The following is a 115,343-nucleotide window of genomic DNA, read 5'->3' as shown; positions in this document are numbered from 1 at the left end:
AAAAGATTAAAGTTACAGGCAGTTCTGACAACGGAGAAGTTCTGATAAACTTTTCAAAAAAATTGGAAATTGAGGAAGAATCTGTCGAAGAAGATATCCCCGTAATTTTCGAAGATAAATGTGAGAATTGGGAACATAAGCAGTTTATTAATTATTTAATGAATAATGGATTATCTGAAAACGATGAAAAACTCTATTATTTCGATAAATCGGTATATCCCGTTTATAAAAAGACATACCCTGTAAACGAAGTTATAAAACTTTACGAAGAAACTCCAGAGGAAGATATGATTGTTTTGGGTTTAAAAGGAGACTACGATGACCCTAAATTATTATATATAATTCCAAAAGAGAAATGTAAAAGCAGGATGAGTATTTCTGAGCTTAAAGAATACGAAATAAATTTAAAAAACCAAGAGATAAATAACCTTAGTTTATAATGTAGTTAATGTGAAAACATGGAAATATTGGATAAATGTGTAGGATGTGCAGGATGTGTTCCATTCTGTCCGGTCGGGGCTATTTCTGCGGTTGGTAAGGCAGAAATTGATATTGAAATTTGTACAAATTGTGCGATATGTAAAAGTTATTGTCCTCTAAATGCAATAACTGAATAAATAGACTTTAAAATCAGGTGGTTTGATGTATATTGGTAGATTTTTGGTTCTTGGAAAAACGGATGAAGGAAATCCTTTTGTAACATACAGGGTTTCAAGCAGGAGCTTTCCAAACAGGGTTGCAAAAGTAATGGATGATAATACTGTTGCAATTTTACCAAAAGACTTGGAAGAAATGTTTAAAAATCCATATATTACCTATAATTGTGTAAAGCTCGTAGGTGACGTTGCAATAGCTACAAACGGTTCACACACAGATATAATTGCAGATAAAATTAAGCTTGGACTTCCAATAAGGGATGCTTTATCATATTCATTATTGACAATGGACTATGAAAAAGATGACTACAATACTCCAAGAATTGCAGTAGTTTTAACAAAAGACAGTGCATACATGGGATATGTAAGTGAAAACGACGTCAGAATTAAAAAAGTTGAATTAGAATCTGGAAAAGCGTACTACTTGAGTGTTTACGAAGCATGTAATATCACAAAGCACCAGGTAATTTCAGTTGCGGGAAAAACTGCAGAAGAAGTAACTAAATTTGTAATGGACTACGAAGAATTTGAAAAACCAGTAACTGCAGCAACAGTTTTGTTAAAAGATGGATTTAAGCTTGCAACACTTTAATTTTTCTATTTTTTTAACTTATTTGGTGAAATTTTGAAAATTTACAATAATTTTGAAAATGAGATTCCAAAAAAGCTTTTTTTAGCAGGAATTCACGGCAGTGAATCGAAATATACTTCACAGATTTTAGAAAATTTACAAAAAAATATTTTAAATTTAAAAACTTTTGGAAATATAATAATCGTATCCGAACTTGTAAACGATTCAAAGTATTATTCCACATTAAATCCAGAATACTATGAAACAGAGACGGGAAAATCTCTTTTAGAATTAATTGGAAAATATAAACCTGAATTTTATTTTGAAATCCATTCGTATTCAAAAAAATCTTATTCCAATTTAACTGAATTAAAACGAGTCGATTTGAAAGGAATTCCTCCGTTTGTTGATTTAAATAATGGGGTTTTGATGGCATCGATTTCTCCAATATTGCGAGGAAAATTTAAAAAAACAGACCTCTGCATGACTATCGAAGTTCCAAACTGGAAAGTTGATGAAGTTGAAAAAACGGTCCTTGAAATTTTGGAATTTGGAATAACTTCAAAAAATAAGAATGGAATGGTTGAAAAAATTTTTAATAAATATCCAAAAGAAGTAAGTTATGCAAAATGGCTTGCCGATGAATTCAATCTAACTTTTTTGTAAAATTTTCAAGTTACATTACTTATAAATATCTTTATTTATAACTCTAATAAAAGCGAAACACAAAATGGTGAAAGGATGAAGTTTTTCTTAGACACTGCAAATGTTGAAAAAATTAAAGAATTTAACGCACTTGGTTTAGTTGACGGAGTTACAACAAACCCAAGTTTAATCAAAAAAGAAGGAAGAGACTTCTACGAAGTAATCAAAGAAATCTGCGCAATTGTTGACGGTCCAGTAAGTGCTGAAGTTATTGCACTTGATGCGGAAGGAATGGTTAAAGAAGCAAGAGAACTCGTAAAACTTGCAGAAAACGTTGTAGTTAAAATTCCAATGACAAAAGAAGGAATGAAAGCAGTAAACATTCTCTCAAAAGAAGGAATAAAAACAAACGTTACATTAATCTTTTCAGCAAATCAGGCATTACTCGCAGCAAAAGCTGGAGCTTCATACGTTTCCCCATTCGTTGGAAGACTCGATGATGTTGGACAGGATGGAATGTTTTTAATTTCAGAAGTAATGCAAGTCTTTAGCGCATACGGAATCGAAACAGAAGTTATCGTAGCTTCAGTAAGACACCCAATCCACGTTATCGAATCCGCAAAAATGGGCGCAGACATTGCAACAATTCCATTTGACGTACTTGACAAATTATTCAACCACCCATTAACAGATAATGGAATTGAAAAATTCCTCGCTGACTGGGAAGCACACATGAACAGATAAATTCTTTTAATTTATTTTATTTCGATTTTTTTATAAATCCGGTGGTTTTTATGTCATTTCAAATTGATAAACGGGCTTATCAGTCTTTAAAAAATTTTTCAAACATAATTTACAAAAATGCGATAATCAATAAAGACGATTTTTCTAAAACGGAAGAAATTGTTGATATAACTTATAATGGAAATTTCGTTGCAAAAGCATTATACGACCCAAAATTTCCGTTAATTAAAATTTTAACAAGGGAAAACGAAGAAATTGATAAAGATTTCTTTTTCAAACGGATAAATAACGCAAATAATTACAGAACGGATATATTAAATTATAACGATACTTACAGGATGATTTATGCAGAAGCAGACTATTTACCGTCAATAATTCTTGATAAATACAATAAAATTGCTTCAATTCAGATTTCATCGAATATTATGGATAATTACTCCGATTTAATTTTTGAATGTATTTCTGAAATTACCGATGTTGAAACAATGTATGTTCAGAGCGGTAAAAAGGGAAGTGACGTAAAAACGAAGATTTTTGGAGATAAATCACAAATTGAAACTGTAATTTCCGAAGGAAACGCTAAATTTAACGTAAACATGAAGGGCCATAAAACTGGATTTTTCTTAGATCAAAGGGATAATAGAATTGATCTTGAAAATTATGTAAAACCAGGAGATAAAGTACTTGATGTTTGTAGCTACACTGGAGGCTTTGCAGTTCACGCGGGAATTAATGGTGGAAATGTTACAGCAGTAGATTTATCTGAAAAAGCACTCGCAGTTGCAGAAGAAAACATGGAATTAAACGGTGTTAAAAATTATAACTTTATAGTTTCAAATGCTTTTGACGCAATGAAAGAAATGATTAAAAATAACGAGAAATTCGATGTTGTAGTGCTTGACCCACCTGCATTTACGGATTCTTCAAAAGATATCAAAAATGCGTTAAATGCTTATAATTCAATGAACTATCTTGGATTGAAATTGGCAAAAAGAATTCTTGTGACGTGCTCTTGTTCACACCACATTGATCGGGAAAACTTTAAAAATACAATTGTTTCTTCATCAATAAGGGCTAAAAAAGAGATAAGGCAAATCGGGGCATACAGGACACAGGCACCTGACCACATAATAACAATGGCAAATAAAGACCTTGAATATTTGAAGTGTTTGTTCTTCAATGTAGTAAACTAATAAAAATGATCAACGCATATCTTTGAAAAGTAAAAATTGTGAGAATAAAATACGGTGAGACTATGATGGTTCCAGAATCCCATCCAAGATACAAATCATTATTAAATCGAGACAGAATTGTAGAAGCATTTGAATCAGGCGTTTTGGCAAAAGGCGGAATGATTGCTCACGGGAGGGGTGAAACTTTCGATTATTTGATCGGAGAAAACACAACCGATGTTGCACTAAATTCCATAAGAGTTTCAGCAGCTCTTTTAGTTTTAGCAGAAAACCCAGTAATTTCGGTAAATGGAAACAGCGTAGCTTTGGCAAAAGACGAGTTTGTTGAGTTAGCAAAAGAATTAAATGGCAAAATAGAAGTTAATTTATTTTACAGGACAAGTGAACGGGAAGAAAAAATAAAAGATGTATTTGAAAGTGATATTGGGGATGGAATTGTTCTTTTAGGAATTGATAATGCAGATAAACAAATTCCCGGTGTTGATCACTTGAGGGGAAAAGTTTCAGAATCTGGAATTTACACTGCAGATGTAGTTTTAGTTCCCCTGGAAGATGGAGATAGGGCTGAAGCACTCGTTAAAATGGGAAAAACGGTAATTGCAATCGATTTAAACCCTCTTTCAAGAACCGCAAGAAAATCAACAATTTCAATAATCGATGAACTTACAAGATGTATTCCATTAATTACAGAATATGTAATTGAATACAAAAAAATGGATAGGGCTGAACTCTTGAAAATTGTTGAAAGCTACAATAACGAAGAAAATTTGCGAAATATATTGAATTTAATTTCGAAAAGATTAACATCAATAGATTTAATTTAAATTTTTTTATTTTATTTTTTTTAATTAAAATTCGAATTTAAGCAGAAGTTTTCCAAAGTCAGTGATAGTGATTACTGCTTGGTCTTTTTCGATAAAACCGTATTTTAAGAGTGGGTCGATCCTATCGTATGCAGATCTCCTATGTATTCCAAGCGATTTTGCAAGTTCTTCAACTTTTACCGAACCTCCAAGTTCGTGGATTTTTAAAAGTGTTTCTTTTGTTGCAGGGTGTTTTGTAAACATGTGAATTCCTTCTTTTGCACTTATCGTAACTAAATCTGGTGCAAAAGAACACATGCTCATTGAATAGTTTCCATATTTTCTAAAAGATATTTCTCCAAAAGTCGAACTTCCAAAAAACGGATTTATATCCGAATTTTCAATCAGTTTTTCAATTTCTTCAGGATCAATTTCTGATAAAAACGATGAAATATTGTAAAATGTAAATGCAGGGTCATAATGTGGTTGAGTATTCTTCAAAACATTTGTGTTGGTTTCAAATATCTTTTTCAATTCATTTTTATCAATAGTTTCTATTTTTAATTCATTTGAGTTGCTTATATTGGACCCTGTAATTAATTTTTTATTTTTAATTGCTATCGGACCTTTAAAATGGATATCTCCTGCAGTATCCAAAATACCTAAAGGATGTGATAAATAGAATTTAGGGTCTTTTTCAAGGTCTTTTACAGAACCCTCATATCCTGAAATTTCAATATATCTTTTTATTGCAGAAATATTTCCTATTTCTTCAATAGCACGTTTTTCTGATTTATTTATTACATTTTCCAATTTTCCATGATGTTCTTTGTACTCGTGGTCATTGTATGATATTTTTGGTACGATATCCCCACCAAATGCGACGCAAACAATACTGTCGAGATAAACATCGTTTCCATACTGGTATGTATGTTCGAATTCGAAATTATCGGAGGAAACTCCTCCAAAAATCGGGATTGTAACCCCAAGTTCTTCAACAATTCCTTTTAAAACCTGTTCTTCGCATTTACAAAAATCCATTATTACATAAAGCAATTTTGGAAGCATCCCGAGGTTTTCAACTGCATCTTTAACTGCTTTTTTTCCCGATTCTTTTGGGTTTATCGAAATTCCAAGTCCGACACCCATTCCGGTACTGAAGTATTTTGAACCCAAAATTCCAATCGAAACCCCGTTTTCCAAAAATTTATTTCCACAAACTTGGAATTTTGAACTTCCACCGACTATCTGTACAGTGTTTCCAAGAATTAACTTTACTCCGTTAAGAACTTCTTCAGGATCATAGTCTGGAGAAGAATATAAAAATACAATATTTGGTTTTTCTGAATACTTCTTCATCATTTTCAAAGCATTGGATGCAGCATGAGCCCCCGCTTTTAAAGAATTTTCATCTGTTGAAGTACCGTACCCGAATTCGATAAATTCCACAATAACACCAGTATTTAGATTAAATAATAATTTTAAAGTACCAGTAATTTAAATAACAATATAAATGTGCTTCGTAATCTATAAATATTATACGGTCATAGTTTTTTTTGCTTATTATATGAGGTCATATTTATATATGTGATGTGTGCTCTGAGTACCACAAGTCTATCTTTTTTAAATCAAAGCCAATTATGATGATTTAACCCTAAATTAGGTGTATCGAATGAAAAAAATTTTAGTAGTTGAAGATGAAGAAGATATATTGAATCTCGTTAAAATTATTTTAGAAATTAATAATTATGAAGTTATCGTGGCACATGATGGATATCAGGGGCTCGAACAGGTTAAGGAGAATCCAGATCTAATTATTCTTGATATTATGATGCCAGGAATGACAGGATGGGAGTTCTTGGATAAAATTAGAAATGAAGGTTTTGAGATTCCTGTAATTGTATTGACTGCAAATGCACAAATGAGTACTCTTGAAACTGCGATTAATAAAAAAGTTGATGATTGTGTTGTTAAACCTTTTGATAGGGAAGATTTAATGGAAAAGGTTAGTTCAATACTTAATAAAAATTAAATTACATTAAGGGTTAGGGGATTGAAATGAACACTATACCTCCTATTAAACGATTGGGAACTAAATTAATAATTTATTCCATAATCACGGCGTTAATTCCAATAGTAATGCTCGGTGCGGTATCTACTGATACGATAAACACCGAAATGACAAACCAGGCACAGGAAAAAATAAATGATGATTTAAATACTGCAGAGAGTGTGGTAACTCTTAAACTGGATAAAATTTCTGCAATGAACAAGTATATCGTTTCTAATGGGGATACTGTTGATCTTTTAAAGAAGGGCAATACATTGGAACTGAAAAATGTGGCATTATCTTATAAGGATGCATCAGATCCTGATTTTGTTGTTTTTTTTGATAAAGATGGAAATGTAATTGCAAGGTCGAATTCTGATGTAACCGGGGATAAATCTTATGAAAGTCTTTTTAAAATGGTAATAAACAGTACTGGATACACCTCAATAGAAGTTCTCGATAAAGAAGCCATAAAATACGAAAATGTTGATGAAATAGTAAATATTGATATAAAAGGAACAGAAGATTCGATAGATTCTACGGAAAGTGTTCAAGATAGTGCAATGGCTTTGATATCTATTGAACCAATCTATGATGAAGATGGAACTTTACTTGGGGCTGCAATGGCAGCAGATATTCTGAATAAGGATTATTCTATTGTGGATACTGTAAAAGACGCTTCAAAAGATGCTACAACAATATTTTTAGGTGGTGTCAGGATATCCACAAATGTTCAGGACAATGGTGGAAGGGCAATTGGAACACTTGTTTCAGAAGAGGTCTATAAATATGTTGTTTTGGATGGAAACACGTACTATGGTAGGGCTTTTGTTGTAAATGAATGGTATTTAACGGCTTATGAGCCAATTTATGATTCAAATGGCAAAATTATAGGAATGTTATTTGTCGGAACTCCCGAAAGTAAGTTTTTAGCATTACAGGCAGATGTTAGAAATCAAACCTTTGCAGTTGGATTGATTGGATTATTTATTGCCTTGATGGTCTCATACCTTATAAATCGAGGAATAATAAGTCCACTTGAACAATTAAAGCAGGGTGCCGAACGGGTAAGTAATGGAAGATACGATCAAAAAGTCATTGTTGATTCTGACGATGAATTTGGTGAACTTGCAAAAGCATTTAACAAGATGGCAACTCAAATCAATATTTCTGATGAAAAGCTAAAGAAACACGCAGAAGAATTGAAGGCATCATATAATGAATTAAAAGAACTCGATAATTTAAAATCCGAATTAATTGCAATTGTTTCACACGAATTAAGAACTCCGCTTACTTCAATAAAGGGTTACGTTGAACTGGTCCTTGATGGTACAATGGGTGCAATAAACGATTCCCAGAAAAAGTGTTTGCAGGTTGCAGACGATAACATCGTAAGACTTAGGAGATTAATTGAGAGTATGCTTGATCTTTCAAAGATTGAACGTGGAGAACTTGAGATGTACCGCGAAAAGGTAAATCTTAAAGGAATAGTATGCGATGTTATCGAATATTTAAAGCCGCTTGCAACTGAAAAAAATATTAAATTAAACAGGGAAGTTGAAGAAATTACTATTGAAGCAGATAAAGATAGGATTACTCAGGTTCTCACTAATTTGATAGAAAATGCGATAAAATTCAGTCCTGCAAATGAATCCATTATGATAAGTGGTGTTTTAGAGGACGAACACGTTCATTTGAAAGTAACTGATCACGGTGCAGGTATTCCTAAAAAAGACATGGAAAAAGTATTCAACAGGTTTTACCAGGTTGATTCATCAACAAAGCGGAAAAAAGGTGGATCAGGTCTTGGACTTGCAGTCTGTAAAAGTATTGTCGAAGCACACAAAGGTTCGATCTGGGTTGAAAGTGAACTTGGAAAGGGAAGTACATTCCACATACTCCTTCCAATATCTACCGAATCCCAATAAACTGAATTATTTTTTTTAAAATATTATATTTTTAAAAGAGTACTGGCGATTTTTTAGAGTTTTTTTAAATTTGAATAAATATTATCCTTAAAATGATCTTAATATTTATTTTATAATTTTACATACAAATATCCAGATAATAAATTATATATATTTTCAATATCAAAATTATGAATGGTTTTGTGGGGCGCGTATATCTAAGAGGTGTCCTTATGGTTTTTGAAGGAAAGTTTATAATTACCACTGCAGATGACATTCCCGGGCTCGGGCTGTACTATATGGGCATAGTCTCTGCAGTATCTGATAATGTAGATGCTATCGTTGAAGATTTAAAAAAACAAGTACTTGCTAAAGGCGGTATGGGATTAGTAGCTTTTAGGATTGCTTGTGCAGATGGTAAATTTTTAGGATACGGTACCGCAGTTAAAGCAGACGAAGGCCAGTTCACAATGGCTTAAACCCATTTTTTATTTTTTTAAAGTTAGAATACTAAAAAATTTCAACAACTTGAAGTTAATTAATATTAATTAACAAAAATTATTAATTAATACGTGTAAATTACTCTCTTTTTTTAATATAATACAGTATTTAACCTTTATGATACGTTCTCAACCGATAACTATAATATATAATACATACATATGTGGTGGTAGTACCCCACAAGACCACAATATTCACATGGAGGTAATATCATGGATGTAAACCCACCCGACAAAATGGTGGAACTTGCAGGAAATGCAGGTCAGGTAAAAGGAAACCTTAGTCCAAGCCAACTTCTTGTCAGAGGAGTTATGGGCGGCGCTTACATTGCAATAGGTGGTGGACTCGCTACCGTTGTAGGAACAGGAATAGGTACGGCATTAGGTGCCGGTTTTGGTAAATTCATGGCAGCCGCAGTGTTCCCCGTAGGGCTGATCTTGATTATCTTAACAGGAATGGAACTGGTTACTGGAGATATGATGTTACTGCCTGTAGCAGTTTTCCAGAGAAAGGCTTCCTATGCACAGTTGATAAAAGTATGGATTTATGTTTACATTGGTAACCTTATTGGTTCCTTAATATATGCTTCAATGATGGCATTTGGTCCATTGAGATCATTTGACACGACAACCGGTGCAGCTAGTGTAAATGCATTTGGTCAATCAGCAATAAACACCGCTCAAGCTAAAGTTTTACCATACATGGCAGCAGGATCTGTCGGATGGCTTGCAGCACTTGTTAAAGGTATTGGTTGTAACTGGTTAGTTAACCTTGCAGTTATTGGTTCAATGGCTTCAACGAGTATTCTCGGTAAGTTCTTCATGATATGGTTCCCAATCATGGCGTTCGTTGCAACCGGATTTGAGCACTGTGTGGCAAACATGTATTTCATCCCTGCAGGTATGATGCTTGGTGCAACAGTAAGCGTTGCAGACTGGTGGCTTTGGAATATCATTCCAGTAACCATTGGAAACATCATCGGTGCAGTGGTATTCGTATCAATGATCTACCAGTTCGCATACGGTAAAAAAATCTAAAGATGAAGAACATTAACTTCATCTTTTTGGTGTTATAATGCAATTAAACGTATCTCTAAGTGATCTAAAAAGACACGCAAAAACCACGCCATCAGCATTTATTTCGCTGATAATATGTTTAGTATTTACAGCGTGGTCTGTCTATGTTAGTAGAAATATATGGATACTAATTATGGCAATTCCATTTATCTTAGGTTTAACATTAATTCCGATTAAAATTTCTCAGATGAATAAAGAATTATCAGATCAACTCCTCCCCGAATACGTAAACTACGCTGAGGAATACAATATATCGGAAATAACCAAAGATAGCTTAAATCAGAGAGTCAAAGTCACAGGAAAATTGGATAAAGTAATATATGGAATTTCTACGAAACCAACTATCCGAGTTAAAGATAATACTGGAGAAATATTCTCCAACTTAATTTCTCCTGTTCCGGAAGGAATAAAAAAAGGGGATATTATAGAACTATACGGAATTGTAGCAAAAGACTACAAATTTTTCGGAATAATGGGTATTCCAAATCTTTGGAAGCCTAAAATCTATGGAATTGGTGTCCGAAAAATCTAAAGATACATGGAGGTTATAACTTGGGAGAAAACGCAAAACCGAAGAAAAAACTCGCAATTGTGACCTGCATGGATACAAGGCTTGTCAACTTCCTTTCCGAAAAGCTCGGAATAGCTCAAGGTGACGCAAAAGTAATCAAGAACGCAGGAAATATCATAACCGAAGATGTAATCAGGTCACTAGTGATCGCAGTATATCTTTTGGATGTTGAAGACATCATGGTTATAGGCCATACAGATTGTGGAATGGCAGCTGCAGACTTTGAAACTGTTAAGAAAAAAATGGTAGAGCGAGGTGCAAATCCAAATTTCACACCTGATTTTGAAGCATGGCTTGGCAGAATGTACTGCGAAGAAACCAATGTTATCGAAGGTGTTGAACTTTTGAAAAACCACCCTGCATTCCCTAAAGATATCAATATCGATGGATATGTAATGGATATTGAATCAGGGGATTTAGTAAAAATAGCCTAAAATTAGAATGTGGATGATGCCTGAGTGGCGGACACATCCCGTATCTAACCCATTAGAGTTTAACTAGCCAAATTAGCCAAATAGTTCAGATAAAATAGCCTAACTTTATCTGCCTACATTAGCCTACATAAAATACTTAACTATATCTACCATTTTTTATATTTCAATTTATTCATTTAATCTTATCCATTATGTCATAATAAATTATAATAGCACAACTGGATGGTGTGAACCAGTTTTTAGGAACACCGTCTTTTTAATCGAACCAAACTTGCCATTTTATAACTAAAATGGTGATCAAAAAATGGAATTAAACTTCATTCATACGATTTGTCCATATTGCGGTACAGGTTGCGGTGTGGACCTCGTAGTAAAGGATGGCAAACTTGTTGGGACCAATCCTTTTAAAAGACACCCTGTAAACGAGGGAAAAACCTGTATTAAAGGTAGTTATTGTCACGAATTTGTACACCGTGATGATAGGTTGAAAACTCCATTGATCAGAAAAAATGGAGAATTGGTGGAAGCATCATGGGATGAAGCACTAGAATTGATTTCTGGTAAATTAAAAGATTATTCCCCTGAAGAAATCGGATTCTTTTCATCTGCAAGATGTACCAATGAAGACAACTATGTATTTCAAAAATTTGCAAGAACAGTAATGAAAACTAATAATGTTGATCACTGTGCGAGACTTTGACACTCGGCAACTGTGGTCGGTTTAGGGCAAGCCTTTGGTTCAGGTGCTATGACAAATTCAATTTCGGATATAGAAGATGCAGACTGTATATTCATAATCGGTTCAAATACGTTTGAACAACACCCTTTGATTGCGAGAAGAGTCGTTCGTGCAAAAGAAAAGGGAACTAAAATAATTGTAATAGATCCAAGATACACTCCAACTGCAAAACAGGCTGATTTGTACTTACAGTTATTACCCGGTACAAATATTGCAGTTTTAAATGCAATAATGAATGTAATCGTGAAAGAAAAATTAATCGATGAAGAATTCATCAAAAATAGGACAAAAGGATACGAAGAACTTAAGAAAACTCTTGAAACCTATACTCCCGAGTATGCGTCAAAATTATCTGGTGTAGCTCCGGAATTAATTGTCGAAGCTGCTAAAATGTATGGTAGTGCAGGTGCCGCATCGATACTTTACTGTATGGGTATAACGCAATTCACAACCGGTGTAAATAACGTAAAATCTTGCTGCAATTTGGCAATGATTACTGGAAATATTGGAAAACCGGGAACTGGTGTAAATCCATTAAGGGGCCAGAATAACGTTCAAGGAGCATGTGACATGGGTGCACTTCCAAACGTATTCCCGGGATACCAGGCAGTTCCTGCAAACCATGAAAAATATGCAGAAGCATGGAACACATCTGTTGATCCAAATGTAGGTCTTTCGATTCCAGATATGCTTGCAAAAGCTGGAGAACAGGTTAAATGTATTTATGTAATGGGTGAAAACCCGATGGTTTCAGATCCGGATATTCACCACGTAGAACATGCGTTGAAAAGCCTTGATTTATTGATCGTTCAAGATATTTTCTTAACAGAAACCGCACAGGTTGCAGATGTAGTTTTACCTGGGGCTTCATGGGCTGAAAAGGATGGAACTTTCTCAAATACTGAAAGAAGAATCCAAAAAATCAACAAAGCAGTAGATTCTCCTGGTGAAGCAATTGCTGACTGGAAAATCGTGAAAATGATTGCTGAAAAGATGGGTCAAGGGGAATTATTTAATTTCAATACTCCTGAAGAAGTATTCCAAGAAATTTCAAAAGTAACTCCTCAATACGCAGGTGTAACTTACGAAAGACTTGGTGTAGATGGACTCCACTGGCCATGTAAAACCTGTGAAGACCCAGGAACTCCAATTCTCCACTGTGAAAAATGTTTAACTCCAGATGGACTTGGAAATATCTTTGCAATAGACTATGCAGATCCAGACGAAATGGCAGATTTGGAATACCCAATGACCCTTACAACCGGTAGGATCATTTTCCACTACCACACAGGAACAATGACCAGAAGAAGTAAGCATATGGCTGATGAAATAAACGAAGGATTTGTTGAAATTCATCCCGAAGATGCCAAAAATATGGGAATTAAAAACAAACAGAAAGTCAAAGTTTCAACCCGAAGGGGCGAAGTCGTTGTAAATGCGAAAGTAACACCAAATATCAAACAAGGTGTTGTATTTATGCCGTTCCACTTTGCAGAAACTGCAGCTAACATCTTAACAAATCCTGCTCAGGATCCAAACTGTAAAATCCCAGAATACAAGGTATGTGCTGCAAAGGTGGAAAAAATATAATTTTCCCAAAATCGGGATTTTAAACGAGGGATATCATGAGCAATGAAATGTATTATGTACAGGCTTCTGACCCTGCAATACTCGAAAAAGGAGAATGTGGTGGTGCAGTTACTGCACTTTTCAAATATCTTTTAGACAAGGGTATTGTAGATGGTGTTTTAGCTTTGAAAAAAGGTTTAGATGTATATGACGCAATTCCAACGTTTGTTACATCTTCAGAAGATTTGTTGAGTACTGCAGGTTCTCTACACTGCGCTCCAACGATGTGGGGCGGAATTATAAAAGAATATTTGCAAGATGTAAAAATTGCAGTTCCAGTAAAACCTTGCGACATGAGGGCAATCGTTGAACTTGCAAAAAGGGTCCAGATTAATCTTGACAACGTCTACATGATTGGATTAAATTGCGGTGGAACGGTTCCTCCAAAAACTGCAATGGAAATGATAAAATTATTTTACGAAGTAGATCCTAAGGATGTTGTAAAAGAAGAGATCGACAAGGGTAAATTCATAATTGTTATGAAAGACGGATCCCACAAAGAAGTTAAAATGCACGATCTCGAAGACAACGGCTACGGAAGAAGAGTAAACTGCCAGAGATGTGACGAAAAAATCCCACGAAAAGCAGATATTGCTGCTGGAAACTGGGGTGTAATCGGAGAAGATGCTGGAAAATATACCTTCATGGAAGTATGCACTGAAAAAGGTAAGCAGTTACTTAAAGATGCAGAAAAAGATGGGTATGTTAAAACAAAAGCCCCAAATCCAAAAGGAATTGAAATAAGGGCCAAAGTAGAAAGCTCAATGTTAAAAATGGGTGAAGACTACAAGAATAAATGGCTTGAAGAAAAATATCCATCAATTGAAGAATGGAACAGGCAGTGGAATAAGTGTATAAAATGCTACGGTTGTAGGGATGTATGTCCAGTATGTTTCTGTAAGGAATGTGCCCTCACTGCAGACTACATCGACACAGGATCAATTCCACCTGATCCAATAATGTTCCAAGGGGTCAGAATGTCTCACATGGCATTTAGCTGTGTAAATTGTGGACAGTGTGAAGATGTATGTCCTATGGAAATTCCGGTTGCAAGAATATTCCACAAAATTCAGGAAAAAACAAGAAAAGAGCTTGGTTACAGGCCTGGTGTGGATGATAAAGCACCACCTGCGCTTGGAGGCTCATGTCCAACCCAATAAATTATTTATTTTTTAATTTTTTTAGTTCTGAAACATAACCAACAAAAGCACCTGCTGAAATTGTATCCCCAAGTCCAACGGTACTTTTTGGGTTCTCAACGATTCTTGAAGGAACTAAAATAATTCTATAATCCTCTAATTCTTTTTCTTTTGATATTTTTTCAACTAGTTCTTTTAGCAATTGGCCGTGTTTATTATGGGGTATTTCAAGCCCAATTTTTAAATCGCCAACATTTGAAATCTGTCCGAGTGCAGCTTTTGTTGATGCCAAAATTGTCGCAAATTCAAGGGTTTTTTCTAACGATTTATCGCTTAAAATACCGCCCTTTTTACAGAGATACATTATATAATAGAGCGTATGAACCTGCATTCCTTCTAAATTATATCTTTCAAGGAGTATTTTTGAAGCTTTCAGCACATCTTCAATTCTGCTGTATTTTAAAATTCCTTCGCTTAATTCTTCGTAACCTAAAACATGGATTATATTTGCAATTTCAGTTTCATCCATCCCAACACAGTCAACTTCGGGTAAAATTGATTCCGCAATTTTTTTTCTCATTTCAGTATTCTGGATAGATGCAAATTCAAAATGGACTTTTAAGTCTTTATTTTCTTTTTTTAACAATTTTATATCTTCTTTAACTCGATTTAAATAGTATTCCGCAGTTTTTCCGTCAGAATATTCCTCTTTTATTGCTTGAACCCCTGAAATTATTGCACAATCAACCAATCTTCCAATATCGGGTAGATGATTTTTCAATCCTTTTTCTATTTCAATTCGCAAATTTTCAGGGCGAGATGCGACAATAAATCGATTAGATCGCGGAGTTATAATTTTTTCATTCTGTAAATGAAATTCAATATCTTCCTTATACTCGAAAATCCGGTTTATCTTAAGTTCATCGTTTTTAAAAGATTCAATTGGTTTTTTTAAAACTAATTTTCCATCGATTAAATTTGGGAATACTAAATTTTCATTATTTTCAAACATTTCAGCCTGTTTTTTTGCTAAAATTGGTGAATAGAAAATTATTCTTTTTAAATTCAAAATAGAAAGCAAATTTGAGATTATGCCAACCTGGCCACCAATTCGTTCTTCATTATAATTCAAACCGTTAAAAAAAGGTTCAATTTCTAAATTATTTTTCAAAGGAACTTCTGCAGGTTTTCCCGATTTCATGGCATGAATAAGCCTCGCAACAAAATCTATCGGTTTTTCAATTGTTCTAGGGTATTCTTCGATTTTTAATCCAATGTCGGAATCACTAAAATTTTCTTTTAATTTTTCAATATCTGATGAATCTGCCAAATATTTCAATGCATCGACATTTACATTATATGCTAAAAAAATAGATACGTTTGAAAAGTTTTTAAATTGGTTAAGCAGTTCCATACATACCCCTCAAAAATAACTTATTTGGAAGTTATAGTATATTTTCCATTTAGATATTTTTCAGAATTAATTTTTGAGCCAGTTAAACATTCATGGGCTATTTTTTTCCCATATTCAACTGCAGGCTGGTCAAATGCATTAATCCCGTAAAGTTCTCCAGAAATGGCAGTCTGCATCTCATACATCAGGAAAAGTTTTCCCAAAGTAATTTCGTTTAATTCTGAAAGCGAAATCTTCACATTTGGGACATTATTATGTGTCATCGAGTTTTCAGTTCCAACCAGTTCTGAACCGATTATTTCTGATAAATTATGGCCTGAAAGATGGTGTTCATACTCATACTCAATTTTTAAATCATTTTTGTATTTATTTACTTTTAAAAATGTCGCAATTTTATCATCTGGTCCATCCATATAGAGTTGAAGCTGGGAATGTTGACTTGTTGCACCAACTGCAATAACAGGGGTCTGTCCAAAACCTTTTTTACCTAAACTCTCAGCCCAGAGCTGTCCATACCACATTCCAAAACTTCTAAGTCTTTCAATGTATGGCATCATTACCGAAACGGTTTTTCCACGGTTATACATAATTTTATGGATTACTGCATTCAGTAGGGCTGGATTTTTGAAAATATCTTCTTTTTTACAGGATTTTTCCATGGATTTAGCGCCTTCAATTAATTTTTCAATATCTACGTTAGTACACGAAAGAGGTGCAATTCCAACAGATGATAGAACAGAAAATCTTCCCCCAACATTTTCTGGAACTTCAAAATGAATGTAATTTTCTTTTTCAGTAATTTTTTTAAGTTCTCCACCGCTAGTTATTGAAACTACATGTTTTTTCAAATCGATATTTTTCTTTTTCATCAAAGTCCTAACTATAAAGAAATTTGCGAGAGTTTCAACTGTGTTTCCAGATTTGCTGATTACAAACACGAGAGTTTTTTCTAAATCGATATTTGAAAGGATATCTTGGGTTTTTTCGGGGTCAGAATTGTCCATATAAAATATTCTTGGAATTTCATATCTTGATGAAAAATTTCCAAGTATTCCAGCTTCAGTGGCTCTTAACCCCAAATTTGATCCACCTATCCCAATAATTAGCATATTTTCAAAATTTTTGGAATACTCTTTTAATTCCTGGTATCTATCCAAATTATCATTCAAAACATCTAGGAATCCTAAATTACCATTTAATTCTTTTTCCTTTAAAATTTCAATAGTTTTGGAAGATTCGTCTCTAAAAGATTCTAATTCATTTATACTAATTCCAGAATTCCCTAAACTTTCTTCCATTACATTATCGTATTTGAAGGATAGTTCCCCGTTCATATTACTCCTCCCAAAAAATAATTAAAATTATTTAAAATAGTGTTTGTACATTGCACCGCCAAAAAGTGCCCTGTATCGTTCAGCACTGTCGTTATTCTGCCAGCTCAGGTTTTTTTGTACGTGGTAGTAACAATTTTTAATCATCAGTGATAACGGGCTGTTTTCTTCATATGGACTTTCTGGACAGTGAACGTGTTTATAATTTATAAAAAGACACGCTTCATCTAAATTATAGAATGTCCAATAAAGTCCATGTTCAATACCCCATTTAAACCCTGATTTATCGTAATCGTTAAATAAAACTCCTGTAGCAATGTCGAAATTTGGGTTTTTGTGCGGATCTGGATGAAGTGAAATTACGCTGTCACTTAATCCACCAGTATTTCTTGCAATTACTGGGGTTCCGTAAGCCATAGATTCCATCTGGGTTAATCCACAAGGTTCCCAAAGAGATGGTACAACAGTCCAGTCGCATCCAGCATATATAATTGGAACTATTGGGGGACAGTGTCCAACCAAGGCCATTATTTTGTTTGGATAGCTTTCTGCAAAGTCCTTTATGTTTTCTTCTATCGACTTTTCCCCTTTTGATAGAAGTATAAAACTCGCATTATTTTCTTCCAAAACTTCTGGCATCGTTTCAAATATCAAATCAAATCCTTTCTGATATGTTGCCCGACCAACAAATCCAATCAATGGAGTTTTCAATTCTCCTTTAATACTTCCATATATTTCAATATTGCTGCCTGAAATGTTACTTTTATCCATCTCGTTCCAATCATTAATATATTTTTTCAAATTTTTGCAGTTGCAAAACCATGATTCTTTTATTTGGGGTTTTACTTTCGCAGCATTTGAGATATCGTAGTTTTCAATGTAGCAATAATCTTTTGGATTTAATTTTCCATTACTCAAAATTTTCATTCTTTCGACTATATATTCTGGAGCATAAATTTCAGAATCTATTCCATTAATTATTCCATGAAACGGTTTATCTTTGGATAAATTCTTCAAAAAATCCAAATTTCGTATTTCTTCGGCATGATTTGGACTTACTGTATTAAATGCATCGCTAAAATATATTCCATGTTCTAAAAATGAAAGTACATGACCCTTATATTCAATTATTGGGCCTTTAAATGCTTCATTATGTATTGTAAGTGTCGTTGGAAGATTTAATTTTTCATGGCATTTTGCAATTGCAAGTCCACATGGCCAGTCATGGCCCGAAACACATTCAATATTTTCAATGTCTGATAAAAAAGATACAACTAAATCTGCAAAAATTTCGTATTTTATCGGATCCCAGTTATCAAGTGAATTAATTTCTGAATTACTAAATGCAAAAATTTCAAAATTGGATTCAGGATGAACTGTTTTTATCACATCAAAGAAGAATTTTGAACCCTGATATTTTATTTCTATTTTTTTTATAATTTCATGAGGTCTTTTCGAAATTTTATTTTGATGGTCATATGTTATTACAAATACCTCATTTCCTAAATTTTTTAAAAATTTTGGTAAATCTTCTAAAATATCCCCGAGTCCCCCTATTGACGTCAAAGGTGCAATTGTCGGTGTCAATATTGCTATTTTCATAAAAATACCCCTTTTAACATACTCCCTTACTTTTTATATGTTAATGAAAATATATGTTTAATGGAGAATATATTAGTTTTTAATCGTTGAAGGGGAGTAAGTGGAAAAAATGAGGGTGTCCATCGTTACTTGGGAATACCATCCGATAATGGTTGGTGGCTTAGCAGTACATTGTAAGGGGTTATCTGAAGCGCTTGTAAGGGCAGGCAACGAAGTCGACGTGATAACGGTAGGTTACGACCTTCCAGAATACGAAGAAGTAAATGGGGTAAATGTTTACCGTGTAAAACCGATTTCGCACAATAATTTTTTAACATGGGCAATGTTCATGGCAAATTCGCTTGAAAAAAAGATAGGGAGCTTGGGTGTTGAAAATTATGACGTTATACACTGCCATGACTGGATGACTTCGTTTGTAGGTTCAAATTTAAAACACACTGCAAAAAAACCATACGTTCAATCAGTTCACAGTACTGAACGGGGACGATGTGGTGGAATTAATTCTGAAGATTCAATAGCCATTAACGATGCAGAATGGTGGGGAAGCTACGAATCAAACCAGCTCATTGCAGTAAGCCATTCTACTAAAGATGAAATGTGTTATGGATTCAATACGCCTTGGGAAAAGGTAAATGTAATATATAATGGCGTTAATCCTTGGGAATTTGATATCGATGGAAATGATAATGAAAAATACAATTTTAGACGAAGTCTCGGGCTTTCTGATAATGAAAACATGATTCTTTTCGTTGGAAGGCTTGCTTACCAAAAGGGGGTTGAACATTTAATAAGGGGATTTCAAAAATTTTTAATAGGGCACCCAAGTTCAAAACTGATAGTTGCAGGGGAGGGCCACATGCAAGGACATTTAGAACACATAGCATGGACCTTAGGCTGTAGGGATAGAGTTATTTTTTTAGGATTTAAGAATGGGAATTTTTTAAAAAAATTGTATAAATATGCAGATGCTTGTGTCATTCCTTCAGTTTACGAACCATTTGGAATCGTAGCTCTTGAAGCAATGGCTGCCGGAACTCCCGTAGTTGCAAGCGATATTGGGGGTTTGAGTGAAATTATAAATCACGAATACAATGGAGTCAAAGTCTACCCTCGAGACGCAGATTCTATTGCATGGGGGCTTGATCGGGTAATTTCGGACTGGGGATTTAGAGAATGGATTATTAAAAATGCAAAGCATGATGCATACACGAAATACAGCTGGGATGCAATCGCAAATCAAACGGTTCAGGTATATAAACGTGCAATTGAAATGATGAAGCAATAAATTATTATAAAACATGATTAATATATTTAATAAGACTTAATTTTTGATTTTTACACTATTTAACTAATTTTTAATAGTTTTTCAGGGTGGGGCTAATGGTTGGAATTATTGGGAATGGAAATATCCTCGCAAAGATAGATGATTCAGGTTCTATCGAATACATGTTTTACCCGAGCCTCGGCTATGAAAAACACATTTTTGACGCTTCTTTTGCAATTTTCAATCACGGCCTCAAGTGGGCATGGGATAACAACTGGGATATCAACCAGAGTTACGTAAAAGATACGAATATTTTGAGAACTACTTACGAATGCAACGAGTTTTTAATGGAATCAAGGGATTATATTCCAATTTCACACAATATTATTATAAAGCAGATTTCAATTTCGAATAAAACCGATGAAACTCAGGATTTAAAGCTATTTTTTTATGAAAATTTACGAATGGGGGAAATTCCAAAAGAAAACACGGTTCAATTTATTAAAGACCACCAGACGATACTAAAATATGATGGAACTTATTCTACGTGTATTGGAAGTGATAAAAAAATCGATTCTTACCAGTGTGGGGTTCGTTCATCCGATAAAAGTGCATTACTCGATATAGCAAATGGACTTTTAAAAGAATATTCTAGTTCTTCAGGCCTTATAACTGATAGTGCCATTTCGTGGAATTTAAAATTACTTCCCGGTCAAAAACAGTCCGTTTCCGTTTACATAATTATAAATCAGTACAATGGAGATTACCAAAAATTAATGGAAATCATGGATTCAATCAAGGTTGTTATAGATAACCACGAAGATTTTTACCAGCTTACAAATTCTTACTGGAAAAATTTACTAGAAACAACGATCAGTAAACTCAGTGCAAATGAATTAAATCGGGTTATGATGTGCGAAGATCTGTGTAAAAGATCGTTTCTTACATTATTACTGTTATGTGATCGAGGTGGAGGAATAATGGCATCACCGTCGTTATATCCTGATTACAGGCATGTCTGGTGCAGGGATGGTGGTTACATCGCAGTAGCACTTTCTCTCTGTGGTCAATCCAGTATCGTTGAAAAATATTTTGAATGGTGCAGAAAAACCCAAAATGAGGATGGTTCTTGGGTTCAGAGTTACTATATCAATGGAATTCCCCGATTAACTGCAATACAAATTGATCAGGTCGGAACTACGCTTTGGGCAGCTTTAATTCATTACCGAAAGAGCGATAATGAGAAATTTTTAAAGAAAAATTGGGCAATGATAAAAAAAGCAGCAGATTATCTTTCAAATGTGGCAGTAACTCTTTATCCAAGCTATGACTTGTGGGAAGAGAAATATGGTGTTTTTACATACACGTTGGGTTCAGTTTATGGCGGATTGAAATCAGCAATAGAAATTGCAAAAATTTTGGAAGAGAATAGTGAATCTATTGAAAAATGGCAAAATGCAAGCGAATTTTTAAAAGAAGAAGTTGTTGAAAAAATATATTTAAATGATAAAAATCGCTTTTTAAAGGCACTTCATCCAAAAGACGAAGCTTTGGATTCAAGTATACTTGGGATAAGTTTTCCATTTAATTTAGTAAATGCAGACGACCCAAAAATGGTTGCAACAGCAGATCAGATAGAGTCCGCATTTAATTATAAAGTTGGGGGAATTGGAAGATACCCTGAAGACGTTTATTTCGGCGGAAATCCTTGGATTATAAATACATTATGGCTTTACATGTATTACGAAATGCTTGTTTACACCCTCTCAAAAAATAAATCGATTAAAAAAGAGATTTTAGAAAATTACCGTGAGAAATGTTCAGAATTATTTGATTGGGCGTGCAAATATACATTCAGTGGTTTGATGCCTGAGCAGATACACAAAGATTTAGGGGTTCCAATTTCTGCAATGCCGTTAGGATGGTCGCATGCAATGTTTATAATTGCAATTCACGGAGATTTTGACATATTGATTCCATAAATTAAGATATATTATATACTATTAAATACACTATTTTCATGTACTTTAAATCTGTGGGGGATAATTGTGTTGCTGTCTCTTAATTTCGAGGTCCATCAACCGAACAGGCTTAGAAAATCTGTAAATTCAAACAGTGGGGATCTTTGGAACCGCTATGTCGACGTAGAATTAAACAAGGAAATTTTCAATAAAGTGGCAGATAAGTGCTACATCCCATCAAATATGATAATGCTTGAATTAATCGATAATTATGATATCGAGATATCTTACAGCATTACGGGTGTTTTTTTAGAGCAGGCTCTCGAATTTAATGAAGAAGTCGTTGAATTATTCAGAGATTTAGCAAAAACTGGAAATGTGGAATTTTTAGGTGAAACTTACCACCATTCATTATCGAGTCTTTTTGAAGAACACGACGAATTTAAAGAAGATATTCTCGAACATAAAAAACTGATAAAAGAACTTTTTGGATACAAAACAACGACTTTTAGAAATACCGAACTGATTTTTAACAACAAAATTGCGGAAACGATTAAAGAAATGGGATTTAACGGAATGTTTACCGAAGGCACTAACCGTATTTTAGACTGGAGGTCGCCAAATTACGTTTACAGCTCATTAAGTGGATTAAATGTACTTCTTAGAAATTACAATTTAAGCGATGATATAGGATTTAGATTTTCTTCGAGAGACTGGAAAGAATACCCGTTAATGGCTGATAAATATGCAAACTGGCTTTCAAATACTCCTGGAGATTGTATAAATTTATACATGGATTATGAAACGTTTGGAGAGCACCAGTGGTATGATACCGGAATTTTTGAATTTTTAAGGCACCTTCCAAAAGAACTGGATAACCACAACCACATCGAATATGCAACGCCTTCTGAAATTTTTGAATTATGCAAATCAAAAGATACTATCGATGTTTTTGAATTTTCAACCCTTTCATGGGCAGATTCAGAAAGAGACATTAGTGCATGGCTTGGAAGTAAAATGCAGCAGTTATCATTCCAGAAATTAAAAGAAATAAGAGGATATCTAAACCAGTACTTACAGCAATTTGATGAAAAAGAGCGAAAAGAGTTAATAGAATATAAAATCTATAAGAACATGCAGACTAGTGATAATTTTTACTATATGTGCACAAAAGGTTTTAATGACATGGATGTACACTCTTATTTCAGTCATTTTTCAACGCCGTATGATGCATATGCAGCATATTTAGACACATATTATGATTTTAAGAATCATCTAGTTTTAAAATTACTTTCAACATATTTCAAGTAACAAGGGATTAATCATGCAGTACGAAAACACGAACAATGAAAATAACACTAGTGGCACACAAGATATTCAAAAATTTAAAAAATATATTCGAACCGAAAAGAAAGCTGATGAGCGACCGAAAGTAATTGTGATGGGCCGTTCAAATGTCGGAAAATCTACTTTTGTAAAACTCGTAACTGGAAAGAATGTACGGGTGGGAAAAAAGCCCGGAGTTACACTAAAAATTAGTGAATACGATATGGGAACGTATATTTTGGTAGATCTTCCAGGTTTTGGTTTCATGGAAGGAATAGAAAAAAAAGCGCAGGAAAAAATTAAAGATCAGATAATAGACTATGTCGAAAACAATAAAGATACAATTGCTGCATCAATTCATATATTGGATGCTAAATCTTTCATCGATATCGTTGAGAGATGGGATAACAAAGGGGAAGTTCCAATTGATCTCGAAATGGCTGATTTTTTGGAAGAACTTGAATTAAACCCGATATTTGTTGTAAATAAAATGGATAAAATAAAAAATTCCGAATGGGATAACCACCTTGACAGAGTTTCCGAAACACTCGGATTTTTACCACCTTGGAGACAGTGGCTTGATAATTTTGTTCCAGCGATAACGAGGGATAATTACGGAATTGATGGAATAAAACACAGAATAAATAAAAGAATAAATGGCTTTAAAAAATCAAAGAAGTAAAGACCTTTTTTAAATTTTTTAACACGTTCTGCTTTAAGAAATGTTTATATATCATTAGATAGATGTATATTGTAGCACGCTTATGAATGGCTTTTTTACAAACACGAAACATATGGAGGAACAATTATGGCACTAAGACCAGCAAGATGTTACAGAACCACAGAAAGAAGATCATACACAAGAAAAGAGTACGTAAGAGCAGTACCACAACCAAAAGTTGTTCACTACGTTATGGGAAACTCAAGTGTTGAATTCCCTGTAGAAGTACAGCTTATATCAAAATCAGACATCTTGATAAGACACAACGCTTTGGAATCCTCAAGGATTGCCGGTAACAAATACATCTTAAGAGAATGCGGTAGAACTGGATACTTATTCAACATCAGAGTTTACCCACACGAAATTTTAAGAGAAAACAAAATGGCTGCAGGAGCAGGTGCGGACAGGATTTCCGATGGAATGAGATTATCATTCGGTAAAGCTGTTGGAACAGCTGCAAAAGTTAAAAAAGGACAGGAAATCATCACAATCGGTGTAAACCCTGAAAAATTCTACGCTGCAAAAGAAGCATTAAGAAGATGTTCAATGAAATTGCCAACAGCATGTAAAATCGTTGTAACAAAAGGACAAGACTTAATTAGAGATTAATTAAGTATTTTATTATTTTTTTCAAATAACGTTTTTAAAAAAGTATAAGTTTTTTAAGATTATTCATCATTTTCGGGAATTTCTGCCCTAATAAATTCTTCTTTTCCTTTTAATAAACTCATTGTAGCATCAATTCCCATTTTTGCTGTTAGTTTATTTTTATGGTCTGCTGACGGATCCAAAGACGATCCTTTAGCTCCAGAAATGATAATAATGTCTTTATCACTTTGAACTCTTGTAGCAACAGCATATTCTACGTCATTTGCATCGTAAATGTTAATGTCGCCATCTACAACAGTTACGTGTTTTAAACTAGGGTGTGCTGCAAGTGCTGCAAGGATTGCGTTTTTACCGTCCCCTTCTGTTTTTTTATCAATCGAAACAACAGCATTTAACCAGCAGCATCCCCCTTGTGTTAAAGCAACATTTTTAAGTGATGGAACAGTGTTTCTTATTCCCTTATACATTCTAGGTTCTTGTGGAAGTCCCATCAAGATTTTGTGTTCACTTCCCCCTGGAAGTAATGCGTGGAATATTGCCTCTTCTTTTCTTCTAAGTGCGGTTATTTTGATCAATGGCTGCTTTCTTATAACGTCGTATGTTCCAGTAATGTCTACAAATGGCCCTTCATCAACCATTTCTGCTGTTATTTTTGCTTCGATTATAAATTCTGCTTCTGGAACTTCTAAATCGACTGTTTTACATTTTACTAAATTTAATGGTTTTTTCATTAATGCTGAAGCGTACTTTAATTCGTTAAATGAAACATCTCCCGAGGTTGAAGCCGCAAGTAAGACCGCAGGATGAACTCCAATAACAATTGCACAGTCTACTTCGCCATTTCCAATATTTTTGTTGTAAATATAGTGAAGGTGTCTTTGTTCAACCATTCTAATTGCTAAATTGCCATCAGGCCTAACTAAAATCCTATGAATTGATGCGTTTACCCCTTCATCTTTATCTTTTACGATAACTACTCCTGAAGTTAAATAAGGCCCAGCGTCTTTTCCATAGTATGTTGGAATTGGGTATTCGTGAATTTTTTCTAAATCATCATTAATATAGAGTTTTTCTAAACTTTCATCGACAATTAATTCTCCCTTTTTCTCATTATCGATTGATTCAACCATATGTTTCATTAAATCTTCTTTTTCAATCCCTAAACTGTTTGCAATAACGTCTCTAGTGCATAAATTTCCAATGACTGGATATCCGTTTACATCTTTTATGAAAACTGGTTTATCGTCATTTTCTTTTAAAATTCTTGAAACCCCAAATTTTTTGGTAGATTTTTCAAAAACAACTTTTTCAACAGAATTTACGAGGTTTTTTACCATATAACCACCTGAAAATTAAATTAAACAAAAATAAAAAGATTATCGTTTTTTTCTAGCAATTTCTTTACTTAATTTTTCGCCGGTATCGCTCAACCTGCTCGCAACACTTCTAGGAACATTGCCCTTTTCAGACAGTATCTTTCCAATTGTTCCAGATAATAAAAAAATAGCAAAAGTGTGTTCTGATTTGGTCCTGTGGATATGGTGGGGCCTTATATTTAATTCATCATATTCTTTAAATGATTCTTCAAGTTCGATTCCAAATTTTCTAGCCAAATCTTTTCTCATGTAAACTAAGAGTTGGTGTAATTGGATGAGTTCATCCTTATGCATTCAATCACCTTTAAATTTAAAAAGAAATTGTTTTTAAGCAACAATTTCGTCAAATGAAAATAATCGAAGGTTTACGGGTTTTTTAGTAACATTTATTTCTTTTCCAACAATTATAGGGGTCTTGTCATAAAGTAAATCCACTATCTTCTGGCTTATTGGCATATCTGCTGCAAAAAAGTCCATTTTTTTGATTTCATGGATATTTGTTAGAAATTCTTTAAACGTGTTTGTTTTTTCGGTTCCATCAACAACAAACTTAACGTTGCCTGTATTTTTAATGCTATCGACTATTTCCTTAACACCACTGAATTTTTTATCTACCTGACTTTCGTTTGCGGCATCAACATCGATAATTTCAGTTTCAGTTTTTTTCACAGGTTCTACAATAACGGTTTCTTCTTCAACCACATTGTCATCAAAAACAGGTTCCGTAACCGGTGTTTCTACTTTTTCAAAATATTTTGGAGTTACCGATTCAACAATTTCTTCTGGAGAATTCGAATTGATAACTTCAGAAACATTACATGAATTATTGCAGTTATTTCCAACGATCTGTTCAACCGGAACTTTCGCCCTCAAACATTTCATTATTTCTTTTTTAGACGTTCCTTCAACTTCTTTACCATATGGCGCTCTTGCAACGTAGTCTATATCGCAAGTTTGGAGGAGTTCTTTTAAAATCAATTCTCCGCCCCTGTCACCGTCGGTAAAAGCAGTAGTTGTTTTTTTCTTTGTCAATTCCATAATTGATTTTGGAACTGAGGTTCCTTCAACAGCTACGGTATTTTTAATTCCACATCTTAAAAGAGTTAAAACATCGGCTCTTCCTTCAACAACAATAATTGAATCAGAATGGACTACATTTGGACCACAAGGAAGGTTTTCCGGTCCAAACTCCATAATTTCTTCGGTCCTTAATGACTCTTTGATTTCTTCCGTTATTTCGTAGGTGTCAATCATTTCGTCCATTAATTTTCTTAAAATAGATCTAGCTCGGTTTGTGATATACTGTCTTTTTGAGACTCGAATATCTTCAACTTCGGTTATTTTAACCGTGGCAAAACAGGGGCCAACTCTGTCAATCGTTTCAAGAGTTGCTGCAAGTATTGATGTTTCAACCTTGTCAAGGCTTGAAGGCAACGTTATTTTAGCAAAGGATTTTCCATTGATATTTTCAAGGTCAACATCGATTCTTCCGATTCGACCACTTTTTTGCAAATCCCTCAAATCGAGTTCATTACTCAACAATCCTTCGGTTTGACCAAAAATTGCGCCGATTACATCATGTTTTTCGACATAACCGTCTGCAATGAGTTCGGTATATATGATATATTTGGTAGTTCCTAAATCCATAAATGATCCTCCTAATGAAGTTTGACCAACCAATCTCAAAAACCAAATTTTCTCGAAACAGTAATCTAATCTTACCTATCTAGTTATAATATTTTTTGTATATAAAATTAATATGGGAATTTTCTTTTATTTCAAAGAATAATCTTTTAGCAATTAACTCAACCGAAAAGTTTATATATAATATGCTACAATGTGTACTATGCTCTGAGATGAGTGAGAAAGGGAGTAAAATAGCGGCTTTGATGTAGACTGGTATCATACGGCCCTGCCACGGCCGACACCCGGGTTCAAATCCCGGAGGCCGCATCTCTAAACTTTGAACGTGCGCCAGTGGTGTAGCCTGGTATCACTTTGGCCTTCCAAGCCAGTAACTCGGGTTCAAATCCCGACTGGCGCACTTTTTATTTTGGACATATTAATTTATTAATTTAGATTAATAAATAATATGGTCTTATATATCTCAAAACACCCTATTTTCAAATAATTATTAACCATTTTTATGGGGATATTTTTGAAAATGGAAACCCTGATTCTTTTTACCTTAATTTTAATTTTATCGGCAAATTTTTCTAGATACTCTTTTGAAGACAATTCTAACGAAATCGAAGAAGATCTTTTTGAACCAATAATCTTAATTCATGATGTTAGCCCGGTTTATTTAGAAGATTTAAAAGAAATTGATGAAGTAATCAGTAAATATGGTTATTCTAAAAGAACGTACCTTTTTTTGATAGTAAACCATGCAAATGACAACCCATTAAAAGAAAATCAAAATTTCGTTAAATACATTAGATATCTTCAAACAAAAGGGTACAACGTTGAATTACACGGTTATGACCACATTGAAAGAGAATTTGACTGCAATTATTCCATCGCGAGTGAAAAAATAGAGAAATCGCTTGAAATATTAAATACTTACAAATTTGATGAAATATCCTGTATTCTTCCGCCAAGATATGGAATTTCCGAAGATTCAAAAAAAGCAATGCTTAACAATGGTTTTTCAATAATTATTGGACAATATGCCTTTGAAATGAATAACAATAGTGTTTATACATACAATATTACAAACAAGGAATATACCTGGTATCTCGAAGAAAATAATACTAAAAATCAATTGAATTTGGCTGAAGAAGAGTATTTGGAGTCAGAATATAAATATTTCCTTTCGATACACCCAAAAGCTGTAAATTATGGCGGGGGCATTGAATTCTTGAATGAATTCTTGAATTTCACAAAAGAAGAAAACAGGTTTAATTCTGAGGATCCAATGGACGTTTATATGTATTTTGGAATTAAAAAAATAGATTTTAGTTAATTTTTATACGGATTTTCCATTTTTTTCTTTAATATTGCAGATTCTTTTGCTATTTTTTTATTGTAAATATTACCAATTCTTTCAACTGCATCAAGCGTATTTATTGCAGTTTCAAGGTATGAATAGATATCTCCACTGTATGTTTGAAGTTTTAATACGTCATGAATGACTTTTGATATTTGAAGCGGTGTTTTTTTGATTATTCTCAAATTAAGAACTTTTTTGGAATTGTAATTGATAATATCTTCTTCAATCATTTCATCAAATTCTATCAGCCATGGCAGTATTTCATCTCTTAAGGTCTTATCTTTTATTTTTTCAAAATTTTCTTTTATTACTTCGAAAGCATCCGTAAATCTTGTTGGAATGTTTGTGTTCGTGGTTTTTGTGATTTTATTTTTCAAGTTTGCTGGGATATAAACGTTTTCAAACGGTGAAATGGACACCACCAAATCAATAGGGTCTTTGTGTAAATTTTTCCTTATTTTTTCAGCATCTTTTGGATACAAAAATGAAACTGAAGTTGCATATCCGTATCGAGTTGTATTTATGTTTTTATTTTGTAATTCAAGCATATGGAAATTTGAAAGCGAATCTAAAACATAATTTAAACCCAAATTTTTTCCAAGAACTGGAACTTTTGAAACATCGGGAATCGTAACCTTACTTCTGTAGTTTTTAATGGCACAAACGTTTGCCAAAACCTGTTCAAATTCTTCATCTTCGCTGTATTCTAAAGAAACTTCTTCAGGTTCTGAATTTAATAATTTAAACGAAATTTCATCTTCTGAATTTTCCATTTTAGCGTGATATTTTTTGCCGATTTCAACAAGGCTGTAAACTTTTCCCTTATCGTGCATCCCCTTTCTTCCGGCCCTACCACACATTTGCTGGAATTCTGAAGGGTTTAGCCAGTCTCCACCCATTGCAAGGCTTTCTAAAACTACTGTTGAAGCTGCAAAATCAACACCTGCTGCAAGTGCTGCGGTAGTTACCACACACATCGTTTTCTGTTTTAAAAAATTATCTTCAACAGTTCGCCTTTTTGAGTATTCCATTCCGCCGTGGTAATAATCTGACTTTATTCCTTTAGTATTTAGATAATTTGAGATATATTCTGCCCTTTTTCTTGAAAATGTAAATATTAAACTCTGGCCCCTAAACCCGTATTTTGATTTTGAGCTAAATTCCTGTTTAACAATATCATTTACAAGATTTAATTTCCCGTAATCATTTTTTGTGAAAATTAAGTGTCTTTCGAGTGGAACTGGTCTTCCATTGTATAACACAAGTTTTGATCCTAATTTTGATGCTAATTCTTCAGGATTTCCAACAGTTGCAGAGAGGTATATCATCTGGCAGTTGAATAAGTACCTCAATCTTCCAATAAGGCCGTCAAGACGCGCACCTCGTTCATCCATATTCATAGAGTGGACTTCATCAATTACAACCGTTCCAACATCTTTTAATTTACCCGATCTTATCAAATAATCTATTCCTTCGTAAGTTCCAATTATGATATCAGAATCGATACTTGAATTGATATCGCCCCCTTTATTTTCTGAGAGCCTTCCCATTCCAACTCTTAACGATACTGAATATCCTTCGTTTTCATATCGTTCTTTAAATTCAACGTACTTTTGATTTGCAAGTGCAACCAAAGGTACTAAAAATAAAAATTTACCCTTTTTTTCAGATATATTTTTAATTCCTGCAAGTTCCCCAATCAAAGTTTTTCCAGAAGACGTCGCAGAAGTAATTAACAAATTATCATTTTTTAAAAGCCCTGCTTTTACAGAAAGAGTCTGAACTGGGAGTAATTCGTCAATTCCCCTATTTTTAATTATTTCTTTTAAAAAGTCGGGAATTTCAAGTTCATCAATTGTATAATTTTTAATTTCGTCATCAACATTTCCAGTTAAAACATCGTATTTCGTAAGTTCTGGATTTTTAAGCGGGTTTTTAGACTTGAAAAGTTCAATTACTTTATTCGCATCTTTAAATCTTCTAAGTAATTTTTCGATAAACTCTTCGTTAACGGCGACTTCATGTTTCACTTCATCAATTGCACATTCAAGACAGGTCTCGCTGTTGTATATTTTGTATTTATCCGTAATCTCGCTAAATTTCCCTTTAATAATGCAAAAAGGGCATAAATCGATGTAGCCGTATTTAATATTGTTTTGTTTGAGGAATTCTTCTAATTTTAACGATTCTTCGTCAGTACTTAAAAAGACTTTATTTGATCTAACGAAATTTAATAATTTTGAGGGCTGCACTGGGTTTACATTTCCTGCTTTTTCTTCCCTACATTTGTAAAGTGTAATCCTATTATTTGCAGGTCTTATTATACCATAATACGCTCTTTCGTCGGTTAAATCAACAAATTGGATCTCTTCTTTCTTTTTCTTTAATTTTCTCACAATAATCATGGATTCACCAAATAATCAGTAATAAAAACCATAAATTACAGATAATGTTATAAATGTATGAAAATGGTACAAAGCTATATAATTTAAAGGTATATAATAAAATGGTGGTAAAATGTCTGTTGCTTTAAAGAAGTTTTTTTCAAACCGGGGCCAGTTAAGTCTTGAATTTTCAGTTCTGATTCTTGCAGTCATTACTGCGGCAATTCTTTTGGGTTACCACTTAATTGTAAGTTCAAAGGCAGTTCAGGAATCAAATATTGACACGATCAATAATACGCACAACACTGCAATGGATGCGCTCAGTGAAGTTAGTTAAATAATTAAACTTAAAAAAACGTTAATAATCGGGATACTATGAAGTTAATTGGAATTACGGGAATGCCCGGATCTGGAAAAAGTGCAATTACGAAATTGGCAGAAAAATACAAAATAACAGTCGTTTCTATGGGTGATGTTGTAAGGCACGAAACATCAAAACAGGGACTTATTTTAAATCCTGAAAATGTAGGAAATACTGCGGTAAAACTTCGAGAACTTCATGGAAAAGAGGCAATTGCGATACCTTGCCTTAATTATGTTAATGAAAAATACAATTGCGAAGATTTCGTTATAATCGAAGGAATTAGAAGTATTTATGAAGTTAATTATCTTAAAAAACATGCAAAACTCGATATTATTGCAATTCACTCTTCGCCAAAAACTAGATTTGATCGGTTATCTGGTAGAAACCGTGAAGACGATTCAAACGATTGGAATACCTTTGTTGAAAGAGATGAAAGAGAGCTGAATTTTTCAATTGGAAATGTAATTGCACTTTCAGATTACATGGTTGTAAACGAAGGAAATTACAATGATTTTATACATGACCTTGAAAACACGTTGAAAAATATAATTAAAGCAGATTAATTTTTTAAGCTTATTTTAATTTTTATTTTCACTTTTTTGATATTTTTCTGAGAGTTCATCTATTTTATCGCCTGTTAATCTGTAAATTAACCAGTCATCAACAGGAACTGCACCCATTTTTTCATAGAACTTTCTTGCAGGGTTCCAGTCTAAAACCGTCCATTCAATTTTTCCGCAATTTCGCTCTTTTGCAAGATTTGATAAATATTCAAATGTTTTTCTTCCAATTCCAATTCCCCTAAATTCTTCCCTAATGTATAAATCTTCAATATAAATTCCGGGTTTTCCAAGGAATGTCGAAAAATTGTGGAAAAATAAAACAAGACCAACAGGTTTTAAATCTGCTTCTACAATCAAAGCTTCGGCATACTGTTTTTTTCCAAATAACGACTCTTTAATTATTTCTTCAGTTGCAAGAACGCTGTCTTCTAAATTTTCGTATCTTGCAAGTTCATTGATAAATTCGAAGATTAATGGGGCATCTGAAACCGTTGTCGGCCGGATATTAATTTTTAAATTGGTACTCAAAGTAACACCATCGAAAGATTTTAATAAACAGTTTAATTCTATATACTTAAAAATTATAAAAAAGGTAGGGTATGAAACAGTATTTGCCAGTTTTATTGCTCGTTTTATCAAATATTTTCATGACTTTTGCGTGGTATGGGCATTTGAAGTACAAAATGTCTCCACTTTGGATTGTTATACTGGTAAGTTGGGGGATTGCATTTTTCGAGTACTGTTTGCAGGTTCCAGCAAACAGGATCGGCTCAAATTATTTTACGCCAGCACAGTTGAAGGTAATTCAGGAAATAATAACTCTTGTAATATTCAGTATCTTTTCAGTACTTTACTTAAAAGAAGAATTTAGGTGGAATTACGCGGTAGGATTCTTTTTTATAATCCTTGCAGCGATTTTCATCTTTAAAAAATGGTAAATTAAAATTTTAAATTTTTGTAATAATTTTAAAAAAGAATAATTAGTTTTCAAATCAATCATTAAAAATGTTGACGAGCCCGGAGGGATTTGAACCCCCGACCACAGGGTCCGAAGCCCTGTATTCTATCCAAGCTAAACCACGGGCCCAACCAAAATTATATATTATTTTAAGAAGTACTCTTGAATATAATTTATTATATACTATATAAATCTTTTAGTTAGGCAAACTAATCTGAATATTTGGTGATTTTTTGAGAGAAATTCTACTTATCGGCCTTGGTGGATTTTTCGGGGCGATATTGAGGTACTTTGTTAGCGGCATAATTCCTGTAAAATTTGGAATTCCAACAGGTACTCTTATTGTAAATCTTTTGGGAAGTTTTATTTTAGGCTTTATAGTGTACTCTTCATTATTTGGTTCGTTATCTCCTGAATACAGGTTATTAATAATAACTGGGTTTTGCGGGGCCCTTACTACATTTTCTACATTTAGTTATGAGTCATTTGTCATGTTAGAATATAATCATTATTTGGAAGTCGGATTAAACATTATTTTAAATGTTTTTGGATGTTTGGTAATGATATACTTTGGAAGACTCGCATCAATGTTTTTCTGGTGATTTAATGAAAAAAATATCTGCAAAACTTCTCAGGATTTACTTAAAAGAAGAAGACAAGTACGGAAAAGAATTACTTATCAATTCGATAATTAAAACACTAAAAAGCAATGGAATTGCAGGGGCAACGGTTTTTAAAGGATATTGTGGTTATGGAACCCGGGGCTTTTCGAGAATTGATATACTAAGACTTTCCATGAACCTTCCAGCAGTAATTGAATGTATCGATTACGAGGAAAAATTAAATGATATAATGCCAAAACTCGTTGAAATGGTGTCGGAAAACGGCCTTATAACGGTGCAAGACATTGAAGTCTTTAAGGAATTAAAAAAATAATATTTCGGCATTTGGTGATTTTATGATAACAGATGTGCTCATAATTGGCGGTGGCGGTGCTGCAGCAAGGGCAGCAATAGAATGCGGGCAGAAAAATGTTGTAATTGCTTCAAAAGGCCTTTTTGGAAAAAGTGGATGTACTGTGATGGCTGAAGGTGGGTACAATGCAGTATTAAATCCCGAAGATTCGTTTGAAAAGCATTATTCCGATACGATGAAGGGCGGTGGATACATAAACAATAAAAAACTCGTAGAAGTTTTGATAAAAAACGCACCAAAAGAATTTAAGAACTTGGAAAAATTTGGATGTATTTTTGATAGATCGGAAAAAGCAGAATTTGCACAAAGGCCGTTTGGCGGACAGAGTTTTAATAGAACCTGTTACAGTGGAGACAGAACTGGCCACGAGATAATTGCAGGATTAATGGAATATCTGAATAAATTTGAGCGCATAAAAATTTTAGAAGACACAATGGCAATAAAATTAATTGTCGATGAAGTTGAAGAGAACGGAAAAAAACTCAAAAAATGTTTTGGGGCAGTATTTTTAGATTTATTAAATGGCGATATTTACCCAGTATATGCAAAATCTACAATTCTTGCAACAGGTGGTGCTGGACAGATTTATCCGATAACATCAAATCCGAAACAAAAAGTTGGGGATGGTTTTGCAATTGCTTATCGTGAAGGGGTCGAACTAGTTGACATGGAAATGGTTCAGTTTCACCCGACAGGAATGCTTGGAACTGGAATTTTGGTAACCGAGGCTGTAAGGGGCGAAGGCGGAATTTTATACAATAAAAATAAAGAAAGATTCATGAAAAACTACGATTCAAAAAGAATGGAATTGTCAACAAGGGATGTAGTTGCTAAAGCGATATATAACGAGATTCAGGAAGGAAGGGGCATTGATGGTGCAGTTTATTTAGATGTAACACATCTGGATCCCGAAATTATCGAAGAAAAGCTTGAAACAATGTTTTCACAATTTTTGATGGTTGGAGTGGATATTAGAAAAGAGCCGATGAAAGTAGCTCCAACAGCACACCACTTTATGGGCGGAATTAAAATAAATGAAAATTGTGAAACAAATATTTCTGGATTATTCGCATGTGGGGAAGTTGCAGGTGGAATTCACGGTGCAAACAGGCTTGGTGGAAATGCACTTGCTGATACGCAAGTTTTTGGAGCAATTGCTGGAAAAAATGCTTTAAATTACGCTGAAATGGAACTTGACATTTCAAAAGTATATGCTTTTGTTGAAGAATATATCCAAGACTTGAAAAATACATTTAAAGATTCAAATTCTGGAGATAACGTATATTCATTAATTGATGAATTAAAAAAGACAATGTGGGATTTTGTTTCTATTTCAAGAGACGAAATTGGATTAAACGCTGCACTTGAAAAAATAAATGAAATAAACGGAAAAGCGGTTTCAATAAATGGAATAGTGGACTTTTCAAAAAAGTTGGAACTTGAAAACATGATTTTAGTTTCTGAAATTGTAATAAATTCTGCCTTACTTAGAACAGAATCAAGGGGCGCACATTTTAGAAACGATTATCCAAAAACCAATGACGGGTGTACTGGAAACTTTGTGGCATGTGATGGAAAAATTAAATTTGAAAAAATTGAATAAATTAATTTTTGTTTTTAGATAGTATATCCTCAAATTATTTCTTTTTGTACAAAACAACAATTTATATAGTCCAACACGATAGTTTGTAATTATAATTATCGATCATTATATATATCGGAATTAGATATTTATTTTAAATACTCCGTATGCTTTTGCATTATATATCAACCGAAATTTGCAATAATTATGCGGTTTAAAATACCCTATCACGTTAAAACTGATTAGTTTCAAAGGTGCGAATATGAAAGAAAAAATGAAAGAAATTGCATCAAGAGTTCGCGAATTGAGGGAACTCTCAGAAATTTCAATTGAAGAGATGGCGGATCACTTAAACGTTTCACCTGAAATATATCAACATTACGAAGAAGGAACCTGCGATATTCCTGCAAGTGTGTTGTATGAGATTGCACACAAGTTTGAAGTTGATATGGGGCTACTTTTAACTGGAGAAGAAACCAGAATGCACATTTTCACAGTTACAAGAAAAGGAAAAGGGGTATCTGTAGAGCGAAGGAAACAGTACAAATACGAAAATTTGGCTGAAAAATTCATTCATAAAAAAGCAGAACCATTTATCGTAACTGTTGAACCTAGAACTGATGGCAAAAAACCTTCTAAAAACTCACACCCTGGCCAGGAGTTTAACTATATTTTAGAAGGCACGATAAAACTTTACATCCACAATAACGAAGTTGTTTTGGAAGAAGGGGATTCTATATTCTTTGATTCGGGATATGATCATGCTATGGAAGCATTAAATGGGAAAAACGCTAAATTCCTCGCAATTATAATGTAAAACTTAATTTAATCTTAAAAACGAAAAAAGGTATAATTATGGTATCTTTAGTCAATGAATATGTTAAAAAAACGGAATTTGAGTCATACGAAGATTTTGTGGAAACTTTTAAGATAGATGTTCCTGAAAACTTTAACTTTGCTTATGATATTGTTGATGAATACGCAAAAATTGCACCGGAAAAGATTGCAATCGTATGGTGTGATGATAATAACGATGAAAAAATCTTTACATTTAATGATATGAAAAAATACAGTGACAAAGCAGCTAATTTCTTTTTAAAACACGGAATTAAAAAGGGAGACACTGTAATGCTCACATTAAAGAGTAGGTATGAATTCTGGTTTTGTATGCTTGGACTTCATAAAATTGGGGCTGTCGCAATTCCTGCAACGCACATGCTCACAACAAAAGATATTGTTTACAGAATTGAAAAAGCAGGCTTAAAAATGATAGTTTGCATCGGTGAAAATGGGGTTCCTGAATATGTTGACGAAGCAGTTTCTGAAATTAATTCAGACGTTTTAAAAGCATGTGTTGTAAATTTAAATCAAAAAAATTGGATTGATTTTTCAAAAGAATTGGGGGAATCATCAGAAGAATTTACAAGGCCTGTTGGAGAAATGGATACTAAAAATAACGATGTATTGGTTGCATACTTTTCATCAGGAACTACTGGATATCCAAAATTGATTCAGCACGATCATGAATATCCTTTAGGGCATATTACAACTGCAAAATACTGGCAAAACGTTGAAGACGATGGACTTCACTATACTGTTGCAGACAGTGGCTGGGCAAAGTGTATCTGGGGAAAACTCTACGGTCAATGGATTGCAGGAACTGCTGTATTCGTTTACGATTATGACAGATTCGATGCAGGAAATATGCTTGAAAAAATTGCAAAATATAAAGTTACAACGTTTTGTGCACCGCCTACAATTTACCGGTTCATGATCAAGCAGGATATCTCAAAAGCAGACTTTTCAAGTGTGCACTATGCAGTAACTGCTGGAGAACCATTAAATCCAGAAGTATATAATAAATTTTTAGAGTTTACGGGACTTAGGTTAATGGAAGGATTTGGGCAGACCGAAACGGTTGTATCTGTTGCAAACTTCCCTTGGATGGATCCAAAACCCGGATCAATGGGAAAACCCGTACCTATTTTTGATTTAATGATAAAAGGGCCGGATGGAAAAGAGTGCGATGTTGGTGAAGAAGGAGAACTCGTATTCAAAACAAAAGATGGAAAACCACTCGGTCTTTTCTCAGGATACTTTAAAGACCCCGAAAGAACCAAAAAATCATGGTACGATGGTTATTACCACACAGGGGACACTGCATGGAAAGACGAAGATGGATTCCTCTGGTTTGTTGGGAGAAACGACGATTTAATCAAAAGTTCTGGTTACAGAATCGGTCCTTTCGAAGTAGAGAGTGCACTTATTTCTCATCCTGCAGTGCTTGAATGCGCAATAACTGGAGTTCCTGACCCTATAAGGGGCCAGATAGTTAAAGCTACAATTGTTTTAACTCCTGATTACGAAGCAAGCGAAGAACTCAAAAAAGAACTTCAGGATCACGTTAAACACAACACTGCACCCTACAAATATCCACGGGCTATCGATTTTGTAAAAGAGCTCCCAAAAACAATCAGTGGTAAAATTAGGCGCGTAGAAATCCGGGAAAAGGATGAAGAAAAAAGTAATAATTAAATACCATAAAAATTATTTTTTTTAGAATACATTTGATCGAAAAATTATTTTTAAAATTTAAATGAAAACAGATGAAAACATGGAATGTTCTACAAAAAAACCTTATCCTGTAATTAACACTCTCGAATGCAAAGCATGTGAAAGATGTATAATTGCATGTCCAAAAGACGTCTTAGAAATGAGCAAAGACTGGAATGAAAGAGGCTATCACTACGTAATTTACACTGGCGAAGGATGCACAGGTTGCGGAAACTGCTACTACACTTGTCCAGAACCTTTAGCAATAGAAGTACACATCCCGCTTAAAAAATGCGATTAGAGGAGATAATATGGCAACACAACTTGTAAAAGGAAACACTGCTGTTATTATCGGAGCCATGTATGCAGGATGTGACTGTTACTTTGGATACCCGATAACTCCGGCAAGTGAAATACTTCACGAAGCTTCCAAATACTTCCCAATGGTTGGGAGGAAGTTTGTTCAAGCAGAATCAGAAGAAGCTGCAATAAATATGGTTTACGGTGCAGCATCAACCGGAAAAAGAGTATTATGTGCTACATCCGGTCCAGGAATGAGTTTAAAACAAGAAGGAATCTCATTTTTAGCAGGTTCTGAACTTCCATGCGTCCTTGTAAATGTACAAAGGGCGGGACCCGGTCTTGGAAATATCGGACCAGAACAGGCTGATTACAATCAGGCTGTAAAAGGTGGGGGACACGGAAACTACAAAAATATAGTTTTAGCTCCAAATTCAGTTCAGGAAATGTGCGATTTCACTGCAAAAGCTTTCGTACTTGCAACAAAGTACAAAAATCCCGTAATCGTTCTTTCAGATGGTGTTTTGGGACAGATGGTTGAACCATTAAAATTCCCTGAACAGGCAATAAAACCTGAAATCGATGACTCATGGGCAGTCCGAGGAACAAAAGAAACAAGGAAAAATTTAGTTACGTCAATTTTCTTAGATTTTAAAGAACTTGAAGAATTTAACTACAAATTACAGGATAAATACGCAGTAATAAAAGAAAATGAGCAGGATTTTGAAGGATACATGCTTGAAGATGCTGAAATTATCCTTGTTTCATACGGAATAAGCAGCAGAATTTCAAAAACTGCAGTAGATGTTGCAAGAAAAGAGGGAATAAAAGTAGGGTTATTCAGACCAAAAACACTCTACCCATTCCCTGAAAAAGAACTTAACAAACTTGCAGAGAGAAAATGCACATTTATTTCAGTTGAAATGAGCAACGGTCAAATGGCTGAAGATATTAAACTTGCAACATGTTGTAAAAGACCAATAGAACTTGTAAACAGGCTTGGTGGAAATTTAATTGAAGTGGATCAGATTTTAGCTAAAATTAAAGAAATTGCAGGAGGCAACTAAAATGACAGAAATTACGGAAAAAATTATGAAAAAGCCAAATGCAATGCCTGAAGTTTTTGAAAGAAAGGGAGGTTCTGCACCAACTGCAACGCACTACTGTGCAGGTTGTGGACACGGAATAATCCATAAATTAATGGCAGAGGCAATTGATGAACTTGAAATTGTCGATAGATGCGTTTTAATCAGCCCTGTTGGATGTGCAGTATTTGCATACTATTATTTTGACTGCGGAAATATCCAAGTGGCTCACGGAAGAGCTCCAGCTGTTGGAACTGGTGTTTCAAGAGCAGAAGGCAATGCAATTGTAATGTCATACCAAGGAGATGGGGATTTGGCATCAATTGGATTGAATGAAACAATTCAGGCAGCAAACCGTGGAGAAAAAATGGCAGTATTTTTCGTAAATAACACAGTTTACGGAATGACTGGTGGCCAGATGGCTCCAACAACACTTATTGGTGAAAAAACTGTAACCTGTCAAACTGGAAGGGATCCAAGGTTTGCAGGATACCCAATTCACATGTGCGAACTTTTAAGCAGCTTAAAAGCTCCAGTATTTATTGAAAGAGTTTCAGTTTCAGATATTGCACACATAAGAAAGGCAAAACGTGCTATCAAAAAGGCTCTTGAAATTCAAAGAGATGGAAAAGGATATGCATTTGTTGAAATATTATCACCCTGCCCAACGAACTTGAAACAGGATGCAAAAGCTGCTGAAAAATTCATAAACGAAGAAATGGAAAAAGAATTCCCACTACAAAACTTCAGAGACAGAAGCGCTGAAGTTGAAACATTGGATCGTGGAGAAAGTGACTTTTCAAAAGAATGTCTTGACAAAATATTTGAAGTAAATTCAAAAGGTTCAGAGGATCCATCAGAAGACCTTTCTTTCGAAGAAAAACTTGTAAAAATTGCAGGATTTGGTGGACAGGGAGTTTTAAGTATGGGTTTGACGCTTGCAGAAGCAGCATGCAGGGACCAAAAGTACGTTTCATGGTACCCGTCATACGGCCCAGAACAAAGAGGTGGAACCTCAAACTGTTCCGTTATAATTTCGGGACACGAAATTGGATCTCCTGTAGTATACTCCCCAGGAGTTTTAATTGCTTTAAACAAACCATCGCTTGAAAACTTTGCAAAAGACGTGAAAGTTGGCGGAACAATAATTTATGATGAAAATATTGGGGATTTTGAAATTCCAAATGGGGTTACTGCAATAAAAGTTCCAGCTTCAAAAATCGCAACTGAAATGGGCGTTTCAAGAGCGGCAAATACTGTAATGCTTGGAGTTTTATCTGCAATTGGCTACACTGGACTTTCTGAATCGGTATTTGTTGGTGCAATAGAACAAACTTTCTCAAAAAAACCTAAATTAATTCCTATAAACGTTGAAATATTAAATGCAGGAATTTCATGGGCTAAAGAAAATTTAGCTTTATAATTAATTTTTTTAAATTAACAAATATTTTCTAAAACATTTTAATTTACAAAGATTTATTTATTTTTTAATCGAAAGGGGCGATATTATGCAGGTTAAATCAGAATTACCTCCGGTGCAGGTAGCTCTTGATCTTGTTGATCTTCCAAGGGCAATAGAAATTGCAAAAGAGGCAGTTGCAGGCGGAGTTACCTGGGTTGAGGCAGGAACTCCATTAATAAAATCCGAAGGAATGAATGCAATTAGGGAACTTAGAAAAAACTTCCAAAACCTTACAATCGTTGCAGATATGAAAACAATGGATGCAGGAAGTACCGAAGTTGAAATGGCGGCAAAAGCAGGTGCAAATGTAATATTAATATTGGGTGTCGGTCCCGATTCAATGATAAAAGATGCTGTAAAAGCTGGAAAAAAATACGGGGTTTTAGTTGGAACTGATTTGATTGCAACTGAAGACCCAATAAAAAGAGCAGTTGAACTCGAAGAAATGGGTGTAGATATCATAAATATCCACGTAGGACTTGACCAACAGGTTTTAAATGTCGATCCTGTTGAACTTGTAAAACGAGTTTCAGAAAACTGTAAGAAAGCAAAAATTGCAGCAGCAGGCGGTTTAAACAGCGAAACCGCGGTAAAAGCATACGAAGCAGGTGCAGACATAATAATTGCGGGAGGAACATTATACAAATCCGCAGACCCTGAACAAACTGCAAGAGATATTATAAAAGGCCTCGAAACCGGAAAACCTGTAAAAACGGATAAATTTAAGAAATTTAATGAAAATGAGCTAGTTAATGCATTTAATGTTGTAAGTACATCAAATATAAGTGACGCAATGCACAGAACTGGTGAAATGAATGGTTTAAAACCAGTTTGGAACTCTGAAAAACCTTTGAAATTTGCAGGACCTGCAGTTACAGTTAGGACTTATTCTGGGGATTGGAGTAAACCTGTAAGTGCGATAGATGATTGCGAAGCAGGAAATGTTTTGGTAATTGACAACTGCAGTTCTGAAATTGCCTGCTGGGGTGGACTTGCAACGCTTTCTTGTAAAACTAAAGGGGTAGTTGCAATTGTAATCGATGGTGCTGTTCGGGATGTCGAAGAAATTTTAAAAATTGGAATTCCAGTCTATGCGAGAAGTATAACTCCAACTGCGGGAGAACCAAAAGGATTTGGAGAAATAAATGCAGTAATTGAATGTGCGGGAAGAACGGTTGAACCGGGAGACTGGATTGTTGGGGACGAAAACGGAATTATTGTGGTTCCAAAAAATGAGGCAATGGAAATTGCAAACAGGGCAATCGATGTAAAAGAAAGGGAAGATAGGGTCAAAGAAGAAATAACGCGTGGAACAACACTAGCAAAAACAATAAGATTAAAAGACTGGGAATTAAAAAAATAAAAAGTTAATTATAAAATTTAATCCTTAGATTTTTCCTATTTTATTATAAACATCTAAAAGACCGATACAGCCTGTAATCATTACATCTCCGCCAGGATATGCATAAGCACCGTAATTTTTAAATAATTCCCTGTTTGGACCTGCAATTAGTATGGATTCAGGTTCAGTTTTACATGTTACACATGCACCGTGTCCGTTGTCTTTATAGACCTCTTCATTTTTCAAAGTTCCATTGCAAGTTCTTTCAACAATGTCTTTTAGTTTTTGAGCATCGATTAATCTGGTGTGGTGTTCAAAAAGGCCGTTAATTTTTTGGTTTTGCATTGAAACCCCTAAAGTATGACCGTTTCCAATGTCAAGTCCGATAAACTCGTTTATATTGTTTTCATTTGCATAATTTAAAATACCGCAAACTGATGCCATTTTACTATCCATTACAAATCCATTGTATTTATTTTCATCAAGCGTCTTTAAAATGGATTCAAATCGTGAAAAATTGTCTGTTTTATGCTTTTTATTATCAAAATAAAATTCATAAGGATCTTTAGTTTCATTTAATTTTTTTTCAAAGTATTTAAATCGAGTAATCCGATCACTCTGCCCTTTTACAAATCCGTGGTCCTGGCAGGCTACGCAGACAACATCCGGTGAAAATTCCTGATTCATCGAAGAAAATATTGATTTCAACATTTCAAAATCTAAATCTTCTAAATTTACGTTTGGATTTTTTATTTCATCCTTTATAACAATTCCTTTTTCTCTAACTTCGTCTAAGTCATCCCTAATGGTTCTCGCACACCGTTCGGAAATTTCTACATTATATCCTTTTTTTAATTTTTGCATTATTGCAAACGAAACCGGGCCCCCGCCCATTAATTTACCATTGATTCTTAAATCTTCTTTCAATTTCATAATTTTTCGAGAAATAATTGTTGTGGGGGATGGCAGTATTAATTTTATTGCATTTTCAACGTTTTTTTCAGTATCAAAGTACAAAATGTCCTGAGTTCCTTTTCCAATGTCGATGCATAATATATTCAAAGTAATCACCTTAAATGACATTTTTTAATAAATGTTAAGTATATTTGATGGTATTATTCTACTTCTCTATTTTAAGATTTTTTATTTATATCATGAATTTTATAGTTGTCTTGCTTTTAATTGATTTTTGTGAAACTATGAGAATTTTAGATATTGATCTGGACTTTTTCTTAAATAAAATTGCATTTTGGAAAAAAGGAAATAAAAGACTCGATGAAAAAGAGTATGTTGTATGGAAAAAAGATAAATTTATCGAATTTTTAGAAAATAACTGTAATTTATCTAAAAATAATAAAATAAAAGGAAGAATTGTAAAAAAACACCACGAAGCTTTTTATTTTTGGAGAGAACTTATCGAGAAAAATGAAATCGAAGTTCCTTTTGACGTAATTCACATCGATGCTCACGCAGATCTCGGGCTTGGGGACTTTTCATACAAGTATATCATGGAAGAGCTCCTCCATAAACCTGTTGAAAAAAGAAATGATCCTGAAATGATGTATGAGGGAAATTATCTTGCTTTTGCAATTGCAAATCGGTGGATTGATAGATTAACTTATGTTACACACCCAAAAGGTGGAAATGATCTTTTAAATTTTCATTTTAAGGATTATGATGTAAAAAGTGGAATTATTCAGCTTAAAAAAACTGAAAAAATAGAAAATGAAATTAAAAATGTAAAAATTTTGGATTTGGAACCTGAAGTCCCTTTTAAATTAATATCTGGAAACGATTACATTGAAAAAGGAAATTTTGATTATGTGGTATTTAGCATATCTCCAAAATACACTCCAAAAACAATAGATCGGTTAATTCCAATCGTAAAAGAATACATCGAAGAAATTTAAGAATTTAACTCAAATGCTTAAGTTTAATTTTTTTATACCATAATGACGTATTTTATTTAATCTTCATATTATTTTATCAAAACAGGTGGAAATATGGATATCGGTGATTTTGTAAAACTCAAACTGGAAAACACGACATATTCTGGAACGGTAATGCCGTCTTTAAACGAAGATACGATTGTAATCAAAATGAAAAGTGGATACAACGTAGGAATTGATAAAAACAAAATAAAAAATATTGAAATTTTGGAATCTGGGGACAAACCAAAATACGGCCTTCCACCTCTTAATTTAGAAAAAAACCCAAAATTAAAAAACATTTCTATTTTATCAACTGGGGGAACTGTTGCTTCAAGAGTCGACTATAAAACAGGTGCAGTTCACCCCGCATTTACAGCAGACGATTTAATTATGGCAGTTCCTGAATTATTAGATATTGCAAACATCAAAGGAAAAGTTATTTTGAATATTTTAAGTGAAAACATGCTTCCAAAGTACTGGGTGATGACTGCAGAAGCAATAAAAGAAGAAATTGAAAACGGTGCAGAAGGAATTGTTATTGCACACGGAACTGACACAATGCACTACACTGCATCAGCACTTTCATTCATGGTAAACTCAGAAGTTCCAATTATTTTGGTCGGTGCTCAAAGAAGTAGTGACAGACCTTCTTCAGATGCTGCATTAAACATAATTTCAGCAGTAAAAGCTGCAACTGAACCGATAAAAGGAGTTTATGTATTAATGCACGGTGAAACTGGGGATACAGTATGCCATTTACACGAAGGTACAAAGGTTAGAAAACTCCATTCATCAAGGAGAGATGCATTCAAATCAGTAAATAAAACACCATTCGCAGAAATTAATCCATTTACAAAAGAAGTAAAATATTTAAGGGATGTTAAAAACCAGGACAAGTCAAAAATCAAGGAAATAGTATTGAATACAAATTTGGAAGAAAAAGTAGCATTAATTAAAGTTTATCCTGGAATTGATTCCGAAATTTTGAAGTTTTACGTTGATAAAGGATACAAAGGAATTATTTTAGAAGGAACGGGACTTGGACACACTCCTGAAACGTTTTTTGAAGGAATCGATTACGCAAATGAAAACAACGTTTTAGTTGCAATGACTACCCAAACAATTAACGGTCGAGTAAACATGAATGTTTATTCAAATGGGCGAGAACTTCAGGCAAAAGGAGTAATTCCTTGTGAAGACATGCTTTCAGAAGTTGCATTTGTTAAATTAATGTATTTACTTGGAAATTACGAAATCGAAGATGCAAAAGAATTAATGTCTAAAGATATTGCCGGAGAAATTAACGAATCTATTAATTTGGAGTGCTAATTTATATTTACTTTGATTTTTGGTGATAATTATGGATTATGATTATGAAAAACTTGGATTGAAAGTCGGACTTGAGATACACCAGCAGTTAAACACTAAAAGAAAACTTTTCTGTAACTGCCCTACAAAAATAAGGGATGACGAACCTCACGGGGAAATTGAACGGGTTTTGAGACCATCTCAAAGTGAAATGGGCCACGTTGATAAGGCAGCATTGCTCGAATCAAAAAAGGAAAAGAAGTTTATTTACCAGTACTACAACGATACAACATGTCTCGTAGAACTTGATGACGAACCACCTCACGACGTTGCTCCTGAAGCAGTGGATACTGCATTAGAAGTTTCAACACTGATGAACATGAAAATGGCGGATGAAATTCAAGTCATGAGAAAAATGGTTATTGATGGTTCAAATACATCCGGATTTCAAAGAACAATGTTTGTGTCCCAAGAAGGATTTATTGAAACAGACTATGGAAATATTGGGGTTACAAGCATTTGTTTAGAAGAAGATGCATGTAAAAAAATTGAAGATGGAAAAGATTACACGAAGTACTGTGTTGATAGACTTGGAATTCCGCTTTTAGAGATTACAACTGAACCAGATATCACATCTCCAAAAATGGGTAAAGAAGCTGCAAGAAGGATCGGAACGATTTTAAGGGCAACTGGAAAGGTTAAAAGGGGTCTAGGTACAATCCGTCAGGATGTAAATATTTCAATTAAAGGCGGTGCAAGAATTGAAGTTAAGGGGGTTCAAAACCTTGATTTAATTGAAAAAATCATCGAAAACGAAGTTACAAGGCAAATAAGTTTAAATGAAATTAAAGAAGAACTTTTAAAAAGAAATGCAGAAGTTATCGATGAAATAAAAGACATCACCGAACTTTTAAAAGACACCGAATCAAAAGTTTTGAAAAGTGCACTCAAAAATAAAGGTGTAATTAAAGCAATTTTATTAAACGGATTTTCAGGAATGATTGGAAGGGAAGTTCAGCCTGGAAGAAGGCTTGGAACAGAATTTTCAGATCGTGGAAAAGTTCTTGGTGGGGTTGGCGGATTATTCCACACCGATGAACTTCCAAAATACGGAATTACCGAAGAAGAAGTTATAAAATTAAAAGAATTCATGAGTTGTGGCGAAAATGATGCTGTAATTTTGGTTGCGGATAAGAAAAACAAAGTTGAAAGAGCACTCAACGCAGTAATCGAAAGGGCAAAAGAATCAATGATCGGAATTCCTGAAGAAACGAGAAAAGCACTCGATGATGGAAATACATCATACTTAAGGCCACTTCCTGGTGCTGCAAGGATGTATCCTGAAACAGATGTTCCAACAATTACAATCACGGAAGAAAAACTCGAAATGGTTAGGAATAACCTTCCAGAAATGCCTGAAGAAAAACTCGTAAGGTTTGTAAACGAGTACGAGTTAAACGAAGATCTTGCAAAACAGATGGTAATGTCATACCATGTTGATTTGTTTGAAAGTCTGGCAAAAAAATATTCAAAAATTAAGCCTACACTAATTGCGACAACTCTCGAAGCTACATTAAAAGAAATAAAAAGAGAAGGGCTCGAAACTGAGGTATTGACCGAAGAACATCTTGATGAAGTTTTCAAAGGACTTTCAGAAGATAAAATGTCAAAAGAAGCAGTTCCTGATGTTATAAAAGGATTTATCGAAAACCCTGCAAAGAACCTCGATGAAGTTTTGGAAATTAAGGGAATGTCTTCAATGTCTGTTGAAGAAGTAGAATCAATAATCGAAGATATAATTAATCAAAACATTTCAACAGTAAATGAAAAAGGAATGGGTGCAATGGGCCTTTTGATGGGAAGATGTATGGCACAGCTTAGGGGAAACGCTGACGGGAAACTGATAAACACAACATTACAGAAAAAATTAAAAGAAAAAGTTCAGTAAATAAATTAGAACAATATTAAAACATTTATCAATTTTTTTAAATATTTTTAATTTTTAATATTTTTCAGATAAAACCGGAGGGCGGTATTTTTGGATAATTTAATGGGTTATGTTATAGGTGAAACCTCAAATACTGAGTTAAATTTCCTTGCAAAGCAGTTACCTGAAATTGGAAGTTATGTATCGATTAATTACTGCGATTTAGAAATTTTGGGAATGGTTGAATCGGTTAATCAAGGATGCAAAATCTTTGAAGAAGTTTACAATATCAAAGACTTTGAAAAATTGAAATATTTTGAAAACAACGATTCATATTATACAATTGGTAAAATAAAGATTTTGGGCGATGTAAAAAATATGCAAATCCCAAGAATTCCGCCAAAACCCGGAACTGAAGTGTATAACGCATCTGAAAAGATTTTAGGGGAAATTTTTTCAAAAGGAACAATCGAAATTGGAAATTTAATTTCAGCAGATTCAAAAGTTAAGCTCGATGTAAACAAGCTCTGTTCAAGGCATCTGGCAATACTTGCAATTACTGGGATGGGTAAATCAAATACCGTTTCTGTTCTTTTGGAAGAATTAAATAACATTCACGCAACCGTTTTAGTTTTTGACATGCACAGAGAATATGTTGAAATTGAAGCAAAGAGCAGTATAATTCGAAGAAATATCATACGGCCAAAAATAAATGTATACAACATGTCGTATGACGCATTAATGACTCTTGCAGGGGTTGACCCACAAGCTACAGTCCAACGGGCAATGGGAAGACGTGCAATGAAAAAAATAAAGGAAACGTACAAAGAAGTCGATTTCAATACTGTTGATGAATATATAAACTCGATTATCAACGAACTTAATTATTACATGGGAATGGATGAATTCAAGAGCAAAGTGGACAGTATTTTGACATTAATTATGCGATTTGAAGACTTAATGACTTTTAAGGATAAAATCACCGCAATAAACTACAATCCGATTCAGGATATAAAAGAAAATTACGTAAATATTGTTGATATAAGCGAATTAGACGAAAGCAGCACTGATTTAATCATCTCTTATTTTACGGGGGAGATTTTAAAGGATAGAAAAAAAGTATTATGGGATACAAAAGTTGCAAAACCAATATTTATAATATATGAGGAAGCACACCTTATTGTGCCACAAAACAGGCCCACAAAATCCAAAGTTCCGATTTCAAAAATCGCAAGGGAGGGTCGTAAATTTGGTGTTGGAATATGTCTCGTGTCACAACGGCCAAAAACCCTTGATCAGGAGTCACTATCCCAGTGTAACAATTTCATAATTTCAAAATTAATTGAGCCAAGCGACCAAAAACACGTTCAACACGCATCAGAAAATTTAAGTGAAGATTTATTAAAACAGCTTCCCGGATTAAACGTTGGAGAAGCGGTAATAATAGGCCCTTGTTTAAAAATTCCTGCAATGGTTAAAATAAAAAGGTTTGAAGGAGAATATGGCGGTGAAGACGTTAAATTTGACGAACTTTGGACTATCGAAAAAGAAAAGAATATTCCTGAATTTATAGAAAGTAATGAACTTTTTAATGACGATTTGTAGCGTCAAAAGAGGGCTTATGAGCTTTGAAGTTACATTTGACGGAGTAAAATATTCTTGCGTTAATTGTACATATTGCTGCAGCTGTAAAAGTTGGAGAGTATACTTGAGTTATTTTGACAGAATGAGACTCGAAGGTTATGAAAATTACATCGAAAAGTCAAATTCAGAATATGGCCATGTTTTAGCTTTAAGGAATGGGAAATGCGGACTTATTGAGAATAATTTATGTAAATTACAAATCGAAAAGGGCTACGATTCAAAACCTGCAATGTGCAAACTCTTTCCATTTAGCTTCATGGTAAAGTGGAATGGCGAAATGCTGTTGATTTTAAAGCACTATTGCAACGGAATTCAAGCTGGAAAAACCAGTAAGCGAACAATAAACCATGCAATAGAATGTTGCGAAGAATTGTATCACGATCAGCTTTCAGAATTATCAATAAATGGCACTGAAGCAAGTGAAAAAACGCAATTGGACGAAAAAACAAAAATTTACTGGGAAGAGCGAGAAGAACTTGGAAAATATCTTTTTAAAACCAAAAAATTTGATAGTTTTTCTGAAAAATATTTTGAAATATTTTCAGAGGGTGCCTCTGATACTATCGATAAAATAAAATCAAAGAATAATTTTGACATAAAAATCAAAAAATCCCGTGAAAAAGAGATTTTACGATATATGCAGGAATTAAATAAAAGGGAGCATTTTAGAAAAATGTCCTTTAAAAAAGAACTGGATAATCTTATAAATGTCGGGCTCACTATTAGTGACTATGAAGATCCGCTCAAAGGGGAAGCCGTAATTGATTCAAAACTTCTTCTAAATTGAGATTAATTGTGAAAGCCATGACAATAAAAGAATACCTTATTATTTTAGTAATTGTTTTACTTTTTGCAGTGGCCCCCTTATTATATTGCAAGAAAAAAAGAGCAATCTTTCAGAAATGGAAGAATTTGAAAAATATGGGGTTTACGAAGTAAAAAAAATTGATTCGGAAGACGGAAATATTTTAAGAATTTTTCAAGTTCGAAATACTATAGAAGAAAGATTACACGGAGAACTGGATAAACCTGCAAAATTGGATCTTTGTTATATTTTATGGTACTCCTACAATAATTTTGACGATATAAAAACCGTTGAAGTGCTTTCTTATTACAATGACAGCGGAAATATGAAGATATACTATATTTACGAAATAGAAACAAGAGCAATAGAAATTTCAGAACTTTCAAACGCTTCTGAAGCAGATGTTATGGCCTATATGGAATATTATTATCGTAAGATAATTAAACTAGGAGATTTAAAAGTAATGGATGATAATATCCCCTACTGGAAGGAGGCAGATAATGGTTACAATAGTTCCGATTAATGAGGAAGAGCGAGCAAGTATCTTAAACGGGCTCAAAAGTTCAGTACCTGCTACTAAATTAATCACTTTGAAAAAAATTGTTGATTTAACTGTTTTAAGGCCTGAATCACTACAGTACATGGAAATGACTGACAAAATGTCAATCCAGAGAATTATTTCTGGAATTGAAAGAATAATGGACTATGATATTGACGAAGTTTTAAAAAGGGAGGCTGCAATTGCGCTTGAAAAAGTGAAAGTGACTCTCGGTTCAAAATTTGTTGAAAATTTAATTTACTGCCAAAACTGTAATTCTGTAGTCGATATTGGTTGGGAAAACTGTGCAAATTGCGGTTCAAATTTAACTGAAATGATTTATCCTGAAACAAAACCCTGTCCAAACTGTAATAAACACACTACTGAAAACTGGAACAACTGCGCACACTGTGGATTCCAGCTTATAAAAGAAGAAGATAAGGTTCAAAAATGTACAGGATGTAAGAGGGAAGTCGATCCAACGTGGATGGTCTGTCCATACTGTGGAACCAGACTCAAAGGTTCAAAAAAATAATAAACACACTTCTTTTTTTAAATGTTTTTAAAAGCTGTTTTACTTTTTATTTTACTGTAAATTTTATATATAAAAATACATATTTTCTATGAATGATTATTCGAGGTGTTACTTATCAAAAAATTTGCAATAATTGCAAGCTTATTGTTGGCACTTTTATTTGCAGGTTGTACAGACAGTACGTCTTCAGATGCAGAAGTTGCTGACTTGAAGGTTGCATACCTTACATCAGACCATGATGCACCATTATTTGTTGCAGCAGAATATCCTGAATTATTCCAAGAGGAATATGGCGTTTATTTGAAAGAAGTTGAAGATAAAAATACCTACGAACTTTATGAAAATGATAAACTCGTAGCAAATGTTGAATTTATAAAAGTTATTGAAGGTGGAGCAAAAATCATGACCTTGATGGCACAAGGTCAGGTTGACGTTGGTTTAAACGGAGTTCCTCCGGCTGTGTTTTCAATTGATCAAGGATCAAATGCAAAAATTGTAAGCCCTGCCCAATCTGAAGGTTCAGCAATCGTTATTAGAAGCGATATTCCTGCTGAAAATTGGGAAGAATTTGTTGAATATGTAAAAAAACAGGCAGAATCTGGAGTTCAGGTAAAAATTGGACATCCACTTCCAACATCCATTCAGTATGTGATGATAAAATCTGCACTCGATACTGAAGGAATTACCTACACAGAAAATCCAAATGAAAAAGATGCAATGGTTCAGCTTATTAACTGTAAAGGCCAAGGAACAATGCCTCAGTTATTAAGTAGCAATGAATTAGATGCAGTAATTGCATGGGAACCAACACCTGAACAGTTAGCAGTTTCAGGAATTGGAAAGTCAGTACTTTATTCGGGAGATATTCCTCCTGAAGGAATGTGGGAAAACCACCCTTGCTGTGTATTTGTAGCATCAAACAATGCAATTGAAAACAAAAGAGACGGCTTAAAAACATTCTTAAAATTAATGGCTTTATCAAACAACGAAATTACGGCAAATCAAGAACTTGCAATAAATGCGAGTGCTGAATGGCTTGGAACAGACTTAGAAGTTGAAGAACTTTCAATTCCAAACATTGGTTTTACAAATGAAATCGGTTCTTTAGAATCAATTGGACCTGAATTTGTAAAAGTTATGGATGAACAAGGTGCAATGACTGGCCAATTAGCAGGTCTTGAAAATGCTGAAGAAATAAATGCAATTCTCTACGATTTCACAATATACAATGAAATCATGGAAGAAATACAATAATTTTCATAATTTTCTTTTTTTATTATTCTTTTAAAGAAATTTTTAATTTAGCAGAAAAGTCTTTATTTTTGATCAAAATTTGCTAAAAATGTTAATTCTTAGTAGTATTTAAATTATATTTATGGGCGTTTAATAATATTTTATATTAAATGTGTATGACTTATATAAGTGTTCATACTAAGTATTCACCTGAGTTAATTGTAGATTGGAGGTTAAAATCATGCCTAAAATGATTATTTGTGGCCGTGGTGGTTGCGGAAAAAGTACATTAATCACATTAATGGCCCAGAAGATTGACGAACAGGGAAAAAAGGTTTTAATTGTAGATTCAGATGAATCTAACCTTGGACTTAGCACAATGGTTGGAACAGGGCCTGCAGAGAAAACACTCATGGACTATTTGGGTGGCAGACCTGTTGTTATGGGTAAGTTAATGGCTGCTATGCGGACAAATTGGGAAGAAAAATTAGAACTATTTCAGGAAAGTAGTTTAAATGAACTTTCATCAGAGTTCGTTAGTTGGAATGGAAACAAAGGTTTCATGCAGATTGGAAAGATAGAACATAGCCACGAGGGCTGTGCATGCCCGATGGGTGTAATTGCAAAAGACTTTTTAAATCATGTTATTGTGGATAAAAATGAGTGGGTTTTGGTGGATACCGAAGCTGGGGTTGAACATTTTGGCCGAGGAATAGTTGAAGGGGTAGATTCCGTAATAATGGTAATTGATCCATCCAATGATGCAGTTTTACTGAGTGAAAAAGTATCGGAGTTATCCAAAGAAGCAGGCAAACCATTTGGAGTTGTTTTGAATAGGGTTGATGATGAAACAAGGTCAATCCTTGAAGATGCTATTTCTGAAAAGAATATTCCAATTATTGGTGTCATACCTTACTCAAAGACAATGGCCCGTGAAAACCTTAAAGGAAACAGGCTCGATAATAACATGATCGAAGGAGACATTGGGGAAATAATAACCAGTGTGGAATCAAAATAGTAAATAAATAAACGAATTAACTTTTCTTTTTTAAAAATATATTTTTTAAATAAACTTTGGGTAATTATAGCTATTTGGTAATCTTCTTTTAGACTAAAATTTAGATAAAGACGTAATTTGCGTTTAAAATATTGGTGCAAGAATAATTTAACCAAAATTTGAACGTTATTTATTTGATATACTGGACTCTATTTTAAGAATTTTAATAACCTTTATTGGACAATACGCAGTTTAAAATGAAAAAAATGCTTTTTTAGGGCTCTATTAGGTTAGATTTTTGTTATTATCAATTAAATTTATATATTTGAAAAAAGCTCCTATATTCTAAGAATTATTCGTAATTTACGCAAACATTTTAGTTAATTTTGGTGAAAATATGGACGTAGTAATAGTCGGAAGCGGTGCAGGAGGACTTACAACCGCATCAAACATAAAAAAACACGATAAAAATGCAAAAGTAACAGTAATTACTTCAGATAATTACATTGCATACTCCCCGTGTGCCATACCTTACGTAATTGGTAAAGAAATTGCAGATTTTGAAAGTATAATCATGCACACACCTGAAGACTATAAAACAAAAGGAATCGATGTAATTATCGAAGCTGAAGTTTTAGATGTAGTTTCAAATGAAAATAAAGTAATTTACAAAAAAGATGGAACCGAAACAGAAATTAAATACGATAATTTAGTTTTGGCAACAGGTGGAACTCCATTTGTACCTCCAATTGAAGGGGTAAATTTAGATGGGGTATTTAAGGTAAGAACTATTGACGATGGTCAAAAAATAACAGAATGGGCAAAAGACACTAAAAATGCAGTAGTTGCAGGTGCTGGAGCTATTGGTATTGAAATTGCATTTGGATTGAAAGAACTTGGACTTGATGTAACTGTTGTTGAAATGGTTCCACAGGTATTCCCAAGAGCATTAGATCCCGATATGGCAGAAACTGTCCAGAAATATTTGGAAGAGCAGGGAATTAAAATTATCCTTGAAAAACCAGTTGGAAAAATCATCGGAAACGACAAGGTTGAAGCAGTTTTAGTTGGTGAAGAAACAATTCCTGCAGAAATGGTTATCATGTCAACAGGGGTTAGGTCAAACATAGAACTTGCTAAAAAAGCAGGCTGTGAAATTGGAAGATGGGCAGTTCTTACAAATGAAAAAATGCAGACATCAATTGAAAATATTTATGCAGTTGGGGACTGTGTTGAAGTAATCGATGCAATAACCATGCAAAACACGCTTTCACCATTTGGAACAACTGCAGTAAGGCAGGGAAAAGTAGCAGCTAAACGTATTGCAGGACTTGAAGCGGAAATTAAACCTGTATTAAACAGCATGGTTTCAAAAATTGGAAGTCTAGAAATCGGTGGAACAGGAATGACAGAAACCGCTGCAAAAATGAATGGAATTGAAGTTGTTTTAGGATACTCAAAAGCACTCACAAGAGCAAGATATTACCCTGGCGGAAAAGCAATTTACATAAAAATGGTTGCAGACAAAAATACGAATAGAGTAATCGGTTGTCAGATTATTTCAGAAGAACGAGTAGCAGAAAGGGTAGACGCAATGTCAGTTGCAATTTCAAATGGAATGACTGTTGAAGAATTAGCAAATCAAGAATTCTGTTATGCACCACCAGTTTCAATGGTAATTGACCCGATAGTTTTCGCTGCAGAAGATACACTCGATAAATTTTAAGTACGATTATCGGCATCTTAGCCTTTTTTAAACTTTTTTATTGAATTTGAAAACAAAAACTATTATAATCCTTTAAACCATATTTTTTGATTACGATATATTATACCTAACTTTAACGATTAATAGATTGTCGGGCGATTAAATGTTGATTAGGCCAAGAAGACTCAGAACAAATCAGAAAATCAGAGATTTAGTAAGAGAAACAGTTTTAACAAAAAATGATTTAGTAATGCCAATATTCATAGATGAAAATTTAAAGAACGACGAAAAAACACCGATTTTATCAATGCCTGGCCAGTTCAGATATGGGATAGACTCCGCAGTTAATGAATGTGTTGAAATTTCAAAATCGGGGGTTCCTGCAGTAATCCTATTTGGAATTCCAACTGAAAAGGATGAATTTGCAACTTCTGCGATAAATGAAAATGGTGGAGTTCAAAAGGTTATTTCAAAAGTGAAGGCTAACTTGGGAGATGACCTTTTAGTAATTGCAGATGTCTGTATGTGTGAGTATACTAGCCACGGACACTGCGGCATAATAAATGGGGAAGAAATATTAAATGACGAAACTCTCGAAATCCTTGGAAATATTGCTTTATCCTATGCGAAAGCAGGAGTAGATATTGTAGCACCTTCTGACATGATGGATGGAAGAGTTTTAAAAATTAGAAATGTTTTGGATGAAAATGGATTTAAAAACGTTTCGATAATGAGCTATGCTGCAAAATATGCTTCGGCATTTTACGGGCCTTTCAGAGATGCTGCAGAAAGTACGCCCCAATTTGGAGATAGAAAATCTTACCAAATGGATATTGGAAACTCAAAAGAGGCTTTAAAAGAGATAGAACTCGATATTCAAGAAGGTGCAGATTTGATTTTAGTAAAACCGGCCCTTCCGTATCTGGATATTGTAAAAATGGCAAAAGAAGCATCCAATATTCCTGTAGGGGGCTACTGTGTGAGTGGGGAATATTCAATGATTGAAGCAGCAGCCCAAAATGGATGGATTGATCGGGAAAGGGCAATATTTGAAACTCTGTTGGGCATAAAACGCGCAGGTGCTGACTTTATAATAACATACTGGGCAAAAGAAGTAGCCAATTGGCTATAAATAATTATAAATTAATTATGAGGGGGATTATGGGATTTATAACTTCAATTTCACAACATAGTTTATCGCCAATAACTGGAAGATTAGAAGATTTTCCAATAAATTTATTCTTAAGAAATCTCGATAAAAACGAGTATTCTATTTTAAAAAACTATAATTTAGAGTGCAATGGCGATTCAGCTGTCATTGATTACCTTATAATTTCAAGATATGGAATTTTTGTTATAAACTCAAAAAATATATCTGGAATCATTGCAAAGTCTAAGGATGGCAAATGGATTCAAAAAACAAATGGTCGCGAAAATTTAATTGAAAATCCTCTTTTGAAAAATGATAAATCAATAAAAATGTTAAAAGAAATGTTTTCATTAAATATTGAAATAATTCCCATAACTGTCTTCAATGCCACTTCAAAAATAGAGGTGGAGTTCGATAGTGTTATAAACAGTCCAAAACTTATTAGACAAATAAAACAATACGAAAATCCTGTAATTGATAAAAAAGAAGTTGAAAATATATTATATGCATTGTTACACCATAATAATTCAAAACCCGGCTTAAATGTTGGGGAGTATCCTGTTGTAAAAATTATCAATGGTGATAAAAATTACTTCTGCCCAAAATGCGGTTCAAAACTCAAAACTTCTGAAATTGAAAAAAGCCACAAATGTCCAAATAATTTAAAATGCGGTTTAAAGTTATAGTTAAGTTTTGTTATCTTTTTTTAATCCTTTTAAATACCAATCAGGCGCTTTTCTTTTTGTCCATTTACAAAATCTTGATTTTTCTGCGATATAATATTTCCGATATGCTGATACCGCATCATTTGAAATATACTCGGTTGGTATTGCCTGAGCAAAAGGTGTTAATTCGTTTAAATCCGATTTTACTGGATTATATTCCAAATAATTTAAAATTTCAGAAGATTTATGTATTTTTCCGTATCTATAAGTGTATTCTGCTAAAAGTGCTTTTAAAAGATTAAGTGTCCATTCATAGTTTTTTCTAGTTTTCGAAGCCCATATGACACAGGGATGTTTTTCATGCGTTTTTTTATAGCATTTTTCTTTGTAAATTGAAGCATGAATATGGTGAACTGTTGATAAAATCTGTGCAGCTTCAAGGGGCATCTTTACAACGTGTTTATCACAGTGCATTTTTGCAGCTTTTGCTGGATCGGAATCTAAAATAAAGAGTTGCACTATTATCCCTCTAAAACTTAAAAAAACAATAATAAAACTATATTTAAAAAAGTTAAAATAATTATTCAATAGTTATTTCGAACCCAACTATCGGATGTTCGAGTTCGAAGTTTAAAATCACTTCAGGATGAATTTCCCCAAAGAATCCTACTTCTTTTCCATCTTTTATTATTTTTGCGCATCTTCCAGGTATGAATGCCGGGTGTTCATAGTTTTCAAATTCAAAATCTTCAAAAAACTCTCTAAGAAGTGCTTCAGTTGAACTTTTTATTTCGTTAAAGTTCGTTAAAGGATGTGTTATCGCACCCGCAATTTTCTTGATATTTTTGCACTTGGTATCAGTTTCAGTATCATTTTCATCGATAATTACACAGTCCCCAATTTCAAATATCTTTTGAGGGAGGGAATGATGTTTGTTGATATATAGCGTTTCTAAAAGAAGCGGAAGAATCGAAGTTCTAAGAACCCTATGTTCGATTGAAGCAGGTTTTAAAACTTCGATGTAGTCTTTTTCTTCTACTTTTAAATTCATTTTTTCAAACAACGTATCTTGATTTGAAAGTGTAAGATTCATAACTTCGTAGAATCCAAGTCCAATCATTAAATCAGACATTGCGTTACATTTTTTTTCAACAGGGTCTTTTGAGCCGGTAGTTGCAACTGAAGGCAATTTTCCTTCGAATTTTTCATACCCGTAGTTTATAGCAATTTCTTCTTTTAAATCAACATTATGAAGAATGTCGTTTCTGTATGCAGGAATTTTTACAATCAGATTTCCATCTTCGTAGAGTGCATCCATACCAGATTTTTTAACAGCCTGAATAATTTCTCCAGGATTTAATTCAAGACCCAATTTTTTATTGATTGATTCTATAGAAATTATTCTTGATTTTAATGTTAAATCGGGATATTTTTTTCCGTTAACGTTTACTGAAACAATTGTTCCTCGCCTTTCTGCAAGTGCACATACTATAATATTTAGCGTTTCTTCAACAGCCTCTTTTTCAGTTCCAGTAATATCTATAAGTAAGTTTTTGGATGTAGGGGTTACTTTTGTTAGTGTTCCGTTGATTATTGGTGGAAGTGAGAGAACTTCTCCATTTACATCGACAATGATTGGAAATCTATCGTCTTGAATTAAGTGTGCGTATTTTATTCCTTTTTCGTGTTTTTCAATAATTTCTCTAGGGGTCATTTCTTCGTCTTCATAACCCAAAGGAACAAATTTAATTTCGTCTCCTTTAATTTCTTTGTATGTAAATGGAGCTTTTACTTTATCGAAGTCGTGAATTCCAATTGCAAGTTTTTTTCTATCCCTTCCAATTGCCCAGTGTAACTTTTCCTGAAGGTTTATCATGCTTTCAAGGACAAGTTCATCCATTAATACATTTTTAACGAGTGCAAATGCAACATAAGGTCTTGTTTTATTTTCTTCAACAGTTACTTTAATGTCAGAAGGGAGTACTTCGAATTCTTGAATTCCCGTAGTAATCCCCATAAATCCTCTGAACCCTCGTGCAAGACCTTCGACACTTAAATAATCAGGTCTATCCGGATTTATCGAAAACTGTACCATTTTCTGTTTTTTTCCGCTTTTATCGACTTCTTCAAATATTTCTTCAACTTCTACCCCCATCATCGGAAATCTATCTTCAATCATCTTATCCGAAAGGGAAATATTGCTTAATCTCTCTAAATCTACTTTATTTACATTAATTGTAGGCACAGTATTCACCCGTGTTCTTAATTTAAAAAATTATTCTTTAAATCATTCCATTATCATTTTTTTGTTGTTATATTCAACTAAAACTGTTTCCCGTTTAGTTTCACCATTTACTTCAACGCTTTCTTCGATTTTTCCAATTACAAATGCAGCGATGTTGTGGTGGTTTGATATTTCAATTATTTTTTCTGCATCGTCTTTTTCAACAATTACACAAAATCCAATACCCATGTTAAATGTTTTAAACATTTCTTGGTCTGCTACATTTCCTAAATTCTGTATTTCTTTAAATATTGGAAGAATTTCAGGTAATTCATCGATTTTGTAGCATACATCCTTGTTTAATCTTTTTAATTTTCTAAAGCCACCGCCAGTAATGTGCGCGAGTCCTTTTACATTCACCTGTTTAATCATTTCTAAAACTGGTTTTACGTAAATTTTTGTAGGTGTTAAAAGTTCTTCAGCAACCGTTTTTCCGTGTGATAATTTGCTTTTAACATCAAGGTTTGAAATTTCGAAAAATACTTTCCTTGCAAGTGATAGTCCGTTACTGTGAATTCCACTACTTCTTAAACCGACAATAACATTTCCAGGTTTTACTTCTTTTCCTGAAACGATTTCATCTTTTTTAACAACTGCAAGAACGGTTCCTGCTAAATCTACTCCTTTGATCATGTTTGGAAGTGACGCAGTTTCTCCACCGATTAAATTGATGTTTGATTCTTTTATCCCGTCATTCAATCCTTTTCCAATTTGGGATGCTATATCTTCTGTGATATCCTCAACTGCCATGTAGTCAACAAGTGCAACAGGTTCAGCTCCGATACATATTGCATCGTTTACATTCATTGCAATCATATCTATTGGAACGGTGTCGAACTTGTTCGCCATTTCTGCAACGACCATTTTACTTCCAACACCATCAGTGCAGAGCACCAAATAATAATCTCCAAATTCAATAGCTCCTGCATAGTGTCCTTTTAAATCAGCAGGTTTTATTGCATCAGTTCTTTCAAATTTTATCTGGGATGCAAGTGCCCTTATTACTTTGTCTTCTTTATAAATATCCACACCAGCGTCTTTGTATGTTACCAAAAATACCACCTAAAAAAATAATGAATAAATGTTTTTCTTTATGTACTCTTTCGTTTATTAATTTTAAACTTTACTTATTTCTTTCCTTAAAAGAACGTTATCGCCTTCATGTACTCCAACGTGTTCAGCAACAGGCTCACATTTCGCTTTTAATATATAGTAAACAGGTATTTTTTCGGATTTTCCCTGTTTTTCTTCATATTCAGTTAAACTCTCATAATTGCCCATTCCTTTCGCAATAATGAAATCAGAACTATTTAATTCACTTAGGAATTCTTCTGAGGATTCTTCAAACCTGATTCCAATTGTATCAGTTCCACTTGTAATTACTTTTGTTACTTTATCGATTCCTGCGGTTTTAACGTCTTCTAATGTAGCATCGTTTAATATTGGACTTCCTTTAACGGATACAACAACTTCAACGTAATTTTTAAGTTCTTTTATTAATGGAAGGTCAAAAACAACTTCGCCTGCATTGTCACAGGTGTAAAATACTTTTTTTGAACTTTTAAGTTCATTTAATAATTCTTCACTAAAATCAAGATCTAATTTTCCATCAAGTGTCGTTTTTACCATATTTTCGATATTGACATCAGTACTAAATGGGCCAAAATCAATTACATTTCCTGCAATTGCCAATTTTACTTTTTTCTGCAATCTTTCGAGTTCATCATCACTTTCAAGTAAATGTTCAACATCATTTAGATATTTGAGGGCAAATTCGTTTGCAACATCTTTTAAATTTTTGTAAGGGTCGCTATTTTGGGTTTTTTCTTTCAAATGCCTGTGGAGTTCAGTACCCATAAATGAAGGAACGGAAGATTCCCCATACATTTCGGATATTTTTTCAAGTCCCCAAGCTATGATTTTAAACTGTTCGGATTTGTTATCTGTTAATTCCTTTGCAACATCTACAACCTGTCGTGTAATACAAAGTGCACATTCTGGTTTAATTTTCAAAAGTCATCACCGGTAATATACTAATCAAATTTGAAAAATAATAGTAAATTTCACTATAAAAAATAAATGCTAATTTTAATAAAAAATCTAAAAAAAGTTGTAATTTATTTTATTTTTTGTAAATGCATTTTACAATATCCTTTTCAGTGAGCAGTCCGATAAGTTTTTCTCCATCAACTACTGGAATTACACCGATATTTAACTCGTTCATTTTAGCAACTGCATTAATTAACTTGATATCAGACGTTACGGAAACGATATCTGTTTTCATAATGTCTTGCATTCTTACATTTGTAATTTCTCGGATATTTCCAGTTTTCATATGGTTAAATGCCCAGTCGCTTCCAAATAATTTTACAAAGTCAGTTGAAGTAATAATTCCGACTAATTTTTCTTCGGAAACTACAGGAAGCCTTCTAAATCCATTTCTAAGCATTGTTCTTGCAACATCCTTTAATCGTTCCCCCGGTGTTGCGAAAACTACATTTTCAGTCATGCAGTCTTTTACAAGAAGTTTTTCGTCAACCTGGTCTTTTAAGTATTTTATAACATCTCGTTCATTGATCGTCGTAATCAAAACGCCTGATTTATCGATTACAGGCATTCCACCAATTTTTTCCTCAACAAATAAATTGATTACTTCGTCTAATTCTGCATTTTCCTTTATTAATACCACATTGTCGGTCATTATCTCTTTTACTGGCTCATTGATGGCAGAAAGCATGTTGTGGTTGTGTTTGAACTTTACAAGGTTATATTTGGAACCTCCACCTAACAGATCTACAATGTCCATATTTGTGAGGATTCCTTCTACTCTTCCAGTTCCAGGATCAACGACAGATATCCTTCTGATGTTTTTTTTATCCATCATGTCAAGGGCTTCGATAATTTTAGTAGTAGGGTATACTTTTTCGACTTTTTTTTCGCCGACAATGGTTTTTATTTTCAAAATATCCCTCTTTTTTTAGATAATTACTCATCTTCGCCTTCAGAATCTTCAGTACAGTTTTTACAGATATATCTTCCGTTGATGTAGTTTACACTGTCTGTACTTCCGCAAATTTCACAAATTCCTTCGATTTCCTCAGTTCCAGAGTATGGATATTCTGAATTATGAATTTCATTTGTTTCAACCATTATATTGAAGAGCTCAGGGGATAGTTTTGTAATATCACTTACCGTAACTATTCCAAGTAATTCATCACCATCAATTACGGGGAGTCTTTTTACATTTTCCAAATCCATTTTCCTAGCCGCATCCATTATTGTAGATTTTGGAGCAATGGCTATTAATTTTGGAGAAGCAATTTCTTCCACAATTACTTCTTTTGATTTTAGGTTTCTTGAAGCAACTCCTAGTGCTAAATCCCGTTCCGTTATGATACTAACTGGTTTTCCAGCATCGTTTAATACTACTAAACAACCAATTCCTTTGTCTTTAAGGATATTTGCCACATCGTAAGCGGTGGTATCCAATGTTACTGTGGCTACCGGCGTACTCATGGCTTCAGTTACTGAAAGCTCCAGGTTCATGTTATCACCAGGTTTAGAAAATAATCATGGTAAAAGTGTGCAAATTCTGATTTATATAAATTTTTATTTGATTTCACGCCTTTTGCACTATTATTTCAAGTTTAAGATGTATCTTGCACCTTGACCAATTCCTTCATTTACTGTGGTTTCAATCCATTCGACTGACTTTTCAAGATCCATTTTTCGAAGCTTATCTTCAATAAATTTCGCAAAGTAAATGGATAGATCTTCTGCGGTAGTTGATTTTAATGGGAGTAAATTAATGTCTTCCACTGGAAACATGTATTTTTTTACATTTCCACTTTTTTCAACGTATTCTAAATAAATTGAATCGCCTTCCATTGAGTATTCCATGTTTTCATGGTCTCTTGGAACAAGCAGTTTATGGTCAAGTTCACCACAGAGTTCCTTTACAATCTGCTTTAATATTTTAAAATCGCAGACAAACCCAAATTCACCGGACGGCTCTCCCGAAAGTTTTACGTCCACGTAGTAAGAATGACCGTGAATTACTCCGCAGCTGTCATGTCCAAATACGATATGTGCTGATGAAAATCGAAGTCCTGCATAAATTCCGTTTAATTCTAAAATCATAGTAATCCTCCTTAGATTATAATTGATACTATACAAATAGAGGTATAAAAAATAATTCAAAATAGTATTAATTTTAAAAATTTAAAAAAGTATTAGAGTAAGTTTTTATTGTTATCGATAGCCGCGTAAAGTTCCCCTTTAGGTTTGTTGTTTACGTAGTCTCCGGTGAATTTTATAAATGTTCCTTTTAACTGGGTTCCGGCATCTTTTTTAGATAATTTAACGAGTGGGTCTTCAACTATTCCTTCGAATTTGAATGAAGGGAGCGCTTCTAAGATTTTACCGTAAACTACGATAGCACCTTTCATCATTTCCCCGCCAGCTCTTCCTTCAATATCTCCTTCAATAATTATCATACCGCCGTTTTGGTGAACTCCAGGCATGATTTTTGTATTTCCTTTAATAACAATCGTTCCGCCTTTTAGGTATTCTCCAAGTTCGGATCCGGCGTTACCTGTGATGGTAATTGTTCCACCACTCATTCCTCTCCAGTCGCCCCGGTATGCAGAACCTACGTAGTTTTCAGCGTTTCCGTTAATGGTAATTTCTCCACCTTTGAGGTTTTGGCCAACCCAGCTTTCAGCATCCCCATTTACGGTAATTTTTCCGCCTTTCATTTCGACTCCAACGTACATTCCAGCATCTCCATTTACAACGATTTCGCCAGAAGTCATTTTTTCGCCGATTCTTTTAACTTTTTTGGAGCAATTGTTAATGATTACTTTTGCAACAGTACTTTCTTTGAGTTCAATATCAAAGATTTCACTCATTTTAGCAGTTTTATTTCCCTGTATTAATTCAATTTTTGAGATTTCTTCTAAACTCATTTCTTGAATTTTTTCTGGAAGTATTTTATCTACTTCAATAGGGACTGATACATCGCCCTTCAAATTAAGAATTAATTCATTCATAATTTCACCATAAAAAGATTGAATAAGATTCCTTATTGTATTTCAGTAGCATCAATGTTTATAGGCATCCAGCTGTTTGCATAAGCATCTTGAACCGGGTAATTTTCCATGTTCACGGAATAGAGTTTTCTAAACTTCATGTTGAGGTCTTTTAAGAGTTCTGCTTCTAAAGTCTCGTTTACCTCTGCGTTTACAAAGATTGTATCCCCATAAACTTCTTTTACAACATTTCCGTTTTTTACAACTATATCGCCGTTTTTTAACACATAGGCTGCTTCAAGGAATGCTTTTTCTATCTTTTTACCTGATTTTTCTTCAGGGCTAATGTCGTATATTGAAACGTCTGCTTTAGCACCAACACCTAAATGGCCTCTGTCGCCACTTAAACCGAGTACTTTTGATGAATTTGCTCTTGTAATCTGTGCAATTTCATACATTGAGTATTCTCTGTCGGTTTCAGTTATGTGGCTTTTTTGTGCAGCCCATGCATGAACTCGGTTCTGAATCCAGTCATCTCTGTATTCTTTGCTAAGTAACCAAGCGATAACTCTTGGGTATCTTACGAATGGTCCTGCATTAGGGTGGTCTGTTGTTAAAATTAATTTTTCAGGATTTGTGTAGAGGAAAATATCCAAACCAATAGCCCACTGGAGGGCGTAAACTGGTCCTTTCGGTGAGTAGATAAATGGAACAACACCTGAACCGGTTTCAAGCTCAACATCACAGTTTGCCCATTTAAGGCCGTTTGTCATGTGGAGATCGTATTCCATTGGTCCATCCGCAGTCATTGTGGTGGTTTCATCAAGTGTAACCTGACCAACATCGATCATTACGTGTTTGTGTTTGTTCACATAATCTGCAGTTTCTACACCTTTACTTACACAGTCTTTCCATGAAGTTCCACCGTATGAGTGGAATTGTAAGTGGGTGTTATAGTAAACAGTATCCCTTTCACCGAATTTTGGTTTAGCTTTGATATCTTTTACACAATCCATTGTGTCAATGGTAGTTTCCCAGTTTCCGGGGTGACCGAGGTTATTTGGGTGTACGTGAACGGAATGGGGTAATCCGAGCATTTCGTTTACTTTTGCAAGTCCGGTTACGATTTCTCTTGGTGTAATTCCAAAGTATGGAACTTCATCATCTAAACCGTGTACGTTTTTACCCCAACCCCAAGCTTCGGTTCCACCAGGGTTTACGATTTTTATTGCATATCCTTTTGTTACTCTTAAAAGCCATGCAACGTATGCAGCGCACATACTCAAATCGCCATTTTTCAAGTATTCGAGTACCATCCAGCTGTTACCAAATAATGGCATTGCAGCTTTGTCGATTTGTGGTAAATCCATAAATTCTTCGTGTGTGTGTCTTGCAACAAGCGGCGGCATAGCTGCTTCGATAACTGTTGTGTAACCCATACCGGAGTATTGGTAACCTGTTTTAAATGTCGAAGGTATTGAAAATCCAGAACCTTGTCTCAATCCTTCTTTTGAAAATAGATCTTTTTTACTGTCTTCAGGTCTTAGTGTCCTTCCAGTATTTACTTTAGCACCAGCAATGTGGCTGTGTGAATCAACACCACCTGCCATTACTACTTTTTTATTTGCATCAATTTCTAAAGCATTTTTTGATACAGATTCTACGATTTTTCCGTCTTTTACGCAGATATCCATCTTTTCTCCGTTGACCTTGTTTTTAGGGTCGTAGACGGTACCATTTCTTATGATATATTCCATGAGATCACCCGATATTCCAATTATTCAATGTATGCTTTTCTCATTAGATCAGACATTAACAGTACTTCTTCGTCAGTTTTTTCGACGTTTACTTCAAGAGGTCCTTTAAAAGAGGGCATTGCTGTACTTTCAGTATCTGGTAAAACAACCCTATTTGCCCAAGGTCCCATTGGGATGAATATCATACCAATTGGAGCTGGCTGGTCTGTTGTAATTGCATTTACTGCAACGTCACCGTATTCTGAAGTTACTTTTATTGCATCGCCATCTTTAACTCCCAATGCATCCATGTCTTCTGGATTCATGTAGCAGACTCCTGCAGCTTTCCTGTACATTTCAAGGTTCTTTCCAGCTTCAATGGCTTCGCCTTGCCAGATGGTTCGTCCCGTATTTAGCATAAATTTCATAATATCACCCAACAATAGATAAGATATGCTTAGAATTTTAGTTATTTTACAATAACTAATTTAATGGCATCAACAGGGCATGCCTCAATACATGCACCGCATCCACCGCATAAGTCCCCATTTACGACGGATACAACACCATTTTCTATTCTCATAATTAATTTTTCATCACTGCTCGGTCCTTTGCCACCGTATACATCAGGGTCTTGTGCATTTACTGGGCATGCAACAACACAGTTTCCGCATCCGTGACATTTATCAGGATATACTTCAAGTTTGTACATTAAATCACCTATAATATTCAAATTATTTCATTAATTTTGAGAAAGCTTTTTTCCATGCAGGTGCATTTGCTTCGGTCATATTTATTTTTGTTCTCTTAACGGTCAATGCATCAACAGGGCATGAGTGTGTACATGCACCACAGAGGATACATACATCCTGGTTAACGACAACATTAGGTACTTTGTCTCCCTGTTTTTCAGGTTGAGGGAATACAAGTGCGTTACATGGACAAACTGAAATACATGCACCACATGCGTTACATGCAGGTTCGTCAATGATTAATTCTCCTTCGAATGGTTTTTCAACTGTTATTGCATCAGCAGGACAGATGTTTGCACACCATCCACAGGATACACAGAGGTCTTTGTCAATGTTTGTTTGTCCTTTGATTTCTTTGTAAAGTTCAGGCTCTTTAATTCTGCTTGCAAGTGGACATTTGTAGCAAATTGCTTCAATTGCATTGTGAGGGCATGCTTTTTCACACACTTTACAGTATACACAAGCATCTAAATCCACCTTAATATCTGCAATTGGGTTTAAACTTAAAGCGTTCATTTCATTTGGAATCAATTCAATTGCATCAGCAGGACAGTATTCAGCACAGATTCCACACAAAACACAAGCATCTTTTTTAATTGTAATTTCTCCCAATACTAGAGATTTTCTTTCAGGAAGTTCTCTTTCAACGTCAATAGCGCACTGAGGGCATACTAATTCACACTGTTCACATAAAACACATTTGGATTGATTTAATTCAATTCCTCTTTTGATTTTAGGGTATTGTGACATTTCAGTGATTGGTTTGTCGTTAATGCTTAATTTAACTGCATCAAAGGGACATGCACATGCACACATACCACATAAAACACATTTTTCTGAGATATCCAATTTTGGAGCATCAAGTTCTCCTTTAAAAATAGCACCTAATGGCCCCATTTCTATAGCGCTTGTAGGACAGATTTCGCTACAAATACCGCAACCAACACAGGTGCAGTCGTCCCATTTCAAGACTCTCTTTTCAACGCCGCTTCTTGAAATTTCAATGACGCCATCATTGTCGTCTTTTTTGAAGTTTTTCATTGTATTTCCTCCCTAATTTCGATTATCTGACTATTTTTAAAGCACCAACAGGACATTCGGAAACGCATTTACAACAAAGAATGCATTTTTCTCTGTCTATTGATATGCCGATATCTTCGGAATATACTGAAATTGCCCCGTATTCGCATTCAAGGCATTTGCCACACGCGATACACTTTTCCATGTCAATACTTATTTTTATTTTGTAAATCCGTTCTATTAACTTTTTAGTAATCTGCTTGTTGTCGCCAAGCGAAGTAATTAATGGAATACCGTATTCTCGGGGTAAATTTATAATCTCTTCAGAGACTCTCATGACCTTATCTGATGGATATCTGCCGTGTAGGTAGTGGGAGATGATTGAACGATCCATTTCTAGAAACTCTGCTATCTCTCTTTGAAGTTTCCCTTCTTTTCGCATATTTATTGCGACTACTGCTTTGATCCCTGATAGTATATGTTCTGGCATATTTTCATCCCATGTGAGTCATATACAACATACGCCTCGTTTCTATATATATGATTCTTCTAAAGTCAAATGGTAATCTATATATAGTTATGTTAGGTTTGCTAACGTTATCTTTATATTAATAAAGGATAATTATATATGTAAATTCAAAAATTTAATTGAAAAATGTCAATTTCAAATAAATATATTATATGCGTGATTTTTATGGATATCAAAGCACTGGAAGATAATTTAAAACCGAAAGGAACCGTTTCTATTATTGGTTGCGGAAGACTTGGAATCAGAATTGCAATGGATTTACTGGAAGTTCACAGGGGCGGATTTGAAAAGCTCCAGATTTTTGATGCGGCACGAATTGATCAAAATGATGTAGTGCACAGAAAACACGGTGCAAAACTTGGAGAATATAAGGTAAATTTTTTAAAAGAATTTTTCCCAGAAAGAATCGAAGCATTTTTTGAAGATATAACTGAAGAAAATATCGAAAAAATTACTGGAAATGTAGTTTTAATTGTTTTTGCAGGGGGGGATACTCTCCCAATTAGAAAAAAAATTGTAGAATACTGTAAAAACACTGGAAAAGTTGCAATTGGAACTAACGGGGTATTTGGATTCAATCCAATAATTAAAATTGGTGATGCAGTGTCTGAAAAAGGGCCTGTGGAATTTTTAAAAATGGAAACAAAAGGACATTTGGTAATTGGTACGGGTAAATTTATAAAAGATATGGAACCAATAACACCATACACTTTAGACGAGATGGCAAAACGCATCGTTATAGAATCTTTAAAAATTAAAAAAGAATTGATAAACTAAAATGTAATAAAAAAGTAAAAAATCAATTTAGAATCACGAATTTACATTTGGTGTTTTTATGGATATAATTGAGAGAATAAATAAACTGAAAAACGAAAAAAACGCAGTAATCTTGGCTCACAACTACCAGCCTGAAGAAATACAGAAAATTTCTGATATCATTGGAGATTCACTGGAACTATGCATTGCTGCAAGAGATACGGATGCAGATATAATTGTATTTTGTGGCGTGGATTTCATGGCAGAAACCGCAAAGGTACTAAACAGCGGAAAAAAGGTGCTGATTCCAGAAATTATTGAAACAGACTGCCCAATGGCACACCAGCTTCCACCCGAAGTTATACTCGATGCAAAGAAAAAACACCCCTATGCAAAAGTTATCATTTATGTAAATACGCTTGCATCTGCAAAGGCGCTGGCTGATGCAACATGTACTTCTGCAAATGCAGATTTGGTGGTAAATTCTTTCGAAGAAGACGAGATATTATTTGGTCCAGACAATAATTTAGGGTATTTTGTATCAAGAAGGTCAGATAAAAAAATTATTCCAATGCCAAAGGGGGGACACTGCTATGTTCATAAAATGTTTACATTAGATGATGCAAAAGCAGTAAAAGAAAATTATCCTAATGCAGAGCTTTTAATCCACCCTGAAAGTAACCCTGAATTGCAGGAAATTGCAGATCATGTAATGAGTACTGGTGGGATGGTAAAACACGTTTTAAATTCAAAATGTGATGAATTTATTATTGGAACAGAATGTGATATGATATCAAGACTTAAAATAGATCTTAAAAAGGCGGGAAAATCAAAGAAGTTGATCCCCTTAAGAAAAGATGCTTTATGCACTTCCATGAAGAACATAACTTTAGAAAAAATAGAAAAATGTCTTATGGATGAAAACTATGAAGTAAAACTTGACGAAAAAATAATTGAAGATGCAAGAAAAGCAATCGAGAGAATGCTTTCAATTTAAATTTTTTTATTTTATTCTTCTTTTACGTAGTATTTTACCATTCCTTCAGTTTCATCGAATATTTCGGCTTCGTAGTACTGTATGTCTCCATTAGTATCGATTTTTACGTATACATGTTCTATATTTTTATACTGTTCATCAGTCTGTGCAATTTTTAGATTTAGCGCTTGTGAAAAAGATTCTCCTTCTCTTGAGTATTCAAAAATTATATTCTGTCCTTCAACAGTATAACCTTGATACCCTACACCGCCTTGATTAAATGTTACCCCCAAATATACATACTTTTCGGGAGTATCTGGTCCAAAAGAGAAATATGCTGCAACCGCAAGAATTAATAGCATAATTACTGGAAGTATATATTTAGAACTCATTAATTCACCTTAACTCGTTTATGATGGATTTCATACTATTTATTACATAATCAACTTGAACATTTGTTAATCCATAAACACTCATCTTGAATTCTTTTGTAACCCCTCTTCTGATTCCACCAATTCCTCTTTTTTTAAGTTCTTCATAAAAGAAAAAGCCTCTTCTTTTATCTTTCTCCGCAATTTTATCTAAAATCGGAGTTTCAAATCGTATAATATCGTGGTTTCTTGGTTTTTCTCCAATCTGGTTAAATCCGAGTGGTTCAAGTTCATTGACAACTTTTCTTGTTTTTTCAACTTCTAAATCCCACTTTTTAACCCTTTCAATCAGGTGTTCAAAGCTTGCCATCAAACTCAAAATTGGAATTCCTCTGCTTGTGCATCCAAGCATCTGGAGTTCTTTTACGACATTTACTTTTGAAGTTTCAAGCACTTCATCTTCGTATTTTTTATTTATTGAAAGAAGGCCGCAAGGGCCTGAAGCAGCCATACTTTTATGACCTGACGCTGCAATAAAGTCAACATTTAATTTTTTCCCATCAATCGGCATTCTTCCAGCAGAATATGCACAATTTAATAAAAATGGGTATCCTTTAGATTTTGCAATTTTTCCGACCTTTTCAACATCTGCAACGTTTCCGTAGTTTCCATCAACGTGAGTTAAAAGGATTAATCCGATATTTTTTTTAGAATCTTCGAGCAAATCAATTTTTTCAGCGTAGCTTTCAGGAATTACTCTAAATGTCGGATATTCCTCAATTTCAGTTTTTTCGTAGTTTAATTTCGCCCTTTCAAGTGCTACATATGAAGTATAGTGCGCGTTTCCATCTAAAACTACGTAATCTCCTTCTTTACAGATGGAATTCATAACCGCGTATTTACTCTCTCTTGCACCGTGTGTAGGTCTAGTTATGTCCATTCCTAAAAATTTAGACATATCTTCTAAAAATTCGTTTATCGGGGGAGTTTCTATCTGGTCAAGTCTTCCAGAACAGTAATCGCAGACACTGTATCCATCCCAGTATTCGTATATTATTTTTTTAGCTTCAGTTGGAATTATTCCTCCCCTCTGTATCGGATTTAAATTAATCATTTCTCTTTCAAGATTTCTCGTAATATTTTTGTATTTGTCAGTATTTATATCCATAAAATCACCAGTTCTCGCGTAATTTGATTATTTAAACTTAAGGTCAAGTACAACCTTTTCAAACCCTATTTTTTTAAGTTCTGTGTCTATTCGTTCTATTGAATCATTATCTATTATTTTTGCTGATTCTTCTTTTGTTATCTCAATAATTGCAATATTTTCAAGGTATCGAACCCTTAAATAACTTTCAATATGGAAGTTTGATTTTATAAACTCTTCTGCTAAATTCGATTTATTCATATTTTCTTCTGAAATCGGGGGTGATAAAATACGGGTGGCCATACAGGTGTCTTTTTTTGGAATATCAATTTTTAAATAGTTTGATAATTCAAAAATATCGCTTTTACTGAATTTTAAATCCGATAGGGGGGAAATTATATTTTCTTCGTGAAAAGCTTTTATTCCAGGCCGGTCTTCAAAAGTATCGTTGTAAATTGTTCCATCAACGATAATATCATAATTGAATTCATTTTTTATTTTTCTAAGTTCTTCTGCAATTCTTTTTTTACAGTTATAACATCGATTTTTCAAGTCTTTTGAAGTAATCTCATCTAAATAATCTATTTTTATGGTTTTTTGAGGTATATTGTATTTTTTAGCACGGTTTTCCGCTTTTTTTATTATATTTTCAGAAAAAAATCCATTGTCAATCGTTACTGCAAGTGTTTTTGTATTATCGCTTGCAATTTTTGAAACGAGGGTGCTGTCAACACCTCCGGAATATGCAACGATTACTTTTTTATTGTTGAGAAACTCTTTTAAAGAAGTATACTTTTCAAGCAGACCTTTTTCCATGTTTATCATTGCTTAAAACCCATTTCATCAATCATTTTTAAATCAGACTGAATATTTTGTCCATTTGTAGTCAAATAATTACCAATCATTAATCCGTCAAGTACATAAAGAGAATACTTCTGCATATCTTTTAAAACATGTTCTCTTCCACCGCATAGCCGTATTACTTTTTTAGGAAGTGCAATTCTTGCAATGCAGATTGATTTTAGTGCATCAGTATGATTAATTTCAATAAACTCGCCTGAATTTATTTTATCGTAAATTCTAGTGCCACAAATTGGATTTAATAAATTTAGTGCAACGCTATCAACATCGAGCTTTTTTAAATCTAAAAGTAAGTCGACTCTATCTGCAACTGATTCACCCATTCCAAAAATTCCACCACTACACATTTCAAGTCCCATTTTTTTAGCCTCGAGGATTACTTTTATTTTGTCGATATAATCATGACTCGTACAGATATTTTTAAAGTAATTTTCAGAGGTTTCAAGGTTATTATGGATTCTTACGTTTTTTTCTTTTAACGCTTTTAATTTATCTTTATTTAAAAGCCCTAATGAAACACAGACCTTCAATTTCGTTTTATTTTGAATTTCTTCAATTGACTCAATAATATTTTCAAATTCTAAATCTGTAACTGATTTTCCACTAACAACGATTGAAAAGCGGTTTGAATATTTTTCAACCGATTTAGCATTTTTTAAAATTTCTTCTTTTGATTTTAATTCATAAGTATCTATTTTTGAACTGTTGTGTTTTGATTGGGAGCAGAATATGCAGTTTTCAGAACACACTCCTGATTTTGCATTCATAATCGAGCATAAATCGATTTTTTCTTTATTAAACAATTTTTTTAAACTGTATGAAATATCGAGCAAATTCTTTAAATCTAAATTCCATAAGTCGACTAAATCTTTTTTATTCAATTTTTCAGAAGCTGATTTTTCGTAAATTTCTAAAGAATCAGAATTTAATTCAATTTCCTTCAAAAGACCACCTTTGTGGTTTGTGGTTCCAAATGATTTTAAAAATAGTATTTGTTTTTACATTTTAAATTTAATGATCATCTATCTTCTTCAGATCCATCATATATTTCATCATTTGAATTGCCGTATTTTTCTTCATTTTCTTCTTCATATTCTTCGTTTAAAACGGCTGCCTGAACAGTTTCATTTGAGGGATCGGTATATTCGTTACATCCTGTAAGGATTATGCAAAAAATTATTGCAGAAATTAAAAAGATACCCTTGATCGCTTTTGAGTTCATGAGTTACACCAAAATATTACACTATACATTATGTTAAAACATTTCAAAAACATTTCCTAAACCTTCTTTTTTATCTGTCTTTATGAATTGGGGGATTTTTCCAATTTTTCCAGCGTGTTCCCCCATACACACAAAAACACCGTCAATTTTAGGGATGTTTTCAGCTTTTTCAAGACACTTATTTATTGCATCAACATTGTTTCCAACTGCAAAATTTCCAATTGACGTAGCAGCTGCATCAGCAATGCTTGCAGATTTTGAAAACACGGTAACAGAATCAGCATTTCCAAGGCTCACTGAATGTCCAACTGTTCCCGATGAAGTACAGATTCCATACCCATTTTTTATTTTTTCCTTTTTTAGCTTAAACCCCAAACTTCCAGAAAGTGACGAATTTCCCGCATAAAGCCCAACAGTAGTATCCATTTCGCATTTTAAGCAGATATCGCCACCATTTTCAGAAATTGCATTTTTGCAGTCATTTTCAATCAAGTTTTCAACAATTAACTGGCTGAAGGTTCCTGCAACTGCCGCCATTGGCCCAACATCCGCGTTAAACCCCGCTTCAGCCATTAATTTTACAATTTTTGGGGCGTTATCAAGTACTTCAACTGGCGAATAACTCGTTAAAAATATAGGATTTCTCAAAATATAATTTTCAAGGTTAAATCTTTCGTTGATAATTGTATTTTTAGCAATTTTGAAAAATTTTGGATTATCAACTTTTAAAAGAATGTTGGTCTCTTTAATGGATATTTTTTCTTGAAAAAATTTCATGGTTTTCCTTTTTTAAACTTAAAATAAATTAGTGCTGTTCTACCCAGTAAGAACCATCTTTTGAAAATTCTTTTTTCCATATCGGAACTTCTTCTTTTAAGCTGTCAATTAAGTATTCACAAGCTAAAAATGCTTCTTTTCTATGTTTTGCACCAACAACGATCAATACTATGTTATCGCCCACTTTTAACGTTCCAATCCTATGAATTACGGTAGCATCGATAATGTTAAACTTTTCAATCGCTCTATTTTTTAATTCTTCAAGGTTTTTTGAAGCCATTTGTTCGTAGCATTCAAATTCAATAAATTCGGCCTCTTTTTCAACACCTTTATCGTATCCTACGTTTCTAACAACGCCTACAAAGTTTACAAGACCGCCTATTTCAGGATGATCTTTAAAAAGTGCTTTAGTTTCTATATCTACATTAAAATCTTCTTCTGAAACTCTAATCATTTAAACCACCGCAAATTTTGCATTCAGGATTTTTTTTAATATTAAATGTGAAATAATCATTTGTTCGCATGTTTATCGAAAGCAATTTATTTTTCAAAGGCGCCCCTATTCCAGTTATTAATTTTATCGCTTCACTCGCCTGAATTGAACCAATTACTCCGGGAGTTACCCCAATAACTGGAAATGATTTATTTTCTTCATCATCTTTTAATTTAAAAATACATTCAATACATGGTGTTTCATCAGGAATTATCGTTGTAACCTGCCCGCGTAAGTCTTCAATTGCCCCGTGAACAAGAGGGATTTTGTATTTATTCGAAAAGCTGTTTAAAAGGTATCTCGCTTTAAAATTATCAAGACAGTCAATAATAACATCTGAATTTTCAATGTGGTCTTTTTTTAATTTTTCAGGATAGATTTCAATGTTTATATCTGAATTAAGGCTTTCTAACTTTTCTTTAGCAGAATTGACCTTTTGTATTCCAACATCTTTTTCAAAATGCAGTATTTGCCTGTTTAAATTTGAAAGTTCAACTTCCTGATAATCAATAAGTTTTAATGTTCCAACCCCTGCAGCGGCCAAATATTGCGAAACTACGGTTCCAAGTCCTCCAACACCAACGACAGTTACAGTTGAATCTAATAGTTTTTTTTGGCCATTTTCTCCAAAATCGTCCATCAAAATTTGTCTTTTGTATCTTTCAAAGCTCATGGTATCACAGTTATTTAAACAACTATGTCCTTTAAGTTATAATAATATTGATGGTATGATTTTGGAGTGTGCGAAAATGTCTAAAATGGTTACAAAAGTTAAAACGTATTCTTGGAGCGCAGAAAATGGCCTTTTAGAAAAAGAAGACACGATAGTAACTGAGGATTTTTATGAATTATACCTTGATGGAAAATTAATTGAAACAATGGTTGTATCTCCTGAAAATATTGAAGAATTGGGATTGGGGTATACAATTTCAGAAGGATATATCGCTCCTGAAAATTTTTCAAAAATTAAGATAGAAAATAAGAAAATATTTGTAGAAACAACGGACTCAAAAAACCAACTTACAAAAAACAAGGATGTAAATTTAAACTTAAGCACGATTAAAAAAATCATGGAAACAATGCCCACATTATCAGACACATGGAAGATAACGGGTGGGGTTCACTGGGCAGCACTCTTTGATTTTTCAGGAAACAAAATCATTTATTTTGAAGACATTGGAAGACACAATGCAGTAGATAAGGTAGTTGGATATGCCGTTTTAAATAATATTGATTTAAACAATTGTGTACTTGCATCAAGTGGAAGACAGCCTACTGCAATGGTTAAAAAAGCAGTAAATTCTAAAATTCCGGTAATTATTACGAAATCCCCGTCAACTGACAAAGGAGTAATTTTGGCAAAAGAAAATGACGTTTTATTAATTGGTTTTGCACGAATTGATCGTTTTACAGTTTACAACGGGGTAGAAAACATAGATTTTAAATCGTAAATATTTGTTTTTTAGTTATGTTAATTAATTTTAAACTTTTAAAGAAATGTGATTTTATGGATAATAATCTTGAATTTAGGCCCTGGACACAGAATAAACGGAATTTAATGCATTTAAATCAGTTAAAAGACGATATTTTAAATAATTTTGAAGAACTGAATTTAAAAGACGAAAAAATAGTTGTAATGCTCAGTGGCGGAAAAGATAGTGCTGTTGCACTCGCGATTGCAAAGGATCTTGGATTAAACGTTCATTTGTGTGTTCATTTTGTCCATAAATGGAGTTGGGATATTTCAACAAACGAAGCAAAAAAATTAGCAGATAGATTTAATGTACCGATAATATTTCCAGACATTACTGAAGAATTGGCCAAAAAAACGCAAGGTGCAAAAGGAAAAAGCATCTGCAGGATCTGTAAAACGATAATGAAAGCTAGAATGATAGATATTGCAAAAGAAGAAAATGCAAAAATAATAATGACTGGAGAAACTGCTCTTGAAAAAATTGCAGGTCCTGTCTTTCAATATATGCGTGAAAATAATTCGAAACTAAATAGAAAAGATGAATTCGAACTTTATAAAAAAATGGAACTTACAAAAGTTCCAAAAAGGTACAAAATTCATTTTTTCAGGCCATTAATTAGGGTTGGACATTTTGATGTGTTTAATCTTCAAAAACACTATAAAATAGATATAAAGCGTGTAAGTGAAGCAGGGAATAAAATCGGGTACTGGAGAGAAGGCTGCTGTCTTCAGTATTGTAGTCCAACTTGCGAATTAACAACTGAATTATTTGATGATTTATATGATCTAAATAAAAAAGCAACAGAAATTGCAAGAAAAAACGGATTTAGGGCATCAATTACCCTTCCAACAAAAGAAATAACCGTAATTCCAGAAGAAGAAAAATACCTTAAAAAAATTGAAGAAATTTTAAAAAAAGTTTAAATTTAATTTTATTTTTTATATTTTATTTTCTAAGCGTTGCAACAATCCTTTTTTCATTTAAAAGTAACTTTATCGCATCTTTTATATTATTAATAACAATATCTGATTTTAAAAGCGCATTAGTTGAAGCTCCTTCTTCCCCGATTATTAATATTCCAAGTTCACTTTTTTCAAGCATTAAACAGTCGTTATTCCCGTTTCCAATTCCAATATATGGCGAATATTTTTCAGCAGCATTTACTTTTTCTATTTCGTTTTTTATTTTATCAATGGCAATTGGAAGACCATTAAATTCCTTTTCTAAAGTTCCGTAAGTGTCTGCCGTAAGTACGACGATTTTATAAGTTTTTCCAAGTTTCTTTAAAAGTTCTTTTATTTCGGAGTTTACAATTCCATCAACTGCTAAAGTCCCGTTTAAATCAAAAACAACCGTTTTAGAAGTTATTTTACCGTAATTTGGAATATCAATAATAATACCACCTAAAAAAAGAAAATTAATTTAGCTAAGTTTTACGTATTCGTTGAATGCTTCTCTTGTAGTTCCAACAACAACTCTTTTGTAAGTTTCTTTTCCAGAAACTTCTTCTAATTTTCCCCGAACAATTATTTCTTCGCCATTATATGCAGATCCCGCATAAGTGTGGGTAAAAGATACTATTTCTTCAATTTCGGATGCAGAAACATCTGCGTTATTTTCATTGTTCAAAATTTCAACATTTTCAACTTTGTATACTGCAGGGTTGTCAAAAACAAACGAATCGTCTTTTACTTTTGCTTTAATCTGGATAAATCCTAAATTTTTATATTTCTTTTCCCCGTATTTTTCAGTTATTTCATTCCAGTCCCGTGTCGCAAGTAAATCAAACATAACGCCGTCAACAACACCTCTATTCAATTTTCTCGTTTCATGCCACACAAATTCGTCGTAAGTTAAAGTTCCATCTTTTATTCGTTTTGCATACGCTTTTTTCCAGAAATCTTCAGAAAGTGGGGATAAAACACCATCTTCAAATGTTTCTGAAAGAATTTCTCTTGCATTTTTGTGGTTTTTCATTCCATAAATTACAAAATCGATATCTGAATTTTCATTGTTTAGTTTTAAAACAGTAGATCCTGAAACCCCCATATTTTTATAGTCAAGCCCATAATCATGGAGAATATCTGCTAATTTCGCACATTTTATTTCGGCTTCCGTATTCTGCTCATTTAAAACGTCCTGCAACCTTTTTTGAGGACTTAAAATCTCTTTAATATTGGTTTTAGGAATTGCATGCAAGAGAACGTCATTTATAGTATCATAAAACAAATATTCTGGGTAATATTCTTTTAAAATTGCATAGGCTTTCGCGCTATCTGCTACTTTTATAAATCTCTGGCTGTCGAGTATCCTTATGTCACTTTCGTCGAGATCGTAGTCTTTTAAAATATGATTCCCTATTTTTTCAATATTTATATATCTTAAAAAGGAAATGAGGGCATTTTCGGGGTGATAATAAGTATTTACTGCAAAATAACCTTCATCGGTTTTTATAAAATCCCTAATACGTGTATCCATAGTTTCACTTTTTTAAATTTAAATATGGGTTTTTAATTAACCTTGTTTTAATCCGACTGCTGCACCTGCTGCAAATCCTCCGCCGAGTGACACAGAGTGAATTAATCCAACAGCTAAACTTCCATAAGACATAACTGCACCTTCAACGTTTCCAACAAGGCCAAACAATGCTTCAGTGTTTATGGAAATAACTCCCAAATTACTCAAATAAATTAAACTGAATACATAAAGGCCCATTAATGCAATAACTACTTTTATGGCCATTTTAATTCCCCATCCAACAACAAAACCCGTTATAAATCCAGTTCCGAGGTCTGGAACAAATTGCATTAGGTCCATGATCTATCCCTTTCTTCCGCTTTTATATATTAATATTTAATTCGTTAACTCATTTTTTATATCTTTTTATTTGGTTTTCAAAAATTAAAAGTTTTTTAAGATTTGGATTTAATATGCATGTTAAATACGCCGTTATTCAGATTTGTAATAGGAATTCCACCTTCCAATACGTATATTCCAATTAAAATATCTTCTTTTTCAATAATCGTACGATTTATAATATTTTTACTTGCAATGTCATTAGTATATTCCATAAAATATTTATTTTCGGGAAAATTTTCAGCAATTATCTCAGCTGAGCTGTATTCTTTTCCAATTTCAATAAATATTCCGTAATTTTCATCGTATATTATTATATCGTTGTAATTGAGAGGTATATTGTATTTAAGATCTGGCGTTCCAACAAAATTCGAATTTAAAAATATAAGGCCATTTCCTGATTTTGTATTTTCATTTACAAAAAGGCCCCCAAATCTCCAGAGTGGAGTTCTAACTGCCAATTTTGAGTAATTATTTTTATTAATATATGCTCCATCAAGTATTACAAAAAAATGGTCAGAAATCTGCTTTTCAGATATGTTATTTACTATTATTTTTAGCATATCGTTATTTACGTAGATAAATTCTGGATACGGGCTATTTTCAACGATTTCAACAGAACTGTAATCATTTCCAATGCATCCTGAAAATAAGGTTAAAACTACAAATAGCGCGACTATTTTTTTCAAAAGTATCCCTTCCTCAGTTTATAATGCAGACCAAAAGGTAAGAATAATCATTTTCAAGTAAATTCGATATTTTATCAGTAATTATTTTTTCATTATCATATGAAAGATTTTCAAGAACGGTTAATTCTTTTTCGCCAGAAATGCCATTTTCAATCAGGAATTTGAGGTCCTTTTTTAAATTGTTTGGTAAAAAAATCACTTTTTCACCATTTTTTACATAATTTAGCAATTTTTTTAGATTTTCTTCTTTTCCATGTAATGTAAGGATATTGTAATCTTCCCAAGAGATTTTGGCTTTTGCAGCAGCTATTTGAATTGAAGAAATTCCAGGGATCACTTCAAAATCTTCTTTTTCAATAAAATCAAATGAAAAAATGGTTTTTAAAAGGCCGCTGAAACAGGGGTCCCCTGTTGACAAAATAGAAACCTTTTTTTTAGAATTTGACTTTTTATAATTTGTTAAAAATTCGCAAAGTTCGTTTTTGAGGTTTACCGTAAGTTCTATTTTTTTTCCGTTAATTTCAAAGATATCAAGGGATCTTTTACTTCCCAAAACAAAATCTGAAGTTTTAATTGTATCAAATGCTTTTTCTGTAACATAGTTCCTGTTTCCAGGTCCAATTCCAACGATATAAATCATGATATCCTCATTTTTAATTTTCAAAAGAGTTTTTGCGAAACTATATTTAAAATGATATTTAATATAAGATTTAAAAACTATTAATCTTTCGAAAAAATTTTTCAGGAATATCATGGATTTTGAAAAGTACGATGTCGTAATTGTTGGTGGTGGGCCTTCTGGATTTATTACTGGGGAAAATATTAAAAATAGAAAAGTTCTCGTTTTGGAAGAACATCAGGAAATTGGAGTTCCACTCCAGTGTGCAGGGCTTTTGAGTAAAAATTGTATAAAAGAACTTGGAAATCCAAAGGGTTCAGTAAATAAAGTTAGGGGAGCGCATATTTATTCAAAAAACAGCTCTATTACTGTTGGAAATGAAGAGATTCGTGCAGAAGTCTTCGAACGAAAAGTAATGGATAAAGATATTGCAGTAAGGGCATCTAAAAATGTGGATGTACTGTTAAAATCATACGGGAAAATTAAAAATTCAAATTTACCCTCCGATCGAGATAACAACAGGCATAAATTGCAAATAATGCACATGGACGAAATTTTCGAGGTTTCTCCTGAGATAATTATCGGAGCTGATGGGATAAGGTCAACAATTGGAAGATCATTGAATATGCTTGATAAAAAAAGGGAAATAATTTCGGGAGTTCAGATTGAATTTGTAAATGCGAAAATTGATGATGATTTTGTTTACGTAATTTATGATAAAAGGTATTCTGAAAAGTTTTTCACGTGGTTAATTCCGCTTGGAAACGATAGGGTTAGGGTTGGAATGTGTGATTCAACTAATTCTTACAAAAAATTGCTGGATTTTATAGAAAATAACCAGATTGCAAAAGAAATTTTGAAAAATGCAACTCCGGTTGAATTTATCTGTGGTGCGATTCCAATCGGTTATTCAAAAACAGTAAAAAATAACGTAATGCTTGTTGGAGATTCCGCAGGCCAGGTAAAGCCATTAAGTGGGGGTGGACTTTACTATGGTGCAAAATGTGGAAAAATCTGTGCAGATACAATAAATCATTATTTTGAAGGAAATTACAATGTTGAATTTTTAAAAAATTATGAAAAAAACTGGAAACGCGAAATTTCATCTGAAATTGATAAGAATATCAAAATTAGAAAAATATTAAACATGTTAAATAACGATAAAATGGACAGGATTTTTGATTTTATTAATAAAAATAACCTTGTAGAATTTATAAATGAAAAAGGAGATATGGATAACCCATCAACAGTTGTTAGGCCGATTTTGGATCGAGTTATCTTTGGAAAATAGAAAATTAATAAAAATAGAATTGAAGTTATTAATCGTACCATTTATTTCTTAATTCGTATAGTGCTTCATCTTCTTCTAGTTCAAACAATGCATCATTTATTTGGTCCTGAAGCCCATTATTACCTTTTTTCACTGCAATTGCCCAGTAAATAATCGTAATCTTTTCAGAAATCATTCTAGCATCGAGATTATTCTTGTGGGCGTAGTAATCCATGTGTATTTGATCAGTAACTACTGCATCAAGGTTTCCGGATTCTACATCTGACATCAAACTGTCAACACTTTCATAAGGTTTGATATTTGCAGTAGTACTTCCTAAGTAGAAGTTTGCCCAGTCTTCAGTATAGGTATTTTTTATAACTGCAACGTTTTTTCCATTCAAATCTTTAATTTCGCGATAAGAACTGCTTTCAAAAACTGCAATTACCATGTATGTTTGTACATATGCCCTTGAAAAGTCCATTTTTTCCTTTCTTTCAGGTGAAATTGCCGTTGAAGGTATACAGTCAATTTCGCCATTCAAAAGTGCTTTTTGTGCACCTTCGTAACTGTAAATTTTGAATTCCGGTTTTAAACCCATTTTATATGCAATTTCCTTCATCAGGTCTATATCATATCCTTTTAATTCACCGTTTTCATAATACTCCAGTGGTGGCAGGGAAGGTGTGATTCCAATAGTCAATACACCCGGAGTTACTGTGTCAGAGTCCATACCATAAGAAGAGATACATCCTGAAAAAGAAGTTATTATCAATATAGATGCTATTATTACGGGGATTTCGGGGATTTTCATATTATCTCCATTATGGGTTGATAATAATGATATTTCTCTGCACTGTCCACATATATTAACTTTTAGCTGAGGTTATTGATCTAATTAACCAAAAATAATTAATTTTAGTATAATAGTAAGTTTAAACCATTACAATCGTAACGATTAATGGGTTATATTAAGCAAAATAATGGGATATTTAACGTATAATATATATTCTCAAATTAAAATTCAAAAATACTACATTTATATAATCAAATTTCCATAATTTATACTGTTTTTTTAATCCGTTAATGTCTGTAATGCATTTTAAAATTAAGGAGAAGATATACATGGGGTTTCTTGATTCAATTAAAGGAATATTTAGTAAATCACCAAAAATTCATTATGCGAAATCACAAAGTATTGATGTAATGGATTTAAATCCAAAGAGGGTAGGCCCAAATCAGAATATATTGCCATACTATACTGTTGCATCTGTTGAGCTTGGAAATACTACCACAAAAGCGATAATAACTGCAACAGAGATGGGCTCTGGAAAGACATACGTTGTATCAAAAGAAGTTAGAATGACGAGGGATGTTCGAACTCCCAAAAAAGGAGAAGAAGTTTTTGGACGAACCATATGGGACGTTGAATTAACAAAAGAAGCAGTTTCTGAAATGGTTCGAGATGTGTTAAAAGGGGCGATGGATAAAGCACATTTGAATGTAGATGACCTCCATTTTGTTGTTAGAAGTACAGGGGTTACTGCAGGTTTTGCATCACCTGAAGAAGTTGGTGTAATGATTGTATCTCTTGCAGAAGGATGCAGAATGGCGGGAATTCCAAATGGAAAGATGACTCCAATAATGACAAAAAAACAGCTTCCAGAAATACTTCAAGACTACACTTTAATTGAAAAATTGATTTTCGATGGGGCGGTAACAGGAGTAGTTCCGCCAACTGGAAAAGAAGTGGTTGCAAACGAAATGGAAGGGGAACTTGTAACCGCAGGATTAAAAATTGGAAGTAAATGGACTGGGGTGGACTACAGAAACCCTTGTATCAGTATTGATTTTGGAACAACCTTGGCAGGAAGGATTACAAACAATGGGGAGCCTTATGCAAAAGTTATTGGAAATCTCTGTGGGCTTGCAGGTGCAGTTTCAGATGCGGTTGTTCGTGGAACTGATTTGGTAAGTAAAAGGGGCGGTGCGGTTTTAGATATTCACGCTGAAAAAGGAAGTCCAAATAAGGAACTTGCGGAAAAATATGCAAAAGAAATCCACGAGCACGTAATTATAAAAGAAGTTCCAAAAGGAATGGAACGATTTGGAACTGTTCCAGTAAACCCTGAAAGTGCGGAAAAAGCAGGAACGTTTTTAATAGGTTGCGATGTCGGTGAAAATGGAAGCGATATTCCAGAACTTGAAAAAATCGGTGCAAAAATTTTAAAAGAGTCAAATCTTCCAACTATGATGTACACCTTAGACATAGTTTCTGCAAAAATCACTCAAAGATTGATAAAAATTGCACATGAAGAAGGAATTATAAGTGGGGCTACTGCAATAGGAATTACTGGAAGGGCAGGAATTACCGGCCAAAAGCCAAAATTGATAATTGAAATGCTTTCAGAGCTTGGAATATGGGACAATGTTTCAGAAAACATAATTTTCGTTGAAGATGGACTCGCCCTTGGTGCAAGTGTTATGGCAAGATGTATGAACTGTCTTGGAACGCCAAATGTGCCAATCGGCGGAAAAAGAAACGGTCCATGCATATTGGCTCAGAGGATAAAACGACAAAAAGAAATGGGAATGATAAAATAAGTTTAAATTAAAAATAATCAAAAATTTCTATTTTTTTAAGTTTTAAAAAAAGAAAATATTAAAATTTATTTTAAAAGATATTAATCCATAATACCTTTTTCTGTAATTCTAAAAACTGCTTCTGAATCTGGTAAGTGTGGGGAGTCGTATAATTTTGCAACTCTTTTATCTCCTTTTGATTTTCTTAAGAAGAATCTAAATGTTGCAGCGTGTCCAACAACGTGTCCACCGATAGCCTGTTCAGCAACACCAAAGAATGCATCTGGTTTTGCAGCAACCTGGTTTGTAACCAAAACAATGCAGTTGTATAAATCTGCAAGTTTGTTTAGTGTAGCCATGTGTCTACCTAATTTTTGCTGTCTTTCAGCTAATTTACCTCTTCCTGTAAATTCATTCCTGAAAGTGCTTGTAAGGGAGTCGATAATTACTAATTTAATGTTATTTCCGCCTTTAATCAAGTCTTCGATTTTTTCAGCAAATAACATCTGCATGTCTGAGTTGTATGCTCTTGCAACAAATGTGTTGTCTAAAACAAGCTGACCGTCAATTCCAAGTCCTTCAGCCATTTGAACAACTCTTTCAGGTCTGAATGTACCTTCAGTATCAATATAAACTGCTTTTGGATGTTCAAGTTCTTCTTCAACTACCCCTTCTAAATCAGCATATATTTTTCCAGCAATCTGTAAATTTACACATGATTGGTGCATGATTTGCGTTTTACCGCTTCCGTACATACCTGCAAATTCAGTTACTGACTGACTTTCGAGTCCTCCTGCAAGAACAGTATCTAATTCTTTACTGCCTGTTGAAAGTCTCCAAACACTCTGTCTCTGTCTTAATAATTCAACACCGCTTTTAAATCCAAGGTCGCACAAGTCTCTTGCAGCCATAATCATTTTAGCAGCAGCTTTTTCACTGATTCCTTCAATGTCGGTTAATTCACCAATTGTTGCTGTTGCAATTTTCATAAAATCGAGGTATCCTGCTTCAATTAATTTTTCCGCAGTTGATGGGCCTACTCCCGGCAATTCAGTCAAAACGTCAGCCATAACTTCACCTTTTTGTTAGATATGATGAGAATAATAAAATGTGTATAGAAATACCGTAATTGTTACTATTTAAAAATTAAGCCAATATATAAGTAGCTAAAATCAGTATTTATAACTTGTTAATCAAAATAATAATTAATGTGAAAAAATGATCCAAGACAGTGAATTTTTTAGAATGGAAGGGGTTCCGATAACTAAGGAAGAAATTAGGGCTGTGAGTATCGGTAAATTAAATTTGAATCCCGAAGATATTGTTTTAGATATTGGTTGCGGTAGCGGCGGCATGAGTGTGGAGATATCAAAACGCTCAAAATTTGTTTATGCGATCGATAACAGCGAAGACGCAAAAAATACGACAGTAACTAACTTAAAAAAGTTTAAAATAGAAAATTGTGAAGTATTTCTTGGAGATGCAAAAGATTTAATTTCAGAATTTGATTTTAACAAGGTATTTATTGGCGGAACGCAAAATATCGAACAAATTTTGGAAATTTTAAAAGAAAAGAAAATTGAGAAAGTGGTTGCAAACACAATCGTTCTTGAAAACAGTGTAAAAATAATTAGTAAATTTGAAGAACTCAGATACAACGTGGATTTTGTAAATGTATCTGTGTCTTACGGAAAAAAAATTAATTCCGGGCACATAATGCTTTCAAAAAACCCGATAACTATCATAACTGCTACTTTAAAATAGAATTTATTAATCTCTTTTAGATATATTTAATAAATATAAAATAGAAACATAATATTACTCAAGAATTCACGCTTTAACTTTATTTTGGGGGATTTAATGAAAAACACTGCTTATTTTAGCATGGAGTTTGCAATCGATCAGTCTTTAAAGACGTATGCAGGAGGACTCGGGTTTTTAGCAGGATCCCATTTTAGAGCAGCAAAAAGACTAAATGTACCGCTAGTTGGCGTTTCCATGCTATGGAGCTACGGATACTACGACCAAGTACGGGATCGTGAAGGTCGTATGAAAGTTGAAAATATAAGGAAATACTACGATTTTTTAACAGATATTGATTTAAAAGTTCCAGTGGTAATAAACGGAACAAATATATGGGTTAAAGCGTACAAATTAGAAGAAAATACGTTTAATACATGTCCAATCTATTTTTTAACTACTGATATTCCAGAAAATGATCATTTATCGAGAACTATTTCTTACGGACTATATGATGGGAATAATTTAACCCACATCGCTCAAGAAATCGTTCTGGGAATCGGAGGATACAAAGTCATTCGAGAATGTGAAAATGTAAAACTTTTTCATATCAACGAAGCTCATTCTCTACCAATTGCATTTAAAATGCTCGAAGACTACGGAATTGATTATGTAAAAGAGCATCTTTTATTTACAACGCACACCCCAATTCCTGCTGGAAATGAAACACAGGATATAAATCTTTTAAAAAGCATGGGATTTTTTGGAAGTATCGATACGAAAACTGCTGAAAAATATGGTGGAAATCCATTTAATTTAACAGTCGCAGCTTTAAGAATGTGCAAACGATCAAATGCAGTTTCAGAACTTCACAGGGAAACTTCGGAAAAAATGTGGGCATGGGTGACTAATCGAGAGCCTATAATAAACATTACAAATGCACAGGATAAATATTACTGGCAAGATACTCAAATAAAGGAAGCTGCGGAAAAAAAAGATATAAAAATGCTCCGTGAACGTAAACTGGAATTAAAAAAGCAGCTTTTTGAAGAAGTAGCTGATCAAACGGGAAGTCTCTTTGATCCAAATATTTTAACTGTTGTGTGGGCAAGAAGATTTGCAGACTACAAAAGACCTTCATTTTTACTTCGAGACGAAAAAAGGTTTAAAAATTTATTGAAAACTGGAAAAATTCAGATACTCTGGGCCGGAAAACCGCACCCTGCAGATGCAAATGCGCAGATTACATTTAACTGGATAGTTTCAAAAACGAGGGAACTTAAAAATGTTTCAGTTTTGACTGGATATGAACTGAAACTCAGTAAACTTTTAAAACAGGGGTCTGATGTATGGTTAAACACCCCAAGAAGACCAAATGAGGCATCCGGAACTTCTGGAATGACTGCATCAATGAATGCATCGATACACATGAGTACAATGGATGGATGGCATGTTGAATGGGCAAAAGCTTATCCTGAGGACAGTTTTACTATCGGAGACGGGGTGAATCTCGATGAAAATTACGAAGCAAATGAAATGTACAAGTATCTTGAAGAAGCGATAAAGATTTACGATACTGACAAATGGTGGGAAAAGGCTGCAAATGCCGTAAACCACGTTGTAGAATATTTTGATGCTGAAAGAATGATAATAGAGTATGATAAAAAACTTTACAGTGATTAAAATCATTTAAATTTAATTTTAAATATGAAAACAGCTTTTTTTGTATTTTTGCCACCAATAAATACTTATAAATAAAAGGTGGCACCTTATTAGATTTTCAAACTATTTTCAAGTTATGTGGTAATCATGGATTTTTACGAATTTAAAGAATATTCTAAAGAAAAATTTCCTTATCATGGAATGCGGTCCCAGCAAGAAGTTTTAATGGGAAAAATTTACGAATGTGTAACCAATAAGAAAAACCTTGTAGTTGAAGCTCCAACGGGAGTTGGAAAGACATTATCATACTTAATTCCTGCATTGTACTTTGCAGAACGTGGAAAAAGGGTAATGATTCTTACGGAAACGATTGACCAGCAAGAAAGAATCGTAGAAGATTTGAATTCATTAAAACACAATTTAAAAGTATCTTTCATGATGGGGAAGGGAAACTTTTTCTGTAAATCAAAAGGGGAAAAAGCAAACACACTGTACTGCCAATTAAATAAAGGATGTATTTACAGGCCAAACAAAAAACCGGTCTGTGTTTGTGGTACAAAAAAGGAAAAGATTGAATTTGATGGAAATATAAAATTTTACTGTCCGCTTTGTATGTGTGATTATCAAAAAGCAAAGATCGAATGCTTTGATGCAAACATAATCGTGATGAACAACACTATTTACTATTATTTAAAAGACGAAATCGACAAAAAGAAACAAACTGACATTGTAATCTGTGACGAGGCCCACAAACTTGAGGGAAGTATTAGGAATGCGGCAACAATTGTAATAAATCCAAAATATGCTTTAAGAAGACTTAGATTTATGGCATACCACTACTCAAATTCAAGGTTGAGGGTGCATATGGATAGAGTATCTGAGGAAGAAGACGAGATTTTCTGGACAATTGTTCAAGATTACGTTGTAAAAAATGCGGCTGGAAAAGATTGTAAAAATTCGCTGGTATTTGATGGATTTAAGATTACTTCATTTGGATTAAAAGAAGATGTAGCAATTTTAGGAACTCTTCTTGAAGGATACAACGATATAGTTAAAATTAAGGAAAAAATCGAAGATTTAAATGAAAACGAAGAACTTGACAAAAAAGATTTGAAATTTAAAATTGATAACAAGGGTTTGATCCCACTAGAACTTCAATTTATTGCAGATAGGAGAATTTCAGACGTTCCACTCGTTGAATTTTTGGAAAATTTGGGTAATCTTAGAAATATTACTGGAAATTTTGTCGTGTATAAAAACAACGGATCGATTCTCTGTGAACCTGTGCTCGTTTCAAATTATTTAAATAAACTTTACGGGGATGCATCAGTAGTTCACTGTTCGGCAACACTTGGAGATTTAAATATTCACGCAATAAAGACTGGTATGGGAAAAAGTGAAACGCTGCTTCTTGACAGCCCCTTTTCAAAAGATAGGCGAAATATAATTTCACTCTCAGACGGGGAAGATATGAAATTTAATTCAACGGATTTCCAATCAAACAATAAAAAACGAAATAAAGCAAATGAAAATCTGTTTAAAATGGTAAAAGCTGCAAAAGGAAACACTTTGATACTTTTTAAAAGTTTTGGGGATTTAAAAACTGCTCACGAATATTTTTTGGATGCAGGATATCGTGGAAACATATACTGCTATGAATCAGGAATGGACGGAAAAGCTGCAAAAAAACTAAAAGAAGACTTTCAAAAATACGGCGGACTCCTTTTAGCAACGGGAAGATTTGCAGAAGGTGTAGATATCCCCGGTGATGCATTAACATGTGTTATAATCGATAGTTTACCGTTTCCAGTTCCAACACCGCTTTTAAAAAGAGAACAAACACTTCTCGAAGAACGATTGAAGTCGAGAAAAGTTAAAGATGCCCACTGGAGTGCATTTTTAATGACGTCGTTTCATATAATGGCAAGAACCGTAATACAGATGATTGGACGATTAATCAGAACTGAAACGGATTATGGTGTTGTAATTATACAGGATAAACGATTCAATGAATGGGTGGGTTCAGAAATGTTAAAAAGAAAATATCTAAAAGATAAATTTTTACCAATGTCTGTCGATACCGCTGAAGAATACATTCCAAAATTCATGAAAAAGATGAAAGAAGATAATTTGAAAAACAGTTCTTTTTTTAAATAATTTTTTTATTACATTCAAAAAATTATATATTTATGTAGCACATACACAATTGATAACTGAATTTTAGAGAGATTTATCGGGTGATTTGATGTTCATGAGGGAAATTGAATTAAAAGGACACATAATTGACAGCTTTATACTCGCAAAAGTATTTGACAGAACTTTGGAACTTGGCGGAGACTATAAAGTTTTGGAATTTGATATCGGGAAGAAAAAAACCGATGTATCATATGCAAAATTGTTAATTTCTGGAACTTCTGAACAGCATCTTGACCAAATCCTTGAAGAACTTCAAAATGTCGGTGCAAATATCCCTGAAATTGAAAATGCCAATTTAAAACCTGCTTTAAAAGACAGTGTTTTACCAGATGGATTTTATTCAACTACAAATCACCCAACACACGTAAAAGTAAATGATGAATGGATAGAAGTTGCAAATCCAAAGATGGATGCTGTAATTGTTGTTTATCCTGAAGAAAAAAGGGCAGAAACAAAAGTAATGAGAAAAGTGAAAAAAGGAGACTTTGTAGTAATTGGCCACAACGGAATCAGAGTAATGCCTCCTGAAAAGTCAAGAGAAGCAGGACAGCTTTTTGAATTCATGAACTCAGAAGTATCTTCAGAAAAGCCAAAAGAAGCAATTATTAAGAGAATTGCAAAGGAAATGTACGAAATACGGGAAGAGTATAAAAAAACAGGAACAGGCGGAATTGCAATTGTTGGCGGCCCTGCAATTATACACACCGGTGGAGGCCCTGCTTTAGCAAAAATGGTCGAACTTGGATATATTCAAGCAATTTTGGCAGGAAATGCACTTGCAACCCATGATATTGAATCAGCACTCTTTGGAACTTCACTTGGAGTAGATATAAAAACTGCAAAACCTGTAACTGGCGGGCACAAACACCATATCTATGCAATAAATACGATAATTGATGCAGGATGCATTAAAAACGCAGTCGAGAGTGGCACATTAAAAGAAGGTATAATGTATCAGTGCATAAAAAATGAGATTCCATATGTACTTGCGGGAAGTATTAGAGATGATGGACCACTTCCAGATGTTATAACCGATGCTATGGTTGCACAGGATGAAATGAGAACTATGGTAATGGATAAAAAAATGGTTATCATGCTTTCAACACTTTTACACTCTGTTGCAACGGGTAACTTAATGCCTTCATACATAAAAACAGTCTGTGTCGACATACAGCCTTCAACAGTTACTAAATTAATGGATAGGGGAACTTCACAGGCTATCGGAGTAGTTACTGATGTAGGGGTATTTTTAGTACTTCTTTTGAAAGAATTAGAAAGACTTGAATTACAGGAATAATTTTTTGGGGAAAAATATGTCAGAAACACAGCATTCAAAAGAATTAATTAAAAGGGCCGTTGAAACAATTTCAAAAACAAAAACAGTTTCAACTACTCAAAATTTAAGCCAGAATAATGATAAAAAGACATTTTCAGATGCAAAAGCAGGTAAAATCGATACTTTAGAATTTAAAAAGGCAGTTCATTCGCTTTTTGAGGCAGATGAAGATCTATACAAATATGCACCAAATCATGATCTGGATGAAGAAAAAGCTAAAGAATTTTCAAAACTTCTTTTTGAAGCTCAAAAACATATTAACAATGTCTTAAGCGGATTTGGATTTGATTTTGAAACAATTTCTTTGGATGGACAGGCACTTTATATTGTAAGCAATAAAAAAGTATTAAAATCCTTAAAAGACATCAATCCTGACTTGAATATTATTTCAACAGAAGGAGTCTTGGAAATTGAGGATATGAAAGTTGTAAATCCTAAAATTCCTGAAAAAGCTTTATTGGGAATAGAAAAAAAATGTAAAATCACAAAAGAGCAGATTTCAAAAGTTATATCAAACATATCCCCGTCTAAAGTTGTAGTGCTTGTTAAAGATGGAGACGTTGCCGATGAATTGATCTACATAAGAGCAAAAGAACTCTACAACGCGGAAAAATTAAATGCTGATGAAATACTTTAATTTTTATTTTATTTAGGTGTTTTTAATGTCAATTGATGATAAAGTAAGAGCAATAGTTAAAGAATTTAAAGCGTACGTTCCAGGAAAGTCAAAAGAAGAAATTGCAAGAAATTATGGAATAGATCCTGAAAAAATTATTAAATTGGGTTCAAATGAAAACCCATGGGGCTGTTCGCCAAAAATTGCAGAAAAATTAATGGATGAAGTTTCGAAACTCCACCAGTACCCCCAACCAATAAATCCTGAATTAATGGATGAAATAAGTAAATTTACAAAAATGCCTGTTGAAAACATCATTGTTGGTGGAGATGGGGCGGATGAAGTAATCGATAACATCATGAGAATATTAATCGATGAAGGCGATGAAGTAATCATTCCAATTCCAACATTTACACAGTACGCAATTTCTGCAAAAATCCACGGTGCAAACATAAAATGGGCAAAATTTGACGAAGAAAATGAATTTAAATTGGATATTGAAAGCGTTTTAAATAATATTACTGAAAAAACAAAAGCAATATTCTTATGCACGCCAAATAACCCGACTGGAAACGTAATTCCAACCGAAGATATTAAAAAAATCGTTGAAAGTACGGATGCACTCGTAATGATTGACCATGCGTACATTGAATATTCAAATGAAGATTACGATTTAACAGACTGGGCTTTAAAATACGACAATGTGCTTGTTTTAAGAACATTTTCAAAAGTATTTGGACTTGCAGGACAGAGGGTCGGTTATGGGGTTACAAGTAAAAAAATTGTTGACTACATGATGAGAATAAAACCAATCTTTAGTTTAACAAGGGCTTCCCAAGCGTCTGCAATAACTGCACTTCAAGATAAAGAATTCTTTGAAAAATGCTTAAACGAAGGAATTGAAAGCAGGGAAGAAATCTACAATGGTTTGAAAAAATTTAAACAGCTCGAAGTCTACCCTACTGAAGCAAACTACATGCTTGTAAAAGTTAAAAACGGCATGAATTCGAGTGAATTTTGTGAAGTTCTTTTGAAAAAAGGAGTAATCGTAAGGGACTGTTATTCATTTGAAGGGCTTGAACCATATTATTTCAGAGTTTCAATAGGAACATTTGACGAAAACGAGAGATTTTTGAAAATAATGTCCGAAGTAGTCGAATAATCTTTATTTCTATTTTTTAATTTTATTTTGAAGATATAACTGATATATCGTAACTATTATATGTTCGGTTTTTCCATAACCTTGCTAAAGAAAAATTTACAAATTAAAAAAATTTCTCGGTGTTTAAAAATGGCTAAATTTATCATGGTCGTAGGAACCTCTTCAAACAGTGGGAAAACGGTTTTAGTGTCTGGAATTTGCAGGATGTTATCAAACAAAGGTTACAAGGTAGCACCTTTTAAATCACAGAACATGAGTTTAAATTCAAGAGTCAGCATTGAGGATGGGGAAATTGCAGTAGCGCAGTATACTCAAGCAATGGCTGCAAGAGCTGAACCTTCTGTTCATTTTAACCCGATTTTATTAAAGCCAAAAGGTAATTTTATATCGCAAGTTATAGTTCATGGAACTCCTTATGAAGATAGGGATTATAATGAATACCGATCAAATAAGGACGACATGCTCGAAAAAATAAAAGAAAGTATCGATTATTTGGATACAAATTATGATTACGTCGTAATTGAGGGGGCTGGAAGCTGTTGTGAGATAAATTTATTAAAAGATGATATAGCAAACCTAAGAATTGCAGAAATTTCTGGAGCTGATGCAATTTTAGTATCTGATATTGATAGAGGCGGAGTTTTCGCAGCAATTTATGGAACAGTTCAGTTACTCCCGGAAAATTGGAGAAAACTCTTAAAAGGATTTGTAATCAATAAATTTAGGGGAAATATCGACGTTTTAAAAGATGGATTTGAAAAAATCGAGGAACTGACAAACATTCCTGTTATTGGAACTATTCCCTATGACGAAACATTGATACTTCCTGAAGAAGACAGTCAGGCTTTGGAAGGTAAGAGGGTATTTGGAAATTTAAAAAGCCCTATTGAAGTAAACATTGTTAAATTTTCAAAAATTGCAAATTTTACAGATGTTGATCCGCTTTCAAGCGACTGTTTAATGAGATATCTTGATTTTAACGATGATATAACTGGAGATATCTTGATTTTGCCGGGAACCAGATGTTCAACCGTTGAAATGGATTTAATGAAGAAACACGGAATGGATAAAAAAATAATGGAATTCATAGAACGTGGGGGAATAATTCTTGGAATCTGCGGGGGGTATCAAACACTTGGAAAAATGTTAATTGATGAAAATTTTTCAGAAGGCGACGTTGGAACGATTTCAGGACTCGGGCTATTTGATATGGAAACGACTTTTGGAAATAAAAAGGCGATAAAAAACTCAACTGGAAAAATATCAATTTTTGATCAAAATTTTGATGTGGCGGGCTATGAATTACATGAAGGATATTCAGTTTCAAATGAAACTCCCTTAATATCACTTTCAAGAGGTTTTGGAAATTGCGGGAATTCATATGACGGTTCCTTTAAGGTAGTAGGGAATTCCTATATTTTCGGAACCTATTTTCACGGGATACTCGAAAATTTCGAATTTAGAAATTACCTCGTAAATATTGTAAACAACAGAAAAAACCTATCAAAAATTGAAAATGATAATTACGCTGAAATTTTCAATAAAAATATGGATAAATTATCTAAACTAATCGAGGAAAGTCTCGATCTTTCAAAAATTATAAAATAACATTGAAAACATCGAACAAATTTATTCTTAACTTTTTTTAAAGATTTTTAATACTGAAACAACATATTTTTTAATATCTATTTTTTGGAGGGGCAAGGCTATGATCGACGAAAAGATTCGCTCTGAACTGGAATATTACATCCGTTATGAACTGAGGGGAGTTTATAAAAGCAGAATGGGTGGGGATATTTACGAAATTGAATTTGAAAATACTTCGTATTCTAAATACTTTAAAAAATTGCTCGAAAAAGAAGGAATAAAGACAAAAGAAACTGACGATATTTCAAAAATTGAAATTTTTAGGGATCAATATATCGGGGAAATAGTTGGTCTGTTAAAAAAGGAAAGAATGAAGGAATTAATCGAATCGATGAATTTTCATAATTCCGTAATCGAATTTATATCTCGAAATTTTAACCCGATTATCACAAGCGGTCGTGAAAGTGGCATAATTCGATTTAAAATGATGGATGATGGGGAAAAATTTGCATACAACGAATTAAAAGAACTCGGGTTTAATATATCGCTTGAAAATGGGTCGATAATTGTTGATATTTCAGATACTGTAAAAGAAATGTTTAAACGAGTATCAACTGTTTTTGATCTTAAACGCATTACGCCGTATTATGCATTCAGCGTAAATGAAGAGGAAGCAATTGAAAAGTGTAAAAAACTAGATGAATTATCTGTACCGTACAAATATTCCGATGTTCATCGCGAAATATACATTGATTTTGATTCATTAAAACATGTAATTTCTAAATTTAAAAACAATTAAAAAAAGTTATTTAATTATTGTTCGGTTGGAACGAACTTGTATCCGTAGCTGATTACCCCATCGCATCCGTCTTCCCTTATTTTTCTAAAGACGGTTTCGACAGGCATTCCTATTTTAACTTCTTCAAGTTCGCAGTCGATCTGAGCTGTAACTTTCGTACCTTCTTCAAGTTCTACGATACCAATTACATATGGGGACTGTTTTTCAAAGTCCTTTGGTGCAGCATATACTACCGAGTAAGTGTACACTTTACCTTTACCTTCAAATTTGAAATCTTCCAACTCTCCCTTTCTTCTGCATTCTGGGCAGACACTTCTTGCAGGGAAGTAAACGGTTCCACATGTTTTACATTTTGATCCAATAAGGTTGTACCTTTCTTGCATGCTTCTCCAGGTTCTTACTACCATAATCTCACCGGAAATCATTTTTTGCTTAAATTATTAATTATCGTTTGTTTGATAAAATATGTGTGCAGACTGTACCGCCTGTTCCACCAACGTTTGCTGCAATAGCGTATCCGTTTTTAATTGCAGTTTGTCTATCTTTACATTCTTTATCCTGTTTTAACTGCCAGTAAAGTTCACCGACCTGTCTAATTCCTGTGGCACCTAATGCGTGACCAGCAGCTTTTAATCCACCACTTGGGTTTACTGTAACAAAGCTTTCGTCATCGATTCTGGTTTTTCCAGCTTCTACAACTTTTCCAGCTTCTCCTTTTTTACAGAATCCTAAGTCTTCAGTCAATACCAATCCGTTAATTGCAAAACAATCGTGGACTTCTGCAACATCGACATGACTCGCATTAATTCCTGCAATTTCATATGCTTTGTTTGACGCAACTTTTGCAGCATTTAATGTGGTCATATCTTTTCTATCGTGTAATGCAATAGTGTCTGATGCCTGCGTAGATGCTTTTATGTATATGATTTCATCTTTTGGAGCATATTGTGTCGCTTTTTCTGCATCACAGATGATAAGTGCGGAAGCACCGTCTGAAACTGGTGAGCAGTGTAATAATGTTAAGGGGTCTGCAACTGGGGATGCCCTCATAATTTGATCAATGGTTACTTTTGATCTAAACTGAGCATATCTATTGTGAACTGCGTTTTCGTGAGCGATAGCACTCCAGCTTGAGAGTTGTTCAATGGTTAAGCCGTATTGTTGCATGTATCTTTTTGCCATCATTGCGTAGAGTGATGGGAATGTTGCACCTACGAAAGCTTCCCATTCCTGATCTGATGCTGTTGCGATTGCTGAGGTTGCATCTGAAACATCGGTCATTTTTTCAACACCACCGACTAAAACAACATCGTGTGCACCGCTTGCAATAGATAAAACTGCACTTCTCAATGCTAAACTTCCTGAAGCACATGCTGCTTCAACTCTGGTGCATGGAATTGGGTTTAATCCAGCATAGTCTGCAATTAATGATGCAGTGTGTTCTTGTCCTACAAAAAGACCACCGCTCATTGTACCGACGTACATTGCATCAATGTCGTCTCCATCAACGTTTGCATCAATGATTGCTTTAGTTCCTGCTTCTACAATTAAACTTCTGAATGATTCTTCCCAGAGTTCACCAAATTTGGTCTGTCCGTATCCTATAATTGCTACATCCTTCATTTTATCCACCTGATGAAGTTACATTCTAATTTTTCCTCTGTATTTCAAGTAAACTGCGTAATCTACGTATTTTTTACTTTCCAAGAGTTTTTCAGTGGTTATTGCTTTGTCGACCACTTCTGAAATTCTGTCAGTTACTGTAATATCAAATGCATCACTTCCTGCACCACTACCATATGATACAACGAAGATTCTGTCATCTGCTTTTGCATGGTCTAAAATGTTTGAAAGTCCGAGTGGAACTGCTCCTGAGTAGGTGTTTCCTAAGTACGGTGTTAAAAGTCCGTATTTGTATTGTTCTTCGGTAAACCCTAATTGTTTAGCTGCACTTATGTAGAATTTTCCATTTGGCTGGTGGAATACACAGTAGTCGTAATCTTTTGCTGTTGTATCCATTTTTGCCATCATACCTTTTGCACCGTTTAAAACGTGCTTGAAGTATGCAGGTTCCCCTGTAAATCTACCACCGTGTTTTGGGTAATGTTCATGTTCTCTTCTCCAGAAATCTGGAGTATCTGTGGTGTAAGAGTATGTTCCATTGAATTTAGCGATAAGTTCTTCTTTTTTTGCACCGATGATGTACGCAGCACCACCTGCTGCGGCAGTGTATTCAAGAGCATCTCCTGGAGCCCCTTGAGCAGTATCTGCACCAACTGCCATTGCGTATTCCATCATGTCGCTTCCAACTAAACCCATACACATCTGGATTCCTGCAGTTCCTGCTTTACATGCAAATTCTAAATCTGCTGCGGTAAAGTCTGGCGATACACCACACGCTTCAGCAACAATTCCGGATGTTGGTTTTACTGCGTAAGGGTGGCTTTCACTTCCTACGTAAACAGCACCAATATCTTTTGGGTTAATTCCTGCTCTTGATAATGCTCTTCTTGCAGCCTGTACTGAGATTGTTGCAGTATCTTCGTCAGGCCCTGGAACGCTTTTCTCGTTTACAACAAGGCCTCTTTTGATTGCTTGAGCATCTTTACCCCAAGCACCAGCGATATCTTCCGCTTTTATCCTGTATTTTGGAAGGTCACTTCCATATCCTACAATACCTACTTCTTTCATCTGCTCACCATTTTTTTGTTAATGAACAATTGTTAATACATAACAATATAAACAAAAAAAATTATTTTATTTCTTTTAAACGCTTTAAAAGCTCATCGGTACTCAATTCAGTTACTATGAGGCATATTCCCTCAAGTTCGGCAAGTTTAACCGCAAGTTTGTCTAGTTCGGAAACTCCGTTGAAGATAACGACTCGTGGTTTGATGTTACTTACACGAATTGCAACCATGGGGCTTCGTCCGGCGGAAACTTCGGTAAAAATCAATGCTCTTTCGGTTGTCCAACCATAGAGATTTAGGAAATCCTGGCCATTCATTTCCAAAATAGCTTTAACACTGTCTACTACGGTGTGGCCAAATAGCTGATTATTTAAACTGTTTTCGCCACAGATTACTTTTCCTTCGATAGTGGAAAGTAATTCTCTGACTCCAACTGGGTTTTGGTATTCTTTTATCTGCAAAATCGCCTTCATTGAAGTTGGGTTTAACACCTTACTCAACGCTTTTATAGTATGTCCGCCCCTTTCCTTGTCAATTTCTAAGAGTGCATATACATATTTTTTGACGATATTTACTCCAGGATTTTTTCTTCTGCCAACTTCGTAATCACTGATCACTGATGGGGAGACATCTAGGTACCTTGCAGTTTCTATCTGCGGTATGCCAAACATTTCTCTCCATTTTTTCATGGCCTTACCGATATCTTCGGACAATACAATTTCTCCCATGATATGTATCGCTATTTTCTCCATGGCACTATATGTGCGCTAATTCTTATATAAATATTTCGATTTAAAATATAAAGTCATTCGCCATATGTCGAAATGGTCAAATATGTATTTTTAAAATGAATAAATTGGATTAAAAATAGAATTTAATGTATTAATATTCTAAATTGGAATCTCTGTCGCTTTTTTCATAGATTCCAAGAAGTTTTACGAATTTTTCGATCTCTTTTTTCTCAATTTTTACTTTTTCGTGTGATTTTTTTAATATGTAGGGGTAATTTGAAACAGATATTTTCTGAAGATTCGAAAAGAAAGTTTCATCCAAGTCTTCAAAAGAAGTTATGCACAAAGTTCCGCTGTTTTTATCAAGTTTTGCAAACTGGTAATTTAGTTTTTTAAGGTCAATTCCAAATTTTTTAAAGTATTCCACATTTTTATAGAAGTTTTTATTTATTTTTTCGTCAACGAGATCTAGGGGTTTTGAATACCCTGAATTTTTACATTTTGAAAAGATTGCAAGGTCTGGAATCAGTGCATCTTTAAAATAAATATTCATTTTTGAGGTTTTTGCAACTCCAACAATTTTTTCACGGTATTTTAAAAGTTCAGATAATAATATTAAATATTCAAGCTGTTCGAGTATAATTTTTTCTTCTTCACTAAAGTTTAAATTATTTGAAAGTTCAACGCTTGAATTGATATTATTAGAATCGATTTCTTCAAAAATTTTATTTTTTATTTCATCGCCATAAAGTTCGTAATACTTGAAAATTATATTTTCTAAGTTTTCCCCGTTGATCGAAAATTTGTTGTTTGTTTGAACGAGCAGTGAATAAAGAGACCCATCATATAGGTAATAATTGATATTTTTATTTTTTAAATTCCAAAGAGCAATTTTTAACTCCATATTTAACATGTAAAGACTAAGCCTACTTTGAACGTACTTGTAAGGTAAAATTATATTTGAATCCCACGCAGAAATAGACTCTTCGATTTTTCCATCGGTTTTTTGAATGTATGAAACAGTACCAGAAATATACAGGCAGTAATTTACATAATCGATTTTATTGAAACTGCCATCCCCACCAGCAAAAATGGTATCAGAATGGCTATTAAAATCGGAATTAGTCCAGTAATTTTTATAATCAAAATTAAAATCGATATTTTTTATTTTAGAACATATATTCTCCTTTTTTGATAGGAGTTTTGAATAGTCCATAAAATACACCTAAAAAATTAAAAAAATAATAAAAGAGTTATAAAATTATTCCGTATCCGATCAATCTCCATCTTGATCCGATTTTTCTGCTTATTGCAACTCTGTCGCCTTTATCGGCACATACTGGCAATTTTAATTTAATTTCTGCTTTATCAGCTCTTGCAGATACGGTTACTCCAACAGTTGTGGATGTTCCAACGTTTAACATCAAAACTTCGTTTGTTTTTAAAGGTTCGATTATGAGTTCGTCTTGGGAACCAACAACTCTTTCAAGAAGTTGTGGTTTGATAACCATTTTTTCTAAGGTTTCAGGAAGTGTTCCTGGAAGTCCCGCTAAACTTCCGCTTAATGCATCGGATTTTGTTAAATTTGGATCTAATTCAGTTCCAACACCTATTAATCCACCCGGTGCTGCAGATTTTAATTTTTTACCGCCAACTCCCAATGATATAATTTTGGTTACTATTGGAACCCAGTGGGTTTTGTTTCCTTCGGTTACTTTTATACCAGGTCTTATTTCGAGGTCGTCACCAACTTTTAAAGCACCTTGAATGATACTTCCCCCGATAACTCCACCTTTTAAGTCTTTTATTTCAGAACCGGGTTTATTTACATCAAAACTCCTGGCAACATATAATTTAGGAGTTAATGTTTCGTCCCTTTCAGGAGTTGGGATAAACTCTTGAATTGCTTTTAGCAGTACATCTAAATTTGCACCGTGGTGTGCTGAAACAGGGATAATTGGCGCATTTTCTGCAACAGTTCCTTTTGTAAATTCTTTAATTTGGTTGTAATTTTCAATTGCAGCTTCTTCAGATACGAGGTCTATTTTATTTTGAACAATAAGTATATGTTCAACACCCAATGCATCAAGAGCCATCAAGTGTTCTTTTGTTTGGGGTTGAGGGCATTCTTCACTTGCAGCAATAACTAAAATTGCACCATCCATAAGTGAAGCTCCTGAGAGCATTGTAGCCATCAGTGTTTCGTGTCCTGGAGCATCCACAAATGATATTTTTCTTAAAGTAGATACTTTACCGCCACAAGCATCGCACTTTTTATCAACGGTATAGCATTCTGGTTCATCGCATGTTTCGCACTTCTTTATTTCACAGTCTGCATATCCGAGCCTTATTGAAATTCCTCTTTTGAGTTCTTCACTGTGTGTGTCGGTCCATACACCAGTTAATTTCCTTGTCAAACTCGTTTTTCCGTGGTCTACGTGACCTACCATTCCAATGTTAACTTCTGATTGGTTGGATGCTGCCATTTTATCCCTCGCACAATTTTTTAATTTTTTAAATTACAAGAATACTTGAAAATCAATATAAAAATGACTTTAAAACTATACTCACTTTGTGGCTAATCATTTATATAGATATATAATCTTTAAAAAGTCTAACCAACTAAAATAGAAAAAAAGAGTTAATTTATTCAGTGCTTTCAGGTTCTCCACCGAGTGGTGCTGAACCGTATTCTACAACTTTTGTGTTGATTAATGTAACGTCTTTTGAAATTGTGTTTCCCCTTAAGCTTTTTCTTCTTCTGAGACCTTTTTCTTTAACGTTGTATCCAGGTCCTTCTTTTAAGAGTACTCTCATTTTCATAGCGCCGTGAATGTCATGTCTCATTGCAAATCCACATTTGTCGGATCCGCCTGTGATTTTTAATTTGTAACCTTCTAATTCAACAACTGAACCGCTGATTTCATCACCAATTTTTTTACCGATAAGTGCAGTGGACTCTGTTTCGAATTGGTATGATTTTCCTGTTTTAGTATCTGATACAACAACTTTAAAAGCCATGATATTACCTCGTTTTTTGTTTTAATATACCTTGTTTCAAATCGTTCGCGAAAAAGCTCTAAAAATTTATTTTTCCAAAAATTTTCCTAAATTCCCGTCTTTGTTCTATTACTAACTTATTACTTTTATAGTTTTTGGAAAAAGCAACACTGATAAGAATTGGTAGAACTCGAATAAACTACTAATAAAAATATTGAAAAAAAAAGATAATTAGATTTTTAAGTATTGTTTTGTTTCCCAGTCTGTAACTGCGGTTCTGAATGAATCCCATTCAGCGTTTTTGATTTCAATGAAGTTTTCAAAGATGTGTTTTCCTAATGCATCTTTTAATACGGAGTTGTTTTCTAACTCGTCAAGCGCAGCTTTTAAGTTTGCAGGAACTGATTCAATTCCTTCAGCTTTTTTCTGAGCTTCGTTCATTGCGAAGATGTTCTTTTCAACTGGTTCAGGTGCTTCTAAATTTCTTCTTACACCATCTAAACCTGCTGCGAGCATTACTGTGAATGCTAAATATGGGTTGCATGCTGGATCAGGTGCTCTGAATTCGATTCTTGTTCCTTTTCCTCTTGGTGCTGGAACTCTAATGATCGCACTTCTGTTCGCGTTTGCCCATGCAATGTTTACAGGAGCTTCATATCCTGGAACTAATCTTTTGTATGAGTTTACTGTTGGGTTTGTAACAGCAACGATTGATTTTGCATGTTCTAAAATACCTGCAACATAGTTCATACAGGTTGAGCTTAATTGGTGTTTTGCGGTTTCATCGTAGAATGATGGTTCGCCGCCTAACCAGATACTTTGGTGGCAGTGCATACCGCTTCCGTTGATTCCGAAGAATGGTTTTGGCATGAATGTAGCTTTTAAACCTTCCTGTGCTGCAAGTGTTTTGATTGTTGTTTTGAACGTTACAACGCTATCTGCAGTTTTTACTGCATCTGCGAATTTGAAGTCAACTTCGTGCTGACCTTCTGCAACTTCGTGGTGGCTTGCTTCTACGTGGAATCCTAAGTTTTCGAGAGCAAATACGATTTTTCTTCTGATGTCGCATCCTGCATCAACAGGTTCTAAATCGAAGTATCCTGCATCGTCTGCTGGAACCCATGAACCGCATGCATCTTGTTTTAAGATGAAAAATTCTGGTTCAGGACCTACGAAGAATTCTCCTCCAAGTTCTTCATCGAATTTAGCTAAAATTCTTTTTAAGCATCCTCTTGGGTCTCCTTCGAATGGTTTTCCGGTTGTAGTGTATACATCACAGATAACTCTTGCAACGGATTTTTCAGTTGGTCTCCATGGGAGTACTGAAAGTGTTTTTAAGTCTGGCTTTAACATCATGTCAGAACTTTCAATTGAAACGAATCCTTCAATCGAAGAACCATCGAAGTATAATCCTTTGCTTAATACATCGTATAATTCTTCTTCACCAGCAGCACCTGCTTTTACAGGGTAAGCGATGTTTTTTGGCTCACCGTGTATGTCTACAAACTGGAATCTTATGAATTTAACGTTGTTCGTTTTTATGTATTCCATAGCCTGTTCAACAGAATTCATATTCATGCCTCCGAAATCATTACTATATAGGAAATAGCTTTCCGCTTTTTCAATATATATATTTTACGGTACGTAAATCAATATTTATTAATATATATTAGCCATAATTCTGGTATTGCTAACATAAAAACTATTTACTTCAATATTAATATTATATTCGGTGATTTAATGCTGGTAGTGAAAAAAACCCCTAAAATAAAAGGAATATTAAGCGCACCCCCATCAAAATCTTATACGCACAGGGCAGTTATCTGCGCATCACTCGCAAACGGAGTATCTAATCTAAAAAATCCGTTAAATGGCGCAGACTGTTTATCTTCTGCTCACGCATGTGAAATGTTTGGTGCCGAAATTGACTTAAACGATGAAAAATGGGTAGTTAGGGGCTCAGAATTTAAAACACCAGATAATATTGTTGATATTGGAAACAGTGGAACTACTTTAAGGATATTAACTGGAATTTCTTCTCAAATTTCAGATGGATATACTGTACTTACTGGAGACGATTCTATTCGAAAAAGGCCAATGCAACCACTATTGGATGCATTAAAACAGCTTGGACTGAACTGTTTTTCAACAAAAAATAATGGTACAGCTCCAATTGTTGTTAAATCTGGAAAAATTAGTAACAATGTCGTTGAAATCAGGGGGGACATGAGTTCTCAGTTCATAACTTCGCTCATGATGACACTACCGTTCAGTGAAAATGACTCTGAAATAATATTGACTACCCCAATAAAGTCTGAACCTTATTTAAACATTACAATAGACGTTTTGGATAAATTTGGGGTTAAAATCGATAAAATTGAAGAAAAAAATAAAGTTGGATACAAAATCAAAGGAAATCAAAAGTATTTGCCATGCGATTATACAATTGAAGGCGATTATTCATCTGCATCTTATTTAGTTGCAGCAGGAGTTTTATTAAATTCAGATATCGTAATTAAAAACGTATTCAAAGATTCAAAGCAAGGGGATCGGGAAATTATTGAAATAGTTAAGAAAATGGGCGCAAACGTAGAAATAAACGAAGACAATGTTCAAATTATGGGCCCCTACAAATTAAAAGGAATTGAAATTGATGTAACAGACATTCCTGACCTTGTTCCAACAATTGCAGTCTTGGGATGTTTTGCTGAAGGAAAAACAGTTGTTTATAATGGAGAACATGTAAGGCTCAAAGAATGTGACCGACTTGCGGCATGCACTACTGAACTATCAAAAATGGGTGCGGAGATCGAAGAAAAAAAAGATGGACTCATAATTACTGGCGTTCATAAATTAAATGGTGCAAAACTTAAAACATACCACGACCACAGGCTTGTAATGGCATTTACAATTGCAGGAATGATGGCAGATGGGGAAACCGTAATAGAAGGCGAAGATTCAGTTAAAATTTCCTTTCCAGATTTTGTAGATAAAATGAAGTCAATTGGAAGTAATATTGAAGTAATTTAAAATAATTAGTTTTCAATTTTTAAAAATTAGTATTTAATAAATTATTTAATTAAAAAGGCGGTTTTATGGATAAGTTTGGGGAATTTTTAGAATATCTAAAAGAAAACGATATAAAAAAGGCGGTTATTACAAAAAAAGAAACTATAAATTATTTTTTGGAAAAATACCCTCCAAATTTTTCAATGCTTATTTTTGATATTAAAAAAGACACTGTAACATTACAGGTTTCAAAACTCGATTTTGAAATGGCAAAAGGATACAAGATCAAAAATCTGGGTATTGAACTTTACGAAAATTTTGAAAGTACGTTTAAAGGTTGTGATGGAATCGAAGACTCCCTTCCAATCCGATTTTTAAAGTTTGTCAAAGATTATAAGTTAGTTTCTAAAAAAATCGAGGAAATGCGGGAAACAAAAACAAAAGCAGAACTTGAAAATATTAAAAAAGCTGCAAAAATAAGCGATGGTGCAATTGAACATGCTACAACTTATGCACTTGAAAATGATAATTTAACTGAAAACCAGATTGCAGCAGAAATTGAGTATTTTATGAAGAAAAATGGAAGTATCAGGCCTTCATTCGACACAATCGCAATTTCTGACAAAAAGACAAGACTTCCTCATGGAATGCCTTCTGAAGATGTTGTAAAAAACATACTTTTAATGGATATTGGGGCACTTTACGAAGGTTACTGTTCAGACATTACGAGAACAGTAATTTTAAATGAAAACATCAAGAATTATTCGGAAATTTATAATATTGTACATTCTGCGAAAAAAGAGGCGGAAAAAAATTTAAAGGCAGGAATTTCTGTAAAAGAACTCGATTTGATTGCAAGAGAACATATGGGTGAATTTAAAGATTATTTCATACATTCTCTTGGACACGGAGTAGGTGTTGAAATTCACGAAAATCCAGCAATTTCTTCAAAAATAAAAGAAGATGTTATATTAAAAGAAGGAATGGTTGTTACAATTGAACCTGGAATTTATACGGATGATTTCGGAGTAAGGATTGAAGACCTCTATCTTGTAAAAAAGAACGGCTTTGAAAAACTCAGCAATGCAAAAATTTTAGAATATTAACTTACATTTTTATTATGATATTGATTATTTTGTGATTTATATGGGCAAGATTGATTTTAGACTCGAAAAAACTTTTGGGTATACCACAGGCGCATGTGCTGCTGCTGGAGCATATTCTGCACTCTATTTTTTAAAAAATAATGAAAGATTAAATTTTGTTGAAATTGTAAATTTAAAAGAAGATTCCTTAATTATTCCAATTAAAAACATTGAAAAACAGGGAGACACTGCAATTTCAACGGTAGAAAAATTTTCAGGGGAGGACATCGATATTACAAATGGAATGGATATCGAAATAGAAGTTACTCTTAATTTGGATAACAACAGTTCAGAATCGAGTAATGTCGATATTATCGGGGGAATCGGTGTTGGAATAATTACAAAATCTGGTTTACAGGTAACGCTTGGAAAACCTGCAATAAATCCAAAACCAAGAGAAATGATTGAAACTAATTTAAAATCTCTTTTAACTGATAATGAATGTGTAACTGTAAAAATTTCAGTTCCAAATGGGGATGAAATTGCCAAAAAAACATTAAATCCTAAACTTGGGATAATTGGCGGAATTTCGATTCTTGGAACTACTGGAATCGTTCGGCCAATGTCAAATGACGCGTACAAAGAATCACTCGCGCCACAAATTGATGTAGCTTTAGCAAATAATTTTGAAAACCTAATATTTGTTCCAGGAAACATTGGAACAAAGCATGCTAAAATATTATTACATGCAGAAGAAGATCAAATTATTGAAGTTTCAAATTTTTGGGACTACATGCTCAATAAGGCAAAAGAAAAAGGTGTTAAAGATATAACTGTCTTTGGACACGCTGGAAAAATCGTAAAGCTTGCTGGCGGAATTTTTGACACCCATTCAAAAGTCGCAGATGCAAGAAACGAAATACTCTGTGCTTATACTTCATTAGTAACACAGGATGTAGAAATACTTCAAAAAATACTTCAATCAAATACAACTGAAGATATAGTTGAAATTTTGACTGAAAAAGGTATTTTAAAAGAAGTTTTTGACAATGTTTCAAAAAGAGTTGTCGAAAGACTTTCTTCAAGATGGGATGGAATTAATTTTTCCTGTATTATAATCAATATGAAAGGAAATATGCTTGGAAAATATGATCAGGGTTGATATTATGAACAGAAAGGAATACAAAATTTTTGAAATCGGGATGTTTAAAAAAGAGGGGGAAAACTCATATTTAGAAATTTACGACGAATTTTTAGGTGGGATGGATGGATTAACCAAAAATTCAAAGATTTTAGTTTTTTTATGGTTTGACGGGTCTGACAATGAAACTAAAAGAAAGACTTTAAAGGTTCACCCGAGAGGAAATATTAATAACCCGATAAGGGGTGTTTTTTCTACAAGATCTCCAATGAGGCCTAACCCTATTGCGCTTTACACTGTAAAAATTGAAGAAATTTCTGGAAATAAATTATATATCGAAGAAATTGATGCATTTTCAGAAACTCCAATAATTGATATAAAAAGATACTCAAAAGAACTGGATTTATAGGGCTATTATGAAAAAGATAATTTTTTTAGCTCCAATTTTACTTTTGATTTTTTCAGGTTGCATTTCTGATGATAATATTGATTCAGGGGACTTTATCGATTCTCACGAACACTTTTCTGGAACTGTCACTCGTGTGGTTGATGGCGATACCGTGCACGTTGATTCAAACGGGGTTGATTATAATATTAGGCTTTTGGGCGTTGATACTCCAGAAACTTATCAAAAAAACAGTGTTTCAGAATATTATATCGATTATGAAACTCCAATTACTGATACTGAATATTTAGATTACTGGGGGCATTTGGCAACAAACTACACGCGAAATACTCTTGAAAATAAATCGGTATATGTAGTTTTTGATAAAAACAGTGATAAACAGGATAAATACGGAAGATATCTTGCATACATATATTTGGAAAATGAAAATTTCAACGAAAATTTGATAGAATATGGATTTGCAAGAGTATACGTTAGTGATTTTGAATTGAAAGCTGGATTTTTAGAAACCGAAAAAACAGCAAAATCTGAAAAAACAGGTCTTTGGAACTACAATAACTAACACTTTAAAAATTTTAGATATTTATTATTTTTTTAAAAAAGTTTTAAAAATAACTTAATTTACAAAAGATGGTTTGGTACGATATCTTTTGAAATTAAATCTGCAAGGGTTTCTCTAACTCTGATTAATGAAACTTCCTTTTCATTTGTAAGGATCATTGCAGGTTTTCCTCTTGAGTTGTAGTTGTTTGCCATGCTGATTCCGTATGCTCCAACGTCTAAAATTGCAACGGTATCTTTTACTTCCATTTTTGAGAGTTCCCTATCCTTTCCAAATACATCGGAACTTTCACAAAGTCCTCCTGCAACGCTTACAACTTCTTTTTCGTCTCTAATGGTACAAGGAACGATTTCGTGGTATGCCTCATAGATTGCAGGTCTCATCATGTCGTTCATTCCAGCATCAATCATTATCCATTTTGCAACAGGTGTTTCTTTGACGTGTTCGACAGTTCCAAGTAAAACTCCCGCGGTAGCAACCAAACTTCTTCCAGGTTCCAATATTAAATTTGGAAGTTCGATTTTTCCTTCGTATTCGTAAATTACATCGAGAACTGCTTTTGAAAGATCTTTTTGAACAGGGATTTTTGTATTTTTATCATATGGGATTCCAAGGCCCCCACCTAAATTTACATCTTTTATTTCAATTCCTTCATTTTTGAGTGAAACTACGAAATCCATGATTTTCCTAGCTTCTTCAACAAATGGGCTGATGTAAGTTAGTTGTGAACCAATATGGCAGTGAATTCCAACAATTTTTACGTTTTCCATTTTTTCTGCCATTTTAATAGTTTCAAGTGCAATTCCGCTTTCAATGTCGAGCCCGAATTTGTTCTTTTTCATTCCTGTTGAAATTTTAGGGTGCGTTTTTGCATCAACGTTTGGATTTACCCTAAATGCAACATTTGCAATTTTTCCCATTTCTTTTGCAGTTTCATTAATTAAAACAAGTTCACTGATGCTGTCAACGTTAAATGCTCTTATTTCAGCTTCAATTCCCATTTTAATTTCTTCTTTTAATTTACAGTTTCCGTTAAATACAATTTTTTCGGAAGGAACATTTGAAAGTTTTGCAATGTACAATTCCCCTGCACTCACGATATCTGCACCACATCCGAGTTTTGAGAGGAGTTTTGTTACAGCAAGGTTCGTGTTTGCTTTGTATGCAAATGAAATTATGAATTCTTTTCCGGTTTTTTCAGAGTATTCTTTAAATGAGTCAACGTATCTTGTAAAGTTTTTAACGGTTTGCGTTTCACTCATGACGTAGAGTGGAGTTCCGTAAGTTTTAGCAAGTTCGCTTGCATCATATCCGTCAATTTTTAAGTTTTTACCTTCAACGGTAAGCATTTCGTTCCCCAAGAATTCCATGATTTCACCATAAGTTGTTTTTTCATCATAAGCAGTGATATTATTTAAATATGTCGATGAAATACAATATATAATTCATCCTTTAATTAATATCTCGTTAAAAAAGCCGAATTAAAAAGTTTTATGTCAAAATTATTTTAATATTAAATTATTTCAAATTTCTTACATATTCTGGAGTTTTAACATTTTTTGGAATATTGTAGTGGAATTCACGACCCAATTCAAATATTTTAAGACTTCTATCCCCGAATCTTTCAACATCCTTTAAAAACATTCCAAATTGGATAAACTGATTAATATCTTTCAAATTTTCATCAGGATTTTCTGAAAGTTTTTCCATCATGATATCGAGTTTTTTGTGAAGTTTTCCTTCTAATTCGTAAATTTCAGTATCAATCGTTTTATTTTTAACCATATTCATTGCATGATCGAACATCTTTGAAATTATGTCCCGTATCTCAAAAATTTCTTTTTTTATTGCAGGGTCAACAAAAAGCCCATTTACCACTTCTTCCGCAATATTTGAAAGATAATCACCGCATCTTTCGATATTTGCAGCAATATTTGATATCTGCATAAGGCTGTTCATGTCCATGTATTTTGAAGCTTTTAGTTTAATTACGAGGTTTACTTCATCTTCCATCCGGTTCAATGCATAATCTTCAAGAATAATGCTATTGGCAATATCCAAATCATGAGTTTTTAATGAATCAAACACTTTATCTATATTTTGAATAACGTTAGTTCCCATCCTATCGAAAGTTTCGTAAATCTCTTTAAAATATCGATCAGTTTCAATATAATCTTCAAATTCTTTTAATTTTTCAAGATTTACGACATAAGGGTGCAGTATCGCTCCCCCATCTACAAGCGGTTTTAGCAGTTTTGCAACGTATCGTCTGCTTACGTTTAACCTGTCTGCAATATCATCCTGAGTTTCTGGCTCTTCGTCAAGAATTATATTTATTATTGCAGCAAGTGTTGCATCTTTTCCCCTCAGCATAGTATCCCTTTGATGAATTAAATTTCATATATTTTGAATAATAGTTCATTAAAAAAGAATATGCTTTTAAGATATATAAATTTGAGTATAAAAATAATAATTAAATGTAAGTTTTCAAAACTTCCGATTTTAAGTCATCGATTATTTTTTTCTTGTATTCTAAGAATTCGACGCTAGTTCTTTTTCTAGGCCTATCTAAATCTATATCGATAATGCTTTTTATCTTTCCAGGTCGTGCTGTCATCACGACAACACGGTCAGATAAATAAACTGCCTCATCTACACTGTGCGTTACAAAAACAACAGTTTTTTTTTCAGTTTCCCATATTTTTAAGAGGTGATCTTGTAAAACTGCCCTAGTCTGCGTATCAAGGGCCCCAAAGGGTTCGTCCATCAGCACAATTTTTGGATTATTTGCAAGAGTTCTTGCAATTGCAACTCTTTGCTGCATTCCACCGCTCAATTCATAAGGATATGAATCGCAAAATTCTTCGAGTCCAACCATTTTTATAAATTTTTTGGCAGTTTCAATTCTTTCGTCTTTTGGAATTTTTTTAATTTCAAGTCCAAAAGTAACGTTTTGAAGAACTGTTTTCCACGGAAGAAGCGTATACTGTTGAAATACCATTCCCCGATCTGCATCAGGCCCTAAAACTTCCTTTTCATCTAAGTAAATTCCACCTGATGTTGGAGTTTCAAGTCCTGCAATCATTCTTAAGATTGTGGATTTTCCACAGCCACTAGGTCCAACTATTGATACAAATTCATTATGTTGTACTGATAAATCTACATTATCAACTGCAACGAGGTCCTTTTTACCGTTTCCAAATTTTTTGATAAGATTTTTAAGTTCTAGAACTGACATAATTAATCCGTCCGATTTAAGTTATTAAAGTAATTTATTTCATCATTTTTTTCCAGCAGAAATATTTAGTTTCAATATATCTAAGTCCTTTATCAAGAATTATTCCAATTATTCCAATTATTATCATCGAAGCGACTACAACGTTCATTTTGCTCAAAGAGTATGCATACATGATCAGGTATCCAAGTCCTGCATCACTTCCAGGAAGCATTTCTGCAGCAACAACACACATCCATGCAATGCCTGCTCCAATTCTAAGGCCTGTTAAAATGTCAGGAGAAGATGCGGGAACTATGACACTCTTTAAAATATCTTTTGTAGATCCTCCAAGCGTTTTTGCAGCTTCAACCATGATTACAGGCACACTTTTAACGCCTGAAATCGTGTTTATCAAAATTGGGAAAAATGCACCTATAAAAATAATAAAATGCATTGACGACTCACCAATTCCAAACCATGCAAGTGCAAGTGGAACCCAGGCAAGTGGCGGTATTGGTCTAAAAAGTTCAACTGTCATATCTAATAAGTCATTTATAAGTGAATAGTAGCCCATAAGAATGCCGATAGGAATTGCAAAAGCTCCGGCAATCAAAAAGCCTATCAAAACCCGTTCGATACTTACAATCGTATTTTCAATTAAATTCCCGGTTCCAAGTATTCCTACTCCCGGATTTAAAAGAATTGAAATTACACTTTCAACTTTTGGAAGAATTACGGGGTTATTTAAATAAATTGCAAGAAGTTCCCATGCTAAAATTCCAAGTACTGGTAAAGTAAGGTTTTTTAGTAATTTCATTTAAATTCACCGTATTAAAAAACTAACTAACGTGATTATTGTTATTAGAATATAAAAAAGTTTAACTATTTAAATGTAAAACATTCAAAGCAAAATTTTTTAGATAATTCGGTAAAAAAAGGCTGATTAATTTCGATTAAGAAAAAATATCAAAATAAGAAAATAAATTAAAAATAACTTTATGAAAGCATTGCAATTACAAATCTTGATTCTGCTTTATCGAGTTCATTCAATGAATTCCCTTCGATTACGTAAGTGTTGTTGTATTTTTCAATTGTTGCAGAACTATTGCTTCTTTCAATCTGAATAACAAGCGTTTGATTGCTGTTTTTTACTTTTGCAATGTCTTCGGTATTGTTAAACAAAGTCTGGTCAGCAATTACGTAAGGATATGCTGTAGTAAAGAAGCTCACCTTTGAAACAAGGTCTGTAAGTACAATACCGCCTTCTTCATTTGAAAGATTGAAATCATATTCAAAGTACATTATTTTGTAGTTTCCACTTGTATAGTCGCTTTTTATCTCTGAATCATTCGTATTTATTAACGTTGTAGTCATCGAATCGTTTATTGGTGCTCTTAAAGGTACATTCACTGTGGTTTCGCCAAACTGAAGTACAATTGTGCTGCTAAATTCACTTAAATCTTCACTTCCGCTATCCGTTTTATCGGTACAGAGGCAAAAACTGCTTATCAAAACGAGCGACAATATCAAAACAATTTTGTTCATGTTTTCACCATATCATAAGTTACTAGTTTATAACGTTCATGACTTTTTAAATGTATCGAAATCGTTCGTAAATTGGGTTAATCCATCATCTGAATGTTTATCCAAAACATGATTAGTCCAACGAGGTATTCAACTTCGACATCAGTTAATTCCTTATTTTTTTGGAAATTTATGCCATTTTTCAATACAATCCCTACAGCATGTTGCAGTTGCATGCTGTGCGGTAAATACAGGATATCCTTTCATGGGAGTCTGTTTTCCATCATTTTTTATGGATTTTGGCTTAATTTTAAGTTTTATAAAATCATATGCATGGTTTTCAATATTATTTATCCCTTTATCTTTAATATATTCTTTATCGGAGCTATTTAACTGAAATTTAGCCATAATTTCTGATTTCATTAGTTTTTTATAGATTTCTTTGTATTTCTTGTAATCTGAAAATATCCATAAAAATTTCAAAAAGTGGCAAAAATGATTTAATTACTATTTTAAAAAACTTATCCGAAAAAAGCAAAATTAAAAAATAATTAGAAGTTATTGCTGAGGCAAAACTTCGGGTTTTTCTTTTGACTGATACCATGCTGCAGCTAATGCAATCAATATCAGTAATATGGCCGCCATAGCAAGATAAAGGTTTATTCCACCAAGCGGGCTTTCTTGTTGTAGTACAACGCCTGATTCATTACTATCTGTTTCACCAGCTGATGATCCATCTGATGAACTTTCTAGAGCGTTTTGTTCAACATCTTCTGAAGATTCGACAGCTCCTGCTAACGAATCAGTTTTCGTTAAAGTTCCTGGATTCGAATTTTTTGTAGTACTTGAAGTAACTGTGGTCTCTGACGAATCTGAACTGCTAACGAATGACGAAGAAGAACTTCCAGAACTACTACCGCTAGATCCTCCACCTCCTGAGGTTCCAGTTTCAGTATCTTCACTTTCTGAGAATGTAAGTATTACGTAATGTATTCCTTCATCGTAAGGAAGTTCATTTTCGTAAGTGGTATTTGACAATTCTGCAGTGAATTCCGAGTAAGTTTCTTCCCCATATACTAGCGAAAATGTAACTACGTTACTATTGCCATCGTAACCTGTTGCAATCAGTTTATCCTCAAGTGGTCCTGAGGCCCCAAATATTGCATTTTCAACTGCAATTGAGTCCTGAAGTACTCCGTCAACGTACACATTCAATGTACCTGAAGGTAATGTTTCGTCCAGATACACGAGTCCATAGAATAATTCTGGATTAAGTGGCATTGACGAACCATCTGTTTCACTACTAGTTGAATTACTACTGTCTCCCGTACTTGCTGATTCAGAAAAACTTATTTCCATGTAATATGATTCTCCTTCAACGTACGGTAATTCATCAGTATATGTATTTTCACCTATTATCGCACTAAAGCTACTGTAAATTTCGCTTCCAGAGGAAAGTTCGAATGTAACTTCATTGGCATTTCCAACGTATCCTGTTGCGACTAGTTTTTCTGAAAGCGGGCATGAGTTTCCAAATAATCCATTTTCAACTGCAATTGAGTCTTGAAGTACTCCGTCAACATAAACGTTTAAGGTTCCTGAAGCACTGGTTTCCCCAATTGTTGCGATACCATAGAATAATTCTGGATTAAGTGGCATTGATCCAGTATCTCCACTGTCTCCTGTATCACCCGTATCTCCACTGTCTCCTGTATCGCCTGAGATTCCCGTACCTTCTGAAAATTCAATAGCTATGTTCTGTACTCCGTCAACGTACGGTAATTCATCAGTATATGTATTTTCACCTATTATCGCACTAAAGCTACTGTAAATTTCGCTTCCAGAGGAAAGTTCGAATGTAACTTCATTGGCATTTCCAACGTATCCTGTTGCGACTAGTTTTTCTGAAAGCGGTCCTGAGCCCCCAAATAATCCATTTTCAACTGCAATTGAGTCTTGAAGTACTCCGTCAACATAAACGTTTAAGGTTCCTGAAGCACTGGTTTCCCCAATTGTTGCGATACCATAGAATAATTCTGGATTAAGTGGCATTGATCCAGTATCACCAGTATCTCCTGTATCACCAGTATCTCCTGTATCACCAGTATCTCCTGTATCACCAGTATCTCCTGTATCACCAGTATCTCCTGTATCACCAGTATCTCCTGTATCAC

The 115,343-nt window shown here is 33.8% G+C and carries 116 protein-coding genes, 3 tRNA genes and 1 pseudogene (1 of these 120 running past the window's edge); 66 read left to right on the top strand and 54 right to left on the bottom strand.

Annotated elements, in window-relative coordinates; translation table 11 throughout:
• The 7 genes from HNP90_RS00700 to HNP90_RS00670 all read left to right on the top strand — a co-directional run.
• Positions 1 to 440 carry the 3' portion of a hypothetical protein gene (locus HNP90_RS00700; RefSeq protein ID WP_011976956.1) on the top strand. Its footprint begins 187 nt before the window's first position, so only the last 440 of its 627 coding nucleotides appear in the window; its start codon lies beyond the left edge, outside the window; its stop codon occupies positions 438 to 440.
• A gap of 18 nt (positions 441 to 458) precedes the next feature.
• Positions 459 to 617, top strand: coding sequence for a 4Fe-4S binding protein (locus tag HNP90_RS00695; protein ID WP_011976955.1), 159 nt, complete (start codon positions 459 to 461; stop codon positions 615 to 617).
• 25 nt (positions 618 to 642) lie between these two features.
• Positions 643 to 1,248, top strand: a complete 606-nt coding sequence (locus tag HNP90_RS00690; protein ID WP_011976954.1) for an IMP cyclohydrolase — start codon at positions 643 to 645, stop codon at positions 1,246 to 1,248.
• Positions 1,249 to 1,281: 33 nt separating this feature from the next.
• A complete protein-coding gene (locus tag HNP90_RS00685) occupies positions 1,282 to 1,893 on the top strand; it encodes a DUF2119 domain-containing protein (protein ID WP_011976953.1) in 612 nt (203 codons plus the stop codon).
• 75 nt (positions 1,894 to 1,968) lie between these two features.
• The gene (gene fsa, locus HNP90_RS00680; protein WP_011976952.1) at positions 1,969 to 2,616 is read left to right on the top strand and encodes a fructose-6-phosphate aldolase; all 648 of its coding nucleotides are present in this window, start codon (positions 1,969 to 1,971) and stop codon (positions 2,614 to 2,616) included.
• Positions 2,617 to 2,666: 50 nt separating this feature from the next.
• A complete protein-coding gene (locus HNP90_RS00675; RefSeq protein WP_011976951.1) occupies positions 2,667 to 3,809 on the top strand; it encodes a class I SAM-dependent rRNA methyltransferase in 1,143 nt (380 codons plus the stop codon).
• Between the two features lie 62 nt (positions 3,810 to 3,871).
• Positions 3,872 to 4,633 (top strand): 4-phosphopantoate--beta-alanine ligase, encoded by a 762-nt coding sequence (locus tag HNP90_RS00670; protein ID WP_011976950.1) that lies wholly within the window; start codon positions 3,872 to 3,874, stop codon positions 4,631 to 4,633.
• 24 nt (positions 4,634 to 4,657) lie between these two features.
• On the opposite strand, the gene HNP90_RS00665 is transcribed toward HNP90_RS00670, so the two are convergent.
• Positions 4,658 to 6,061: an FIST signal transduction protein gene (locus tag HNP90_RS00665; RefSeq protein WP_011976949.1), complete on the bottom strand. Its 1,404-nt coding sequence runs from the start codon at positions 6,059 to 6,061 to the stop codon at positions 4,658 to 4,660.
• A gap of 223 nt (positions 6,062 to 6,284) precedes the next feature.
• Here HNP90_RS00665 and HNP90_RS00660 point away from each other — a divergent pair, with 223 nt between their 5' ends.
• From HNP90_RS00660 to HNP90_RS00625, 8 genes are all read left to right on the top strand, one after another.
• Positions 6,285 to 6,644 (top strand): response regulator transcription factor, encoded by a 360-nt coding sequence (locus HNP90_RS00660; protein ID WP_011976948.1) that lies wholly within the window; start codon positions 6,285 to 6,287, stop codon positions 6,642 to 6,644.
• Between the two features lie 26 nt (positions 6,645 to 6,670).
• Positions 6,671 to 8,590 (top strand): cache domain-containing protein, encoded by a 1,920-nt coding sequence (locus tag HNP90_RS00655; protein WP_011976947.1) that lies wholly within the window; start codon positions 6,671 to 6,673, stop codon positions 8,588 to 8,590.
• Between the two features lie 212 nt (positions 8,591 to 8,802).
• Complete coding sequence (locus tag HNP90_RS00650; protein WP_011976946.1) at positions 8,803 to 9,048, top strand: selenium-binding protein; 246 nt, start codon at positions 8,803 to 8,805, stop codon at positions 9,046 to 9,048.
• A 234-nt stretch (positions 9,049 to 9,282) separates the two neighbouring features.
• Entirely contained in the window at positions 9,283 to 10,107 is an 825-nt protein-coding gene (locus HNP90_RS00645; protein ID WP_011976945.1) for a formate/nitrite transporter family protein, read from the top strand.
• A 37-nt stretch (positions 10,108 to 10,144) separates the two neighbouring features.
• Entirely contained in the window at positions 10,145 to 10,678 is a 534-nt protein-coding gene (locus HNP90_RS00640; RefSeq protein ID WP_011976944.1) for a hypothetical protein, read from the top strand.
• 20 nt (positions 10,679 to 10,698) lie between these two features.
• Entirely contained in the window at positions 10,699 to 11,151 is a 453-nt protein-coding gene (locus HNP90_RS00635; protein WP_011976943.1) for a beta-class carbonic anhydrase, read from the top strand.
• Positions 11,152 to 11,455: 304 nt separating this feature from the next.
• Positions 11,456 to 13,480: a formate dehydrogenase H subunit alpha, selenocysteine-containing gene (locus tag HNP90_RS00630; RefSeq protein ID WP_011976942.1), complete on the top strand. Its 2,025-nt coding sequence runs from the start codon at positions 11,456 to 11,458 to the stop codon at positions 13,478 to 13,480.
• A gap of 35 nt (positions 13,481 to 13,515) precedes the next feature.
• Positions 13,516 to 14,679 carry a Coenzyme F420 hydrogenase/dehydrogenase, beta subunit C-terminal domain gene (locus HNP90_RS00625; RefSeq protein ID WP_011976941.1) on the top strand — a complete coding sequence of 388 codons (1,164 nt, stop codon included), beginning with the start codon at positions 13,516 to 13,518 and terminating at the stop codon, positions 14,677 to 14,679.
• A 1-nt stretch (position 14,680) separates the two neighbouring features.
• Here the strand turns inward: HNP90_RS00625 and pfkC are convergent, their stop codons facing one another.
• Genes pfkC through HNP90_RS00610 form a run of 3 tightly spaced genes read right to left on the bottom strand, consistent with a single transcriptional unit; the run spans position 14,681 to position 19,005 of the window.
• The gene (gene pfkC, locus HNP90_RS00620; protein ID WP_011976940.1) at positions 14,681 to 16,072 is read right to left on the bottom strand and encodes an ADP-specific phosphofructokinase; all 1,392 of its coding nucleotides are present in this window, start codon (positions 16,070 to 16,072) and stop codon (positions 14,681 to 14,683) included.
• Positions 16,073 to 16,092: 20 nt separating this feature from the next.
• The gene (pgi, locus tag HNP90_RS00615) at positions 16,093 to 17,406 is read right to left on the bottom strand and encodes a glucose-6-phosphate isomerase (protein WP_011976939.1); all 1,314 of its coding nucleotides are present in this window, start codon (positions 17,404 to 17,406) and stop codon (positions 16,093 to 16,095) included.
• 27 nt (positions 17,407 to 17,433) lie between these two features.
• Positions 17,434 to 19,005, bottom strand: a complete 1,572-nt coding sequence (locus tag HNP90_RS00610) for a glycogen synthase (RefSeq protein WP_011976938.1) — start codon at positions 19,003 to 19,005, stop codon at positions 17,434 to 17,436.
• Between the two features lie 109 nt (positions 19,006 to 19,114).
• On the opposite strand from HNP90_RS00610, the gene HNP90_RS00605 reads away from it, so the two are divergent.
• The 5 genes from HNP90_RS00605 (at position 19,115) to rplJ (ending at position 24,886) form a co-directional block, all read left to right on the top strand.
• Complete coding sequence (locus HNP90_RS00605) at positions 19,115 to 20,290, top strand: glycosyltransferase family 4 protein (RefSeq protein ID WP_011976937.1); 1,176 nt, start codon at positions 19,115 to 19,117, stop codon at positions 20,288 to 20,290.
• A gap of 95 nt (positions 20,291 to 20,385) precedes the next feature.
• Entirely contained in the window at positions 20,386 to 22,251 is a 1,866-nt protein-coding gene (locus HNP90_RS00600) for a glycoside hydrolase family 15 protein (protein WP_011976936.1), read from the top strand.
• 66 nt (positions 22,252 to 22,317) lie between these two features.
• Positions 22,318 to 23,541, top strand: coding sequence for a glycoside hydrolase family 57 protein (locus HNP90_RS00595; protein WP_011976935.1), 1,224 nt, complete (start codon positions 22,318 to 22,320; stop codon positions 23,539 to 23,541).
• A 13-nt stretch (positions 23,542 to 23,554) separates the two neighbouring features.
• Entirely contained in the window at positions 23,555 to 24,238 is a 684-nt protein-coding gene (gene engB / locus HNP90_RS00590) for a GTP-binding protein EngB (RefSeq protein WP_011976934.1), read from the top strand.
• 126 nt (positions 24,239 to 24,364) lie between these two features.
• A complete protein-coding gene (gene rplJ, locus HNP90_RS00585; RefSeq protein ID WP_011976933.1) occupies positions 24,365 to 24,886 on the top strand; it encodes a 50S ribosomal protein L16 in 522 nt (173 codons plus the stop codon).
• Positions 24,887 to 24,945: 59 nt separating this feature from the next.
• On the opposite strand, the gene HNP90_RS00580 is transcribed toward rplJ, so the two are convergent.
• From HNP90_RS00580 to dnaG, 3 genes are read right to left on the bottom strand one after another with little or no spacing between them, the layout of a single operon-like run.
• Positions 24,946 to 26,223 carry a UbiD family decarboxylase gene (locus HNP90_RS00580; protein ID WP_011976932.1) on the bottom strand — a complete coding sequence of 426 codons (1,278 nt, stop codon included), beginning with the start codon at positions 26,221 to 26,223 and terminating at the stop codon, positions 24,946 to 24,948.
• 39 nt (positions 26,224 to 26,262) lie between these two features.
• A complete protein-coding gene (locus HNP90_RS00575; protein ID WP_011868077.1) occupies positions 26,263 to 26,556 on the bottom strand; it encodes a UPF0058 family protein in 294 nt (97 codons plus the stop codon).
• Between the two features lie 33 nt (positions 26,557 to 26,589).
• A complete protein-coding gene (dnaG, locus tag HNP90_RS00570; protein WP_011976931.1) occupies positions 26,590 to 27,909 on the bottom strand; it encodes a DNA primase DnaG in 1,320 nt (439 codons plus the stop codon).
• Positions 27,910 to 28,142: 233 nt separating this feature from the next.
• On the opposite strand from dnaG, the gene HNP90_RS00565 reads away from it, so the two are divergent.
• From HNP90_RS00565 to HNP90_RS00555, 3 genes are all read left to right on the top strand, one after another.
• Positions 28,143 to 28,215 (top strand) — tRNA-Gly (locus HNP90_RS00565).
• Between the two features lie 18 nt (positions 28,216 to 28,233).
• A tRNA-Gly gene (locus tag HNP90_RS00560) sits at positions 28,234 to 28,306 on the top strand.
• Between the two features lie 120 nt (positions 28,307 to 28,426).
• Positions 28,427 to 29,227 carry a DUF2334 domain-containing protein gene (locus tag HNP90_RS00555; RefSeq protein WP_011976930.1) on the top strand — a complete coding sequence of 267 codons (801 nt, stop codon included), beginning with the start codon at positions 28,427 to 28,429 and terminating at the stop codon, positions 29,225 to 29,227.
• On the opposite strand, the gene HNP90_RS00550 is transcribed toward HNP90_RS00555, so the two are convergent.
• Entirely contained in the window at positions 29,224 to 31,659 is a 2,436-nt protein-coding gene (locus HNP90_RS00550) for a DEAD/DEAH box helicase (protein ID WP_011976929.1), read from the bottom strand. The genes HNP90_RS00555 and HNP90_RS00550 overlap by 4 nt on opposite strands.
• A 112-nt stretch (positions 31,660 to 31,771) precedes the next feature.
• Here HNP90_RS00550 and HNP90_RS00545 point away from each other — a divergent pair, with 112 nt between their 5' ends.
• The gene (locus tag HNP90_RS00545; RefSeq protein WP_011976928.1) at positions 31,772 to 31,975 is read left to right on the top strand and encodes a class III signal peptide-containing protein; all 204 of its coding nucleotides are present in this window, start codon (positions 31,772 to 31,774) and stop codon (positions 31,973 to 31,975) included.
• Positions 31,976 to 32,013: 38 nt separating this feature from the next.
• Positions 32,014 to 32,565, top strand: a complete 552-nt coding sequence (locus HNP90_RS00540; protein WP_011976927.1) for an AAA family ATPase — start codon at positions 32,014 to 32,016, stop codon at positions 32,563 to 32,565.
• Between the two features lie 15 nt (positions 32,566 to 32,580).
• On the opposite strand, the gene HNP90_RS00535 is transcribed toward HNP90_RS00540, so the two are convergent.
• On the bottom strand, positions 32,581 to 33,093 hold the full coding sequence (locus HNP90_RS00535) for a GNAT family N-acetyltransferase (protein WP_011976926.1): 513 nt from the start codon (positions 33,091 to 33,093) through the stop codon (positions 32,581 to 32,583).
• Between the two features lie 71 nt (positions 33,094 to 33,164).
• Between HNP90_RS00535 and HNP90_RS00530 the strand changes: the two genes are divergently transcribed.
• Complete coding sequence (locus tag HNP90_RS00530; RefSeq protein ID WP_011976925.1) at positions 33,165 to 33,503, top strand: DMT family protein; 339 nt, start codon at positions 33,165 to 33,167, stop codon at positions 33,501 to 33,503.
• A gap of 74 nt (positions 33,504 to 33,577) precedes the next feature.
• Here HNP90_RS00530 and HNP90_RS00525 read toward each other — a convergent pair.
• Positions 33,578 to 33,652 (bottom strand) — tRNA-Arg (locus tag HNP90_RS00525).
• Positions 33,653 to 33,756: 104 nt separating this feature from the next.
• On the opposite strand from HNP90_RS00525, the gene crcB reads away from it, so the two are divergent.
• The 9 genes from crcB to HNP90_RS00480 all read left to right on the top strand — a co-directional run bounded on the left by crcB (position 33,757) and on the right by HNP90_RS00480 (position 42,843).
• Positions 33,757 to 34,125 (top strand): fluoride efflux transporter CrcB, encoded by a 369-nt coding sequence (gene crcB, locus HNP90_RS00520; RefSeq protein WP_011976924.1) that lies wholly within the window; start codon positions 33,757 to 33,759, stop codon positions 34,123 to 34,125.
• A gap of 4 nt (positions 34,126 to 34,129) precedes the next feature.
• Positions 34,130 to 34,459: a DUF190 domain-containing protein gene (locus HNP90_RS00515; RefSeq protein WP_011976923.1), complete on the top strand. Its 330-nt coding sequence runs from the start codon at positions 34,130 to 34,132 to the stop codon at positions 34,457 to 34,459.
• A gap of 22 nt (positions 34,460 to 34,481) precedes the next feature.
• Positions 34,482 to 36,101 (top strand): fumarate reductase (CoM/CoB) subunit TfrA, encoded by a 1,620-nt coding sequence (tfrA, locus tag HNP90_RS00510; protein WP_011976922.1) that lies wholly within the window; start codon positions 34,482 to 34,484, stop codon positions 36,099 to 36,101.
• A gap of 241 nt (positions 36,102 to 36,342) precedes the next feature.
• The gene (locus HNP90_RS00505; RefSeq protein WP_011976921.1) at positions 36,343 to 36,897 is read left to right on the top strand and encodes a helix-turn-helix domain-containing protein; all 555 of its coding nucleotides are present in this window, start codon (positions 36,343 to 36,345) and stop codon (positions 36,895 to 36,897) included.
• 38 nt (positions 36,898 to 36,935) lie between these two features.
• Positions 36,936 to 38,615, top strand: coding sequence for an AMP-binding protein (locus HNP90_RS00500; protein WP_011976920.1), 1,680 nt, complete (start codon positions 36,936 to 36,938; stop codon positions 38,613 to 38,615).
• Between the two features lie 79 nt (positions 38,616 to 38,694).
• Complete coding sequence (locus tag HNP90_RS00495; protein ID WP_048060412.1) at positions 38,695 to 38,934, top strand: 4Fe-4S dicluster domain-containing protein; 240 nt, start codon at positions 38,695 to 38,697, stop codon at positions 38,932 to 38,934.
• A gap of 10 nt (positions 38,935 to 38,944) precedes the next feature.
• Complete coding sequence (locus HNP90_RS00490) at positions 38,945 to 40,000, top strand: 3-methyl-2-oxobutanoate dehydrogenase subunit VorB (protein WP_011976918.1); 1,056 nt, start codon at positions 38,945 to 38,947, stop codon at positions 39,998 to 40,000.
• 1 nt (position 40,001) lies between these two features.
• Positions 40,002 to 41,441 (top strand): 2-oxoacid:acceptor oxidoreductase family protein, encoded by a 1,440-nt coding sequence (locus HNP90_RS00485; RefSeq protein WP_011976917.1) that lies wholly within the window; start codon positions 40,002 to 40,004, stop codon positions 41,439 to 41,441.
• A gap of 85 nt (positions 41,442 to 41,526) precedes the next feature.
• Positions 41,527 to 42,843, top strand: a complete 1,317-nt coding sequence (locus HNP90_RS00480; RefSeq protein ID WP_011976916.1) for a bifunctional hexulose-6-phosphate synthase/ribonuclease regulator — start codon at positions 41,527 to 41,529, stop codon at positions 42,841 to 42,843.
• A 24-nt stretch (positions 42,844 to 42,867) separates the two neighbouring features.
• On the opposite strand, the gene HNP90_RS00475 is transcribed toward HNP90_RS00480, so the two are convergent.
• Positions 42,868 to 43,884, bottom strand: coding sequence for a DUF1786 domain-containing protein (locus HNP90_RS00475; protein ID WP_011976915.1), 1,017 nt, complete (start codon positions 43,882 to 43,884; stop codon positions 42,868 to 42,870).
• 137 nt (positions 43,885 to 44,021) lie between these two features.
• On the opposite strand from HNP90_RS00475, the gene HNP90_RS00470 reads away from it, so the two are divergent.
• The 12 genes from HNP90_RS00470 to HNP90_RS00415 all read left to right on the top strand — a co-directional run bounded on the left by HNP90_RS00470 (position 44,022) and on the right by HNP90_RS00415 (position 57,281).
• A complete protein-coding gene (locus HNP90_RS00470; protein WP_011976914.1) occupies positions 44,022 to 44,732 on the top strand; it encodes a peptide arginase family protein in 711 nt (236 codons plus the stop codon).
• Between the two features lie 93 nt (positions 44,733 to 44,825).
• Entirely contained in the window at positions 44,826 to 46,082 is a 1,257-nt protein-coding gene (gene gatD / locus HNP90_RS00465; RefSeq protein ID WP_011976913.1) for a Glu-tRNA(Gln) amidotransferase subunit GatD, read from the top strand.
• Positions 46,083 to 46,113: 31 nt separating this feature from the next.
• Entirely contained in the window at positions 46,114 to 48,009 is a 1,896-nt protein-coding gene (gene gatE / locus HNP90_RS00460; RefSeq protein WP_011976912.1) for a Glu-tRNA(Gln) amidotransferase subunit GatE, read from the top strand.
• Between the two features lie 90 nt (positions 48,010 to 48,099).
• The gene (locus HNP90_RS00455; protein ID WP_011976911.1) at positions 48,100 to 49,593 is read left to right on the top strand and encodes a helicase HerA domain-containing protein; all 1,494 of its coding nucleotides are present in this window, start codon (positions 48,100 to 48,102) and stop codon (positions 49,591 to 49,593) included.
• 16 nt (positions 49,594 to 49,609) lie between these two features.
• Entirely contained in the window at positions 49,610 to 50,419 is an 810-nt protein-coding gene (locus HNP90_RS00450) for a YkgJ family cysteine cluster protein (protein ID WP_011976910.1), read from the top strand.
• Positions 50,420 to 50,504: 85 nt separating this feature from the next.
• Positions 50,505 to 50,960 carry a hypothetical protein gene (locus tag HNP90_RS00445; protein ID WP_258558892.1) on the top strand — a complete coding sequence of 152 codons (456 nt, stop codon included), beginning with the start codon at positions 50,505 to 50,507 and terminating at the stop codon, positions 50,958 to 50,960.
• Complete coding sequence (locus HNP90_RS00440) at positions 50,938 to 51,510, top strand: zinc ribbon domain-containing protein (RefSeq protein WP_011976909.1); 573 nt, start codon at positions 50,938 to 50,940, stop codon at positions 51,508 to 51,510. The genes HNP90_RS00445 and HNP90_RS00440 overlap by 23 nt, the downstream gene beginning before the upstream one ends.
• A 105-nt stretch (positions 51,511 to 51,615) precedes the next feature.
• Entirely contained in the window at positions 51,616 to 52,764 is a 1,149-nt protein-coding gene (locus HNP90_RS00435) for an ABC transporter substrate-binding protein (RefSeq protein ID WP_011976908.1), read from the top strand.
• A 220-nt stretch (positions 52,765 to 52,984) separates the two neighbouring features.
• Positions 52,985 to 53,761, top strand: coding sequence for an ATP-binding protein (locus tag HNP90_RS00430; protein ID WP_011976907.1), 777 nt, complete (start codon positions 52,985 to 52,987; stop codon positions 53,759 to 53,761).
• 376 nt (positions 53,762 to 54,137) lie between these two features.
• Positions 54,138 to 55,466: an FAD-dependent oxidoreductase gene (locus HNP90_RS00425; RefSeq protein ID WP_011976906.1), complete on the top strand. Its 1,329-nt coding sequence runs from the start codon at positions 54,138 to 54,140 to the stop codon at positions 55,464 to 55,466.
• 142 nt (positions 55,467 to 55,608) lie between these two features.
• Positions 55,609 to 56,577 (top strand): porphobilinogen synthase, encoded by a 969-nt coding sequence (gene hemB, locus HNP90_RS00420; RefSeq protein ID WP_011976905.1) that lies wholly within the window; start codon positions 55,609 to 55,611, stop codon positions 56,575 to 56,577.
• A 29-nt stretch (positions 56,578 to 56,606) separates the two neighbouring features.
• Positions 56,607 to 57,281 carry a nuclease-related domain-containing protein gene (locus HNP90_RS00415; RefSeq protein ID WP_011976904.1) on the top strand — a complete coding sequence of 225 codons (675 nt, stop codon included), beginning with the start codon at positions 56,607 to 56,609 and terminating at the stop codon, positions 57,279 to 57,281.
• On the opposite strand, the gene HNP90_RS00410 is transcribed toward HNP90_RS00415, so the two are convergent.
• The 13 genes from HNP90_RS00410 to HNP90_RS00350 form a co-directional block, all read right to left on the bottom strand.
• Complete coding sequence (locus HNP90_RS00410) at positions 57,282 to 57,779, bottom strand: pyrimidine dimer DNA glycosylase/endonuclease V (protein ID WP_011976903.1); 498 nt, start codon at positions 57,777 to 57,779, stop codon at positions 57,282 to 57,284.
• A 61-nt stretch (positions 57,780 to 57,840) separates the two neighbouring features.
• A complete protein-coding gene (pheT, locus tag HNP90_RS00405) occupies positions 57,841 to 59,505 on the bottom strand; it encodes a phenylalanine--tRNA ligase subunit beta (RefSeq protein WP_011976902.1) in 1,665 nt (554 codons plus the stop codon).
• Positions 59,506 to 59,547: 42 nt separating this feature from the next.
• A complete protein-coding gene (gene purM, locus HNP90_RS00400; RefSeq protein WP_011976901.1) occupies positions 59,548 to 60,597 on the bottom strand; it encodes a phosphoribosylformylglycinamidine cyclo-ligase in 1,050 nt (349 codons plus the stop codon).
• A 63-nt stretch (positions 60,598 to 60,660) separates the two neighbouring features.
• Positions 60,661 to 61,557, bottom strand: coding sequence for a damage-control phosphatase ARMT1 family protein (locus HNP90_RS00395; RefSeq protein ID WP_011976900.1), 897 nt, complete (start codon positions 61,555 to 61,557; stop codon positions 60,661 to 60,663).
• Between the two features lie 109 nt (positions 61,558 to 61,666).
• Positions 61,667 to 62,506 carry a CBS domain-containing protein gene (locus tag HNP90_RS00390; RefSeq protein WP_011976899.1) on the bottom strand — a complete coding sequence of 280 codons (840 nt, stop codon included), beginning with the start codon at positions 62,504 to 62,506 and terminating at the stop codon, positions 61,667 to 61,669.
• Positions 62,507 to 62,529: 23 nt separating this feature from the next.
• Positions 62,530 to 63,090 carry a CBS domain-containing protein gene (locus tag HNP90_RS00385; RefSeq protein WP_011976898.1) on the bottom strand — a complete coding sequence of 187 codons (561 nt, stop codon included), beginning with the start codon at positions 63,088 to 63,090 and terminating at the stop codon, positions 62,530 to 62,532.
• Between the two features lie 90 nt (positions 63,091 to 63,180).
• The gene (locus HNP90_RS00380; protein ID WP_011976897.1) at positions 63,181 to 63,684 is read right to left on the bottom strand and encodes a 6-carboxytetrahydropterin synthase QueD; all 504 of its coding nucleotides are present in this window, start codon (positions 63,682 to 63,684) and stop codon (positions 63,181 to 63,183) included.
• Positions 63,685 to 63,776: 92 nt separating this feature from the next.
• A complete protein-coding gene (fwdC, locus tag HNP90_RS00375; RefSeq protein WP_011976896.1) occupies positions 63,777 to 64,595 on the bottom strand; it encodes a tungsten-dependent formylmethanofuran dehydrogenase subunit FwdC in 819 nt (272 codons plus the stop codon).
• 32 nt (positions 64,596 to 64,627) lie between these two features.
• On the bottom strand, positions 64,628 to 66,331 hold the full coding sequence (fwdA, locus tag HNP90_RS00370) for a tungsten-dependent formylmethanofuran dehydrogenase subunit FwdA (RefSeq protein WP_011976895.1): 1,704 nt from the start codon (positions 66,329 to 66,331) through the stop codon (positions 64,628 to 64,630).
• 20 nt (positions 66,332 to 66,351) lie between these two features.
• Positions 66,352 to 66,738 (bottom strand): tungsten-dependent formylmethanofuran dehydrogenase subunit FwdD, encoded by a 387-nt coding sequence (gene fwdD / locus HNP90_RS00365; protein WP_011976894.1) that lies wholly within the window; start codon positions 66,736 to 66,738, stop codon positions 66,352 to 66,354.
• 41 nt (positions 66,739 to 66,779) lie between these two features.
• Positions 66,780 to 67,022 (bottom strand): 4Fe-4S binding protein, encoded by a 243-nt coding sequence (locus HNP90_RS00360; protein ID WP_011976893.1) that lies wholly within the window; start codon positions 67,020 to 67,022, stop codon positions 66,780 to 66,782.
• Between the two features lie 22 nt (positions 67,023 to 67,044).
• The gene (gene fwdF, locus HNP90_RS00355) at positions 67,045 to 68,103 is read right to left on the bottom strand and encodes a tungsten-dependent formylmethanofuran dehydrogenase subunit FwdF (protein ID WP_011976892.1); all 1,059 of its coding nucleotides are present in this window, start codon (positions 68,101 to 68,103) and stop codon (positions 67,045 to 67,047) included.
• 22 nt (positions 68,104 to 68,125) lie between these two features.
• Positions 68,126 to 68,572: a 4Fe-4S binding protein gene (locus tag HNP90_RS00350; protein WP_011976891.1), complete on the bottom strand. Its 447-nt coding sequence runs from the start codon at positions 68,570 to 68,572 to the stop codon at positions 68,126 to 68,128.
• 204 nt (positions 68,573 to 68,776) lie between these two features.
• On the opposite strand from HNP90_RS00350, the gene HNP90_RS00345 reads away from it, so the two are divergent.
• The gene (locus HNP90_RS00345) at positions 68,777 to 69,388 is read left to right on the top strand and encodes a ThiF family adenylyltransferase (protein ID WP_011976890.1); all 612 of its coding nucleotides are present in this window, start codon (positions 68,777 to 68,779) and stop codon (positions 69,386 to 69,388) included.
• 58 nt (positions 69,389 to 69,446) lie between these two features.
• The gene (gene nadA, locus HNP90_RS00340; RefSeq protein ID WP_011976889.1) at positions 69,447 to 70,364 is read left to right on the top strand and encodes a quinolinate synthase NadA; all 918 of its coding nucleotides are present in this window, start codon (positions 69,447 to 69,449) and stop codon (positions 70,362 to 70,364) included.
• 11 nt (positions 70,365 to 70,375) lie between these two features.
• Here nadA and HNP90_RS00335 read toward each other — a convergent pair whose 3' ends face one another.
• The 8 genes from HNP90_RS00335 to HNP90_RS00300 all read right to left on the bottom strand — a co-directional run bounded on the left by HNP90_RS00335 (position 70,376) and on the right by HNP90_RS00300 (position 75,887).
• Entirely contained in the window at positions 70,376 to 70,735 is a 360-nt protein-coding gene (locus tag HNP90_RS00335) for a hypothetical protein (RefSeq protein WP_011976888.1), read from the bottom strand.
• A 4-nt stretch (positions 70,736 to 70,739) separates the two neighbouring features.
• Entirely contained in the window at positions 70,740 to 71,882 is a 1,143-nt protein-coding gene (gene pscS, locus HNP90_RS00330; RefSeq protein ID WP_011976887.1) for an O-phospho-L-seryl-tRNA:Cys-tRNA synthase, read from the bottom strand.
• A 27-nt stretch (positions 71,883 to 71,909) separates the two neighbouring features.
• Positions 71,910 to 72,686 carry an ATP-dependent sacrificial sulfur transferase LarE gene (larE, locus tag HNP90_RS00325; protein WP_011976886.1) on the bottom strand — a complete coding sequence of 259 codons (777 nt, stop codon included), beginning with the start codon at positions 72,684 to 72,686 and terminating at the stop codon, positions 71,910 to 71,912.
• Positions 72,683 to 73,666, bottom strand: a complete 984-nt coding sequence (gene bioB, locus HNP90_RS00320) for a biotin synthase BioB (RefSeq protein ID WP_011976885.1) — start codon at positions 73,664 to 73,666, stop codon at positions 72,683 to 72,685. The genes larE and bioB overlap by 4 nt, the downstream gene beginning before the upstream one ends.
• Positions 73,667 to 73,740: 74 nt before the next feature.
• Positions 73,741 to 73,944 carry a hypothetical protein gene (locus tag HNP90_RS00315; protein ID WP_011976884.1) on the bottom strand — a complete coding sequence of 68 codons (204 nt, stop codon included), beginning with the start codon at positions 73,942 to 73,944 and terminating at the stop codon, positions 73,741 to 73,743.
• A 33-nt stretch (positions 73,945 to 73,977) separates the two neighbouring features.
• The gene (locus HNP90_RS00310; RefSeq protein ID WP_011976883.1) at positions 73,978 to 74,721 is read right to left on the bottom strand and encodes a UPF0280 family protein; all 744 of its coding nucleotides are present in this window, start codon (positions 74,719 to 74,721) and stop codon (positions 73,978 to 73,980) included.
• A gap of 28 nt (positions 74,722 to 74,749) precedes the next feature.
• A complete protein-coding gene (locus HNP90_RS00305) occupies positions 74,750 to 75,175 on the bottom strand; it encodes a molybdenum cofactor biosynthesis protein MoaE (RefSeq protein WP_011976882.1) in 426 nt (141 codons plus the stop codon).
• Positions 75,168 to 75,887 carry a HesA/MoeB/ThiF family protein gene (locus HNP90_RS00300; protein ID WP_011976881.1) on the bottom strand — a complete coding sequence of 240 codons (720 nt, stop codon included), beginning with the start codon at positions 75,885 to 75,887 and terminating at the stop codon, positions 75,168 to 75,170. Before HNP90_RS00300 ends, HNP90_RS00305 begins: the two co-directional genes overlap by 8 nt.
• Positions 75,888 to 75,963: 76 nt before the next feature.
• On the opposite strand from HNP90_RS00300, the gene HNP90_RS00295 reads away from it, so the two are divergent.
• Positions 75,964 to 76,665: a formate dehydrogenase accessory sulfurtransferase FdhD gene (locus HNP90_RS00295; RefSeq protein WP_011976880.1), complete on the top strand. Its 702-nt coding sequence runs from the start codon at positions 75,964 to 75,966 to the stop codon at positions 76,663 to 76,665.
• 56 nt (positions 76,666 to 76,721) lie between these two features.
• Positions 76,722 to 77,612 (top strand): phosphoadenosine phosphosulfate reductase domain-containing protein, encoded by an 891-nt coding sequence (locus HNP90_RS00290; protein ID WP_011976879.1) that lies wholly within the window; start codon positions 76,722 to 76,724, stop codon positions 77,610 to 77,612.
• A gap of 22 nt (positions 77,613 to 77,634) precedes the next feature.
• On the opposite strand, the gene HNP90_RS09485 is transcribed toward HNP90_RS00290, so the two are convergent.
• The 5 genes from HNP90_RS09485 to HNP90_RS00265 form a co-directional block, all read right to left on the bottom strand.
• Entirely contained in the window at positions 77,635 to 78,084 is a 450-nt protein-coding gene (locus HNP90_RS09485; RefSeq protein WP_011976878.1) for an HAD family hydrolase, read from the bottom strand.
• Between the two features lie 27 nt (positions 78,085 to 78,111).
• Entirely contained in the window at positions 78,112 to 79,167 is a 1,056-nt protein-coding gene (locus HNP90_RS00280; RefSeq protein ID WP_011976877.1) for a nucleotidyltransferase domain-containing protein, read from the bottom strand.
• Between the two features lie 36 nt (positions 79,168 to 79,203).
• Positions 79,204 to 79,506: an FUN14 domain-containing protein gene (locus tag HNP90_RS00275; protein WP_011976876.1), complete on the bottom strand. Its 303-nt coding sequence runs from the start codon at positions 79,504 to 79,506 to the stop codon at positions 79,204 to 79,206.
• 95 nt (positions 79,507 to 79,601) lie between these two features.
• Positions 79,602 to 80,234, bottom strand: coding sequence for a hypothetical protein (locus tag HNP90_RS00270; RefSeq protein ID WP_011976875.1), 633 nt, complete (start codon positions 80,232 to 80,234; stop codon positions 79,602 to 79,604).
• Positions 80,235 to 80,247: 13 nt separating this feature from the next.
• On the bottom strand, positions 80,248 to 80,988 hold the full coding sequence (locus tag HNP90_RS00265) for a cobalt-precorrin-7 (C(5))-methyltransferase (protein ID WP_081430732.1): 741 nt from the start codon (positions 80,986 to 80,988) through the stop codon (positions 80,248 to 80,250).
• Here HNP90_RS00265 and HNP90_RS00260 point away from each other — a divergent pair.
• Positions 80,987 to 82,144 (top strand): geranylgeranyl reductase family protein, encoded by a 1,158-nt coding sequence (locus HNP90_RS00260; RefSeq protein ID WP_011976873.1) that lies wholly within the window; start codon positions 80,987 to 80,989, stop codon positions 82,142 to 82,144. The two genes, HNP90_RS00265 and HNP90_RS00260, sit on opposite strands and share 2 nt — an antisense overlap.
• 28 nt (positions 82,145 to 82,172) lie before the next feature.
• On the opposite strand, the gene HNP90_RS00255 is transcribed toward HNP90_RS00260, so the two are convergent.
• The gene (locus tag HNP90_RS00255) at positions 82,173 to 82,937 is read right to left on the bottom strand and encodes an ABC transporter substrate-binding protein (RefSeq protein WP_011976872.1); all 765 of its coding nucleotides are present in this window, start codon (positions 82,935 to 82,937) and stop codon (positions 82,173 to 82,175) included.
• A gap of 311 nt (positions 82,938 to 83,248) precedes the next feature.
• Between HNP90_RS00255 and HNP90_RS00250 the strand changes: the two genes are divergently transcribed.
• Positions 83,249 to 84,727 (top strand): methanogenesis marker 14 protein, encoded by a 1,479-nt coding sequence (locus HNP90_RS00250; RefSeq protein ID WP_011976871.1) that lies wholly within the window; start codon positions 83,249 to 83,251, stop codon positions 84,725 to 84,727.
• An 80-nt stretch (positions 84,728 to 84,807) separates the two neighbouring features.
• On the opposite strand, the gene radA is transcribed toward HNP90_RS00250, so the two are convergent.
• Positions 84,808 to 85,776, bottom strand: coding sequence for a DNA repair and recombination protein RadA (gene radA, locus HNP90_RS00245; protein ID WP_011976870.1), 969 nt, complete (start codon positions 85,774 to 85,776; stop codon positions 84,808 to 84,810).
• A gap of 148 nt (positions 85,777 to 85,924) precedes the next feature.
• Between radA and cbiT the strand changes: the two genes are divergently transcribed.
• The 8 genes from cbiT to HNP90_RS00205 all read left to right on the top strand — a co-directional run bounded on the left by cbiT (position 85,925) and on the right by HNP90_RS00205 (position 95,804).
• Positions 85,925 to 86,470: a precorrin-6Y C5,15-methyltransferase (decarboxylating) subunit CbiT gene (gene cbiT / locus HNP90_RS00240; protein WP_011976869.1), complete on the top strand. Its 546-nt coding sequence runs from the start codon at positions 85,925 to 85,927 to the stop codon at positions 86,468 to 86,470.
• 96 nt (positions 86,471 to 86,566) lie between these two features.
• Entirely contained in the window at positions 86,567 to 88,129 is a 1,563-nt protein-coding gene (gene glgP / locus HNP90_RS00235; protein ID WP_011976868.1) for an alpha-glucan family phosphorylase, read from the top strand.
• 126 nt (positions 88,130 to 88,255) lie between these two features.
• The gene (locus HNP90_RS00230; RefSeq protein WP_011976867.1) at positions 88,256 to 90,265 is read left to right on the top strand and encodes an ATP-dependent DNA helicase; all 2,010 of its coding nucleotides are present in this window, start codon (positions 88,256 to 88,258) and stop codon (positions 90,263 to 90,265) included.
• Between the two features lie 88 nt (positions 90,266 to 90,353).
• Positions 90,354 to 91,601: an ornithine cyclodeaminase, nickel-pincer nucleotide-dependent gene (locus tag HNP90_RS00225; RefSeq protein WP_011976866.1), complete on the top strand. Its 1,248-nt coding sequence runs from the start codon at positions 90,354 to 90,356 to the stop codon at positions 91,599 to 91,601.
• Positions 91,602 to 91,617: 16 nt separating this feature from the next.
• On the top strand, positions 91,618 to 92,277 hold the full coding sequence (locus tag HNP90_RS00220; RefSeq protein WP_011976865.1) for a DUF2100 domain-containing protein: 660 nt from the start codon (positions 91,618 to 91,620) through the stop codon (positions 92,275 to 92,277).
• 25 nt (positions 92,278 to 92,302) lie between these two features.
• Complete coding sequence (hisC, locus tag HNP90_RS00215; RefSeq protein ID WP_011976864.1) at positions 92,303 to 93,418, top strand: histidinol-phosphate transaminase; 1,116 nt, start codon at positions 92,303 to 92,305, stop codon at positions 93,416 to 93,418.
• Positions 93,419 to 93,547: 129 nt separating this feature from the next.
• Entirely contained in the window at positions 93,548 to 95,026 is a 1,479-nt protein-coding gene (cobQ, locus tag HNP90_RS00210) for a cobyric acid synthase CobQ (RefSeq protein WP_011976863.1), read from the top strand.
• Between the two features lie 100 nt (positions 95,027 to 95,126).
• Positions 95,127 to 95,804, top strand: coding sequence for a hypothetical protein (locus tag HNP90_RS00205; protein ID WP_011976862.1), 678 nt, complete (start codon positions 95,127 to 95,129; stop codon positions 95,802 to 95,804).
• 14 nt (positions 95,805 to 95,818) lie between these two features.
• Here the strand turns inward: HNP90_RS00205 and HNP90_RS00200 are convergent, their stop codons facing one another.
• The 8 genes from HNP90_RS00200 to glnA form a co-directional block, all read right to left on the bottom strand.
• Positions 95,819 to 96,211 (bottom strand): Zn-ribbon domain-containing OB-fold protein, encoded by a 393-nt coding sequence (locus tag HNP90_RS00200; protein ID WP_011976861.1) that lies wholly within the window; start codon positions 96,209 to 96,211, stop codon positions 95,819 to 95,821.
• A 37-nt stretch (positions 96,212 to 96,248) separates the two neighbouring features.
• Positions 96,249 to 97,427: an acetyl-CoA acetyltransferase gene (locus HNP90_RS00195; protein ID WP_011976860.1), complete on the bottom strand. Its 1,179-nt coding sequence runs from the start codon at positions 97,425 to 97,427 to the stop codon at positions 96,249 to 96,251.
• 18 nt (positions 97,428 to 97,445) lie between these two features.
• Positions 97,446 to 98,495 (bottom strand): hydroxymethylglutaryl-CoA synthase, encoded by a 1,050-nt coding sequence (locus HNP90_RS00190; RefSeq protein WP_011976859.1) that lies wholly within the window; start codon positions 98,493 to 98,495, stop codon positions 97,446 to 97,448.
• Between the two features lie 61 nt (positions 98,496 to 98,556).
• Positions 98,557 to 99,246: a helix-turn-helix domain-containing protein gene (locus HNP90_RS00185; RefSeq protein ID WP_011976858.1), complete on the bottom strand. Its 690-nt coding sequence runs from the start codon at positions 99,244 to 99,246 to the stop codon at positions 98,557 to 98,559.
• A 130-nt stretch (positions 99,247 to 99,376) separates the two neighbouring features.
• On the bottom strand, positions 99,377 to 100,441 hold the full coding sequence (locus HNP90_RS00180; RefSeq protein WP_011976857.1) for a DNA double-strand break repair nuclease NurA: 1,065 nt from the start codon (positions 100,439 to 100,441) through the stop codon (positions 99,377 to 99,379).
• 37 nt (positions 100,442 to 100,478) lie between these two features.
• On the bottom strand, positions 100,479 to 101,711 hold the full coding sequence (locus HNP90_RS00175) for a translation initiation factor IF-2 subunit gamma (protein ID WP_011976856.1): 1,233 nt from the start codon (positions 101,709 to 101,711) through the stop codon (positions 100,479 to 100,481).
• Positions 101,712 to 101,871: 160 nt separating this feature from the next.
• On the bottom strand, positions 101,872 to 102,246 hold the full coding sequence (locus HNP90_RS00170; RefSeq protein ID WP_011976855.1) for a 30S ribosomal protein S6e: 375 nt from the start codon (positions 102,244 to 102,246) through the stop codon (positions 101,872 to 101,874).
• A gap of 210 nt (positions 102,247 to 102,456) precedes the next feature.
• Positions 102,457 to 103,797 (bottom strand): type I glutamate--ammonia ligase, encoded by a 1,341-nt coding sequence (gene glnA / locus HNP90_RS00165; protein ID WP_011976854.1) that lies wholly within the window; start codon positions 103,795 to 103,797, stop codon positions 102,457 to 102,459.
• Between the two features lie 168 nt (positions 103,798 to 103,965).
• Between glnA and aroA the strand changes: the two genes are divergently transcribed.
• From aroA to ecnA, 5 genes are all read left to right on the top strand, one after another.
• Positions 103,966 to 105,255: a 3-phosphoshikimate 1-carboxyvinyltransferase gene (aroA, locus tag HNP90_RS00160; protein ID WP_011976853.1), complete on the top strand. Its 1,290-nt coding sequence runs from the start codon at positions 103,966 to 103,968 to the stop codon at positions 105,253 to 105,255.
• Between the two features lie 65 nt (positions 105,256 to 105,320).
• Complete coding sequence (locus HNP90_RS00155) at positions 105,321 to 106,340, top strand: M24 family metallopeptidase (RefSeq protein WP_011976852.1); 1,020 nt, start codon at positions 105,321 to 105,323, stop codon at positions 106,338 to 106,340.
• Between the two features lie 40 nt (positions 106,341 to 106,380).
• Positions 106,381 to 107,481 carry a cobalt-precorrin-5B (C(1))-methyltransferase CbiD gene (cbiD, locus tag HNP90_RS00150; protein ID WP_011976851.1) on the top strand — a complete coding sequence of 367 codons (1,101 nt, stop codon included), beginning with the start codon at positions 106,381 to 106,383 and terminating at the stop codon, positions 107,479 to 107,481.
• A gap of 4 nt (positions 107,482 to 107,485) precedes the next feature.
• Positions 107,486 to 107,869 (top strand): tRNA (N6-threonylcarbamoyladenosine(37)-N6)-methyltransferase TrmO, encoded by a 384-nt coding sequence (gene tsaA, locus HNP90_RS00145; protein WP_011976850.1) that lies wholly within the window; start codon positions 107,486 to 107,488, stop codon positions 107,867 to 107,869.
• A 7-nt stretch (positions 107,870 to 107,876) separates the two neighbouring features.
• Complete coding sequence (gene ecnA / locus HNP90_RS00140) at positions 107,877 to 108,428, top strand: calcium-activated nuclease EcnA (RefSeq protein ID WP_011976849.1); 552 nt, start codon at positions 107,877 to 107,879, stop codon at positions 108,426 to 108,428.
• Between the two features lie 59 nt (positions 108,429 to 108,487).
• On the opposite strand, the gene lysA is transcribed toward ecnA, so the two are convergent.
• The 7 genes and pseudogenes from lysA to HNP90_RS00105 form a co-directional block, all read right to left on the bottom strand.
• Positions 108,488 to 109,798, bottom strand: a complete 1,311-nt coding sequence (gene lysA / locus HNP90_RS00135) for a diaminopimelate decarboxylase (protein ID WP_011976848.1) — start codon at positions 109,796 to 109,798, stop codon at positions 108,488 to 108,490.
• Positions 109,799 to 109,946: 148 nt separating this feature from the next.
• Positions 109,947 to 110,801 (bottom strand): PhoU domain-containing protein, encoded by an 855-nt coding sequence (locus HNP90_RS00130; RefSeq protein ID WP_011976847.1) that lies wholly within the window; start codon positions 110,799 to 110,801, stop codon positions 109,947 to 109,949.
• A 100-nt stretch (positions 110,802 to 110,901) separates the two neighbouring features.
• Entirely contained in the window at positions 110,902 to 111,666 is a 765-nt protein-coding gene (locus HNP90_RS00125) for an ABC transporter ATP-binding protein (RefSeq protein WP_011976846.1), read from the bottom strand.
• Positions 111,667 to 111,700: 34 nt separating this feature from the next.
• Positions 111,701 to 112,462, bottom strand: a complete 762-nt coding sequence (locus HNP90_RS00120; protein ID WP_011976845.1) for an ABC transporter permease — start codon at positions 112,460 to 112,462, stop codon at positions 111,701 to 111,703.
• A gap of 179 nt (positions 112,463 to 112,641) precedes the next feature.
• A complete protein-coding gene (locus HNP90_RS00115) occupies positions 112,642 to 113,190 on the bottom strand; it encodes a hypothetical protein (RefSeq protein WP_011976844.1) in 549 nt (182 codons plus the stop codon).
• Positions 113,191 to 113,267: 77 nt separating this feature from the next.
• Positions 113,268 to 113,592 (bottom strand): annotated as a pseudogene (locus tag HNP90_RS00110) (DUF4186 domain-containing protein).
• Between the two features lie 135 nt (positions 113,593 to 113,727).
• On the bottom strand, positions 113,728 to 115,343 hold a 1,616-nt coding region (locus HNP90_RS00105; RefSeq protein WP_258558887.1), incomplete at its 5' end, for a surface protein, anchor region.

Origin of the sequence: Methanococcus maripaludis, from assembly GCF_013760955.1 — an archaeon.
Taxonomy (GTDB): domain Archaea; phylum AGJL01; class Methanococci; order Methanococcales; family Methanococcaceae; genus Methanococcus; species Methanococcus maripaludis_A.
The sequence above is the reverse complement of the archived record's forward strand: the minus strand, read 5'-3'. Positions and strand labels throughout refer to the sequence as shown.

What these genes read in the sequence shown, in the direction of transcription:
- HNP90_RS00385 (WP_011976898.1), bottom strand. Translation starts at nt 63,090, where the DNA reads ATGAACCTGGAGCTTTCAGTAACTGAAGCCATGAGTACGCCGGTAGCC.
- HNP90_RS00480 (WP_011976916.1), top strand. Translation starts at nt 41,527, where the DNA reads ATGCAGGTTAAATCAGAATTACCTCCGGTGCAGGTAGCTCTTGATCTT.
- HNP90_RS00675 (WP_011976951.1), top strand. Translation starts at nt 2,667, where the DNA reads ATGTCATTTCAAATTGATAAACGGGCTTATCAGTCTTTAAAAAATTTT.
- cbiD (WP_011976851.1), top strand. Translation starts at nt 106,381, where the DNA reads ATGGGCAAGATTGATTTTAGACTCGAAAAAACTTTTGGGTATACCACA.
- HNP90_RS00190 (WP_011976859.1), bottom strand. Translation starts at nt 98,495, where the DNA reads ATGAAAGAAGTAGGTATTGTAGGATATGGAAGTGACCTTCCAAAATAC.
- HNP90_RS00690 (WP_011976954.1), top strand. Translation starts at nt 643, where the DNA reads ATGTATATTGGTAGATTTTTGGTTCTTGGAAAAACGGATGAAGGAAAT.
- HNP90_RS00205 (WP_011976862.1), top strand. Translation starts at nt 95,127, where the DNA reads ATGATCGACGAAAAGATTCGCTCTGAACTGGAATATTACATCCGTTAT.
- HNP90_RS00515 (WP_011976923.1), top strand. Translation starts at nt 34,130, where the DNA reads ATGAAAAAAATATCTGCAAAACTTCTCAGGATTTACTTAAAAGAAGAA.
- HNP90_RS00185 (WP_011976858.1), bottom strand. Translation starts at nt 99,246, where the DNA reads ATGGAGAAAATAGCGATACATATCATGGGAGAAATTGTATTGTCCGAA.
- HNP90_RS00640 (WP_011976944.1), top strand. Translation starts at nt 10,145, where the DNA reads ATGCAATTAAACGTATCTCTAAGTGATCTAAAAAGACACGCAAAAACC.
- HNP90_RS00350 (WP_011976891.1), bottom strand. Translation starts at nt 68,572, where the DNA reads ATGCCAGAACATATACTATCAGGGATCAAAGCAGTAGTCGCAATAAAT.
- HNP90_RS00490 (WP_011976918.1), top strand. Translation starts at nt 38,945, where the DNA reads ATGGCAACACAACTTGTAAAAGGAAACACTGCTGTTATTATCGGAGCC.
- HNP90_RS00155 (WP_011976852.1), top strand. Translation starts at nt 105,321, where the DNA reads ATGGATAAGTTTGGGGAATTTTTAGAATATCTAAAAGAAAACGATATA.
- HNP90_RS00450 (WP_011976910.1), top strand. Translation starts at nt 49,610, where the DNA reads ATGAGCTTTGAAGTTACATTTGACGGAGTAAAATATTCTTGCGTTAAT.
- gatE (WP_011976912.1), top strand. Translation starts at nt 46,114, where the DNA reads ATGGATTATGATTATGAAAAACTTGGATTGAAAGTCGGACTTGAGATA.
- lysA (WP_011976848.1), bottom strand. Translation starts at nt 109,798, where the DNA reads ATGGAATTCTTGGGGAACGAAATGCTTACCGTTGAAGGTAAAAACTTA.
- ecnA (WP_011976849.1), top strand. Translation starts at nt 107,877, where the DNA reads ATGAAAAAGATAATTTTTTTAGCTCCAATTTTACTTTTGATTTTTTCA.
- HNP90_RS00250 (WP_011976871.1), top strand. Translation starts at nt 83,249, where the DNA reads ATGGGGTTTCTTGATTCAATTAAAGGAATATTTAGTAAATCACCAAAA.
- pfkC (WP_011976940.1), bottom strand. Translation starts at nt 16,072, where the DNA reads ATGGAACTGCTTAACCAATTTAAAAACTTTTCAAACGTATCTATTTTT.
- fwdF (WP_011976892.1), bottom strand. Translation starts at nt 68,103, where the DNA reads ATGAAAAACTTCAAAAAAGACGACAATGATGGCGTCATTGAAATTTCA.
- HNP90_RS00645 (WP_011976945.1), top strand. Translation starts at nt 9,283, where the DNA reads ATGGATGTAAACCCACCCGACAAAATGGTGGAACTTGCAGGAAATGCA.
- gatD (WP_011976913.1), top strand. Translation starts at nt 44,826, where the DNA reads ATGGATATCGGTGATTTTGTAAAACTCAAACTGGAAAACACGACATAT.
- HNP90_RS00530 (WP_011976925.1), top strand. Translation starts at nt 33,165, where the DNA reads ATGAAACAGTATTTGCCAGTTTTATTGCTCGTTTTATCAAATATTTTC.
- cbiT (WP_011976869.1), top strand. Translation starts at nt 85,925, where the DNA reads ATGATCCAAGACAGTGAATTTTTTAGAATGGAAGGGGTTCCGATAACT.
- tsaA (WP_011976850.1), top strand. Translation starts at nt 107,486, where the DNA reads ATGAACAGAAAGGAATACAAAATTTTTGAAATCGGGATGTTTAAAAAA.
- HNP90_RS00500 (WP_011976920.1), top strand. Translation starts at nt 36,936, where the DNA reads ATGGTATCTTTAGTCAATGAATATGTTAAAAAAACGGAATTTGAGTCA.
- HNP90_RS00580 (WP_011976932.1), bottom strand. Translation starts at nt 26,223, where the DNA reads ATGGTAAAAAACCTCGTAAATTCTGTTGAAAAAGTTGTTTTTGAAAAA.
- HNP90_RS00495 (WP_048060412.1), top strand. Translation starts at nt 38,695, where the DNA reads ATGGAATGTTCTACAAAAAAACCTTATCCTGTAATTAACACTCTCGAA.
- fsa (WP_011976952.1), top strand. Translation starts at nt 1,969, where the DNA reads ATGAAGTTTTTCTTAGACACTGCAAATGTTGAAAAAATTAAAGAATTT.
- cobQ (WP_011976863.1), top strand. Translation starts at nt 93,548, where the DNA reads ATGGCTAAATTTATCATGGTCGTAGGAACCTCTTCAAACAGTGGGAAA.
- HNP90_RS00305 (WP_011976882.1), bottom strand. Translation starts at nt 75,175, where the DNA reads ATGATTAGAGTTTCAGAAGAAGATTTTAATGTAGATATAGAAACTAAA.
- fwdC (WP_011976896.1), bottom strand. Translation starts at nt 64,595, where the DNA reads ATGAATGAATTAATTCTTAATTTGAAGGGCGATGTATCAGTCCCTATT.
- HNP90_RS00625 (WP_011976941.1), top strand. Translation starts at nt 13,516, where the DNA reads ATGAGCAATGAAATGTATTATGTACAGGCTTCTGACCCTGCAATACTC.
- HNP90_RS00265 (WP_081430732.1), bottom strand. Translation starts at nt 80,988, where the DNA reads ATGATATTCCTGAAAAATTTTTTCGAAAGATTAATAGTTTTTAAATCT.
- larE (WP_011976886.1), bottom strand. Translation starts at nt 72,686, where the DNA reads ATGATAAACATGGAAAAAGGTCTGCTTGAAAAGTATACTTCTTTAAAA.
- HNP90_RS00220 (WP_011976865.1), top strand. Translation starts at nt 91,618, where the DNA reads ATGTCAGAAACACAGCATTCAAAAGAATTAATTAAAAGGGCCGTTGAA.
- HNP90_RS00660 (WP_011976948.1), top strand. Translation starts at nt 6,285, where the DNA reads ATGAAAAAAATTTTAGTAGTTGAAGATGAAGAAGATATATTGAATCTC.
- HNP90_RS00575 (WP_011868077.1), bottom strand. Translation starts at nt 26,556, where the DNA reads ATGCATAAGGATGAACTCATCCAATTACACCAACTCTTAGTTTACATG.
- HNP90_RS00200 (WP_011976861.1), bottom strand. Translation starts at nt 96,211, where the DNA reads ATGGTAGTAAGAACCTGGAGAAGCATGCAAGAAAGGTACAACCTTATT.
- HNP90_RS00380 (WP_011976897.1), bottom strand. Translation starts at nt 63,684, where the DNA reads ATGATTTTAGAATTAAACGGAATTTATGCAGGACTTCGATTTTCATCA.
- radA (WP_011976870.1), bottom strand. Translation starts at nt 85,776, where the DNA reads ATGGCTGACGTTTTGACTGAATTGCCGGGAGTAGGCCCATCAACTGCG.
- HNP90_RS00180 (WP_011976857.1), bottom strand. Translation starts at nt 100,441, where the DNA reads ATGGACTATTCAAAACTCCTATCAAAAAAGGAGAATATATGTTCTAAA.
- HNP90_RS00125 (WP_011976846.1), bottom strand. Translation starts at nt 111,666, where the DNA reads ATGTCAGTTCTAGAACTTAAAAATCTTATCAAAAAATTTGGAAACGGT.
- HNP90_RS00695 (WP_011976955.1), top strand. Translation starts at nt 459, where the DNA reads ATGGAAATATTGGATAAATGTGTAGGATGTGCAGGATGTGTTCCATTC.
- fwdD (WP_011976894.1), bottom strand. Translation starts at nt 66,738, where the DNA reads ATGAAATTTATGCTAAATACGGGACGAACCATCTGGCAAGGCGAAGCC.
- HNP90_RS00505 (WP_011976921.1), top strand. Translation starts at nt 36,343, where the DNA reads ATGAAAGAAAAAATGAAAGAAATTGCATCAAGAGTTCGCGAATTGAGG.
- HNP90_RS00280 (WP_011976877.1), bottom strand. Translation starts at nt 79,167, where the DNA reads ATGGATACACGTATTAGGGATTTTATAAAAACCGATGAAGGTTATTTT.
- hemB (WP_011976905.1), top strand. Translation starts at nt 55,609, where the DNA reads ATGTTGATTAGGCCAAGAAGACTCAGAACAAATCAGAAAATCAGAGAT.
- HNP90_RS00225 (WP_011976866.1), top strand. Translation starts at nt 90,354, where the DNA reads ATGTTCATGAGGGAAATTGAATTAAAAGGACACATAATTGACAGCTTT.
- HNP90_RS00655 (WP_011976947.1), top strand. Translation starts at nt 6,671, where the DNA reads ATGAACACTATACCTCCTATTAAACGATTGGGAACTAAATTAATAATT.
- dnaG (WP_011976931.1), bottom strand. Translation starts at nt 27,909, where the DNA reads ATGGATTTAGGAACTACCAAATATATCATATATACCGAACTCATTGCA.
- HNP90_RS00555 (WP_011976930.1), top strand. Translation starts at nt 28,427, where the DNA reads ATGGAAACCCTGATTCTTTTTACCTTAATTTTAATTTTATCGGCAAAT.
- tfrA (WP_011976922.1), top strand. Translation starts at nt 34,482, where the DNA reads ATGATAACAGATGTGCTCATAATTGGCGGTGGCGGTGCTGCAGCAAGG.
- glnA (WP_011976854.1), bottom strand. Translation starts at nt 103,797, where the DNA reads ATGAATTCTGTTGAACAGGCTATGGAATACATAAAAACGAACAACGTT.
- HNP90_RS00540 (WP_011976927.1), top strand. Translation starts at nt 32,014, where the DNA reads ATGAAGTTAATTGGAATTACGGGAATGCCCGGATCTGGAAAAAGTGCA.
- HNP90_RS00195 (WP_011976860.1), bottom strand. Translation starts at nt 97,427, where the DNA reads ATGAAGGATGTAGCAATTATAGGATACGGACAGACCAAATTTGGTGAA.
- HNP90_RS00290 (WP_011976879.1), top strand. Translation starts at nt 76,722, where the DNA reads ATGGATAATAATCTTGAATTTAGGCCCTGGACACAGAATAAACGGAAT.
- HNP90_RS00485 (WP_011976917.1), top strand. Translation starts at nt 40,002, where the DNA reads ATGACAGAAATTACGGAAAAAATTATGAAAAAGCCAAATGCAATGCCT.
- HNP90_RS00260 (WP_011976873.1), top strand. Translation starts at nt 80,987, where the DNA reads ATGGATTTTGAAAAGTACGATGTCGTAATTGTTGGTGGTGGGCCTTCT.
- aroA (WP_011976853.1), top strand. Translation starts at nt 103,966, where the DNA reads ATGCTGGTAGTGAAAAAAACCCCTAAAATAAAAGGAATATTAAGCGCA.
- HNP90_RS00550 (WP_011976929.1), bottom strand. Translation starts at nt 31,659, where the DNA reads ATGATTATTGTGAGAAAATTAAAGAAAAAGAAAGAAGAGATCCAATTT.
- HNP90_RS00470 (WP_011976914.1), top strand. Translation starts at nt 44,022, where the DNA reads ATGAGAATTTTAGATATTGATCTGGACTTTTTCTTAAATAAAATTGCA.
- HNP90_RS00120 (WP_011976845.1), bottom strand. Translation starts at nt 112,462, where the DNA reads ATGAAATTACTAAAAAACCTTACTTTACCAGTACTTGGAATTTTAGCA.
- HNP90_RS00650 (WP_011976946.1), top strand. Translation starts at nt 8,803, where the DNA reads ATGGTTTTTGAAGGAAAGTTTATAATTACCACTGCAGATGACATTCCC.
- HNP90_RS00610 (WP_011976938.1), bottom strand. Translation starts at nt 19,005, where the DNA reads ATGAAAATAGCAATATTGACACCGACAATTGCACCTTTGACGTCAATA.
- HNP90_RS00175 (WP_011976856.1), bottom strand. Translation starts at nt 101,711, where the DNA reads ATGGCAGCATCCAACCAATCAGAAGTTAACATTGGAATGGTAGGTCAC.
- HNP90_RS00255 (WP_011976872.1), bottom strand. Translation starts at nt 82,937, where the DNA reads ATGAAAATCCCCGAAATCCCCGTAATAATAGCATCTATATTGATAATA.
- HNP90_RS00360 (WP_011976893.1), bottom strand. Translation starts at nt 67,022, where the DNA reads ATGTACAAACTTGAAGTATATCCTGATAAATGTCACGGATGCGGAAAC.
- HNP90_RS00115 (WP_011976844.1), bottom strand. Translation starts at nt 113,190, where the DNA reads ATGAACAAAATTGTTTTGATATTGTCGCTCGTTTTGATAAGCAGTTTT.
- HNP90_RS00300 (WP_011976881.1), bottom strand. Translation starts at nt 75,887, where the DNA reads ATGAGCTTTGAAAGATACAAAAGACAAATTTTGATGGACGATTTTGGA.
- hisC (WP_011976864.1), top strand. Translation starts at nt 92,303, where the DNA reads ATGTCAATTGATGATAAAGTAAGAGCAATAGTTAAAGAATTTAAAGCG.
- pgi (WP_011976939.1), bottom strand. Translation starts at nt 17,406, where the DNA reads ATGAACGGGGAACTATCCTTCAAATACGATAATGTAATGGAAGAAAGT.
- nadA (WP_011976889.1), top strand. Translation starts at nt 69,447, where the DNA reads ATGGATATAATTGAGAGAATAAATAAACTGAAAAACGAAAAAAACGCA.
- HNP90_RS00170 (WP_011976855.1), bottom strand. Translation starts at nt 102,246, where the DNA reads ATGGCTTTTAAAGTTGTTGTATCAGATACTAAAACAGGAAAATCATAC.
- HNP90_RS00670 (WP_011976950.1), top strand. Translation starts at nt 3,872, where the DNA reads ATGATGGTTCCAGAATCCCATCCAAGATACAAATCATTATTAAATCGA.
- HNP90_RS00345 (WP_011976890.1), top strand. Translation starts at nt 68,777, where the DNA reads ATGGATATCAAAGCACTGGAAGATAATTTAAAACCGAAAGGAACCGTT.
- HNP90_RS00275 (WP_011976876.1), bottom strand. Translation starts at nt 79,506, where the DNA reads ATGGACCTAATGCAATTTGTTCCAGACCTCGGAACTGGATTTATAACG.
- HNP90_RS00415 (WP_011976904.1), top strand. Translation starts at nt 56,607, where the DNA reads ATGGGATTTATAACTTCAATTTCACAACATAGTTTATCGCCAATAACT.
- HNP90_RS00600 (WP_011976936.1), top strand. Translation starts at nt 20,386, where the DNA reads ATGGTTGGAATTATTGGGAATGGAAATATCCTCGCAAAGATAGATGAT.
- HNP90_RS00315 (WP_011976884.1), bottom strand. Translation starts at nt 73,944, where the DNA reads ATGAACTCAAAAGCGATCAAGGGTATCTTTTTAATTTCTGCAATAATT.
- pscS (WP_011976887.1), bottom strand. Translation starts at nt 71,882, where the DNA reads ATGGATATAAATACTGACAAATACAAAAATATTACGAGAAATCTTGAA.
- fwdA (WP_011976895.1), bottom strand. Translation starts at nt 66,331, where the DNA reads ATGGAATATATCATAAGAAATGGTACCGTCTACGACCCTAAAAACAAG.
- HNP90_RS00425 (WP_011976906.1), top strand. Translation starts at nt 54,138, where the DNA reads ATGGACGTAGTAATAGTCGGAAGCGGTGCAGGAGGACTTACAACCGCA.
- HNP90_RS00335 (WP_011976888.1), bottom strand. Translation starts at nt 70,735, where the DNA reads ATGAGTTCTAAATATATACTTCCAGTAATTATGCTATTAATTCTTGCG.
- HNP90_RS00130 (WP_011976847.1), bottom strand. Translation starts at nt 110,801, where the DNA reads ATGCTGAGGGGAAAAGATGCAACACTTGCTGCAATAATAAATATAATT.
- engB (WP_011976934.1), top strand. Translation starts at nt 23,555, where the DNA reads ATGCAGTACGAAAACACGAACAATGAAAATAACACTAGTGGCACACAA.
- HNP90_RS00605 (WP_011976937.1), top strand. Translation starts at nt 19,115, where the DNA reads ATGAGGGTGTCCATCGTTACTTGGGAATACCATCCGATAATGGTTGGT.
- HNP90_RS00430 (WP_011976907.1), top strand. Translation starts at nt 52,985, where the DNA reads ATGCCTAAAATGATTATTTGTGGCCGTGGTGGTTGCGGAAAAAGTACA.
- HNP90_RS00440 (WP_011976909.1), top strand. Translation starts at nt 50,938, where the DNA reads ATGGTTACAATAGTTCCGATTAATGAGGAAGAGCGAGCAAGTATCTTA.
- glgP (WP_011976868.1), top strand. Translation starts at nt 86,567, where the DNA reads ATGAAAAACACTGCTTATTTTAGCATGGAGTTTGCAATCGATCAGTCT.
- HNP90_RS00230 (WP_011976867.1), top strand. Translation starts at nt 88,256, where the DNA reads ATGGATTTTTACGAATTTAAAGAATATTCTAAAGAAAAATTTCCTTAT.
- rplJ (WP_011976933.1), top strand. Translation starts at nt 24,365, where the DNA reads ATGGCACTAAGACCAGCAAGATGTTACAGAACCACAGAAAGAAGATCA.
- HNP90_RS00545 (WP_011976928.1), top strand. Translation starts at nt 31,772, where the DNA reads ATGTCTGTTGCTTTAAAGAAGTTTTTTTCAAACCGGGGCCAGTTAAGT.
- HNP90_RS00295 (WP_011976880.1), top strand. Translation starts at nt 75,964, where the DNA reads ATGTCTAAAATGGTTACAAAAGTTAAAACGTATTCTTGGAGCGCAGAA.
- HNP90_RS00310 (WP_011976883.1), bottom strand. Translation starts at nt 74,721, where the DNA reads ATGAAATTTTTTCAAGAAAAAATATCCATTAAAGAGACCAACATTCTT.